This window comes from Klebsiella sp. H-Nf2 (assembly GCF_002806645.1).
GTDB lineage: Bacteria > Pseudomonadota > Gammaproteobacteria > Enterobacterales > Enterobacteriaceae > Klebsiella > Klebsiella variicola.
This window is the reverse complement of record NZ_PIBL01000002.1, coordinates 626,016-732,523: the sequence shown is the minus strand read 5'-3', so window position 1 is coordinate 732,523 and position 106,508 is coordinate 626,016. Positions and strand designations below refer to the sequence as shown.

Annotated in this window: 102 protein-coding genes, 1 other RNA gene, 3 pseudogenes and 1 other annotated feature (1 of these 107 only partly in view); of the genes and pseudogenes, 67 read left to right on the top strand and 39 right to left on the bottom strand. The window is 55.9% G+C overall.

Annotation, left to right across the window (positions count from 1 at the left end; all coding sequences use genetic code 11):
- Positions 1-450: 450 nt before the first annotated feature.
- The 3 genes from clpB to rluD all read right to left on the bottom strand — a co-directional run bounded on the left by clpB (position 451) and on the right by rluD (position 4,862).
- Complete coding sequence (gene clpB / locus CWM58_RS10375) at positions 451-3,024, bottom strand: ATP-dependent chaperone ClpB (protein ID WP_061153632.1); 2,574 nt, start codon at positions 3,022-3,024, stop codon at positions 451-453.
- Positions 3,025-3,153: 129 nt separating this feature from the next.
- Positions 3,154-3,885 carry a purine nucleoside phosphorylase YfiH gene (gene yfiH / locus CWM58_RS10370; RefSeq protein WP_008806081.1) on the bottom strand — a complete coding sequence of 244 codons (732 nt, stop codon included), beginning with the start codon at positions 3,883-3,885 and terminating at the stop codon, positions 3,154-3,156.
- Positions 3,882-4,862 carry a 23S rRNA pseudouridine(1911/1915/1917) synthase RluD gene (rluD, locus tag CWM58_RS10365; protein ID WP_032433442.1) on the bottom strand — a complete coding sequence of 327 codons (981 nt, stop codon included), beginning with the start codon at positions 4,860-4,862 and terminating at the stop codon, positions 3,882-3,884. Before rluD ends, yfiH begins: the two co-directional genes overlap by 4 nt.
- Before the next feature lie 131 nt (positions 4,863-4,993).
- Here rluD and bamD point away from each other — a divergent pair, with 131 nt between their 5' ends.
- From bamD to pheA, 4 genes are all read left to right on the top strand, one after another.
- The gene (gene bamD, locus CWM58_RS10360) at positions 4,994-5,731 is read left to right on the top strand and encodes an outer membrane protein assembly factor BamD (protein WP_061153630.1); all 738 of its coding nucleotides are present in this window, start codon (positions 4,994-4,996) and stop codon (positions 5,729-5,731) included.
- 271 nt (positions 5,732-6,002) lie between these two features.
- Positions 6,003-6,338 (top strand): ribosome-associated translation inhibitor RaiA, encoded by a 336-nt coding sequence (raiA, locus tag CWM58_RS10350; protein ID WP_061153629.1) that lies wholly within the window; start codon positions 6,003-6,005, stop codon positions 6,336-6,338.
- Between the two features lie 105 nt (positions 6,339-6,443).
- Positions 6,444-6,568 (top strand) — a sequence feature (Phe leader region).
- The gene (gene pheL, locus CWM58_RS10345) at positions 6,445-6,492 is read left to right on the top strand and encodes a pheA operon leader peptide PheL (RefSeq protein WP_100632159.1); all 48 of its coding nucleotides are present in this window, start codon (positions 6,445-6,447) and stop codon (positions 6,490-6,492) included. Its footprint overlaps the feature before it by 48 nt.
- A gap of 24 nt (positions 6,569-6,592) precedes the next feature.
- Entirely contained in the window at positions 6,593-7,753 is a 1,161-nt protein-coding gene (pheA, locus tag CWM58_RS10340) for a bifunctional chorismate mutase/prephenate dehydratase (RefSeq protein ID WP_061153628.1), read from the top strand.
- On the opposite strand, the gene CWM58_RS10335 is transcribed toward pheA, so the two are convergent.
- The 3 genes from CWM58_RS10335 to aroF form a co-directional block, all read right to left on the bottom strand.
- Positions 7,750-8,622, bottom strand: coding sequence for an SMP-30/gluconolactonase/LRE family protein (locus CWM58_RS10335; protein WP_100680870.1), 873 nt, complete (start codon positions 8,620-8,622; stop codon positions 7,750-7,752). The genes pheA and CWM58_RS10335 overlap by 4 nt on opposite strands.
- Positions 8,623-8,684: 62 nt before the next feature.
- On the bottom strand, positions 8,685-9,806 hold the full coding sequence (gene tyrA / locus CWM58_RS10330) for a bifunctional chorismate mutase/prephenate dehydrogenase (RefSeq protein WP_061153626.1): 1,122 nt from the start codon (positions 9,804-9,806) through the stop codon (positions 8,685-8,687).
- 9 nt (positions 9,807-9,815) lie between these two features.
- On the bottom strand, positions 9,816-10,886 hold the full coding sequence (gene aroF / locus CWM58_RS10325; RefSeq protein ID WP_100680869.1) for a 3-deoxy-7-phosphoheptulonate synthase AroF: 1,071 nt from the start codon (positions 10,884-10,886) through the stop codon (positions 9,816-9,818).
- Positions 10,887-11,228: 342 nt separating this feature from the next.
- Here aroF and CWM58_RS10320 point away from each other — a divergent pair, with 342 nt between their 5' ends.
- The 3 genes from CWM58_RS10320 to CWM58_RS10310 are packed head-to-tail and all read left to right on the top strand — an operon-like array spanning position 11,229 to position 13,450.
- Positions 11,229-11,738 (top strand): YfiR family protein, encoded by a 510-nt coding sequence (locus tag CWM58_RS10320; RefSeq protein WP_012540842.1) that lies wholly within the window; start codon positions 11,229-11,231, stop codon positions 11,736-11,738.
- Positions 11,731-12,954, top strand: coding sequence for a diguanylate cyclase DgcN (gene dgcN / locus CWM58_RS10315; RefSeq protein WP_100680868.1), 1,224 nt, complete (start codon positions 11,731-11,733; stop codon positions 12,952-12,954). Before CWM58_RS10320 ends, dgcN begins: the two co-directional genes overlap by 8 nt.
- Positions 12,955-12,967: 13 nt before the next feature.
- The gene (locus CWM58_RS10310) at positions 12,968-13,450 is read left to right on the top strand and encodes an OmpA family protein (RefSeq protein WP_100675887.1); all 483 of its coding nucleotides are present in this window, start codon (positions 12,968-12,970) and stop codon (positions 13,448-13,450) included.
- A gap of 8 nt (positions 13,451-13,458) precedes the next feature.
- Here the strand turns inward: CWM58_RS10310 and CWM58_RS10305 are convergent, their stop codons facing one another.
- From CWM58_RS10305 to ffh, 7 genes are all read right to left on the bottom strand, one after another.
- Positions 13,459-14,826: a PepSY-associated TM helix domain-containing protein gene (locus CWM58_RS10305; RefSeq protein WP_100680867.1), complete on the bottom strand. Its 1,368-nt coding sequence runs from the start codon at positions 14,824-14,826 to the stop codon at positions 13,459-13,461.
- Positions 14,827-14,882: 56 nt separating this feature from the next.
- Positions 14,883-15,341, bottom strand: a complete 459-nt coding sequence (locus tag CWM58_RS10300) for a DUF2946 domain-containing protein (protein WP_100680866.1) — start codon at positions 15,339-15,341, stop codon at positions 14,883-14,885.
- 118 nt (positions 15,342-15,459) lie between these two features.
- Positions 15,460-15,807: a 50S ribosomal protein L19 gene (gene rplS / locus CWM58_RS10295; RefSeq protein WP_002914145.1), complete on the bottom strand. Its 348-nt coding sequence runs from the start codon at positions 15,805-15,807 to the stop codon at positions 15,460-15,462.
- Between the two features lie 39 nt (positions 15,808-15,846).
- On the bottom strand, positions 15,847-16,614 hold the full coding sequence (gene trmD, locus CWM58_RS10290; RefSeq protein WP_008806092.1) for a tRNA (guanosine(37)-N1)-methyltransferase TrmD: 768 nt from the start codon (positions 16,612-16,614) through the stop codon (positions 15,847-15,849).
- A 31-nt stretch (positions 16,615-16,645) separates the two neighbouring features.
- The gene (gene rimM, locus CWM58_RS10285) at positions 16,646-17,194 is read right to left on the bottom strand and encodes a ribosome maturation factor RimM (RefSeq protein WP_008806093.1); all 549 of its coding nucleotides are present in this window, start codon (positions 17,192-17,194) and stop codon (positions 16,646-16,648) included.
- A gap of 18 nt (positions 17,195-17,212) precedes the next feature.
- Positions 17,213-17,461, bottom strand: a complete 249-nt coding sequence (gene rpsP, locus CWM58_RS10280) for a 30S ribosomal protein S16 (protein ID WP_012540839.1) — start codon at positions 17,459-17,461, stop codon at positions 17,213-17,215.
- A gap of 270 nt (positions 17,462-17,731) precedes the next feature.
- Positions 17,732-19,096 carry a signal recognition particle protein gene (gene ffh / locus CWM58_RS10275; RefSeq protein ID WP_002914152.1) on the bottom strand — a complete coding sequence of 455 codons (1,365 nt, stop codon included), beginning with the start codon at positions 19,094-19,096 and terminating at the stop codon, positions 17,732-17,734.
- A 163-nt stretch (positions 19,097-19,259) separates the two neighbouring features.
- On the opposite strand from ffh, the gene CWM58_RS10270 reads away from it, so the two are divergent.
- Together CWM58_RS10270 and CWM58_RS10265 are read left to right on the top strand one after the other, a co-directional pair.
- Positions 19,260-20,051, top strand: a complete 792-nt coding sequence (locus tag CWM58_RS10270; RefSeq protein WP_023282914.1) for an inner membrane protein YpjD — start codon at positions 19,260-19,262, stop codon at positions 20,049-20,051.
- Between the two features lie 19 nt (positions 20,052-20,070).
- Positions 20,071-21,357 carry an HlyC/CorC family transporter gene (locus tag CWM58_RS10265; RefSeq protein WP_061153620.1) on the top strand — a complete coding sequence of 429 codons (1,287 nt, stop codon included), beginning with the start codon at positions 20,071-20,073 and terminating at the stop codon, positions 21,355-21,357.
- Between the two features lie 120 nt (positions 21,358-21,477).
- Here the strand turns inward: CWM58_RS10265 and grpE are convergent, their stop codons facing one another.
- Positions 21,478-22,068 (bottom strand): nucleotide exchange factor GrpE, encoded by a 591-nt coding sequence (gene grpE / locus CWM58_RS10260; protein ID WP_008806096.1) that lies wholly within the window; start codon positions 22,066-22,068, stop codon positions 21,478-21,480.
- Between the two features lie 124 nt (positions 22,069-22,192).
- Between grpE and nadK the strand changes: the two genes are divergently transcribed.
- From nadK to bamE, 3 genes are all read left to right on the top strand, one after another.
- Entirely contained in the window at positions 22,193-23,071 is an 879-nt protein-coding gene (nadK, locus tag CWM58_RS10250) for an NAD(+) kinase (RefSeq protein WP_002914158.1), read from the top strand.
- An 86-nt stretch (positions 23,072-23,157) separates the two neighbouring features.
- Positions 23,158-24,819, top strand: a complete 1,662-nt coding sequence (gene recN / locus CWM58_RS10245) for a DNA repair protein RecN (protein ID WP_100680865.1) — start codon at positions 23,158-23,160, stop codon at positions 24,817-24,819.
- 147 nt (positions 24,820-24,966) lie between these two features.
- Positions 24,967-25,308 (top strand): outer membrane protein assembly factor BamE, encoded by a 342-nt coding sequence (gene bamE / locus CWM58_RS10240; protein ID WP_008806098.1) that lies wholly within the window; start codon positions 24,967-24,969, stop codon positions 25,306-25,308.
- A gap of 69 nt (positions 25,309-25,377) precedes the next feature.
- On the opposite strand, the gene CWM58_RS10235 is transcribed toward bamE, so the two are convergent.
- Together CWM58_RS10235 and CWM58_RS10230 are read right to left on the bottom strand one after the other, a co-directional pair.
- A complete protein-coding gene (locus CWM58_RS10235; protein WP_004145682.1) occupies positions 25,378-25,668 on the bottom strand; it encodes an RnfH family protein in 291 nt (96 codons plus the stop codon).
- Positions 25,658-26,095 (bottom strand): type II toxin-antitoxin system RatA family toxin, encoded by a 438-nt coding sequence (locus CWM58_RS10230; protein ID WP_008806099.1) that lies wholly within the window; start codon positions 26,093-26,095, stop codon positions 25,658-25,660. Before CWM58_RS10230 ends, CWM58_RS10235 begins: the two co-directional genes overlap by 11 nt.
- A gap of 149 nt (positions 26,096-26,244) precedes the next feature.
- Here CWM58_RS10230 and smpB point away from each other — a divergent pair, with 149 nt between their 5' ends.
- From smpB to CWM58_RS10190, 7 genes are all read left to right on the top strand, one after another.
- Positions 26,245-26,727, top strand: a complete 483-nt coding sequence (gene smpB, locus CWM58_RS10225; protein ID WP_002914164.1) for an SsrA-binding protein SmpB — start codon at positions 26,245-26,247, stop codon at positions 26,725-26,727.
- A gap of 143 nt (positions 26,728-26,870) precedes the next feature.
- Positions 26,871-27,233, top strand: a transfer-messenger RNA (tmRNA) gene (gene ssrA, locus CWM58_RS10220).
- Positions 27,234-27,437: 204 nt separating this feature from the next.
- Positions 27,438-28,682 (top strand): integrase, encoded by a 1,245-nt coding sequence (locus tag CWM58_RS10215; protein WP_045901436.1) that lies wholly within the window; start codon positions 27,438-27,440, stop codon positions 28,680-28,682.
- Positions 28,683-29,027: 345 nt separating this feature from the next.
- A complete protein-coding gene (locus CWM58_RS10205) occupies positions 29,028-30,809 on the top strand; it encodes an N-6 DNA methylase (RefSeq protein WP_045901439.1) in 1,782 nt (593 codons plus the stop codon).
- Complete coding sequence (locus CWM58_RS29025; RefSeq protein ID WP_206056636.1) at positions 30,809-32,791, top strand: restriction endonuclease subunit S; 1,983 nt, start codon at positions 30,809-30,811, stop codon at positions 32,789-32,791. Before CWM58_RS10205 ends, CWM58_RS29025 begins: the two co-directional genes overlap by 1 nt.
- 1 nt (position 32,792) lies before the next feature.
- Positions 32,793-34,541, top strand: a complete 1,749-nt coding sequence (locus CWM58_RS10195) for an AAA family ATPase (RefSeq protein WP_100680864.1) — start codon at positions 32,793-32,795, stop codon at positions 34,539-34,541.
- Positions 34,538-35,389, top strand: a complete 852-nt coding sequence (locus CWM58_RS10190; protein WP_045901446.1) for a hypothetical protein — start codon at positions 34,538-34,540, stop codon at positions 35,387-35,389. Before CWM58_RS10195 ends, CWM58_RS10190 begins: the two co-directional genes overlap by 4 nt.
- A gap of 2 nt (positions 35,390-35,391) precedes the next feature.
- Here the strand turns inward: CWM58_RS10190 and CWM58_RS10185 are convergent.
- Both CWM58_RS10185 and CWM58_RS10180 read right to left on the bottom strand, forming a co-directional pair.
- Positions 35,392-35,592 (bottom strand): annotated as a pseudogene (locus CWM58_RS10185) (IS256 family transposase); the annotation flags it as partial.
- A gap of 203 nt (positions 35,593-35,795) precedes the next feature.
- Entirely contained in the window at positions 35,796-36,515 is a 720-nt protein-coding gene (locus CWM58_RS10180; RefSeq protein ID WP_100680863.1) for a hypothetical protein, read from the bottom strand.
- A 125-nt stretch (positions 36,516-36,640) separates the two neighbouring features.
- Between CWM58_RS10180 and CWM58_RS10175 the strand changes: the two genes are divergently transcribed.
- From CWM58_RS10175 to CWM58_RS10110, 14 genes are all read left to right on the top strand, one after another.
- Positions 36,641-36,874, top strand: coding sequence for a helix-turn-helix transcriptional regulator (locus CWM58_RS10175; RefSeq protein WP_049010718.1), 234 nt, complete (start codon positions 36,641-36,643; stop codon positions 36,872-36,874).
- Between the two features lie 218 nt (positions 36,875-37,092).
- Positions 37,093-38,256, top strand: a complete 1,164-nt coding sequence (locus tag CWM58_RS10170) for a hypothetical protein (RefSeq protein ID WP_227520708.1) — start codon at positions 37,093-37,095, stop codon at positions 38,254-38,256.
- A 606-nt stretch (positions 38,257-38,862) separates the two neighbouring features.
- Positions 38,863-39,591, top strand: coding sequence for a DUF3944 domain-containing protein (locus CWM58_RS10165; protein ID WP_045901450.1), 729 nt, complete (start codon positions 38,863-38,865; stop codon positions 39,589-39,591).
- Positions 39,592-39,650: 59 nt separating this feature from the next.
- The gene (locus tag CWM58_RS10160) at positions 39,651-40,328 is read left to right on the top strand and encodes a helix-turn-helix transcriptional regulator (protein ID WP_045901451.1); all 678 of its coding nucleotides are present in this window, start codon (positions 39,651-39,653) and stop codon (positions 40,326-40,328) included.
- A 107-nt stretch (positions 40,329-40,435) separates the two neighbouring features.
- Positions 40,436-40,846 (top strand): hypothetical protein, encoded by a 411-nt coding sequence (locus CWM58_RS10155; protein WP_100680878.1) that lies wholly within the window; start codon positions 40,436-40,438, stop codon positions 40,844-40,846.
- A gap of 54 nt (positions 40,847-40,900) precedes the next feature.
- The gene (locus tag CWM58_RS10150; protein WP_045901454.1) at positions 40,901-41,260 is read left to right on the top strand and encodes a hypothetical protein; all 360 of its coding nucleotides are present in this window, start codon (positions 40,901-40,903) and stop codon (positions 41,258-41,260) included.
- 80 nt (positions 41,261-41,340) lie between these two features.
- Complete coding sequence (locus CWM58_RS10145; protein ID WP_045901457.1) at positions 41,341-41,553, top strand: hypothetical protein; 213 nt, start codon at positions 41,341-41,343, stop codon at positions 41,551-41,553.
- 110 nt (positions 41,554-41,663) lie between these two features.
- Positions 41,664-42,485 (top strand): DUF932 domain-containing protein, encoded by an 822-nt coding sequence (locus CWM58_RS10140; protein ID WP_100680862.1) that lies wholly within the window; start codon positions 41,664-41,666, stop codon positions 42,483-42,485.
- 79 nt (positions 42,486-42,564) lie between these two features.
- Entirely contained in the window at positions 42,565-43,044 is a 480-nt protein-coding gene (locus CWM58_RS10135) for an antirestriction protein (RefSeq protein ID WP_100680861.1), read from the top strand.
- Between the two features lie 10 nt (positions 43,045-43,054).
- Entirely contained in the window at positions 43,055-43,288 is a 234-nt protein-coding gene (locus CWM58_RS10130; protein ID WP_045901462.1) for a hypothetical protein, read from the top strand.
- Complete coding sequence (gene radC, locus CWM58_RS10125) at positions 43,285-43,767, top strand: RadC family protein (protein WP_045901464.1); 483 nt, start codon at positions 43,285-43,287, stop codon at positions 43,765-43,767. The genes CWM58_RS10130 and radC overlap by 4 nt, the downstream gene beginning before the upstream one ends.
- 13 nt (positions 43,768-43,780) lie before the next feature.
- Positions 43,781-44,002 (top strand): DUF987 domain-containing protein, encoded by a 222-nt coding sequence (locus CWM58_RS10120; protein WP_040198493.1) that lies wholly within the window; start codon positions 43,781-43,783, stop codon positions 44,000-44,002.
- A gap of 22 nt (positions 44,003-44,024) precedes the next feature.
- The gene (locus CWM58_RS10115) at positions 44,025-44,384 is read left to right on the top strand and encodes a type IV toxin-antitoxin system YeeU family antitoxin (protein WP_045901468.1); all 360 of its coding nucleotides are present in this window, start codon (positions 44,025-44,027) and stop codon (positions 44,382-44,384) included.
- Positions 44,385-44,422: 38 nt separating this feature from the next.
- Positions 44,423-44,797: a TA system toxin CbtA family protein gene (locus tag CWM58_RS10110; RefSeq protein ID WP_045901470.1), complete on the top strand. Its 375-nt coding sequence runs from the start codon at positions 44,423-44,425 to the stop codon at positions 44,795-44,797.
- Between the two features lie 412 nt (positions 44,798-45,209).
- Here the strand turns inward: CWM58_RS10110 and CWM58_RS10100 are convergent, their stop codons facing one another.
- From CWM58_RS10100 to CWM58_RS10080, 5 genes are all read right to left on the bottom strand, one after another.
- On the bottom strand, positions 45,210-47,951 hold the full coding sequence (locus CWM58_RS10100) for an AAA family ATPase (RefSeq protein WP_227520707.1): 2,742 nt from the start codon (positions 47,949-47,951) through the stop codon (positions 45,210-45,212).
- Positions 47,944-48,489, bottom strand: a complete 546-nt coding sequence (locus CWM58_RS10095) for a hypothetical protein (RefSeq protein WP_045901472.1) — start codon at positions 48,487-48,489, stop codon at positions 47,944-47,946. Before CWM58_RS10095 ends, CWM58_RS10100 begins: the two co-directional genes overlap by 8 nt.
- Positions 48,482-50,872, bottom strand: coding sequence for an ABC-three component system protein (locus CWM58_RS10090; RefSeq protein ID WP_045901474.1), 2,391 nt, complete (start codon positions 50,870-50,872; stop codon positions 48,482-48,484). Before CWM58_RS10090 ends, CWM58_RS10095 begins: the two co-directional genes overlap by 8 nt.
- 1,094 nt (positions 50,873-51,966) lie before the next feature.
- Positions 51,967-52,767, bottom strand: a complete 801-nt coding sequence (locus tag CWM58_RS10085; protein ID WP_100680860.1) for a hypothetical protein — start codon at positions 52,765-52,767, stop codon at positions 51,967-51,969.
- 134 nt (positions 52,768-52,901) lie between these two features.
- Entirely contained in the window at positions 52,902-53,786 is an 885-nt protein-coding gene (locus CWM58_RS10080) for a LysR family transcriptional regulator (RefSeq protein ID WP_100680859.1), read from the bottom strand.
- Positions 53,787-53,997: 211 nt separating this feature from the next.
- Here CWM58_RS10080 and CWM58_RS10070 point away from each other — a divergent pair, with 211 nt between their 5' ends.
- Entirely contained in the window at positions 53,998-54,570 is a 573-nt protein-coding gene (locus CWM58_RS10070) for a flavin reductase family protein (protein WP_023323138.1), read from the top strand.
- A 19-nt stretch (positions 54,571-54,589) separates the two neighbouring features.
- Here the strand turns inward: CWM58_RS10070 and CWM58_RS10065 are convergent, their stop codons facing one another.
- Positions 54,590-54,943: a helix-turn-helix domain-containing protein gene (locus tag CWM58_RS10065; protein ID WP_077274722.1), complete on the bottom strand. Its 354-nt coding sequence runs from the start codon at positions 54,941-54,943 to the stop codon at positions 54,590-54,592.
- 333 nt (positions 54,944-55,276) lie between these two features.
- Here CWM58_RS10065 and oqxA point away from each other — a divergent pair, with 333 nt between their 5' ends.
- Positions 55,277-56,452: a multidrug efflux RND transporter periplasmic adaptor subunit OqxA gene (gene oqxA / locus CWM58_RS10060; RefSeq protein WP_061153614.1), complete on the top strand. Its 1,176-nt coding sequence runs from the start codon at positions 55,277-55,279 to the stop codon at positions 56,450-56,452.
- Between the two features lie 23 nt (positions 56,453-56,475).
- Positions 56,476-59,628, top strand: coding sequence for a multidrug efflux RND transporter permease subunit OqxB (gene oqxB, locus CWM58_RS10055; protein ID WP_100680857.1), 3,153 nt, complete (start codon positions 56,476-56,478; stop codon positions 59,626-59,628).
- Between the two features lie 67 nt (positions 59,629-59,695).
- On the opposite strand, the gene CWM58_RS10050 is transcribed toward oqxB, so the two are convergent.
- The 3 genes from CWM58_RS10050 to CWM58_RS10040 all read right to left on the bottom strand — a co-directional run bounded on the left by CWM58_RS10050 (position 59,696) and on the right by CWM58_RS10040 (position 64,812).
- A complete protein-coding gene (locus CWM58_RS10050) occupies positions 59,696-60,175 on the bottom strand; it encodes an RrF2 family transcriptional regulator (protein WP_008806108.1) in 480 nt (159 codons plus the stop codon).
- A gap of 188 nt (positions 60,176-60,363) precedes the next feature.
- A complete protein-coding gene (locus tag CWM58_RS10045) occupies positions 60,364-63,252 on the bottom strand; it encodes a C1 family peptidase (RefSeq protein WP_100680856.1) in 2,889 nt (962 codons plus the stop codon).
- 648 nt (positions 63,253-63,900) lie between these two features.
- Entirely contained in the window at positions 63,901-64,812 is a 912-nt protein-coding gene (locus CWM58_RS10040; RefSeq protein WP_002914199.1) for a LysR family transcriptional regulator, read from the bottom strand.
- 115 nt (positions 64,813-64,927) lie between these two features.
- Between CWM58_RS10040 and speB the strand changes: the two genes are divergently transcribed.
- From speB to CWM58_RS10000, 8 genes are read left to right on the top strand one after another with little or no spacing between them, the layout of a single operon-like run.
- On the top strand, positions 64,928-65,878 hold the full coding sequence (speB, locus tag CWM58_RS10035) for an agmatinase (RefSeq protein ID WP_004145693.1): 951 nt from the start codon (positions 64,928-64,930) through the stop codon (positions 65,876-65,878).
- A 10-nt stretch (positions 65,879-65,888) separates the two neighbouring features.
- A complete protein-coding gene (locus CWM58_RS10030) occupies positions 65,889-66,752 on the top strand; it encodes a sugar phosphate isomerase/epimerase family protein (protein WP_100680855.1) in 864 nt (287 codons plus the stop codon).
- Positions 66,749-67,816: an isopenicillin N synthase family dioxygenase gene (locus tag CWM58_RS10025; protein ID WP_100680854.1), complete on the top strand. Its 1,068-nt coding sequence runs from the start codon at positions 66,749-66,751 to the stop codon at positions 67,814-67,816. Before CWM58_RS10030 ends, CWM58_RS10025 begins: the two co-directional genes overlap by 4 nt.
- A gap of 19 nt (positions 67,817-67,835) precedes the next feature.
- On the top strand, positions 67,836-68,639 hold the full coding sequence (locus CWM58_RS10020; protein ID WP_016161662.1) for an ABC transporter substrate-binding protein: 804 nt from the start codon (positions 67,836-67,838) through the stop codon (positions 68,637-68,639).
- A gap of 30 nt (positions 68,640-68,669) precedes the next feature.
- Entirely contained in the window at positions 68,670-70,190 is a 1,521-nt protein-coding gene (locus tag CWM58_RS10015) for an amino acid ABC transporter permease/ATP-binding protein (RefSeq protein WP_074387812.1), read from the top strand.
- Positions 70,191-70,919, top strand: a complete 729-nt coding sequence (locus CWM58_RS10010; protein WP_004899997.1) for a class II aldolase/adducin family protein — start codon at positions 70,191-70,193, stop codon at positions 70,917-70,919.
- Positions 70,920-70,924: 5 nt separating this feature from the next.
- Complete coding sequence (locus CWM58_RS10005; RefSeq protein WP_061153609.1) at positions 70,925-71,857, top strand: 2-hydroxyacid dehydrogenase; 933 nt, start codon at positions 70,925-70,927, stop codon at positions 71,855-71,857.
- Positions 71,858-71,917: 60 nt separating this feature from the next.
- A complete protein-coding gene (locus tag CWM58_RS10000; RefSeq protein WP_100680853.1) occupies positions 71,918-72,712 on the top strand; it encodes an SDR family NAD(P)-dependent oxidoreductase in 795 nt (264 codons plus the stop codon).
- A 37-nt stretch (positions 72,713-72,749) separates the two neighbouring features.
- On the opposite strand, the pseudogene CWM58_RS09995 reads toward CWM58_RS10000, so the two are convergent.
- A pseudogene (locus tag CWM58_RS09995) lies at positions 72,750-73,602 on the bottom strand (transporter substrate-binding domain-containing protein).
- A gap of 449 nt (positions 73,603-74,051) precedes the next feature.
- Here CWM58_RS09995 and CWM58_RS09985 point away from each other — a divergent pair.
- Positions 74,052-74,603, top strand: a complete 552-nt coding sequence (locus CWM58_RS09985; RefSeq protein ID WP_100680851.1) for a fimbrial protein — start codon at positions 74,052-74,054, stop codon at positions 74,601-74,603.
- Between the two features lie 36 nt (positions 74,604-74,639).
- Positions 74,640-75,329 carry a molecular chaperone gene (locus CWM58_RS09980; protein ID WP_100680850.1) on the top strand — a complete coding sequence of 230 codons (690 nt, stop codon included), beginning with the start codon at positions 74,640-74,642 and terminating at the stop codon, positions 75,327-75,329.
- Here the strand turns inward: CWM58_RS09980 and CWM58_RS09975 are convergent.
- The 5 genes from CWM58_RS09975 to CWM58_RS09955 all read right to left on the bottom strand — a co-directional run bounded on the left by CWM58_RS09975 (position 75,326) and on the right by CWM58_RS09955 (position 82,690).
- Complete coding sequence (locus CWM58_RS09975) at positions 75,326-76,420, bottom strand: fimbrial protein (protein WP_100680849.1); 1,095 nt, start codon at positions 76,418-76,420, stop codon at positions 75,326-75,328. The genes CWM58_RS09980 and CWM58_RS09975 overlap by 4 nt on opposite strands.
- 7 nt (positions 76,421-76,427) lie before the next feature.
- Positions 76,428-78,941, bottom strand: coding sequence for a fimbria/pilus outer membrane usher protein (locus CWM58_RS09970; protein WP_100680848.1), 2,514 nt, complete (start codon positions 78,939-78,941; stop codon positions 76,428-76,430).
- A gap of 78 nt (positions 78,942-79,019) precedes the next feature.
- The gene (locus CWM58_RS09965) at positions 79,020-79,682 is read right to left on the bottom strand and encodes a molecular chaperone (protein ID WP_008806121.1); all 663 of its coding nucleotides are present in this window, start codon (positions 79,680-79,682) and stop codon (positions 79,020-79,022) included.
- A 194-nt stretch (positions 79,683-79,876) separates the two neighbouring features.
- On the bottom strand, positions 79,877-80,470 hold the full coding sequence (locus tag CWM58_RS09960; RefSeq protein ID WP_008806122.1) for a fimbrial protein: 594 nt from the start codon (positions 80,468-80,470) through the stop codon (positions 79,877-79,879).
- Between the two features lie 699 nt (positions 80,471-81,169).
- Positions 81,170-82,690: an aldehyde dehydrogenase family protein gene (locus CWM58_RS09955; RefSeq protein ID WP_100680847.1), complete on the bottom strand. Its 1,521-nt coding sequence runs from the start codon at positions 82,688-82,690 to the stop codon at positions 81,170-81,172.
- Positions 82,691-82,953: 263 nt separating this feature from the next.
- Between CWM58_RS09955 and CWM58_RS09950 the strand changes: the two genes are divergently transcribed.
- Entirely contained in the window at positions 82,954-84,741 is a 1,788-nt protein-coding gene (locus tag CWM58_RS09950; protein ID WP_100680846.1) for a sigma-54-dependent Fis family transcriptional regulator, read from the top strand.
- Between the two features lie 2 nt (positions 84,742-84,743).
- Here CWM58_RS09950 and CWM58_RS09945 read toward each other — a convergent pair whose 3' ends face one another.
- Both CWM58_RS09945 and CWM58_RS09940 read right to left on the bottom strand, forming a co-directional pair.
- Positions 84,744-85,340: an undecaprenyl-diphosphatase gene (locus CWM58_RS09945; RefSeq protein ID WP_100680845.1), complete on the bottom strand. Its 597-nt coding sequence runs from the start codon at positions 85,338-85,340 to the stop codon at positions 84,744-84,746.
- Positions 85,341-85,399: 59 nt separating this feature from the next.
- A complete protein-coding gene (locus CWM58_RS09940) occupies positions 85,400-86,317 on the bottom strand; it encodes a LysR family transcriptional regulator (protein WP_100680844.1) in 918 nt (305 codons plus the stop codon).
- Positions 86,318-86,420: 103 nt separating this feature from the next.
- Between CWM58_RS09940 and CWM58_RS09935 the strand changes: the two genes are divergently transcribed.
- The 3 genes and pseudogenes from CWM58_RS09935 to CWM58_RS09925 all read left to right on the top strand — a co-directional run bounded on the left by CWM58_RS09935 (position 86,421) and on the right by CWM58_RS09925 (position 87,971).
- The gene (locus CWM58_RS09935) at positions 86,421-87,026 is read left to right on the top strand and encodes an FMN-dependent NADH-azoreductase (protein ID WP_100680843.1); all 606 of its coding nucleotides are present in this window, start codon (positions 86,421-86,423) and stop codon (positions 87,024-87,026) included.
- A 91-nt stretch (positions 87,027-87,117) separates the two neighbouring features.
- Complete coding sequence (locus CWM58_RS09930; protein ID WP_002914277.1) at positions 87,118-87,417, top strand: ArsR/SmtB family transcription factor; 300 nt, start codon at positions 87,118-87,120, stop codon at positions 87,415-87,417.
- A gap of 7 nt (positions 87,418-87,424) precedes the next feature.
- Positions 87,425-87,971, top strand: a pseudogene (locus tag CWM58_RS09925) (rhodanese family protein).
- Here the strand turns inward: CWM58_RS09925 and lpxO are convergent.
- Positions 87,952-88,854: a lipid A hydroxylase LpxO gene (gene lpxO, locus CWM58_RS09920; protein ID WP_074387797.1), complete on the bottom strand. Its 903-nt coding sequence runs from the start codon at positions 88,852-88,854 to the stop codon at positions 87,952-87,954. The pseudogene CWM58_RS09925 and the gene lpxO sit on opposite strands and share 20 nt — an antisense overlap.
- Before the next feature lie 204 nt (positions 88,855-89,058).
- Between lpxO and CWM58_RS09915 the strand changes: the two genes are divergently transcribed.
- The gene (locus CWM58_RS09915) at positions 89,059-89,238 is read left to right on the top strand and encodes a hypothetical protein (RefSeq protein WP_100675870.1); all 180 of its coding nucleotides are present in this window, start codon (positions 89,059-89,061) and stop codon (positions 89,236-89,238) included.
- Between the two features lie 79 nt (positions 89,239-89,317).
- On the opposite strand, the gene stpA is transcribed toward CWM58_RS09915, so the two are convergent.
- Complete coding sequence (gene stpA, locus CWM58_RS09910; protein ID WP_012540800.1) at positions 89,318-89,719, bottom strand: DNA-binding protein StpA; 402 nt, start codon at positions 89,717-89,719, stop codon at positions 89,318-89,320.
- Between the two features lie 727 nt (positions 89,720-90,446).
- Here stpA and alaE point away from each other — a divergent pair.
- On the top strand, positions 90,447-90,896 hold the full coding sequence (gene alaE, locus CWM58_RS09900; RefSeq protein WP_100680841.1) for an L-alanine exporter AlaE: 450 nt from the start codon (positions 90,447-90,449) through the stop codon (positions 90,894-90,896).
- A gap of 76 nt (positions 90,897-90,972) precedes the next feature.
- Here the strand turns inward: alaE and CWM58_RS09895 are convergent, their stop codons facing one another.
- Positions 90,973-91,335 (bottom strand): DUF2002 family protein, encoded by a 363-nt coding sequence (locus CWM58_RS09895; protein ID WP_008806132.1) that lies wholly within the window; start codon positions 91,333-91,335, stop codon positions 90,973-90,975.
- A gap of 149 nt (positions 91,336-91,484) precedes the next feature.
- Here CWM58_RS09895 and CWM58_RS09890 point away from each other — a divergent pair, with 149 nt between their 5' ends.
- Positions 91,485-91,832, top strand: a complete 348-nt coding sequence (locus CWM58_RS09890; RefSeq protein WP_002914293.1) for a DUF883 domain-containing protein — start codon at positions 91,485-91,487, stop codon at positions 91,830-91,832.
- A 118-nt stretch (positions 91,833-91,950) separates the two neighbouring features.
- Here the strand turns inward: CWM58_RS09890 and CWM58_RS09885 are convergent, their stop codons facing one another.
- Positions 91,951-93,312 (bottom strand): PLP-dependent aminotransferase family protein, encoded by a 1,362-nt coding sequence (locus tag CWM58_RS09885; protein ID WP_100680840.1) that lies wholly within the window; start codon positions 93,310-93,312, stop codon positions 91,951-91,953.
- 88 nt (positions 93,313-93,400) lie between these two features.
- On the opposite strand from CWM58_RS09885, the gene CWM58_RS09880 reads away from it, so the two are divergent.
- The 14 genes from CWM58_RS09880 to leuA all read left to right on the top strand — a co-directional run.
- Entirely contained in the window at positions 93,401-93,832 is a 432-nt protein-coding gene (locus tag CWM58_RS09880; RefSeq protein WP_100680839.1) for a carboxymuconolactone decarboxylase family protein, read from the top strand.
- A 183-nt stretch (positions 93,833-94,015) separates the two neighbouring features.
- Positions 94,016-94,261 (top strand): glutaredoxin-like protein NrdH, encoded by a 246-nt coding sequence (gene nrdH, locus CWM58_RS09875; RefSeq protein ID WP_100680838.1) that lies wholly within the window; start codon positions 94,016-94,018, stop codon positions 94,259-94,261.
- On the top strand, positions 94,258-94,668 hold the full coding sequence (nrdI, locus tag CWM58_RS09870) for a class Ib ribonucleoside-diphosphate reductase assembly flavoprotein NrdI (RefSeq protein ID WP_008806136.1): 411 nt from the start codon (positions 94,258-94,260) through the stop codon (positions 94,666-94,668). Before nrdH ends, nrdI begins: the two co-directional genes overlap by 4 nt.
- Positions 94,641-96,782 carry a class 1b ribonucleoside-diphosphate reductase subunit alpha gene (gene nrdE / locus CWM58_RS09865; RefSeq protein WP_100680837.1) on the top strand — a complete coding sequence of 714 codons (2,142 nt, stop codon included), beginning with the start codon at positions 94,641-94,643 and terminating at the stop codon, positions 96,780-96,782. Before nrdI ends, nrdE begins: the two co-directional genes overlap by 28 nt.
- Positions 96,783-96,792: 10 nt before the next feature.
- Positions 96,793-97,755: a class 1b ribonucleoside-diphosphate reductase subunit beta gene (gene nrdF / locus CWM58_RS09860; protein ID WP_008806138.1), complete on the top strand. Its 963-nt coding sequence runs from the start codon at positions 96,793-96,795 to the stop codon at positions 97,753-97,755.
- 357 nt (positions 97,756-98,112) lie between these two features.
- Positions 98,113-99,315, top strand: a complete 1,203-nt coding sequence (proV, locus tag CWM58_RS09855) for a glycine betaine/L-proline ABC transporter ATP-binding protein ProV (RefSeq protein ID WP_100632154.1) — start codon at positions 98,113-98,115, stop codon at positions 99,313-99,315.
- Positions 99,308-100,375, top strand: a complete 1,068-nt coding sequence (proW, locus tag CWM58_RS09850) for a glycine betaine/L-proline ABC transporter permease ProW (RefSeq protein ID WP_100680836.1) — start codon at positions 99,308-99,310, stop codon at positions 100,373-100,375. The genes proV and proW overlap by 8 nt, the downstream gene beginning before the upstream one ends.
- 70 nt (positions 100,376-100,445) lie before the next feature.
- Entirely contained in the window at positions 100,446-101,444 is a 999-nt protein-coding gene (proX, locus tag CWM58_RS09845; RefSeq protein WP_061153583.1) for a glycine betaine/L-proline ABC transporter substrate-binding protein ProX, read from the top strand.
- Between the two features lie 182 nt (positions 101,445-101,626).
- The gene (locus tag CWM58_RS09840) at positions 101,627-102,373 is read left to right on the top strand and encodes an AzlC family ABC transporter permease (RefSeq protein WP_061153582.1); all 747 of its coding nucleotides are present in this window, start codon (positions 101,627-101,629) and stop codon (positions 102,371-102,373) included.
- Entirely contained in the window at positions 102,363-102,698 is a 336-nt protein-coding gene (gene ygaH, locus CWM58_RS09835; RefSeq protein WP_008806143.1) for an L-valine transporter subunit YgaH, read from the top strand. Before CWM58_RS09840 ends, ygaH begins: the two co-directional genes overlap by 11 nt.
- A 90-nt stretch (positions 102,699-102,788) precedes the next feature.
- The gene (gene mprA / locus CWM58_RS09830; protein ID WP_002914337.1) at positions 102,789-103,319 is read left to right on the top strand and encodes a transcriptional repressor MprA; all 531 of its coding nucleotides are present in this window, start codon (positions 102,789-102,791) and stop codon (positions 103,317-103,319) included.
- Positions 103,320-103,444: 125 nt separating this feature from the next.
- Positions 103,445-104,617, top strand: a complete 1,173-nt coding sequence (gene emrA / locus CWM58_RS09825) for a multidrug efflux MFS transporter periplasmic adaptor subunit EmrA (protein ID WP_061153581.1) — start codon at positions 103,445-103,447, stop codon at positions 104,615-104,617.
- A 15-nt stretch (positions 104,618-104,632) separates the two neighbouring features.
- Entirely contained in the window at positions 104,633-106,171 is a 1,539-nt protein-coding gene (emrB, locus tag CWM58_RS09820; protein WP_061153580.1) for a multidrug efflux MFS transporter permease subunit EmrB, read from the top strand.
- 136 nt (positions 106,172-106,307) lie between these two features.
- A protein-coding gene (leuA, locus tag CWM58_RS09815) for a 2-isopropylmalate synthase (protein ID WP_061153579.1) crosses the window boundary here: on the top strand, positions 106,308-106,508 show its 5' portion. It continues 1,476 nt past the right edge of the window; the window shows 201 of its 1,677 coding nt (coding positions 1-201); it begins with the start codon at positions 106,308-106,310; its stop codon lies off the right edge, out of view.

The following is a 106,508-nucleotide window of genomic DNA, read 5'->3' as shown; positions in this document are numbered from 1 at the left end:
TAAACTTCGTAATGAATTACGTATGTTCACTCAGAGACTTGGTATTCATTTTTCGTCCGAGGACGTTAAGAATCCATGTCACTTTGAGTGCCCACACAGATTGTCTGATAAATTGTTAAAGAGCAGTTGCAACGCGGCTTTCAGCTCACCGTTGCGAGGTCCCGTATAATACGTTTTCCTCATTCAGAGTCAAGCACTTATTTTGCTTTTCTCTGTCGGTTTTCAGCGTTGAACTTCACCGCCGAAACCCTGCTAACCCGGCGGCTTGCTTGCCGTTGTTCCGTGTCAGTGGAGGCGCATTATAGGGAGTAATTCTGAGGTGACAAGGATAAATTCAAAAAAAAGAATCCAACCGCTCACTTTTCAATCAAAATGATTGTTGAGCTTTAATTCTTGCCTGGTTTTTAAACAAAAACGAGCCCGTTGGGCCCGTTTTTGTCGTTTTGTGACTTACTGCACTGCCACGATACGGTCGTCTTTCACCACCAACTCGACGGTTTTTCCCGGAACCAGCTCACCGGAAAGGATCTGCTGGGCTAACGGGTTCTCAATCTGCTGCTGAATAGCACGTTTCAATGGACGAGCGCCGTACACCGGATCGTAGCCATTGGCACTGAGCAACTTCAACGCCTCATCGGACATCCGCACTTCATACCCACGCTCTTCCAGACGTTTATACAGACGCTGCAGCTGGATCTGGGCAATAGAAGCAATATGCTTTTCACCCAGCGGATGGAAGACCACCACTTCGTCGATACGGTTGATAAACTCCGGACGGAAGCTCTGGCTAACCACACCAAGCACCAGATCCTTCATATGACCGTAGTCTAGCTCGCCAAAACGTTCCTGAATCAGATCGGAACCGAGGTTCGAGGTCATGATGACCACCGTATTACGGAAGTCGACCGTTCTCCCCTGCCCGTCGGTCAGACGCCCGTCGTCGAGCACCTGCAGCAGAATGTTGAACACATCCGGGTGCGCTTTTTCCACTTCATCCAGCAGGATGACGGAATAAGGACGACGACGCACCGCTTCGGTCAGGTAGCCGCCCTCTTCATAACCGACGTATCCCGGAGGCGCACCGACCAGACGCGAGACGGAGTGTTTCTCCATAAACTCGGACATATCGATACGCACCATCGCGTCGTCGCTGTCGAACATAAAATTAGCCAGCGTTTTGCAAAGTTCGGTTTTACCGACCCCGGTTGGGCCGAGGAACAGGAACGAACCAATCGGCCGGTTCGGATCGGACAGCCCGGCACGGCTGCGGCGAATAGCGTTAGATACCGCTTCAACCGCCTCATCCTGGCCAATCACCCGATGATGCAGATCCTGCTCCATACGCAGCAGTTTTTCACGCTCGCTTTCCATCATTCGCGCCACAGGAATGCCGGTCCAGCGTGCCAGCACTTCGGCAATCTCCGCATCCGTTACTTTGTTACGTAACAGGCGCATGGTTTTACCTTCGGACTGAGTGGCAGCCGCCAGCTGTTTTTCCAGTTCCGGAATTTTTCCGTACTGCAGCTCGGACATCCGCGCCAGGTCGCCGACGCGGCGCGCCTGTTCAATAGCGATTTTCGCCTGTTCAAGCTCGGCTTTAATAGTCTGGGTACCGGAGAGGGATGCTTTTTCCGCTTTCCACTCTTCTTCCAGTACCGAGTACTGACGCTCTTTATCCGCCAGCTCCTCATTGAGCATATCAAGACGCTTCAGGCTCGCTTCATCAGACTCTTTCTTCAGCGCCTGCTGTTCCAGTTTCAGCTGGATAATACGGCGATCGAGACGGTCCAGCTCTTCCGGCTTGGAGTCAATCTGCATACGGATGCTGGACGCCGCCTCATCGATAAGGTCGATGGCTTTATCCGGCAGCTGACGGTCGGCAATATAGCGGTGAGACAGCGTCGCCGCCGCGACAATCGCCGGGTCAGTGATCTGCACGTGGTGGTGCAGCTCGTAACGTTCTTTCAGGCCACGCAGAATAGCAATGGTATCTTCTACCGTCGGCTCGGCGACGAACACCTTCTGGAAGCGACGTTCCAGCGCGGCGTCTTTTTCGATGTACTGACGGTATTCATCAAGCGTGGTCGCCCCGACGCAGTGCAGTTCACCACGCGCCAGCGCCGGCTTCAGCATGTTGCCCGCGTCCATCGCGCCGTCGGCTTTACCCGCGCCGACCATGGTGTGCAGCTCGTCGATAAACAGAATGACGTTGCCTTCCTGTTTTGACAGGTCAGTCAGCACGCCTTTCAGACGCTCTTCAAACTCACCGCGGTATTTCGCCCCGGCCACCAGCGCCCCCATATCCAGCGCCAGCACCCGACGGCCTTTCAGCCCTTCAGGTACTTCGCCGTTAACGATGCGCTGCGCCAGCCCTTCGACGATTGCCGTTTTACCCACCCCGGGTTCACCAATCAGTACCGGGTTGTTTTTGGTACGACGCTGCAGTACCTGAATGGTACGGCGAATCTCTTCATCACGGCCGATCACCGGATCCAGCTTGCCCTGCTCGGCTCGCTCGGTTAGATCGACGGTAAATTTCTTCAATGCCTGACGTTGGTCTTCGGCACCCTGATCGTTCACGCTTTCACCTCCGCGCATTTGTTCAATCGCCTGAGTCACGTTGGCGGTTGTTGCTCCGGCAGATTTTAAAAGGTCGGTCAGCGTACCGCGCGATTCAAGCGCCGCCAGAACGAACAGTTCCGACGAAATAAAGTTGTCCTTTTTCTTTTGCGCCAGCTTGTCGCAAAGGTTCAGGATCCGCACTAAATCCTGAGAAGGTTGTACATCGCCGCCGGTGCCTTCCACCTGCGGTAAACGGCTCAAGGCCTGTTCGATGTCAGTGCGTAGTTTCCCGGCATTCACGCCCGCCGAGGTTAATAAAGGACGTACCGATCCCCCTTCCTGATTCAGCAAGGCGCTCATTAAATGAAGAGGTTCGATGAATTGGTTGTCGTGCCCGAGTGCGAGTGACTGGGCATCGGCAAGAGCAAGCTGGAATTTATTGGTAAGACGATCCAGACGCATAACTCCTCCCATAAACAGGTCAAATTTGCTACTGGAGATTAAATGAGGTCATCCCTCAATTATTCAAGGTTAAAGACCTGAACTATGCGAAAAATAAGTTTGCCTTCTGGATCGTCTTGATTCTCTAGGTTATATCAGCCAAATGAAACTTGCCATACGACCAGTGGTCTTGTCGCGCCGGTAAGAGAAAAAATCATCCTTTTCGCTTAGCGTGCAGCGATCGCCGCCGAAAATCTGCTCAACGCCGACGTTTGCCAGACGCTGCCGAGCCAGTTGATAGATATCAGCAAAATATTTCTCGCCTGCCGGACGAAAAGCCCGGTGCGCGTTCTCGTCCTTCGCCATAAAGGCATCCCGGACTTCCGGCCCCACCTCAAACGCCTGCGGACCGATGGCAGGGCCCAGCCACGCCATCATGTTTTCGGCTTTATCGGCGAAACGGGCAACCGTCTCTTCCAGAACCCCTTCGCATAAACCGCGCCATCCCGCATGCGCCGCGGCGACTTCGGTGCCGTCGCGGTTACAGAACAGGACCGGCAGGCAGTCAGCGGTCATCACCGCACAGACGGTGCCTGGCGTACGGCTATAAGAAGCATCTGCGCGTTTCGACGGATAGGGTCCGCCGTCCAGCGTCAGAACATCGGTGCCATGAACCTGCTCCAGCCAAACCGGGTAAGACGGCAAGCCACCGGCGGCAAACATCCGCCGCCGGTTTTCTTCAACATGCTGCAGATTGTCTCCGCAATGGGCGCCCAGGTTGAGCGAGTCATAGGGCGGCAGACTCACGCCGCCAATGCGGGTCGAACTACAGGCCGCCACGCTGCGGGGCATCGGCCACTGCGGTACAATCAGTTTAGTCATAACCAGTCAATATCGTCCTTATGGGCTTCAAAATCGGCACGCATCGCCTCGATGAGCTCGACCATATCCTGTGGGATGGGCGCATGCCACTCCATTTCAATGCCGGTGATCGGGTGGTACAGACGCAGCATGGTGGCGTGCAGCGCCTGGCGGTCGAATTTACGCAGTGCGGTGATGAACTCCTCCGACGCGCCCTTAGGCGGACGCGGCCGGCCGCCATACACCTGGTCACCCACCAGCGGATGGGTGATATGCGACATATGCACGCGGATCTGGTGCGTACGACCGGTTTCCAGGCGCAGGCGCAGGCGCGTATGGATGCGGAAATGTTCCATAATCCGGTAGTGGGTCACCGCCGGTTTGCCCATCGGATGCACCGCCATATGGGTACGTTTTGTCGGGTGACGACTGATCGGCTCTTCCACTGTGCCACCGGAAGTCATGTGGCCGATGGCCACCGCTTCATACTCGCGGGTGATCTCGCGCAGCTGCAGCGACTCCACCAACCGGGTTTGTGCCGGAATGGTTTTCGCCACCACCATCAGACCGGTGGTGTCTTTATCCAGACGGTGCACGATCCCCGCGCGCGGCACATCGGCAATCGGCGGATAGTAGTGCAGCAGCGCATTCAGCACAGTACCGTCAGGGTTGCCCGCGCCAGGATGCACAACCAGATCGCGCGGTTTGTTAATCACGAGGATGTCATCATCTTCGTAAACGATATTGAGCGGAATATCCTGCGGCTGGAAGCGCGCTTCTTCTTCGATTTCGACATCGATAGCGATGTGCTCTCCCCCCAGCACTTTTTCTTTCGGCTTATCGCCAATGGTGCCATTGACTAATACGCGTTGGTCAAGGATCCATTCTTTTATCCGCGATCGCGAATAATCAGGGAACAATTCGGCCAAAGCCTGATCTAAGCGTTGACCGAGTTGATTTTCGGTCACCGTTGCGGTGAGTTGTACTCGTTGTGCCATATACAGCTTCTTCGTTTAACGTTGGGTTTTACGGCTTTGCCGTTTAATATAGTGTGCTATTGTAGCTGGTCTTAATCGGGAGCAGGAACAGAGATTCTCCCGCATAAACATTTTGAGGAAGTCAAAACGTCATGACGCGCATGAAATACCTGGTGGCAGCCGCCACACTGAGCCTGGCTTTGGTGGGTTGCTCCGGCTCTAAGGAAGAGGTGCCTGATAATCCGCCGAATGAAATCTACGCGACCGCCCAGCAAAAACTGCAGGACGGTAACTGGAAACAGGCGATAACGCAACTGGAAGCGTTGGATAACCGTTATCCATTCGGCCCTTATTCCCAACAGGTACAGCTGGATCTGATTTATGCGTATTACAAAAACGCCGATCTGCCGCTGGCTCAGGCGGCCATCGATCGCTTCATGCGTTTGAACCCCACCCACCCGAATATCGATTACGTCATCTATATGCGCGGCCTGACCAACATGGCCCTGGATGACAGCGCCCTGCAGGGTTTCTTTGGCGTCGACCGCTCTGACCGCGATCCGCAGCACGCGCGCGATGCCTTCAATGACTTCTCCAAACTGGTTCGTGGTTACCCGAACAGCCAGTATGCCACTGACGCCTATAAACGCATGGTGTTCCTGAAAGATCGCCTGGCCAAATATGAGCTGTCGGTCGTGGATTACTACACCGACCGTGGCGCCTGGGTTGCCGTCGTGAACCGCGTGGAGGGTATGATGCGTAACTATCCGGATACCCAGGCCACCCGCGATGCCCTGCCGAAGATGGAAAACGCCTATCGTCAGATGCAGATGAACGCCCAGGCAGACAAAGTCGCCAAAATCATCGCCGCCAACGACAAGAACACCTGAGGGTAATACCCGAAAGCAAAACGGCAGCCAGCGGCTGCCGTTTTTTTATACTTTATCCCGGCTAGCTGAAGCGGTTTAGCGCCGGGTTAACTCATCAAATATGGCCTGCTTTGTCGGGTTCGACAAGTAAAATCTCACTTCTTCCTGCCCTGTCTCACAAAATGAATTCGTTGACAAAAAGTGACAATAAAATGTGATTTAGATCACACATTTTGACATTGGGAAAGGTATGCTGGATTCACCAAGACGGGAAAGACAAGAGGTAAAATTTATGACAATGAACATTACCAGTAAACAAATGGAAATTACTCCGGCAATCCGCCAGCATGTCGCAGACCGTCTCGCCAAACTGGATAAGTGGCAAACTCATTTAATTAACCCGCACATCATTCTGTCTAAGGAGCCGCAGGGTTTTATCGCTGATGCAACCATCAATACGCCCAACGGTCATCTGGTTGCCAGTGCGCGCCATGAAGATATGTACGTCGCCATTAACGAATTGATCAACAAGCTGGAACGGCAGCTGAATAAAGTGCAACACAAAGGGGAAGCCCGCCGCGCCGCGACGTCGGTGAAAGAGGCAGGCTTTGTGGAAGAAGAAGAGTAATCCTTAACTTAAGTTGTGTCATGCCACGCGCCTTCGGGCGCGTTTTTTATTGACAGAGTGAAAACAGTACAGGTACTGTAATCCCCACTACCTAAAGGAATTCATCATGAAACGTGTCCCGTTCTTCTTCGCATTCTTTTTTACCTTCCCGTGACCGGGAGGCAATTCGTCGTATAAGAAAGAATGCGAAGACGAACAATAAGGCCTCCCACCCGGGAGGCCTTTTTTATTTGATAACAACAAAGGCAACATCTATGACCGAGGAAAACCCATTACTGGCGCTGCGCGATAAGATAAGCGCACTGGACGAGAAACTGCTTGCTCTGCTGGCGGAGCGCCGCGGGCTGGCTGTTGAGGTTGGTAAAGCCAAACTGGCCTCCCACCGTCCAGTGCGTGATATTGACCGCGAACGCGATCTGCTGGAGCGTCTGATGACCATCGGCAAGCGCCATAATCTGGATGCGCACTACATCACCCGCCTGTTCCAGCTGATCATCGAAGACTCTGTCCTGACCCAACAAACCCTGCTGCAGCAGCATCTGAATAAAATTAATCCGCATTCGGCCCGCGTGGCGTTCCTCGGCCCTAAAGGCTCTTATTCGCACCTGGCGGCGCGTCAGTATGCTGCTCGCCACTTTGAGCAGTTTATTGAGAGCGGCTGCGCGAAGTTCGCCGATATTTTTAATCAGGTAGAGACCGGCCAGGCCGATTACGCGGTGGTGCCGATTGAAAACACCAGTTCTGGCGGGATCAACGACGTCTACGATCTGCTGCAGCACACCAGCCTGTCGATCGTTGGCGAACTGACGATCCCTATCGATCATTGCGTGCTGGTCAGCACCTCGACGGATGCCGATAAAATTCAGACCGTCTACAGCCATCCTCAGCCGTTCCAGCAGTGCAGCCAGTATCTGAGCCGCTACCCGCACTGGAAAATCGAATATACCGAGAGCACCTCGGCGGCAATGGAAAAAGTGGCGCAGGCTAACTCCCCGGCCGTTGCAGCACTCGGCAGCGAAGCGGGTGGCGCCCTGTATAGCCTGCAGGTGCTGGAGCATTGCCAGGCCAACCAGACGCAGAATATCACGCGCTTCCTCGTCCTGGCGCGCAAAGCGGTGAACGTCTCCGATCAGGTTCCGGCCAAGACCACGCTGTTAATGGCAACCGGTCAGCAGGCGGGCGCCCTGGTGGAAGCCCTGCTGGTACTGCGCAACCACAATCTGATCATGACCAAACTGGAATCCCGTCCGATCCACGGCAATCCCTGGGAAGAGATGTTTTACCTTGATATTCAGGCCAACCTGGAGTCATTGCCCATGCGCAAGGCACTGAAGGAGCTGGCGGAAATCACTCGCTCCATGAAGGTCCTCGGTTGCTACCCCAGCGAAAACGTGGTGCCAGTGGATCCGGTTTAACGTTCGCGGAACGGTAATTTCTTCATCCCTGCCACCGCAACCGGCAGGGTGAAGATGGCGCCTGACAGCGGATACTGAGCCAGCTCATCGTCCCCCATATTTTCCCGGGTTGTGGTGATATAGAGCGTTTTCATATCAGCCCCACCGAAGCAGACCATTGTCGGACAACGAACCGGCATCGGGTAAGTCTCCAGCTCCTCGCCCTGCGGCGAGAAACGAGCAATCCGCCAGCCGTCAAACATCGCGCTCCAGTAACAGCCCTCCACATCGATCGCCGCCCCATCAGGGATGCCTTCGCCCGGCTGGAAACGGCGAAACACCTCGCGTCGTCCAGGCTCACCCTGTTCATCCAGCGGCGTACGGTAGATCACGGCGTTCGGCGTATCAGAGGTATACATCCAGCGCTGGTCGGCGCTAAACGCCAGACCGTTGGCGCCATGGATATCACACTGGATCACTTTCGGCTTCAGGTCATTATCGACTCGCATCAGCAGCGCGCCGTTGTAATCCCCCGGCCCCCAGAAGGTGCCGGCATAAAAACGCCCCTCGCGATCGGTCCCACCATCGTTAAACCGCGCCAGCTCCGGATTGCTCGGATTATCACAGACTTTCCGCCGCAGCAGGCCGTGGGCGTCGGTCAGCCAGATGCCACTGCGTAATGCAACGATAAACCCGCCCTTCTCACGCAGGGAGAAACAGCCGACCTCCTCCGGAAACTGCAGCACCTGGTGTTCGCCGCTGCGGGTATCGTAGCGGTGGATTTCACACTCCATGATATCGGCCCAGTAGAGGGCCTGTTCAGCCTCGCTCCAGGTCGGGCATTCCGGCAGGTATCCGGTGTAGTCAAACAGCGGTTGTGGTTCAGCCATCGTTGTCATCCCTATAAAAAAAGCCAGCGGTCGCTGGCTTTATTGTATACATCTTTTTCGCTTTACTGCCGATTATCGTTCGCCTGACGCAGTAGCGTGCGGCTCTCGCTCTGGAAACGCTGAGCGTAATCGCCAAACCAATGTTCGACTTTACGGAAGCTGTCGATAAACGCCTGCTTATCGCCCTGCTCCAGCAGGCCAATCGCTTCACCGAAACGCTGGTAATAGCGCTTAATCAGCGCCAGGTTGTTTTCCGATGACATAATAATGTCGGCGTACAGCTGCGGATCCTGGGCAAACAGGCGCCCCACCATCGCCAGCTCCAGCCGGTAAATAGGTGACGAAAGCGCCAGCAGTTGCTCAAGACGCACATTCTCTTCTGCCAGGTGCAGACCATAGGCGAAGGTGGCAAAGTGGCGCAGCGCCTGAATAAACGCCATGTTCTGATCGTGCTCAACGGCGCTGATGCGGTGCAGCCGCGCGCCCCACACCTGAATCTGCTCGAGGAACCACTGATACGCTTCCGGCTGGCGGCCATCACAATAGACCACCACCTGCTTCGCCAGGCTGCCGCTGTCCGGACCGAACATCGGGTGCAGGCCAAGAACCGGACCCTGATGCGCTGCCAGCATCGCCTGCAGCGGCTCCGCTTTCACCGAGGCAAGGTCGATCAGAATGCAATCCGCCGGCAGCGGCGGCAGCCTGCCGATCGTCTCCACGGTGGTGTGAATCGGTACGCTGACGATGACCATGCCGGCATCGGCGACGATATCCGCCGCCCGCGCCCAATCCTCTTTTTCCAGAATACGCACCTGGTAGCCGGACAGCGTTAACATCTTCTCAAACAGACGCCCCATCTGCCCGCCGCCGCCGACGATAACCACCGGTCGCAAATTCGGGTGCAGGGTTTTGAAGCCTTTGTCGTTTTCGCTGGAATAGGATTCCCGCATCACGCGACGCAGAACATCCTCGATCAGATCCGGCGGTACGCCGAGCGCAGCCGCCTCTTCACGCCGGGAGGCGAGCATCGCCGCCTCGCGCTCCGGGACGTAAATCGGTAGGCCATACTGGCTCTTCACCTCGCCGACTTCGGCCACCAGTTCCAGACGCTTAGCCAGCAGGCTAAGCAACGCTTTATCTACTTCATCAATTTGATCGCGTAACGCGGTCAGTTCAGCAACCATACTTTCCTCTTACATCAAACGGGCCGCCAGATGGCCGCGGAGATCCTTATCCAGTTCACGCAGCAGCGCATCGGTGCTTTCCCAGCTGATGCAGGCATCAGTCACCGAGACGCCGTATTTCATCGCCTCACGCGGCTGTTCAGAGGACTGATTACCTTCGTGGATATTACTCTCGATCATCAGGCCGATAATGGAGCGGTTGCCATCTTTGATCTGCGCGACAACGGATTCAGCCACGGCTGGCTGGCGGCGGAAATCTTTATTGGAGTTCCCATGACTGCAATCTACCATCAGCGACGGTTTCAGTCCCGCCTGCGCCATCTCTTTTTCGCATTTCGCCACATCTTCCGGACCGTAGTTCGGCGCCTTGCCGCCGCGCAGGATCACATGGCCATTCGGATTACCCTGCGTTTGCAACAGGCAGACCTGCCCGGCCTGGTTGATGCCGACGAAACGGTGCGGCATTGCCGCGGCGCGCATCGCGTTGATGGCCGTCGCCAGGCTACCGTCGGTACCGTTTTTAAAACCGACCGGCATCGACAGGCCGGAGGCCATTTCGCGGTGCGTTTGTGATTCCGTGGTACGTGCGCCGATGGCTGACCAGCTGAACAGATCGCCAAGGTACTGCGGACTGTTCGGATCCAGCGCTTCCGTCGCCAGCGGCAGTCCCATGCTCACGAGCTCGACCAGCAGACGACGCGCAATCTTCAGGCCGCCTTCAACATCAAACGAACCATCCATGTGCGGATCGTTAATCAGCCCCTTCCAGCCCACGGTGGTACGGGGTTTTTCAAAGTAGACGCGCATCACCAGGTAGAGGCTATCGCTGACCTCTGCGGCAAGGGCTTTAAACCGACGAGCATATTCAATCGCAGCTTCCGGATCGTGAATCGAGCAAGGACCGCAAACCACCAGCAGGCGCGGATCGCGGCCAGCGATGATATCGGAGATGGTCTCACGGGCATGCGCAATCTGCGCTTCCTGTTCAACGCTCAGCGGGAATTCCGCCTTCAGTTGCTCCGGGGTCATTAACACATGTTCGTCGGTAATATGTACGTTATTCAGCGCGTCTTTTTGCATGATTGCGATCCTGTGTAGCTCGTTTGCGATAAAGGTTGCCTCAGCGGGCATGACGTAACGATACCACACGGAGTAAAGAATTCAATCCATATTCCGTAAATTTTACTTTACACCAATAAATTAATTGGCTCTTAACCCGGCAACAAACGTACAACAATGTTTACATCACCCTAAATCACACCAAACTTGCGCACTATCGCTATCGCTATTACGAAAAATCCTGGTGAGATTTGTCCCAAAGCAAAGGGCGCATGTAATGACGGGTTTTGTTAACAGTGGTATTCTGCGCCGGGCATCGGCAGCGGTATTTCCCGCGCTATGGCGAATTTGACGGAAGCGTTAATGACAGTATTACACCGTCTTTTATTGACTGTATTTTTTCTCATCGCGGTATCTCCTGTTTTTGCTGCCGGACCTTCAGAACATGTTCGCGCTATTGTTTCCGGGATCGTGACCTACACCCGTTGGCCGGCTTTAACAGGGGCGCCGAAGCTGTGCATTTTTGCCTCATCACGCTTCACCCATAGCCTGGCTCATGAAGATCCGGATGCCTTGCCTTATCAACCGGTGATAGTACGTAATAGTGAAGAAGCGTTAAAAACGACCTGCGATGGTTTTTATTTTGGCAGCGAATCACCGACCCAACAGTCGGAATTAACTCGCCGCTATGGCCCGAAGCCGCTTTTACTCATCGCAGAACAAAATACGGATTGCTCCATTGGTAGCGCGTTTTGCCTGATCATCAACGACGACAGGGTCCGCTTCTCCGTTAATCTGGACGTTCTGACGCACAGCGGGGTCCGGGTTAACCCGGACGTCCTGATGCTTGCCCGGAAAAAACCACATGAATAAGGACTTTTCACAGACCCAGCGCCCGACATTTAAACGCGCGCTTCGTCGAATTAGCGTGATAAGCGTGGTGATCTCCATGACGCTGGTCTGGCTGCTGCTAAGCACAGCCTCAATCTTCACGCTCAAGCAGTACGCGCAGAAAAATCTAGAGCTCACTGCCGCGACCATGGGTCGCAGCCTTGAAGCCGCCCTGGTATTTGGCGACAGCGCGGCGGCAGAAGACACCCTCGCTTCACTGGGGAAGCAAGGGCAGATTTCCCAGGCCATTGTACTCAATGGTCAGAAGCAGCACTTCGCCGCGTGGCGCCACGAACCGCTGGCCAACAAAGAGCAAGTGAGCGGGCTTGTCAGTAAATGGCTGTTTCCGGAGCCCACGGTGCAGCCCATCTGGCACCAGGGCAAACAAATCGGCGAGCTGCAGCTGACTGCTCTCGATAAGCTGATCAGCCACTTTCTTGGGATCTCGATTCTGGTACTGACCGGCAGCATTCTGCTCGCCTCGTTTATCGCCCTGCTGCTGACTCACTCTCTGCACCGGGGGATCGTTGCCGCGCTGCAGAGCATCACCGAAGTCGTGCACGATATTCGCGAAAATCGCCATTTCTCGCGTCGGGTGCCCGAGGAGCGTATTGAGGAGTTCCATCTTTTCGCTCAGGACTTTAACAGTCTGCTAGGGGAGATGGAGGACTGGCAGCGACAGTTGCAGGCCAAAAACGCCCAGCTGTTACGTAGCTCGCTACACGACCCGCTGACCGGCCTGGCTAACCGCGCTGCCTTTCGCAACGCGCTCGCCGAACTGATGAAGAACGAGGTGGGCCATCAGACCTCGGCGTTACTGTTTCTTGACGGTGATAACTTCAAGCTGATCAATGACAACTGGGGACACGCGGCGGGCGATAAAGTGCTGACGGAGGTCGCCAGCCGCCTGATGGCCTTCGCCGGCAAACGCCATCTGGCGTGGCGCCTTGGCGGCGATGAGTTTGCCGTTCTGCTGCGCGAGGTGCGCTCGGAAGCCGAAGTGCAGGCCCTGTGCCGGGCGCTGTCCGAACAATTTCTTCCGCCATTCAACCTGCACAATGGCCATAGCGCCACGCTCTCGTTGAGCGTCGGTTATGCCCTGGCGTGGGAGCACGCCACCGCGGAATCACTGCAAGAACTTGCCGATCAGAATATGTATCGGATGAAAAACCAACGTATCCAGCAGACGCTGAAATAATAAAGGACTCATTATGCTCAGGAAATATTTCGCTCCCGCCCTGATGGCGGCGGCGCTTTTGACAGGTTGCCAGGCTCCTCAGGGAAAATTTACCCCCGAGCAGGTGGCGGCGATGAAATCTTACGGCTTCACTGAAAACAATGGCGATTGGTCCCTGGGCTTATCCGATAGCATCCTGTTTGACAAGAATGACTACCGACTACGTCCCGACAGCCGCCAGCAGATCACCACGATGGCCTCGCGGCTGGCGGCGACCGGGATCACCCATAGCCGCCTTGAAGGCCATACCGATAATTACGGTGAGGATAGCTATAACGAAGCCCTGTCGCTTAAGCGCGCCAATAGCGTGGCCGATGCCTGGGCGGAAGGCGCCCATGTCCCGCGCAGTCATTTAGTCACCCGCGGCCTAGGCAAGAAATACCCGATTGCCAGCAACGACACGGCGGCCGGGCGCGCTGAAAACCGCCGGGTCACGGTGGTCATCAGCACGCCGTAAGCCTTCGCTTAATCGCTCGACTTCGCCGTCCTCATTGCCGTTGCCGCGCGCCAGCGCAGGTAGTCAACGGCAATGAACAGCACCAGACTTGCCCCCATCAACGGCATGGCCAGCCCCAGGAATAATGCTATCCCCAGCACCAGCCCACGGGCAGGCCAGACGAGTGATAACCACGCCTGCAGCAGCGAATGCGCCGGATCCCAGACCGCCTGAGGCGGACGACGGATCCACCACAGCCGATACCCCACCCCGATAGTGACGCACAGCGCGCAGCCGAACCCCACCAGCAGCAGCTGATTCGCCAGACCAAAGAGGATCCCCATGTGGAAATCGACGCCCCAGCGGGTCAGCTTCGCCATCAGCGGGAAGTCGGCGAACCGGGTGCGATCCACCACCTGCATCGTGGCGCCATCGATCGCCACCGCGTCCACCTGCGTCGGCCAGCGGCGGTCTATCTCATTCACCGTCCAGGCACGTTCCTCCGAAACCGGCGGACGGATCTCCAGCCGGCTGGCGTTCAGCCCCGCCTGACGGGCCACCGCCAGTGCCTGGTCAAACTGCGCTGGCTGCAGCGATGACTGATGCTGCATGGCCATCCCGTCCATATGATGCCCGGCGTGGGGATCGTGCGCCATCGGCGCCTCACCGTGCAGCAGGGTATTCACCTGCGGCGTCCACCAGCCGAAAGCCGCCCGCATTTTATCCACATTACCGCCAGCCCATTGCGACCAGGTCAGGCCGGTGGCGGAGAAGAGCAGCATGCCCAGCAGTAAGCTCCAGCCCAGTGTCACGTGCAACCGACGATGATTCTGCAGGGCGTTATTGATCCGCCGTTTTGGACGCGTCATCGCCCACAGGGCAATTCCCCCCAGCGCGGCGACCCACATCCATGAGGCAGCCAGTTCGCTATAGAGTCGCCCGCTGTCGCCCAGCAGCAGCGAACGATGCGCATAATCAATCCACTGGCGCAGCGGCAGGATGCCGCTGGTACCATAGACCGTCATATCGCCCTTCACCCGTAGCGAGATCGGATCGACAAAGATGGCCCGGGATTCTGACTCGCCCAGGCTCGGGTCAACAAACATAATCCGGGTGGTCTCCCCCATCGCAGGGGCCGGCCGCACCGCCAGCAGCCGCAGATTACCCTGGGTCGCTTCTTCCGCCACCGCAATCTGGGCACTGAGCGGCTGCGGGGTCCCGTCGGCAAGGCCATGCAGCGCGTCGTGATAGAGCCAGTTTTCCAGCTGCGGCGTCGCCACGTACAGCGTGCCGGTCAGGGCAGCGACAAAGATAAACGGTCCGATAAACAGTCCGATGTAGAAATGGAGGCGGCGCAGCAGGTTTAACCATGCCGCGCGCGAGGTGCAGGTTGTCATACTTTTCCTTTTTTAAAGCAAAAGAGGTCATTGCGCGGTGCGCAGATTGATTTTTATTAAAGGGAAAAAGCAGACAGCCGCGGCGGGGCGCGGGTTTCAGGGTAGAGCCAGGGAAAGTAGTGCCAGTGTTTTAATACCGGGCGAGAAGCCGGCAGGCTAATGCGCCGCAGGAGCATGGCGACGAACAGCGCCAGCGCGAAAAGCAGTCCCGGGACATGGGCTAACAGCACGCAATAGCCACACGCTTCGGCATGGTCCAGCGGCAGTTCGTCTCCGGTATGCGTGGCGCCGTCTGTGCTATGCATCATCGCCATCTCGTGGTCGGGCATTTGCGCCATGCTCGCGGAAGAGCTGTCCATCATCATGGCGTGGTGCATGCCGGGCATGGCGCTCATGGGGTCTTTTTGCAGGGAGATGGAGATCAGGGGGGCCACGACGATCAGCAGGATCGCCAACAGCGCCAGCCAGGCGGCTCGCCGTTTAGGTGTCGTTTGCTGGAAACTGTTGCTGACCACCGCCCCTCCGAAATGAGGCCGTATTGTAAATGATTTGCATCACGATGGTTACAACAAAGATAAAAAAAGGGCCAGCCACTTGGCCAGCCCTTCTGTCAGGATGTCGCGAAAGCGAATCTTAGTTAAGACGCTCTTTGATACGAGCAGACTTACCAGTACGCTCACGCAGGTAGTACAGTTTAGCTTTACGTACAGCACCACGACGTTTAACAGCAATGCTGTCAACTACCGGAGAGTGAGTCTGGAAGACACGCTCAACGCCTTCGCCGTTGGAAATTTTGCGAACAGTGAATGCAGAGTGCAGACCGCGGTTACGAATAGCGATAACCACGCCCTCGAATGCCTGCAGACGTTTTTTGGAACCTTCAACAACCCATACTTTCACTTCCACGGTATCACCCGGACGGAAGGAAGGTACGTCCTGCTTCATCTGTTCTTGTTCAAGTTGCTTAATAATGTTGCTCATAATTTAATCTCTTATCCTGGGTAAACTGATATTGGGGGCTCACGCCTGCCCATCATGTTTATGCTGCTGTTGCGCGTGTTCGCTTTTGAACTGCGCCAGCAACTTTGCTTGCTCTTCAGTCAGAGCCAGGTTTTCCAGAAGTTCAGGTCTTCTAAGCCAGGTGCGGCCCAGCGACTGCTTCAGACGCCAGCGACGTATCTCAGCATGGTTTCCCGACAGCAACACTGGCGGTACCTCCATCTCTTCTAACACTTCAGGACGGGTATAGTGCGGGCAATCCAGCAACCCATCAGCAAAGGAATCTTCCGTTGCCGAAGCTTCATGGCCCAGTACTCCCGGAATGAACCGGGAAACGGAGTCAATCAACGTCATTGCCGGTAACTCACCACCGCTGAGAACGTAATCGCCGATTGACCATTCTTCGTCAATTTCGGTTTGGATTACGCGCTCGTCTATCCCTTCGTAGCGACCGCACACCAGAATCAGTTTCTGATTCGTTGCCAGTTCGCTGACGCCCGCTTGATCAAGCTTGCGTCCCTGAGGTGACAGATAAATCACCTTCGCGCCTTCACCTGCCGCGGCTTTTGCTGCATGAATAGCATCCCGTAAAGGTTGCACCATCATTAGCATCCCCGGTCCGCCGCCGTAAGGACGATCGTCCACGGTACGGTGCCGGTCATGAGCGAAGTCGCGAGGACTCCAGCTTTCGATGCTCAGCAGGCCATTTTTTACTGCCCGGCCAGTTACCCCGTAATCGGTAATTGCGCGGAACATTTCAGGAAACAGGCTAATTATGCCAATCCACATAGCGCCGTCTTTTACCGTTTATCCGGAGAATTTAAAAACCAGGATCCCAATCTACTTCGATAGTACGCGTAGTGAGATCGACTTTCTTGATAACCTGCCCATCGAGGAACGGAACCAACCGCTCCTTGATGCCAAATGCATCTTTCAGGTTTGCCTTGATGACGAGTACGTCATTAGACCCGGTTTCCATCATATCGATGACTTTACCGAGGCTATAGCCTTCCGTCGTAACTACCTGGCAGCCCATCAGGTCTTTCCAGTAGTAGTCACCCTCTTCCAGCTCCGGCAATTGCGATGAATCCACGATAATTTCGCAATTAGTCAGTAGATTCGCGGCATCACGATCGTCAACGCCTTTCAGCTTGATGATGATGTCCTGATTGTGGTGGCGCCAGCCTTCCAGCTCAACAACCTGCCACTGACCCGCCTTCTGGATTAACCAGGGCTGATAGTCAAAAATGCTTTCGGCGTCTTCGGTGGAGGAAAACACTCTGAGCCAACCACGGATACCGTAGGAAGAACCCATTTTCCCCAATACGATCGGATCAACAGGTGCTTGTGCGGTGTGTTGCTTGCTCATCATGACCACCGTGACAGATTAAGCTGCTTTGTTAGCGGCTTTGATCAGCGCGGCAACGCGATCGGAAACAGTAGCGCCCAGGCCAACCCAGTGAGCGATACGATCCAGATCCAGGCGAGTTTCTTCTTCCGCGCCGCTAGCGATCGGGTTGAAGAAACCAACGCGCTCGATGAAGCGACCGTTGCGTGCATTACGGCTGTCGGTGACAACAACCTGGTAGAACGGACGCTTTTTAGCGCCGTGACGTGCTAAACGAATAGTTACCATAACATCCTCTTGTGTGAATAAAACAACCGGGCCCCATCGAGGAACGGAGCCCGGTGTCATATTAAAAGCCCGAAAATTTTACTGATTTCTGGGAAAAATGCAATCAGCATCTTGGTACTGAGCATTAAACAAGGGATAGAAGGCGTATATCGGTGCAGCTAGTTTAGTTCCGGCGTGCGCGCAGAAAGCGGAGCGTACACGTAGTACGTGAGCATTTCGAGCACACCCCGGAGCTAAAATGGCAAACAAGATAGCCTTATACCCTTGTTTTTAGCGGCCTGGGAATCCTGGCGGCATCATCCCTTTCATCCCGCGCATCATCTTCATCATGCCGCCTTTCGACTTCATCTTCTTCATCATGCGCTGCATGTCGTCGAACTGCTTCAGCAGACGGTTCACATCCTGCACCTGCATCCCGCAGCCGGCGGCGATACGGCGCTTACGTGAGCCTTTGATGATTTCCGGCTTGGCGCGCTCTTTCAGGGTCATCGAGTTGATGATGGCTTCCATACGCACCAGCACTTTGTCGTCCATCTGCGCTTTTACGTTGTCCGGGATCTGGCCCATACCCGGCAGCTTGCCCATCAGGCTGGCCATGCCGCCCATGTTTTTCATCTGACGCAGCTGCTCAAGGAAGTCCGTCAGATCGAAACCGTCGCCTTTCTTCAGCTTGGAGGCCAGCTTTTCGGCCTGCGCGCGGTCAACTTTGCTCTCGATATCTTCGATCAGCGACAGCACGTCGCCCATGCCGAGGATGCGGGAAGCGACGCGGTCCGGATGGAACGGCTCCAGCGCTTCGGTTTTCTCGCCGACGCCGAGGAATTTAATCGGCTTGCCGGTAATATGGCGAATCGACAGCGCCGCACCGCCGCGGGCGTCGCCGTCCACTTTGGTCAGCACCACGCCGGTCAGCGGCAGCGCTTCGTTAAAGGCCTTCGCGGTATTCGCCGCATCCTGACCGGTCATCGCATCGACGACGAACAGGGTTTCAACCGGGTTAATGGCGGCGTGGACGTGCTTGATTTCGTCCATCATCGCTTCGTCAACGTGCAGACGACCGGCGGTATCCACCAGCAGCACGTCGTAGAATTTGAGTTTCGCTTCTTTCAGCGCCGCATTGACGATATCCACCGGCTTCTGGCCGACGTCAGACGGGAAGAAATCGACGCCGACCTGCTCGGCCAGGGTTTCCAGCTGTTTAATCGCCGCCGGACGGTAAACGTCCGCGGAAACGACCAGCACTTTCTTCTTGTGCTTCTCGCGCAGGAATTTCCCCAGCTTACCGACGCTGGTCGTTTTACCGGCACCCTGCAGACCCGCCATCAGCACCACCGCCGGCGGCTGCGCCGCCAGGTCGAGCGTCTGGTTCTCTTCGCCCATCGCCGCCACCAGCTCGTTGCGGACGATTTTGACGAACTCCTGACCCGGGGTCAGGCTTTTATTGACTTCATGGCCGACCGCGCTCTCTTTCACGCGGCTGATGAAATCACGTACCACCGGAAGCGCAACGTCCGCTTCCAGCAGCGCCATGCGCACTTCGCGCAGGGTGTCTTTAATATTGTCTTCTGTAAGGCGTCCGCGGCCGCTAATGTTGCGCAGCGTACGCGACAAACGATCGGTTAAATTATCAAACATTGTCTCTCGCCTGAGGTGGAAACGGTCGGTCGCCGCAGCGACACACAAAACGAATGTGGCGGAGTATAACACGACATCAATCTGAATGTGCTGCAACGGTTGGAGCAGAGGCCTGCTGACGTTATACTGCTTCTCTTTCTTATTTAGCCAACAGCCGACACCTATGCCTGTTTTTGCTCTACTCGCCCTTGTCGCCTACTCCATCAGCCTGGCGCTGATTATCCCCGGCTTGCTGCAAAAAAACAGCAGCTGGCGGCGTATGGCGATTTTATCTGCGACTATCGCGTTGATCTGCCATGCTTTTGCGCTGGAAGCACGGATATTCCCCGGCGGCGAGAGCGGGCAAAACCTCAGCTTACTGAACGTCGGGTCGCTGGTCAGCCTGATGATCTGTACGGTGATGACTATCGTGGCCTCGCGCAATCGCGGCTGGCTGCTGCTGCCTATTGTCTATGCCTTCGCGCTAATCAATCTGGCCTTCGCCACTTTCGTGCCTAACGAATATATCACCCACCTGGAAACCACCCCGGGGATGCTGGTGCATATCGGTCTGTCGCTCTTCTCGTACGCCACGCTGATCATTGCCGCGCTATATGCGCTGCAGCTGGCGTGGATCGACTACCAGTTAAAGAACAAAAAGCTGGCCTTCAGTAGCGAAATGCCGCCGCTGATGAGCATTGAGCGCAAAATGTTTCACATCACCCAGGTCGGCGTGGTGCTGCTGACCCTGACCTTGTGCAGCGGCCTGTTCTATATGCACAATCTGTTCAGCAGCGAAAACATTGATAAAGCGGTGCTGTCGATTATTGCGTGGTTCGTCTATATCGTCCTGCTGTGGGGCCACTATCATGAAGGATGGCGCGGACGTCGCGTGGTCTGGTTCAGCGTCGCTGGCGCCGGTCTGCTGACGCTGGCCTATTTTGGTAGCCGCGTGCTGCAGCAGTTCGTGAGCTAAGTCTTTTAAGGAATCCTACGTGGAACATATCTCCACCACCACGCTGATCATAACACTGATCGTCATGGTGATTATCTCTGCCTATTTCTCCGGCTCCGAAACCGGCATGATGACGCTGAACCGCTACCGGCTGCGTCATATGGCGAAACAAGGCAACCGCCAGGCTAAGCGCGTGGAGAAGCTGCTGCGCAAGCCGGACCGCCTGATTAGCCTCGTGCTCATCGGCAATAACCTTGTCAACATTCTCGCCTCGGCGCTGGGCACCATCGTCGGCATGCGCCTGTACGGCGACGCCGGCGTTGCGATCGCCACCGGCGTGCTCACCTTTGTGGTGCTGGTATTTGCCGAAGTGCTGCCGAAGACCATCGCCGCCCTCTATCCGGAAAAGGTCGCCTACCCCAGCAGCTTCCTGCTGGCGCCGCTGCAGGTGCTGATGATGCCGCTGGTGTGGTTGCTGAATACCATCACCCGCATGTTGATGCGCATGATGGGCATCCGCACCGATACCGTCATCAGTAGCGCCCTGAGCAAAGATGAACTGCGCACGATTGTGAATGAATCCCGTTCACAAATCTCACGGCGCAACCAGGATATGCTGCTGTCGGTCCTGGATCTGGAAAAAGTCAGCGTTAACGACATCATGGTGCCGCGCAACGAGATTGTCGGCATCGACATCAATGATGACTGGAAATCTATCGTCCGCCAGCTGACCCACTCGCCGCATGGCCGCATCGTGCTCTACCGCGATTCACTGGACGATGCCATCAGCATGCTGCGTGTTCGCGAAGCCTACCGTCTGATGACGGAGAAGAAAGAGTTCACAAAAGAGATCATGCTGCGGGCGGCAGATGAGATCTACTTTGTTCCGGAAGGGACGCCGCTCAGCACCCAGCTGGTGAAATTTCAGCGCAATAAAAAGAAAGTCGGTCTGGTGGTCGATGAATACGGCGATATTCAGGGGCTGGTCACCGTCGAAGATATTCTTGAAGAGATTGTCGGCGACTTCACCACCTCTATGTCACCCACCCTGGCGGAGGAAGTGACCCCGCTTAACGACGGCACGGTGATTATCGACGGCAGCGCCAACGTTCGCGAAATCAACAAAGCGTTTAACTGGCACCTGCCGGAAGATGAAGCGCGCACCGTCAACGGTATCATCCTCGAAGCGCTGGAAGAGATCCCGGTCCCGGGCACCCGCGTGCGCATTGAGCAGTACGATATAGATATCCTCGACGTGCAGGACAACATGATCAAACAGGTGAAAGTGATGCCGGTGAAATCATTACGCGAGAGCGTCGCGGAGTAGCGCGAGCGAAGGAATTAACATCACGGCGGGCTGCGGCCCGCCGTTTTTTTATCTCGCGCCGGGAGCGGTGGCATAAAAAAACGGCCGCCCGCGGGCAGCCGTTGAGCAATGCAGCAGACGTTATTTCGCTTTCGCTACCGTCACCATCGCGGCGCGAATAGTACGGCCGTTCAGGGTATAACCTTTCTGCATCACGGCCAGCACGTTGCCCGCCGCCACGTCTTCAGATTCGACCATCGCAATGGCCTGGTGGACGTTCGGATCCAGCGGAACGTTGGTGTCGGCGATCACTTCCACGCCGAACTTACGCACCACGTCCAGCATAGATTTCAGGGTCAGTTCGATCCCTTCCACCATCGGCGCCAGGTCCGGGTTAGCCTTGTCGGCCACTTCCAGCGCGCGGTCCAGGCTGTCGATCACCGGCAGCAGTTCATTGACGAATTTTTCCAGCGCGAATTTGTGCGCTTTCTCGATATCCTGCTCGGTACGACGACGCAGGTTATCTTCGTCGGCTTTTGCACGCAGCATCACTTCACGTTCACGTTTCTGCGCTTCAGCCAGCTGGGCTTCCAGATTCGCAATTTTTTCATCGCGCGGATCCACCTGCTCAGCCGAAACTTCAGGCTCTACTGCCTCAACGTCGTCGTGCTGCTCCGTGATAATTTCTTCCGGGGCTTGCCCCTCAGGCGTTTTCTGTTCTTTACTACTCATGAATTTCTCCGCGTTTTTTTCGCATTCATCTCGCTAACTTCGCTTATTATGGGGATCAGTTTCCGGGTTTCAAGGGAAGCGGACAGATTGTCACTATTTCATTTAACGCAAGGACATCCAGATCATGAAGAACCATTTCAAGTGTATCGGCATTGTGGGACATCCTCGTCACCCCACCGCCCTGACCACACATGAAATGCTCTGGCGCTGGCTGTGCAGCAAAGGGTATGAAGTGCTGGTTGAACAGCAAATCGCCCATGAACTTCAGCTCAGCAACGTGAAAACCGGCACGCTGGCGGAGATTGGCCAACAGGCCGACCTCGCGGTGGTGGTGGGCGGCGACGGCAATATGCTCGGCGCGGCGCGGACCCTGGCCCGGTATGACATTAACGTCATCGGCATTAACCGCGGCAACCTCGGCTTTCTCACCGACCTTGACCCGGACAACGCCCTGCAGCAGCTCGCCGACGTGCTGGAAGGCCACTACATCGCCGAGAAACGCTTTCTGCTGGAGGCCCAGGTGTGCCAGCAGGATTGCCAGAAACGCATCAGCACCGCCATCAACGAAGTGGTGCTGCACCCGGGAAAAGTGGCGCATATGATTGAGTTCGAAGTCTATATCGACGAAGTCTTTGCGTTCTCTCAGCGCTCTGATGGCCTGATAATCTCCACCCCGACCGGCTCCACCGCCTATTCGCTGTCGGCCGGCGGCCCGATCCTCACGCCGTCGCTGGACGCCATCACCCTGGTGCCGATGTTCCCGCACACCCTTTCAGCGCGACCGCTGGTGATCAACGGCGACAGCACCATCCGCCTGCGCTTCTCTCATCGCTGCAGCGATCTGGAGATCAGCTGCGACAGCCAGATTGCCCTGCCGATCCAGGATGGCGAAGACGTTCTCATTCGCCGCTGTGATTATCACCTCAATCTGATTCACCCTAAAGATTACAGCTATTTCAATACATTAAGCACCAAGCTCGGCTGGTCGAAAAAATTGTTCTGATTTACACCGCTGCCTCTTTACTGGATAAAAAACCAGACTATACTGTACGAAAACACAGTATTGGTTTTTCATACAGGAAGGCAGCTATGTTGGCGCAACTCACCATCAGTAATTTTGCTATCGTTCGTGAACTGGAAATTGATTTCCACAGCGGCATGACCGCTATCACCGGGGAAACCGGCGCCGGGAAATCCATTGCCATCGACGCGCTGGGGCTGTGCCTCGGCGGCAGAGCGGAAGCCGACATGGTGCGTCGCGGCGCCACCCGTGCCGACCTGTGCGCGCGCTTCGCGCTGAAAGATACCCCGGCCGCCCAACGCTGGCTGGAAGAGAACCAGCTGGAGAGCGGGCGTGAGTGTTTACTTCGTCGGGTGATCAGCGCTGACGGCCGCTCGCGCGGCTTTATCAACGGCACTGCCGTCCCACTCTCGCAGCTGCGCGAGCTGAGCCAACTGCTGATCCAGATCCACGGCCAGCATGCGCACCAGCTGTTAACCAAACCCGAACACCAGAAAACGCTACTCGACGGCTATACCGGTGAGTATGCGCTTACTCAGCGTATGGCCGAGCATTACCGTCAGTGGCACCAGAGTTGCCGCGAGCTGGCTCAACACCAGCAGCAGAGCCAGGAGCGCGCCGCCCGCGCCGATCTACTGCAGTATCAGCTTAAAGAGCTGAACGAATTTAACCCGCTGGCGGGCGAGTTTGAGCAGATTGACGAAGAGTACAAGCGCCTGGCCAACAGCGGGCAGTTGCTCAGCACCTGCCAGCACGCCCTGACGGTACTGGCGGACGGCGAAGAGGCCAATCTGCAGAGCCAGCTTTATACCGCGAAGCAGCTGGTCAGCGAGCTGGTGGGTATGGACAGCAAGCTCTCCGGCGTTCTGGATATGCTGGAAGAGGCAGCCATTCAGCTCAGCGAGGCCAGCGACGAGTTGCGCCACTATCACGACCGTCTGGACCTCGATCCGAACCGTCTGTTTGAACTTGAGCAGCGTATTTCCCGACAAATCGCGCTGGCGCGTAAACATCAGGTGATGCCGGAAGAGCTGCCGGCGGTTTATCAGGCGATGTTGGAAGAGCAGCGCCTGCTGGACGACAGCGCCGGCTCGCTGGAATCCCTCAGCCAGCAGGTGGTCGAACATCATCAGCTGGCGCTGGAGACCGCGCGCCAGCTGCACGCCCTGCGCCAGGCCAGCGCCGACGAGCTGACCCAGCTTATCACCGAGAGTATGCACTCACTTTCGATGCCGCACGGGGTCTTCGCGATTGAGGTCGCTTTCGATGAACGCCATCTGACCGCCGACGGCGCCGACCATATTGAGTTCCGTGTCACCACTAACCCGGGTCAGCCGCTGCAGCCGATCGCCAAAGTGGCCTCCGGCGGCGAACTGTCGCGCATTGCGCTGGCGATTCAGGTGATCACCGCGCGTAAAATGGAAACCCCGGCGCTAATCTTCGACGAAGTGGACGTCGGCATCAGCGGCCCGACCGCCGCCGTGGTCGGCAAGCTGCTGCGCCAGCTGGGCGAGTCCACGCAGGTGATGTGTGTGACCCACCTGCCGCAGGTTGCGGGCTGCGGCCACCATCATTTCTTTGTCTGCAAAGAGACCGATGGCGAGATGACCGAAACCCATATGCAGCCGCTGGATAAGCGCGCTCGTCTGCAGGAGCTGGCTCGTCTGCTGGGCGGCAGCGAGGTCACGCGCAACACCCTGGCGAACGCGAAAGAGTTGCTTGCGGCGTAAACTTTTTGATTTTCACAGGGTCATAGTGAACAGCAAATTGCCTGCTGACCTGCAGCCGGAGGTTTCCATCGGCGCGAAGGTCTATTATTATCGGCATATTACAGATGAGCCACGTACTGCTCGGGCCCAAAAAGGAATCAAATCACTATGCGCTGTAAAACGCTGACTGCTGCCGCAGCGGTTCTTCTTATGTTGACCGCAGGCTGTTCCACTCTGGAACGAGTGGTTTACCGTCCTGACATCAACCAGGGTAACTATCTGGCACCTAACGATGTAGCGAAAATTCGTGTCGGTATGACGCAACAGCAGGTTGCTTATGCTCTCGGAACGCCAATGATGTCGGATCCGTTCGGCACCAACACCTGGTTCTATGTATTCCGTCAGGAGCCGGGCCACGAGAAAGTGACTCAGCAGACCCTGACCCTGACGTTCAATAGCGGCGGCGTGTTAACTAACATTGATAACAAGCCCGCGCTGACCAGTCAGTAAGGCCCGGAAAAGCAAAAAGCGCTCAGTGAGCGCTTTTTTTATGACTGATAGCCGGTCTGCTGCTGCGGGTTACTTCGCAGCGCTTTTCTCTGCCCGCTGGCGACGCAGCTCTTTCGGGTCTGCGATCAGCGGGCGATAGATTTCGACCCGGTCGCCGTCGTGAACTTCGTCATGCAGCTTAACCGGACGACTGTAGATACCCAGCTTGTTCTTCGCCAGATCGATATCATCACGCAAGGCCAATAGCCCGCTGGCGATAATCGCCTGCTCGACCGTCGCTCCCTCATCCAGGGTGACTCGCTGCAAATACTGCTTTTCAGGCAGCGCGTAGGCGACTTCAACACGAATATTAGCTGGCACTGTAGACCTCTTTGGCGCGCGAAGTGAACGCCTGCACCATGTTGGCGGCCAGCTCTTTGAAGACCCGGCCAAAGGCCATCTCAATCAGCTTATTGGTAAACTCAAAATCGAGATGGAACTCGATTTTGCACGCCTCGGGGCTCAGCGGAATAAACTTCCAGCCGCCAATCAGTTTCTTGAACGGGCCATCCACCAGGCTCATTAAAATGCTCTGGTTGCTGGTCAGTGTATTCCGGGTCGTGAAGGTCTTACTGATGCCGGCTTTGGACACATCAACCGCCGCCGTCATTTGCGTCGGCCCGAATTCCAGCACGCGGCTACCGGTGCAGCCTGGCAGAAAATCAGGATAGGACTTCACATCGTTTACCAGTTGATACATCTGTTCCGCGCTGAAAGGCACCAGCGCAGTACGGCTAATCTGAGGCATAGCAGGTTCCACATTTAAACACAGTGCAAATAATATCATTTATCTGCTGCTAAAAAAAACGCTGTGCCGCAACTCGTGCTAAGATGCGCAGTACACCTCGCAGGATGCGATCGAGGTAACTGTGTATAAGACGATGACTTCAGGACATTATGACTAAGAAAAAAGCCCACAAACCTGGATCAGCCACCATTGCGCTGAATAAACGCGCCCGTCACGAATACTTTATCGAAGATGAATACGAGGCTGGTCTCGCCCTGCAGGGCTGGGAAGTCAAATCCCTGCGTGCAGGCAAAGCCAACATCGGCGATAGCTATGTCATCCTGAAGGATGGCGAAGCCTTCCTGTTCGGCGCCAACTTTACGCCCATGGCCGTGGCTTCCACCCACTATGTGTGCGACCCGACGCGCACCCGTAAGCTGCTGCTTAACCAGCGTGAGCTGGACACCCTGTACGGCCGCATTAACCGCGAAGGTTACACCGTCGTCGCCCTGTCGCTGTACTGGAAGAACGCCTGGTGCAAAGTGAAAATCGGCGTCGCCAAAGGTAAGAAACAGCACGACAAGCGTACCGACCTGAAAGATCGTGAATGGGCGCTGGATAAGGCGCGTATTATGAAGCACGCCGGACGCTAACCCCCTCCCCTGAGGGCCAGCTCTCGCTGGCCCTTACGCTATATCCTTGTTGATGCTGCTTTTTCATCCACCCCGTTGAAACAATCCTGCGTAATGGGGCTGGTAACGACATTCACAAATCTGTTATACTTGACCTACACATTGGGGCTGATTCTGGATTCGACGGGATTTGCGAAACCCAAGGTGCATGCCGAGGGGCGGTTGGCCTCGTAAAAAGCCGCAAAAAATAGTCGCAAACGACGAAAACTACGCTTTAGCAGCTTAATACCCTGCTCTGAGCCCTCTCTCCCTAGCTTCCGCTCTTAAGACGGGGATCAAAGAGAGGTCAAACCCAAAAGAGATCGCGTGGATGCCCTGCCTGGGGTTGAAGCGTTAAATCTAATCAGGCTAGTTTGTTAGTGGCGTGTCTGTCCGCAGCTGGCAAGCGAATGTAAAGACTGACTAAGCATGTAGTGCCGAGGATGTAGGAATTTCGGACGCGGGTTCAACTCCCGCCAGCTCCACCAAAATTCTCCATCGGTGATTACCAGAGTCATCCGATGAAGTCCTAAGAGCCCGCACGGCGCAAGCCCTGCGGGCTTTTTTGTGCCTTGAATTTGTCCCGCGAAGTCTGATGCCAACTAATTAAATCCGAACCTTTTAGGCACCTTGTTAGGCACCTCATAAAGCTTTATTGTTTTTGAGGTGCCTAAAACTATGGAAACCCGGCAATGGCAAGACAAACCAAACCTCTATCCGTTAAGGAAATCGAATCCGCCAAACCTAAGGAAGCGGACTATGTTCTTTACGATGGCGATGGCCTTGAGCTGCTCATCAAATCCACCGGAAGCAAAATATGGCAGTTTCGCTACATTCGCCCTGTTACCAAGAGACGTGCGAAAAAGAGCATAGGCCCTTACCCGTCAGTTACCCTTGCCGATGCCAGAAACTACCGGGCAGAGTCACGCTCTCTCCTGGCGAAACAAATCGATCCACAGGAACATCAGCAAGAACAACTGCGTAGTTCGCTTGAAGCTAAAACCAATACTTTCCAGCTCGTGGCAGAACGTTGGTGGAATGTGAAGAAAGCCAGCGTGAGTGAGGACTACGCAGAGGATATCTGGCGTTCTCTTGAGAGAGATATCTTTCCTGCAATTGGTGACGTCAGCGTTACAGATATTAAAGCTCATACACTGGTTCAGGCCGTTCAACCGGTTCAGGCCAGAGGCGCGTTGGAAACCGTTCGTCGCCTTTGCCAACGTATCAATGAGGTCATGATATATGCCCAAAATACAGGTCTGATTGATGCTGTTCCCAGCGTTAATATCGGTAAAGCCTTCGAGAAGCCTCAGAAAAAGAACATGCCCAGCATTCGACCGGATCAGCTACCTCAACTGATGCAGACAATGCGAACAGCCAGCATTAGCCTTTCCACACGCTGCCTGTTCATGTGGCAACTTCTTACTATTACCCGCCCTACCGAAGCGGCTGAAGCTCGCTGGGAAGAGTTAGACATAGAAGCGCGAGAGTGGAAGATTCCTGCAGCACGCATGAAGATGAACCGTGACCATACTGTTCCATTGTCAGATGAAGCAATCACTGTTTTAGAGATGATGAAACCGTTAAGTGGAAATCGAGAATTTATCTTTCCCAGTCGCATCAAGCCAAACCAGCCGATGAACAGTCAGACCGTAAACGCATCGCTAAAACGCGCAGGTTTTGGTGGGGTGCTTGTTTCACACGGGCTACGATCTATTGCTAGCACTGCCCTTAATGAACAAGGCTTCCCACCTGATGTTATTGAAGCGGCGCTGGCTCATGTGGACAAAAATGAAGTACGTCGCGCTTACAATCGCAGTGACTACCTCGAGCAACGTCGTCCAATGATGCAGTGGTGGGCTGATTTTGTCATGGCGGCAGAGCGAGGAAGTGTCATTGAGGTAGGAACCAAAGGAATGCGTTTAGTGGCGAGTTAAGCCCAGGTCAGACTTTTACTCTAAACTTGTTAACACACTACATTTCATTCCGGTAACTGCCAGGGGGGTGTTTTAAATCTCCCTTCAAGTGGCCAAATTCAGTAAACCACCACAAGCCAAGGCTATACACGAAAGGTTTGCTGGGCACGGGATCAAGACATAGTAGATGCCAAAGTGTTAGAATTGCCGCCTTTTGAACGATTTAATAGTAAAATACAAATTCTGCGGGGCATTTTTGGAAGTGTAGAGCAGCCCCCCAAGCCATACTGGAACAGGCGTTCTACAAAATCGTTGAACCAAAACAGGCTTGATTAAATAATAGGCCCTCGACAAGCGAATAGTAAGATGAATCTCAGCAGCACAATTAAATCCATTCAAGATATCATGCGCAAGGATGATGGCGTCGATGGCGACGCGCAGCGTCTTGGTCAGCTCACATGGATGCTGTTCCTCAAAGTGTTCGATCAACGAGAAGAGGAATGGGAGGATAGCAACCCATCGTATAAATCCCCTTTGCCAGAAGAGTGTCGCTGGCGGAACTGGGCTGCCTATAAAGCCGATGTTGACGCCAAAAAGAAACCGCAGATCGTCGCTAGTGAACTGATCAGCTTCGTCAACAACAAGTTATTCCCGACTCTAAAAGAGATTGATGCCAACAAGAGCCCCCAGCACAAAGTTATCCGTAGTGTTTTTGAGGATGCTAATAACTATATGAAATCCGGCCCGCAAATGCTGGCTGTGATCGAGAAGCTGGAAGAGGCTATCAATTTTCACGATTTTACCATCCGCGCCAATATTGGTGATGTGTACGAGCAAATGCTCAATGACTTACGTGGTGCAGGTAATGCAGGGGAATTCTATACCCCGCGTGCTATCACGGCCTTTATGGCGGATAGAGTCAACCCACGCCTAGACAAGCGTGAGACAGTCATGGATCCAGCCTGTGGAACAGGCGGCTTCTTGACCGCCGCCATAGACCACTTCCGCAACCAACTCGCGACAATAAAATCACCGCGTCCTGAAGATAAGCGAGTTATTGAAGAGTTAATCCACGGCATCGAAAAGAAGCAGTTGCCGCACCTGCTCTGCACCACCAACATGCTGCTACACGGTATTGATGTACCCAGCCAGATCGAGCACAAAAACACGCTAGGTACCAGTTGGAATGAATGGAGCGCCAACGATAAGGTTGACTGCATCATCACCAATCCCCCATTCGGTGGGTATGAGGATGATGGTGTGGGCAGCGACTATCCTCCCGACTTACGTACCCGTGAAACTGCCGACATGTTTATGGCGCTCATCATTAAAAAGCTACTGAAGGAAAAAGGTCGCGCTGCCGTGGTATTGCCCGATGGATTTTTATTTGGCGATGGCATCAAAGGCACGCTGAAAAAACTGCTGCTGCGCGACTGCAAACTGCACACAATCATCCGCTTACCCAAAGGCGTTTTTGCACCGTATACCACTATCAAGACCAATCTGCTGTTCTTCACCAAGGGCAGCACGGTGGACAATGGCACCGAACACTTCCACACTGACACCATCTGGTTTTACGAACACCCCTACCCTACGGGCTACAAGAGCTACTCCAAAACCAAACCCATCCGGCTGGAAGAATTCGAACCCGAGCGAGGGTGGTGGGGCTCGGAGGAAAACGACTTTGCCGATCGCGTAGAAAACGAGTTCGCCTGGAAGGTGGATTTCAAAACTAAGCGCGAAAAGGCCGAAGCTGCTGCGCAACCGCACTGGCAAATCGCCGAAGAACTCAACAACAAAGCCAGCGAATTGGATAGCCGCATCCGTGATATGCGCGATTCTATTAAAGGTGTCAGCGATAAAACCCAGCGCCAAGCTGTAGATGATGAAATTGAAATTTTGCGCTATAAAAGTGAGGGTCTACGCTTAAAAGCCCGTGATGCCCAGGCAGCGGGTGATCGCCACTATTGGCCGATTTTCAATCTTGACCTAAAAAACCCTAATACCCCAGAAAAAGAAAGTTTTGATCCCGACGAACTTTTGACCAAATACAAAAAGTTGCTGGGAGAAATTGAAGAAACTGAAAATCAGCTCAAAAGCGAGTTGGCCGCAGCCCTAGCTCACCACTTTTCTGGTGAGGATGCTTGATGGACGCGAAACAATTTTTGTCTGAATTTGGACATGTGGCTCATGCACCGGGAGGGGTTGCGCGGCTGCGAGAATTGATTTATCAACTTGCAGTAACGGGTAGACTAACCAGCCAAGATGAAAAAGATGGCGATGCGGACGAAGTTCTCAACAACGTCGCCCGAATCCGTCAGCAGCTTGTTGCCGCAAAAAAATATAAGCGCTCACCAAAATTGGAGTCATCAAATCTTGTCCCACCAGCCATTGATCTCCCCCTCAATTGGCGCTGGAGCCGATTACTAGATCTTGGTGAAATAAATCCACGCAACCAGGCTGAAGAAGCGGCCATGGCCACATTCGTCCCCATGGCAGGAGTTTCTGAAAAACACTCAAAAGAAATATCAGGTGAAATTAAACCTTGGTCAAAAATACACAAAGGGTATACCCATTTTGCCAACGGTGATGTTCTTTTAGCAAAAATCACCCCTTGTTTTGAAAACGGTAAAGCAGCTGTTGTTTCCGGCCTCAAACATGATATCGGTGCTGGCTCCACTGAGTTCCATGTCTTTCGCTCAATTAGCCCGTTTGTTGAACCAGATTATGTGTACCTGTTCTTACGCTCACCTTTGTTTCGTGCAAAGGGGGAAACCAGCATGACTGGTACCGCAGGACAAAAACGCTTACCCACAGATTATTTCGCGCTTTGCGCTATGCCATTACCACCTACGGCTGAACAATCCCGCATAATCGCCAAAGTCGATGAGCTGATGGCCTTGTGCGACAAGCTTGAGGAGCAGTTGCAATCCCGTCGCAAACTTCAAAACGCCTTGCGCCAATCAATCCTGCAGGCTATTGCCAGAGCCAGCAGCGCGCATGAACTGCAAACCAACTGGATGCTCCTTGCAGGCAACTTCGGGTGGCTATTTCATGCACCTGAGGATATTGCCGAACTCAGAAAACTGGCTTCAGAACTTGCTATTCGTGGTGTACTTGATATTTACAGCGGGCCAACCGACACATCAGCACTTGATGTCTATTTGGCTGAACTTAGTAGAAAGAAGTCAGGTAAACGATTCGCAAAATCTGTTCAGCCGGACGAAATATTTTCACTGCCAAATGGATGGCGCTGGGTTCTGTTAGAAGATTTGTTGTCTGACTCGGAATCAGGTTGGAGTCCCAAATGTGAAGCTGAGCCGCGGCGTGAAGGTGAATGGGGGGTGCTTAAAGTTAGTGCCGTGACATGGGGAGTCTTCGATCCAAACGAGAACAAACGCCTTCCGCTATCGCTTGAGGCTAGAACTGAGTGCGAAGTAAGGCCTGGCGATTTCATTCTATCCCGCGCAAACACTGCCGAATTAGTTGCGCGCAGTGTTTGCGCGCCTGATGACTGCCCAGAGAAGCTTTTAATGAGCGATAAAATCGTCCGTCTGAATTTCCTCGACAATGCTCTGAAGGCGTGGGTAAATTTGGTCAACAACTCGGATATTGCTCGTGTTTACTACAAGGAACGAGCTACTGGCACTAGTGACTCGATGCGCAATGTTTCACGCCAAGTTATACATGAATTGCCGATTCCCCTCCCTTCTCTGAGAGTGCAGGAGCGAATTTTGTTCACCTTAAGTCGTTTGCTTCAATACTGCGACTCATTAGAAAAGCAAGCAGCTTCTCGCATTAAGCTAAGTACCCAACTTGCGGCAAGTACCATCGCGAGTCTTACCGGAATCGCCATCGAACAAGAAGAGGAACCCATGAAAGCCCCTCAAACCGAGCTGATCTCCTCACTACGTTTGGGCACAGCACCCGACATCAAAGATCAAGCCCCACTAGCCACCATTCTGGCCCGCCATAATGGCGAAATGAACGCCAAGGATTTATGGCAGCGATTCAACGGTGAGATTGATGACTTCTACGCACAACTGAAAACTGAAGTGACCCACGGTTGGATTAAGGAACCGACTCCCGCCGAAGTGCGTGAAAAACCAGATAACACGGTGAGTGATTGATATGCAACTGCTTCGCATTCGTATCCCAGTCTTCCGCAATCTGCGTGATCTCGACATATCTTTCGATACCCACCTGCAGTCTTCGGAAAGTGCGATAAATGTACTGCCCAAACCCATTCGTAGCCACGCGCTAATTGGCCAGAACGGCATCGGCAAGTCCAACCTGATTGAGGCACTAATCACCATCTTCCGTGATGTCGATCTCGATCGTGAAGCCGCATTCAATTACACACTGGAATACAGTATTCACGGCCATGTTGTGCGTATTGAAGCCGATTCTGCCAAGCAGAAGCGTCCCTATGTATGGGTAGATGATAAAGCTGCCTCACAGGGCTTTTTGCTCAAAAACCGCGAGTTACTGCCAGCACATATTTTTGCCTATTACTCCGGTCGCAATGAGCGTATTGAAGCGCTGTTTCATGAACATGAGCGACGCTTTAATCAGCGCCAGGAAATCACCACTAACGAAGTCCTGTCCGAACAACTTCTGGAGAACTTTACTGGCTCCGACGCGGATATTCGTGCGATTGAAGAAGCCAAACGTCGCCGTGAAGTGCGGCTGAAGCAAGTGGGCGATGACCGTCTGCGACGCCTGTTCTATTGTCGCGGTGGACACAGCCAACTGGTACTTCTGGCTTGTCTGCTATCGGACGACCCTGTGTTTCAGAAGGTACTAAAGAACCTGCACATCGAATCGTTAGAATCCGCTCTCTTCGTTTTAAAAGAGCCACACCGGCTACGTGAAAAGCGCCGCAATGGAAAGTTCGAAGTGCAGGAACTGAATGAAGGTGACCCACGCTTTTGGTATGCTCGCAGCAATGTGGTCAGCGAGTTTCTTGACAAGCTCTGGAAGGTTGCTTGGGCCCCCATTGAACAGGAGACAACCAAACAGATTGATTTTCGTGGTCGCACAGAGAAGCAAAAGCAGCTGTACTTATTTGTGTCAAGCCAAGAAAAGCTTAAGCAATTGGGAGAGTCGATCGGCAGCACCGACAGTTTCTTTCGCTACGCTGAAGGAGCCTATATTGGTGATCTGATCGATGAAATACGTATTGTGGTTAAGAAACGTGATGAACATGGTGGAAAGGTAAGCTTTACTCACCTTTCCGAAGGTGAATTACAAATACTCACCGTGCTTGGTTTGATGAGGATTACCCGTGACGACAACTGTTTGTTCCTCCTTGATGAACCCGACACCCATCTGAACCCTATCTGGAAATTGCGCTACTTCGACGATATTGAAGGCGTGCTAAGTGCGGATGATGCATCGCTGCTACAGAGCGAGTCGCAAATAATTATTACAACCCATGATCCTATGATGGTGGGTGGTCTGAAGCGTGAACAGGTACATATACTGCGTCGCGATGGTAATATCACTCTGGTAGATAGTCCGGAAGAACATCCGCAAGGAATGGGTGTAACCGGGTTGCTTAAAAGTGAACTGTTTGGCTTGTCATCCACATTAGATATCGAAACCGAGCGCCGCTTGTTTCGCCGTAATGAACTTTTTGCTCTCGATGAAAGAACTCATGAACAAGATGATGAACTACGCCGTTTGAGTTCAGAGTTGGCAGACTTAGGCTTTTCAAATGCGGATTTCAAAGACCCTTTCTATGCTAAGTTTGTACGACGAATGGCCAAACATACCAAATTCCACAAACCAACTCTTACTCCTGAAGAACAAGCTGAACAGGACATAATCGCCGACTCAATCATCGATGAAATTTTACGTGAGGATGATGGACAATGATCTTCATCGACTTAGAAAATAAGCTTCCAACGGATATGGATTTGCATCCTGATGTTCGCTGGAGCGAGGCTGATTGGAACGCCTGGCAGAAAGAGTCTGTTCGCTTGATTGGTGAGCTTGCAAAGCTCAATGCCGCAGGCCAAATCAAAGAACGTAATGAATTGATTGATAAGCAAAGTGGCCACTGGGGAAAGTTGAAACCATGGCTTCTCGCACTATCGGGTGGAAAATGCTGGTTTACTGAAGCGCGAGATATTGCTTCGCATTTAGACGTGGAGCATTTTCGCCCAAAGAAGGCTACTCGTAATGTTAAGGGACCCGAACGAGATGGGTACTGGTGGTTGGCCTTCGACTATATGAACTTCCGAATTGCTGGTACCGTACCTAATAGAAAGAAGGGCGCGTGGTTTCCTCTTCGCTATGGTTCGCCATGTTCAAGTTATGCGCACCGCTGTGAAGGAGATGAGATTCCGCACTTCATAGATCCTACAAATGCTTATGACGTAACATTACTCGCTTTTGACGAAGAAGGGAAAGCTGTGCCTGCACCAGGTATTTCTCGTTGGGATAATATCAGAGTTAGACGTACCGTAGACCGCTTAAAACTCTCCGAACATCAAGCCTTATCAGAGGAACGTCGCAAGGTCTGGCAAAAAACTACAAAACTGATAAATAAGTATTTTCAGGCACTGGCTAGTACTCGAACTTCTGCAGTTGCCCGTGAGCAAGTGAAGGTAGCAGCACGTGACATACTCTGTCTTACTAAGCCTGAAACCGAACTTTCATCGGTGGCGAAATGGTGCGTTCGCTTGCGCAACGATCCACAACTTTCCCGGCTGGTTGGGTAGAGGCTTTTAATGGTCTTTTTGCCGGAACCATTTTTACGGTTAGCGTTAACGTCCTGAGCCAGATGAGAATCCAGCTCCGCAGACAGGGTTGCTTCGGTTAACTGCTTGATTAAAGGGGTTAAGATCCCATCTTTGCCCGTTAATGCCTGACCAGACTGAAGGGCTTTAAGTGCTTTGTCGAAATCGAAGGGTTCGAGACATATGTCATTCCTTTTTGATTGTATATTACTGGAATGACACAGAATTTCTAACACTCCCACAGTTTTAGTTAAAGTTCCGCCTTCTAGGAAGGCGGCATGGATTCCATCTTTAAAAGCGAGTCGCTCATAGGCGGATATTCACCGGTTTCGGCTGTTTAAATGTACTCCTTCACCACTATGCCCCTCCATATGCCCATAAAGAAAAATCAATCCACGCGTTTATTTTTCATGTTCTTTTGTAAAGAACTCTCCAATACATTTCGTAAATCATCATATCTCTTACACCATGTTAATATGGCATTATAAAGATTATCTGTTTTCAACTTTATTTTGTTGTTGTTAACAAAAACCTCAAGCTGTCCTACAACAGCGCCAATGGCTGCGGCTTTAGTTTTCCATCCTTCTGCTGGGCAGTTTACTTTAAGTAACCGTTTCAACTCATCCCGTGCGGGCGCTAAAGCCGTGGCGGTAGCCTCCCCTCCCTTCTTTCCATGATCTTGCTTTTTCTTTAACGCCAATTCAGCAGTCTCTACACGGTCAGCGTATAGCCCAGCCCCCTGCCAGACTCCACCACAACCAGCTGCTCTTGCCATAAATAGTAATCCTTCCCCCCGTTGCCCAGAGGAATAACAATGCTGCCCCCAGTGGTAAAAGAAGGATGCAATGGCAAGATACGTTCCAAACTTTCCTTTCCATTGTGCAGAAAAATAAGCATCGTCAATCATGCCTTCAAAATTATCATCCATGATTTGGCCGCCATCCTCCTTGAATCTATTAATTTTTTCTTTTGCTTTACTCTCGCACCAGTTACGGAGTTCATTGTAACTACTGACATCATCATAACTACCGCTGAAGCACGACATAAAACGCTCAGCTTCCTTCTTTACTGAATCAAAAATGCCATCCAGAGCACTATCGTCTGTCATATCAACCTCCCTTAAAAACGTTATATTCCCCAGTTTTTTTTACTTTTGGTACATATCTGGACCCCATTTTGCCCTATCGGTAAAGTTAGCCCCATCCATACAGGGCCAACAAGGAACAAATCGATATGAACACTCAACACATTAAAATCCTTCGTATGTCTAGCGTTGTCAACAAGATAGGTGTAGCCCGTTCTACCATCTACGACTGGATTAACCCCAAGTCACCACGATATGACGCCACATTCCCTAAACAACGTCGCCTGGGCATGCAATCTGTCGGCTGGCTTGAGTCTGAACTGGATGAGTGGTTGCTGAAACGTCATCTGGCATCATCAACTACTATTGCCGAACGACCATAAATGCAGCGTTATCTGCTGTCCACTTATCAATAACACGTGATAAACAAGAGTATTAATAATAAATTAATTATTAAATAGCTAGTGTATTTCAGCCTCATTTGAGACAAACACATCTTAATTACTAACGATGTATTAAAAATACTATAAATCATAATCATGATTAGTGAGTAGCTCTTTATTTATCATGCAACATGATTGACTGTGATAAGAGTCTTATTATGGCTATTTGTAAAAGAAATAACTGTACGCTCTCAATTGGTGAATTACCTGATGAGCGTAAATTCCGCTTATGTTCTGTACATTATCAGGGTAAGCTTTCTAATGCAGCTAAAAGAGCGCAAAGGTGGAATCTGACGTGTCAGTACCCGCCCTGTGGTATTAGCCTGTCTGGTACTCGCAATCAACGGTATTGTTGTATTGGGCATCGTAATAAAGATAGAAGGCTCATAGATGACGATGCCATTGTCAGTCTGGTAAAACATTCTTACTGGATCAACGTAGAGTCCAAGCTAAAGAATAATCCCCTCGGGCTGGGAAGTATCACCAGCCCTGATGACATTGCTGATCTCATCCGGTTGTACCAGCGCAAAGCAGACTACCAGAAAGCTTACAATACTCTAAATGGGCAAAGGGTTATTGATTCACAGGGGCAGGTTATTAAACGCCTGATACCCTGGCTGGAGCTGGAGTTATGTCACATATATCCGAATTCCAAAGGGGGGGCCAATACAGCGGATAACATCATTATTGCCCCTGCGTTGATTAACAGGATGATGAAGGACACTATTCCCGTGAGCAAAACCCGAGGAACGTTCAGCGGCATAAAAGCGGCAGGTTCTCCCCTGCCTGTAAAATCGACGTTATTAAAGGCGCTCACGATGCAATATGGTCAGGATGAAATACAGGAAGCGCTAGCCTCTGTAAAACATGTGACCTTTGCAGATCTGAGTGTACCACGCAGGCTGTTTGGTACGGACATTTATGCTTACCCACCATTACTGAAACTTTTAAACGATCAGGCAATGCGCTTGGGTCTCTGGCGTTTGAGGGAGTCCATTAATTCTATTGAAAGCAGTCACTGGTTGTCTGCAGGTCCTGCAAATGAGTTATTTGCTGCTGCTGCTTTTCATGCCATGTTAAATGGGGATAAGGATGACTTAATTGAGGTATTTTCAAGTCTGCACGAAGACATAATTGAACGAGCTAGGAATAAAGAAAAATTAAACCATGATTATTATCAAAACATTCTGGAGCGGTATGTATCCCGTTATTTCCAAATAGACTTACACAATCAGGAGTCATGTATTTTACTTTACAATTCATTTTTCACAGTGCCGCCTTTGGACAAACATGGGGTTTTAATCATACCACATCACTTCTAATGGTAAGTGGCGTACTAGCATCTGGCACCTTACCTGGGACAGCTAAAGTCAGCTAAATCCGGCTTTCTTTCAACTGAAAAATGGACAAAACCGACCTAATGTTAACGCAAAGAGGTCAGATTTAACATATTAGAAAGGTGGCATCATCATACACTTTGCCACCTTTCCTATTACGTTCCAAACGGATACCTTCCTGAAGCCTTACTCAGCAAGACCTCTCTTTTATACTTCAATCACTTCTCCACAAATAAACTATAGTACTAAAATTAAAATTGTCGTTAGCCATCAAAGTGGAAGGCATCGATTACCAAACACTACGAAACAACACGCAGCAAAAGAAACAAATGTAAGCTCATTAATATTTGGGAAATATATAATCCCCCTAAAGCAGCAAAAAAAAACAAACTCACTAGCCATTATCGTTATATTGATAACACTCAGGCACGATGAAAATCTTTATAGCTGTTTGGTTCCTCCCATATTTTTCCAGCCACACCCTGTCCGTATATCTTTCTATAGAGCATATATTAACCATTTCTGACGACACATCCGTGCAATAGCCCCTTTTACAGTGTGACCTCACATCACACTGACTGAGGATAGATAATGGCTGTCTACCGTAATGATCCTGATTTGAATCTGCTGGGCCAATGCAGCAATGAAGAACTGCAATTGCTGATTTCCATCCTGACCACTGACCCACGAGACGGCGACACTCGTTGGACAGAGAGTCTTACCGGAACCCCGGAGTTTCGTCTGCTGGCACCAGACCATCGCCGCTACTGGCAACTGATAGCCGCTGAGCTTCAGCGTTACGGCGCGAATACCCTGGCGAGTCTGGTCCGGCTTGGGCAAGGCGTGACCTATCGGGAAATTCTCGTTGATGTCTGTGACAAGCTTGATGTGAATTACAACCAGAAAAGTACTACCGAAACCATTGAGCTTGCTCTGTTGATGAAGGTTCTGGAAAAAAGCTTGGATCAGATGTCACCAGAAGAGCTGGCTGCTTTCTCCCACAATATGCATCTGGATCTGACAACCCCCACGCCACAACTTATTCTTATCGCCGTTCAGGCCGCCATCCGGACTTCCTCGCTGGCTGCGCTCGAGCTGGCAACGATGTTGTCTGCTAGTGTCATCACCTCCCTGGGCGGCATTGCCACTTGGGGAACTGTTGTGGTCGCTTCACGTGCTCTTTTCGTTCTGGTTGGTCCTCTTGCCATCGCCCTGAGTTCAGCGTGGATGATTTCCGACATCGCCGGTCCGGCTTATCGGGTCACGATACCCGCATGCATCATCGTGTCCTGGCTGAGACAGCAGCACCTTTCCCGTTAACATCTTTTTACTTAACCACCAGCCCGACAGGGCTGCTATTTGCGCAGGAAGCATCCCTCATGTCTGAACAGGAACAACGCTATGACCGCCTGGCAAGCCGTCTCGCCATACTGGTCAGCCGCCTCTTTATGGGAGAAACGCTCAGTGTCAGGCAACTTGCTCAGGAGTTTGGCGTCTCTGAGCGTACCGTGCAGCGCGACCTGCGTGAACGCCTGCGCTATATCGACACGGAATATTCCGGGGGTAATTTTCGCTTGCGGGATGCACGGGGCCCCTTTCGCACTAACTGCGACATTATCCGCTTTGCCCAGATAACCCAGGTGGCACATTACTTTCCGGCACTTGACCCTAAATTGTTGTCGGTCTTGCTCGACAGCGGCCAAGACTCCCCCTGCATTATCTGGAATACGCCACCCCGTCAGGCTCCGGCGTTGTTTGGCGGTTTTCAGGTCATTATCCAGGCCATCATCAGCAGTCGCCGCATTCATTTTCTGCACCACGGACACCATCAGTCCGCCGTTGCCCCTTACCGGCTTATCTGTCTGGAAGGCGAGTGGTACCTGACGGCAATAACTGGCGAGCGGATTCAGGTATTTACCCTTTCAGCCATCACCGATGTGGTTATGACCATCGGGGGCTTCACCAGAAGCAATCATATCCGGCGAATTTTTGAAGACCCGCGATTTATTCAGGCCCTGCCGCATTTTCAGTACATCAGCAGGCTCATCCGGGAATGAACCCGCATGTTCATTCGTCAGCACCGCAGTTTTACTAACAGAAGGAGTTCGTCTTGAAAAATGTATCACTCAGCATCCTGGTATTGGCTGGCAGTCTACTGCCGGTTATGGCGCTGGCATCTGGCAGTCAGGGGACCTGGACCCGGGGTTGGGGACAGGGTGTATCAGAGTTTGTTATCAAAGGAAAAGGTCAGTCACAACTGTCTCTGAGTTGCGAGGATTATGGCTCGCAACCGGCCACGGTCATATTTACTGACGCAAGCGGACATCAGGTCAGTATGGATGAAGATAAAAGCCTTCAGGTCAGTATCGATGGTGGGGCACTTATTGATATCAGCGAATCTGGCAGTCGCGTGGGCGGTAATAACCTGGCGCTGGCCTGGGCTCAGTTACGTAATGGCAAACAGGTCTCAGTGACAGGAGACGGTGTTAAGCCTGCCACATTCACGCTGGCAGGTGCGGCTATGGTACTACCGGCATTCGGGACACACGGCTGCGTGGGTAAAGATGCACTCTAGCCTGTATCTGAATTTAACGGCTGTTGATGACGTTATTTTTATAAGGAACAGATTATGAAATTTAAATATATGCTGGTATCCGCACTGCTTGCATTGTCAGCCCGGGCGCTGGCAGAGCCAGCGCCGCCCATCAAAGTGGAGAGCAGTAATCAGGTTCATCCTGCCGGAACACGCTATGTCACGGTCGTAGTCACCTCGCTGGATGACAGTATCAAAGTTGAAAAGATAGATGTGAACCGGGGTAACTGTCGTATTGATAACCAGAAGTACCTATATTCCAGCAATAAGGAAACTATTCTGCCCGCCACCTTGCGTTACGGGGAGTCCGTCAAAGTAAATTTTTATAATAACTGCGTTGCTTCAGAAGTCGTCGTCACTACTGATAAGGGGGGATGGCGTTACACCTACCACTGAGCCACTTTCCTGTATCAGCTTCCTCAAAGAAATCTTCACTCCACCAGAGGGCTGCCGCCAGGCAGCCCGGAGCAAACCCTATGACCTTTCTGAAAATGCTGGTGACGGCCCTGAACCAGGCACTGACCTGGTGCGGCGGACATCAGGCCCGGCAGTTTATTGAAATTCGCCTGCGTCAGGCAGGCTACGATGACAGCAGTATTGATACAGCCCGGGAAGCGGTCACGTTGCTGGTCACTGCACTTATCACCGCCCTGATGGCGCAGATACTGAAGATTCTGGATACGCTGTAGTCCTGTCCGCCATATCCCTCCCACTGTGAATAACATATCTGCCCCTGCCTCCTCACGGAGCAGGGGCTTTTGCTTTTAAGCCTTCAGATTAATCAGATGAGGAATCAACTATGCGATTAGCCAGCCGTTTTGGTCGGGTGAACCAGATTCGCCGTGACCGTCCCTTAACCCGCGAAGAACTGATGCAGCATGTCCCCAGCGTCTTAGGGGAAAACAAGCACGACTCCAGAAGCGAAAAGTATACCTACATACCCACGATAACCCTGCTGGAGGACCTTAAGCGCGAAGGGTTCCAGCCGTTCTTTGCTTGTCAGTCACGAGTGCGCGACCAGAGTCGACGGGAACATACAAAGCATATGCTCCGGCTGCGTCGTGCCGGTCAGATAAACGGCCAGCATGTGCCAGAAATCATCATTCTGAATTCGCACGATGGCGCATCGAGTTTTCAGTTACTGCCGGGGATATTCCGAAGTGTCTGCACCAATTCGCTCATCTGCGGACAGTCGCTTGGCGAGATCCGCGTGCCACACAGGGGCGATGTTGTCGGGAAGGTGATTGAAGGGGCTTATGCGGTTCTCAGCGTCTTTGACCGGGTGGAAGAAAAACGTGACGCCATGCAGTCCCTGCAGCTCCCGTCACCCGCACAGCATGCACTGGCTAAAGCGGCGCTCACATATCGTTTTGGGGAAGAGTGCCAGCCAGTGACGGAATCGCAAATTCTTGCACCTCGCCGCTGGCAGGACGAGAGCGATGACCTGTGGACCACTTACCAGCGCATCCAGGAAAACCTGCTAAAAGGCGGGCTAAGTTGCCGTACCACGCAGGGTAAACGCACCCATACACGCACAGTAAACGGGATAGATGGCGACGTTAAGTTAAACCGTGCGCTCTGGGTGATGGCAGAGAACATGATGAACCTGTTGGGCAGGTAATCACCCGAGCCCCGCCACCGAAATCAATCTCCGGCCCGACACTTCCATTCAACATCTCCATGCATAAGGAAAAATTAACATGACCGACATTATTAATATTAACGATAATAATCAGCGACTTCTGCAGGCTGGCGATAACGGTTCTGCACCTGCTCTGACAGCCACGCTCGTAACGGACGAACAGCGTGTGGAATTCTGGCCGCAGCACTTTGGCAACATCCCGCAGTGGATAACCCTTGAACCGCAGGTCTTTGCGTGGATGGACCGGTTCTGCGCTGACTACAGCGGCGGTATCTGGAGTTTTTATTCTCTCAGCAACGGCGGGGCCTTCATGGCTCCGGAAACGGACAGCGATGCCTTCTGGTCGCTGTTTAACGCCATGAATGGCAATGCCGCAGACATGAGCGCCGAAGCTGCAGGGATTGCGGTCTGTCTTATCGCTTACAGTCATCACGCATGCCGCACAGAATGCGATGCCATGACGGAACATTACTGGCGTCTGCGTGACTATGCGCTCAATCACCCGGAATGCAACGCCATCATGTGCATTACCGACTGAGCGTCCCGCTATGCCGTATGAACTGTCTCATCTTAATGCCCTGTGGGATGCGCTGGGGAAAACAACGGTCAGGGATGAGGACGGTAACGTTGTGATTGACGAACCCTTCCTGCATTTCCCGACGGGTACCCCTCTCTTCCATATCTGGTCATGGTTTGAATCCCTGCACGACGGGTTCGTCGTTGCGGTGAAGCTGTACAACACATCCGTCCCGGATACGTCAACAGACAGGAAAAGCAAATGAATACCACCACGTGTCCCCCTGACCGCGGGGGAATATCTCCCGTCGCACAGCGCACTATCAGACGCGCACTGACCCTGCTGGAACGCCAGTTACGCGAACCCGGCGAGGCATTCACCTCTAGTCAGGCGGTCCGCGACTGGCTCCGTCTGCAGCTCACCACGCTGGAGCGTGAAGTCTTCATGGCACTCTTCCTCGATAACCAGCATCGTCTTATTGCCCATGAAACGCTCTTCACCGGCACCATCAACCATACGCAGGTACATCCCCGTGAAGTGATAAAGGCAGCACTGAAATACAACGCGGCTGCCATCGTGCTTTCACATAATCATCCGTCAGGTTATGCGGAACCTGGCCATGCCGACCGGCTGCTCACTGACCATCTGAAACAGGCACTTAAACTCGTGGATATCAGTCTGCTGGACCACCTGGTCGTGGGAGGCATGGACATCGTCTCGTTTGCCGAGCGTGGCTGGCTTTAGGGAGAGAATTACGATGAAAATCATCAGCAAACGTCAGGCAATGGCGATATACCGCCAGCATTCTGAGTCCCGGCTGTTTCGCTTCTGTACCGGGAAATATAGGTGGTCCGGCAGTATCTGCCATTACCACGGCAGGGAAGTGCAGGATATCCGGGGTGTGCTGGCCGTGTTTGCTGAACGCCGACAGGACCGCAACGGTCCGTATGTGATCCTGCGCAGCGTTACCCTGAACTGACTCACCGTTAAGGAGTACTTACATGCAGAAAGCAACTCGTGTAATCAACCATAACATCACGGAACCCTGGTGGGGCCTCAGACGCAACATCACGCCGTGTTTTGGTGCCCGGCTGGTACAGGAGGGTAACCACCTGCATTACCTTGCTGACCGCGCCAGCATTGCCGGGACATTTAATGACGCAGATTTACGCCATCTGGACCAGGCATTTCCAGTACTGATGAAGCAGATAGAGCTTATGCTGACCAGCAATGAACTCACGCCCCACATTCAGCGCTGCATCACGATCCACGCAAAAGGGCTGATATGTGAGGCCGATACGCTCGGTTCCTGTGGTTATTTGTATATCGTAATTTATCCGGCGTCTGCAACAACAGCATAAACCCCGGATGCTTTTCCTTCGTCAAAAGAGTGCAAACCATGCAAATACAATCCCTGCCCCCTCAAAGGGCAGCATCGTCACGTCTGTCATCAGTCAAAATCTGGCAAAAATTACTGGAGTATCTGCTGAAGCAACACTACGGCCTTACCCTCAACGACACACCGTTTGGCAACGACAGTGTGATCCAGAAACACATTGATGCGGGAATCTCACTGTGTGACGCTGTGAATTTTATCGTGGAAAAGTACGACCTGGTGCGTACTGACCGTCACGGCTTCAGCGTGACAGAGCAGTCTCCGTTTATCGGCAGCCTTGATATGCTCCGAGCCCGGAAGGCTACCGGGCTGATGACCCGCAAGGGATATAAAACCGTTACTGACATCACAGGTGGCAGATTCAGCGGAGGGAAATAATGACGTTAGCCCTGATCGTTGACGCCAACACCGTCAGCGATCAGCCCCTCAGGTACTAGTACAAAGACTGGCGCTTTTATCAGATTTCCATTAGTTGAAACAGATGTTCGCTAAGATGGCGGTATCCCTCGCAGAGCGAACGGATTCATTACCCGTTGACGCAGTTTGCCATGATCTTGCCAGAAGCGTTGAGATATCCATGGATTAACGCCGTACCTGCGAAACGGCTGCCGTAGTATTGAGGCACCAGGCAGATAAATATTGCGGAGCAGCTTCAGGAGGAAAAAGACATAGCTCAGGTTGCTCACGCAGGGTTCCAGATGGCGAAAGGCTATCCGCGCAAGAAAATGCGCCCGGACCGCCTGCCGGTCATTCCCCCTGCACCTCACAGGCCAGACGTTTACGCTCAGTGTTAATACTGCTCAATTTCAAAGGAGACGCCCTGACGAGGGTTACCGTTCATGGTGATAATGGTCAGCAATGCACGATCGCCTGAGAGGGCCGAGAATTTTTGTCTCAAGTGGCGCCTCAGCGGGTCGCTTGCCGTCGTCAGCACTAACCCAAGGCCCTTCTCCTGCATCGTCAGCATCCTGAAAATATCCGTCATGGCCACCCGGTTCATATCATCCAGGTGAGCGACAGGCTCATCAAGAAAGAAGGTGCCGCCAAGGGTCCTTGCTCTGGCAAGATACAGGGACAGTGCAAGATCCTGCCGCTGCCCCTGACTGAAATAATCCTGCGTAATAAGTTCATCATCCGCTTTGTCACCTGTCAGAGCCCGCCATCTCAGCTTGCCATCCTTTGCCACCTTCAGTCCGTCGTAAACTTCATTGGCATGCATTCGTGAAAACATCTCCGAAGCAGGTTCGATGAGATTCTTAAGGCTGAGGCTGGTCAGACGTTCGATTTCGGATGCTAGCTCATCACGGGCCTGCTCACCTTCCCGTTTTCTGCGTGTGTGTTCGCCTAGCCTGCGCTCAAGCGTCTCAATGCTGGTGCGAAGCGTTCCCGCGCGAGTAATAGTCCTGTGCCGATCCACGGCCGTCTGAGCCAGTGCATATAGCATCTCCAAGTGATTCAGGCGGTTCTGCATGCCTGCATGCACCTCTTCACACTGGAGCAGATTCGCTTTTGTCAGGTCTGCATCACTGATTTTTCTCCACTGAGTCTGGATGAACTGAAGCTTAGCAAGAACGGCAACAAGCTGCTCTTCTGTGGCCGTTATTTGTTGCAGGCTTTTAGAGACGTCTTCCCCAGTCTGCTTCAGCCCCATTTCGGATACCTGCTGCGCCAGCCGCGCCGTCCGGAGGGCGATGTTAGTATCATCCTTCATCTTCGCCAGCGAAGACTGCATAGACTGGCACCGGTCGTAGACGGATAATTCGACCACTGCGTCTGTATCCGTCTTTAGAAATGCTTCCGCGGCAAGTAGCCTCTCCCTGAATGCCGCATAACGTGCTGACAGGTCCAAGTGAGCGATAAACTGAGATAACTGTTCGGGTGACGATGAGGTTATTCCGCTCTCCTCAAAAAAGACAACATTGCAATGCGCCCTGAATGCCTCACTGAGCTTGCTCTCCGCTGCGGCAAGGGATGCTGAAAAGGCGTCTGCATCACGCAATAAGCCTTCCTTTTCCCTGAGCGTCTCTTCCATGCCCGCATAATCACTGCGCATTTTCTCAAGCTGCACATTCAGCGCCTGTGCTTCAGGGGAAAGCCTGTCGCGGGCAGTACTTAACGCAGTTAATAAACGTTCATTTTTAACCCAGTCATGCGTGCAGAGCGGGCAACAGCTCCCCTGTACCTGACTGACAAGCTGCAATCCCAGTGCGTGCAGTTCAGCAGTCTGATCATCCAACGCCCTGACCGAGGATGTCATCCGCTTAAGTTCATCCGCTGCCTGTTGTGCTTTAACACGTAAAGCAACCACCTCATCCCTCGACACGCGCCTGATACGAGACTGCCATTCCTCACGAGCCTGTCCTGAAACATACACGCTGCGCGCCACCTCCAGGTAGCGACTCAGTTCTTCGTGATAGCTCTGTAACGCGCCTGACGGGATACCCTTTTCAAAATAGTTTTCAAGCAGCTGCATATCTGTGAAACGGAGATTTGCGCTGACGCCCGCCTGCTGCATTATCTGAGCATAATCCTGCGCCGGAGAGCCTTGCGCAGTTATCCATTTTAGTCGCGTTTCCAGTTCCCGAACCTGACCGTCGTCACGCAGTTTTTGCTCCCCGGCACGCTGATGCTTCTGGTTGGCATCCTGCCATGCGGTGCGATGCTCAAGGATTAGGGTGCGTAACTGCTGCTCCTCTCCTGATGCATGCTCAAAGGCTTCCCACCGGGCTGACACATCAAGACAGATGGCTCCATAATTTTCCGCCTCACGTCTGTATTTCGCTATATCCGTTTGCGCACGTTGAAGGAAAGTTTCATGATTTGACCTGTCCTGCCCGGAATCCAGGCTGACTGCAAGCTGCGAAATCAGCTCAGCCGCATCTGACGCAGGTTCATTTGCTTTTTCAGCCTCATTGACGGCGCGGAGCTCTTCCCGGAGACGGTCCAGCCGCTGTGTCAGTTGGCTGACACCGGGCAGATACTGGAGATAACTGCTGATGGACTGCTGTAGCGGTATGAGATGTCCGTAACCCAGTATGTTGGCAAAGACCTGTGAACGCTGATCGGCTTGCGATTCATCCACCAGCAGGGATAAAGCATTTGAATAAAGCCACCGGCTATTGCGAAGCCAGGTCTGCTTTGTCAGGACCGACTGGGGACGGTTTTTGCCCGCACCAATTTCCTCCGGAGAGAGCAGCTTAAGAAGAGACAGATCGTTGCATTGAGTGATGACCTGTCCGTCGGACTTCTCCAGTCCCTTCAGCGAGCGCTTTAGCCGGTACTGCTGACCACTGATAATGCAGTCTGCGGCAACAAAGGTTTCTCCATCCCCCCACTTACAGGTCAGCGAACTTTCTGAAACGTCCGGTAATGTGCCCGTCAGTAACCACTCCACCGCCTGACAAAGCGTGCTTTTTCCCGTACCATTTGCGGCATAAATAACGGTCAGCCCCGTGTGAAGCGGAATAGTCACCTCTCCGGGTATGCCCCGAAACCGGCTAATCGTCACGTTTAATATCTGAAGATTATACATCGCCACTCTCCCACTGACGTCCATGGTTCAGGGCGATAGCTCGCGGAGAATTTCCTGACTCAAACTCAGCCAGAAGAGCCTGCGTGCTGCTGGTAACTCTCAGATCTTCGGTAGATAACCTCCGCTGCTCCAGTGGGGCAAGACCCAGCATGGTGACACGACCGGTGCGTTTCCACTCCCCGTTTTCCATCCACACGAAATGCTTTCTGACCAGACGGGTATTCTGCTCAATATCTGTAATCATGCCCTCAGGGACACAGTGAACTGACGGCATCGCATATATCACGCTTGCATCAATGACCCTACCCGTGCCTTCACGAGTCCGGGCCATAGCGTCCGCAATCCTTTCGCTGACGATCAATTCTCTTTGCATCTGGTCAGGTTTCGCGTTCAAAGGCCACAGCAGCATACATGCATATTCGGATTCCCAGTAAAGACTGCCTTCAGACAAACCATCAAGGTATTCTGCTGGCAGTGTTTTCCTGAAGAATCCGGCAAAGGCTGCTTTTGTTTCAAATTCAGCAATTAGACTATCCATTTTTTACCGTCCATAAATTGCTCAGATAGCGCTCAAGCTCAGCCGGATCGTCATTTCGCGTCCGGCTGAGTAGAGGATTAAGAGGGAAAAGCCAAGCTCTACGCGTAGAACGTGGCACAGCGAAGGAGTCCGCCTCCGCCGAGGGTTCAGCAATATTGGCACGGGTCAGGTCCTGTCGAATTGAACGACCGTATGAAGGCAGGTCATCTTCCACATCAGCAAACACGCTCAGATCGCAATGCTGCCCCCCATCCTGTATCCATCGGGTCAGTATGGCATCAACCTGCGTGTCACTCATTTCATCAGGCAACCATCCCATCACGGACTCAGGTGTTGTCCCCTCACTGTTCCATAAAAGATGACCAGTCACGGCATGATTACCATTCCAGCTGACGCTGGGGTGCATGGAAAGATAGCTGAGCGCTCTGATCACTTTACGCATGCCCCGGCGCTGCTGAAGAAATGTGTTCACCTGCGGATAGACATAGGACTTAGGCCCGCTCAGTGCATAATGAACAAAATAGCCGGCATAAGGAGGGTTACAGGTCACCAGCGCGTGGCGAAATGCATTCACCCCCTCCTGCACAAGGCATTGAGGGGGATCGGTGAACGGATCCAGCAGCACTCGCTGAAGCTCAAGTTGTATACCATCCTCTACCTCGTAAAAACACCCTTTGTGCCATTGCCATAGGTAACAGGATGTCGCGATAAATTCATCGCCCGCCGAATTAAGCCGAAGGCAGAACATCGCACAGGTCACGCCCTTATCCCGAATTAACAGGGCTGGTATCGGCCCGTTATCGGCGTGCAAAAGATCACTACATGCACTGGCAGGATAAATGCCGGAGGCATGACGTATGCCATCCGTAATCTCTACCTGTGACTGATGGCAGAGAATGACCCCCAGAAAACGCTTCTGACGCAGGTTCTCAAAACGACGGATTTGTGCATTAAAACGCTCCTGCGTCAGCGCACAGGATGATGAGACCAGAAGAACGTTAGGCCGCTGGCGACCGTCATCAGCAATGCTCAGAGATAGACGGTCATCAAGTACCGTGCCGGAAGAACCGGCCGGAATGTAATAATCGGTGTTCAGCACGGGCCAGAGATTGACATCATTAAAAGCTAGGCGGAGCGCGCGCCCTGCATATCTCAGCGTGTCATCGCAGTCGCAGGTTTCCAGTAAAATATAGCGGTGAATATCGCCCGCTCCGGACCTTACCCAGCACCAGCCCGCCTGATACTGAGCCCTTTCCGGGAAAAGGCCCACGCTGTCAGCACAAAGCCAGCCGTCGTTTTTCCAGGTGTTTAGCACAGTACCGGGCACGATGCCACAGCCTGCCTGTAAGATAACGGTGCCCTGACAGTCACTGATAAGCGCATCAATGGAGCACTGGTCAGCAGGGTCAAAAGCATTCGCGGGGCAGACCAGCATGATCGGATAGTTTCCGGCCACCTCGGACATTTTCTCTTTTAGGAAATCCCCCAACATACGCACAGGAAGTCTTTCGCCCGCCGGAAAAATAAATGCGTTTAACCGCCCTGCAGATAACAGGTTTTCATTTCCATAATGGGTATAAACGTTTTCCGCATGCATTGCGCGTACATCCGACGCGGTAGCGCCCTCCGGATACACTTCCCGGAAAAAATCCAGAACGCTCTTTTGAGAAAAATACACTTCACGGCGAAAATAGATGCCCATGAGGTTGTCGGACGCACGCACAAGTGGCGAGAGCGATTCACGGGTGTAAAGCTCAATATTCAGTCGCTCAAACTGCGGATGCACCATGTCATATAATGCCTGTCCAGTTTTTTCCTTAAGTAGCGGGGATTTTCTGAGCAACGCATATTTGTTCCGGACGGCAACCAGTGCTTTGAGGTAATCCGTTTTTCGGCCGATAAAATCGGCCAGCGCAGTAGGGTTTTGCTGGAAATACTGCTGTGTTTCGCCATTAACGTTATCAGAAACTACGAGAATATAGCGAAATGGCAGACCGTCAGGAGGAAGCAAATCTCTTATCAACAGACTGCGAAGGCAGATTTTTATCCACTCATCGCGAACTTCTGGCATGGTAAACGCTTTCGAACTGTAACGTTTACATTGCACGATGCCCACAATCACTCGGTTTTTCATCAGTTGAACGTCGATGCCGTTATCGGATCCATCATTTATCCGAAAGGCCGTGTCATACCAGTCCCAGGTCGCCTCAACCTTTTTCTCATCAAATAAATCCCGGACTATTAATTCGAATGCTCTGGGGTCAAGCGTGCCAAAAGGCAACTGTCCGCAGTCATGAGCATAAATATCCCGAGCGTTGTCGTGAGCCAGCGCTCTCTCCCGAACATCGTCTTCAGCGCTGTAAATGCGAATACAGTCGTCCATTCACCATCCCTCAGACAAGGTAGTCAATATTTTTTGTATCATTTTAAGACACTTTACTCCCAATTGAGTCGGGCGCAAAACCTGAGATGCTAAGAATTTCATCGCCATCAGTAACAGGTATTTACCGCACGCCATGTTTTGATGCCTGGCAGGGCTATCCCGAATGGATGAGATCCGGATTCAAAAAAACACTTGTTGCGGCCTGCTGAATCAGAGGGGAATGTACTTAAGCGTTAGTTTCAGGAATTTCAGGCGCGTGGCTGGCAGATCCTTGCGGGATTCGCAGTTGCCCAATGTTAAATCAATACGTTGGAGCGCATTCAGGTTCAAATCTGTGAGGGCCCGGGCGACGCGCCTGATCTTCCAGCCTCTCCCTCCAGGCAAATAAGGCTGGCGAGAACGGCTCACGAATCCAGCCCACAAGGGAATAAGTCATCAGAAATCGCTATTGACCTGCTCCCTATCAATTAACATATCCCAATGTTATCAATGTCTACTTTTGGCACATAGCGGCTAGAGTTGGGGTTGGCTGGTCCGCTCTTATCGAGGAGAGGAAATCACAGTCGTTGTCACAATAGTTGAGGGTCAACTTAAGTTGTGGTCTGTTACTCAACGGTGAGCAGGTCAAGTCTGTTTTTCAGTGTGACGACTCAACTAGATATCATCACGCACAGTCACTATCTCGCCTCATTTTTCTCATCAAAGGGAGAAAAACTTTTAGGCACCCAAATAGGCACCAGCAAAAAGTTGAACTAGTAGTTACCAAAGTAAATTCAATGGATTAAAAAACCAATTCAGACTCCGCCAGCCCACCAAAATTCTCCATCGGTGATTACCAGAGTCATCTGATGAAGTCCTGAAAGCCCGCACGGCGCAAGCCCTGCGGGCTTTTTTGTGCCCTCAATTTGTCCCGCGAAGCCTGAAGCCTGCTCATTAAACCCGCACCTTTTAGGCCCATTGATAGGCCCAACGAAAAGCTCTGTTGTTTTCGCGCTACCAATTACCCGCCAACCCCCCTCTCAGAATTAGACCTCCCACGACACCTTGCACAACCCTTTCACACTCCGGCCGCGTCCGCGGCCGGAGGGATAGATTTACCCCTTGTCAGAATACGCGTCCAGCATGGCAAGGACCGCCCGACGCGCCGCATCGTCTGCGATATTGTCAGGCAGCGCATCAGCCCGCAGAGTGACATAAGCGTCAGCAGCCCTTCGAATGGCAATCCCGACGGAGTCACGATCGTGCGTTGCCAGGGTGGAAGTCAGCAGGCCATCGGGATCAATGCCGAGGGCTTCTATTCGGCGAACGCCGCGTTGCGGTAGATTGGCGCGACGGAACAGCATCGGCCCCAGCACTTGTTCCCGGAAGAAGGACAGCATCCCCAGCGCTTCGAAGAGTTCGCCCCTCCCCAGCTTAACCACGGCATAATGCAGCCAGATCCAGGCTCGGGACTCAAACCACTCCGGCGTCATGTTCGGCCAGTGCGCGCTAAATTTTGCCAGCTGTCGCTCGAGAGCATCATTATCACGGGTAAATAGCACGGCAGGCTCCTCAACGCGCTGAGTGAGCATGTCCAGGGTGATAAATTTCATATCGACATGCAGAAGTTGCGGGCCAAACAGGCAGATCAGCAGGCGAGGCTCACCGACGTGTTCCCCGGTGAAAGCATGCAGCAGATGGCCGAGCGTTCCGGCGAACGCCATACGCTTAGCCATGATTTCGTCATAATAGAGAGGGTCGACCACCACCACAAAATCCAGATCGGAGTATTGATCAAACCCGCCATGGATAAACGAGCCGCCAGCGAGAAGGGAGTGGATCCGCGAATCAGACTGTAATTTAAGCTTCAGTTGCTCTGCAAAACTTCTGTGTAAATCGGGTAGCGTATTAAGCATACTTTTTCCTGTTCACAAAAAAGACAAAGCATTACAGAATATCGAGCGATTCATCCGCAGACCAGATATTTCTGCTGGAACCCTCCCCTCCCTGGCGGGGCTCCCGACGCGCTATATCGGAAGCAATACCTCCCTCAAACCACCTCGTTCATCCACTCAGCAAACGCCCGCACGGCGGGAGAGAGAAAGCGCTGGTGCGGATAGAGCAATGTGACGGGTACCGGGGGCGGCTGCCAGTCCGTCAGCACTTCCACCAGCCTCCCCTCCTGCAGATGGTCAGCAACGATATTCTCCGCCAGCTGCGCCAGCCCGAAGCCCGCCAGGCACATTTTTATATAGAGCCCCGTTTCATTCACCGCGACGTTGCCGCTGACGGGTACAGAAAAGGTCTCGCCGTGGCGAACGAAGCGGAACTCATCGGCCCGTCTCGCCTGGCCGGAGAAATAATGCACCGCCCGGTGCTGAGAGAGCGCCTCCGGTGACGGCGGCACGCCATATTGCCTGAGATAGTCCGGTGACGCGCAGGTTACCCAGCGAAAGCGGCTCAGAGGGCGGGCCACCAGGCTGGAGTTGTTCAGCTCTCCCGTTCGTATCACGCAGTCGACGCCTTCCTGAATGAGATCGACCTGGCGATCGCTGACGCCGATCATCAGGTAGATATCGGGATAGCGCCGGTAAAAGTCCGGCAGATGCGGCATGACGATGAAATGCGCGATGCCCGCGGGCATATCAACCCGCAGGCGCCCCTGAGGCCGCGCGACAGACTCGCTCAGGCTGGATTCGCTATGTTCAATCAGAGCGAGAATTTCCCGGCACTGCGCCAGATACTGCAGCCCTTCCGGAGTGAGACTCACCCGCCTTGTGGTCCGGTTCAGCAGCCGTACCTTCAGGTATTGCTCAAGGTTTTTAATGGTACTGGTGACAGTGGAGGCAGGCAGGGAAAGGGTTTCCGCGGCACGCACGAAGCTCCCTGCCTCCGCGACGCGCATAAACATCTGCATAGCCTGGATACGATCCACCTTCTTTCTCCCCTGTAGCGAGCTGCTTACCGACAGACGGCATGATTATTCGTTGATTATGAATAATGAAAACAATTTACGCACCTTTTTGCGCTTAATCGCCTGGCGTATCGTTGCTCGGTGGATGACGAAGGAGGGGCCGAAAATGAACATGCCCTCAATAAATATCCAGATAATCATTACGTTAAATAACACGCATAAAGGAACAATAATGTCCGTGCAGCCTGTCGAATTAAGTAAGGCGTATCGTTTATTGCAGGTCGGCTCCACCACCATGATTTCCGCAAAATATAATGGCGTCGAAAATGTCATGTCAGCCGCCTGGGTTGGGCTGGCAGGCGAGCGAAAAGTGGTGGCCTATATCGGCCCCCAGGCCTTCACTCGTCAGCTGGTCGAAAAGAGCGGCTATTTCGTGGTGCAGATCCCCGTAGTCAGCCAGATGGCAACCGTCCTCTACGCTGGCGGGCGCAGCTATGCCGACGCGCCGGATAAAAATGACTCCATCCCCTTCATTTATCAGCCGGGGTTCGACATCCCCCTCGTGGCAGGCTGCGCGGGCTGGCTGGTGTGCAAAGTGATGCCCTACCCGGACATTCAGCAGCAACACAATCTGTTTATGGGCGATATCATCGCCGCCTGGAGCGATGATCGGGTATTCCGTAACGGACACTGGATCTTTGATGATGCGCCGGACGAGTTGCGGACCGTTCACTATGTCGCAGGCGGGCAGTTCTATGCCATCGGTAAGGGCAGCAAATTCGATCATGGGCCGGGTCAGGACTGACCCTGCCCGGTCATGCGGATCACTGGCGAGATGTCTGCGCAGCAGAGCGGCTGATACTCCGGCGCCAGACGCCGGGCGCCTGGCCATACTGGCGCTTGAAGCTGCGGTTGAAGGACTGCTGGGAGTCAAAGCCGAGGGCGATCGCCACGTTCAGGATCGGCTCGTTGCTGTGGGCTAAGCGTTCGACCGACTTTTCCAGCTTTTGCGCCCGAATATATTCTCCGAGGGGCTGCCCGGTATGTTCTTTGAAGATCCGCTGCAGGTGCCACTTCGAATAGCCGGATCGTCGGGCAACGGTGTCAATATCCAGACGGCTATCAAGATGGTTATCGATCCAGTCAATGAGATCCTGAATGATGGCGCCAGTGTTCATCATGTTACCTCCGCGCAGCCGGTTAAAAGCATCTTTATCAGTTGCATTTAAAGGTGGACTGGTTTGACACAAAATGCAAGTTTTATTGTTACATTTAAATCCGCGCCGGGATCGCGGTTTTTGTCTCCAGCCAGGACCGCACATAAAGTGCAACAATTATTCTTGCACTTAGTTAAGCGCCTTCCTACAATCGCCGCGATAGTGTATTCGAAATTGTTACAGTTTTGTGGCGATGATCGACACAAATGGCCTTAAGCCAGCCCGGTCAAAGGAAGTGGCGCAGCGTCTCGCGCTGCGTCTTGCCCGGCGGCTACAATTACCGGAATAAAAATAATGAGCCTGCAAAAAACCTGGGGAAACATTCACCTGACCGCGCTCGGCGCGATGATGCTCTCCTTTCTGCTCGTCGGCTGCGACGACAGTGTCGCGCAAAACGCCGCGCCGCCCGCCCCGGCGGTCAGTGCTGCGACGGTGGTAGTGAAGTCGATCAGTCAGTGGGATAGTTTTAACGGTCGGATTGAGGCGGTGGAAAGCGTTCAGCTTCGCCCCCGTGTCTCGGGATATATTGATAAAGTGAATTACACCGACGGTCAGGAGGTGAAAAAGGGCCAGGTGCTGTTCACGATAGATGACAGAACCTATCGCGCCGCGCTGGAGCAGGCGCAGGCGACGCTGGCGAGAGCCAAAACGCAGGCCAGCCTGGCGCAAAGCGAGGCGAACCGCACCGATAAATTAGTCCATACCAATCTCGTCTCCCGTGAAGAATGGGAGCAGCGCCGGTCAGCCGCGGTTCAGGCGCAGGCGGATATTCGCGCCGCGCAAGCGGCGGTCGATGCCGCGCAGCTTAACCTCGACTTCACCAAAGTGACCGCGCCTATCGATGGCCGCGCCAGCCGGGCGCTGATCACCAGCGGTAACCTGGTCACCGCGGGCGACACCGCCAGCGTGCTCACCACTCTGGTCTCGCAGAAGACGGTGTACGTCTACTTTGACGTCGACGAGTCAACCTATCTTCACTATCAAAACCTCGCCCGCCGCGGGCAAGGCGCGTCCAGCGATAATCAGGCGCTCCCGGTGGAGATTGGCCTGGTTGGCGAGGAGGGCTACCCCCATCAGGGCAAAGTGGATTTTCTCGATAATCAGTTAACGCCGAGTACCGGCACCATCCGCATGCGCGCGCTGCTGGACAACTCACAGCGCCTGTTCACGCCGGGGCTGTTTGCCCGCGTGCGTTTGCCGGGCAGCGCGGAGTTCAAAGCCACGCTTATCGACGACAAAGCGGTACTGACCGATCAGGATCGTAAATACGTCTATATCGTTGATAAAGATGGTAAAGCACAGCGACGAGATATTACCCCGGGGCGGCTGGCAGACGGTTTACGCATCGTTCAGAAGGGGCTGAACCCTGGGGATAGTGTCATCGTCGACGGGTTACAAAAAGTGTTTATGCCGGGTATGCCGGTGAATGCCAAAACCGTTGCCATGACCACCAGTGCCGCCCTCAACTGATCCCTAATCAGAGAATCCAACACATGGACTTTTCCCGCTTTTTTATCGACAGGCCGATTTTCGCCGCGGTGCTGTCGATTTTAATTTTTATCACCGGGTTAATCGCTATCCCGCTGCTGCCGGTGAGCGAATATCCGGACGTCGTCCCGCCGAGCGTCCAGGTGCGCGCGGAGTATCCCGGCGCCAACCCGAAAGTGATTGCCGAGTCCGTGGCGACGCCGCTGGAGGAAGCGATCAACGGCGTTGAAAACATGATGTACATGAAATCGGTCGCCGGCTCCGACGGCGTGCTGGTCACCACCGTGACCTTCCGCCCGGGTACCGACCCGGATCAGGCGCAGGTTCAGGTGCAGAACCGGGTCGCGCAGGCGGAAGCGCGTCTGCCAGAGGATGTACGCCGTCTGGGGATCACCACCCAGAAACAGTCCCCGACGCTGACCCTGGTGGTACATCTGTTCTCCCCCGGCGGGAAGTACGACTCGCTGTATATGCGCAACTACGCCACGCTGAAAGTGAAGGATGAGCTGGCGCGCCTGCCCGGCGTCGGCCAGATCCAGATTTTTGGCTCCGGTGAATATGCGATGCGCGTCTGGCTGGATCCCAATAAGGTCGCTGCCCGCGGTCTGACGGCCTCGGATGTGGTGACGGCGATGCAGGAGCAAAACGTCCAGGTGTCTGCCGGACAGCTTGGCGCCGAGCCGCTGCCGCAGGAGAGCGATTTCCTGATCTCCATTAACGCCCAGGGCCGTCTGCATACCGAAGAAGAATTTGGCAATATCATTCTGAAAACGGCGCAGGACGGCTCGCTGGTCCGCCTGCGCGACGTGGCGCGCATCGAGATGGGTTCCGGCAGCTATGCGCTGCGCTCCCAGCTCAACAATAAGGATGCGGTCGGGATCGGTATCTTCCAGTCACCGGGGGCTAACGCCATCGATCTGTCGAACGCGGTACGCGCCAAAATGGCCGAACTGGCCACCCGCTTCCCGGAAGATATGAAATGGGCGGCGCCGTACGACCCGACGGTTTTCGTGCGCGACTCCATCCGCGCGGTGGTGCAGACGCTGCTGGAAGCAGTGGTGCTGGTGGTGCTGGTGGTGATCCTGTTCCTGCAGACCTGGCGCGCGTCGATTATCCCACTGATCGCGGTGCCGGTATCGGTGGTAGGTACCTTCAGCATTCTCTATCTGCTGGGCTTCTCGCTGAATACCTTGAGCCTGTTCGGGCTGGTACTGGCTATCGGTATCGTGGTGGACGACGCCATCGTGGTGGTGGAGAACGTCGAGCGTAATATCGAAGAGGGGCTTGCGCCGCTTGCCGCGGCGCACCAGGCGATGCGTGAGGTCTCCGGGCCGATTATCGCCATTGCACTGGTGCTGTGTGCGGTGTTCGTGCCGATGGCGTTTCTCTCCGGGGTCACCGGCCAGTTCTACAAACAGTTTGCGGTGACCATCGCCATCTCGACGGTGATCTCGGCCATCAACTCGCTGACGCTCTCCCCGGCACTGGCGGCCCTGCTGTTAAAGCCGCACGGCGCGAAGAAAGACCTCCCTACCCGGCTGATCGATCGTCTGTTTGGCTGGATTTTCCGTCCGTTTAACCGCTTTTTCCTGCGCAGCTCGAACGGCTATCAGGGGCTGGTGAGCAAAACCCTCGGACGCCGTGGCGCGGTGTTTGTGGTGTATTTGCTGCTGCTCTGCGCCGCTGGGGTGATGTTTAAAGTCGTCCCCGGCGGGTTTATTCCCACCCAGGACAAGCTGTATCTCATTGGCGGCGTGAAGATGCCGGAAGGTTCGTCGCTGGCGCGCACCGATGCGGTGATCCGCAAAATGAGCGAGATCGGGATGAATACCGAAGGGGTCGATTATGCGGTCGCCTTCCCGGGTCTTAACGCACTGCAGTTCACCAACACGCCGAATACCGGGACGGTCTTTTTTGGCCTCAAACCGTTCGATCAGCGCAAACACTCGGCAGCGGAAATTAACGCGGAGATCAACGCCAAAATCGCGCAAATTCAGCAGGGCTTTGGCTTCTCCATCCTGCCGCCGCCGATTTTAGGACTGGGCCAGGGCTCCGGCTATTCGCTCTACATCCAGGATCGCGGTGGGCTGGGCTATGGCGCGCTGCAAAGCGCGGTGAATGCGATGTCCGGGGCGGTTATGCAGACGCCGGGGATGCACTTCCCTATCTCGACCTACCAGGCTAACGTGCCGCAGCTGGACGTGCAGGTCGATCGCGATAAGGCGAAAGCGCAGGGGGTGTCACTAACCGATCTGTTCGGCACGCTGCAGACCTATCTCGGCTCGTCTTATGTCAATGACTTTAACCAGTTCGGGCGTACCTGGCGCGTGATGGCCCAGGCTGACGGACCATTCCGCGAGAGCGTGGAAGATATTGCTAATCTGCGCACCCGCAATAATCAGGGTGAAATGGTGCCGATCGGCAGTATGGTGAATATCAGTACCACCTACGGGCCGGATCCGGTGATCCGCTACAACGGTTATCCAGCGGCGGACCTGATTGGCGATGCCGATCCGCGGGTCCTCTCTTCTTCGCAGGCGATGACGCATCTGGAGGAGCTGTCGAAGCAGATCCTGCCGAACGGGATGAATATTGAGTGGACGGATCTGAGCTTCCAGCAGGCCACCCAGGGCAACACGGCGCTGATCGTCTTCCCGGTGGCGGTGCTGCTGGCGTTCCTCGTGCTGGCCGCACTGTATGAAAGCTGGACCCTGCCGCTGGCGGTGATCCTTATCGTACCGATGACGATGCTCTCCGCGCTGTTTGGCGTCTGGCTGACCGGCGGCGATAACAACGTCTTCGTGCAGGTGGGTCTGGTGGTCCTGATGGGCCTGGCCTGTAAAAACGCCATTCTGATCGTCGAGTTTGCCCGCGAGCTGGAGATCCAGGGGAAAGGCATCATGGAAGCGGCGCTGGAGGCATGCCGCCTGCGTCTGCGCCCGATCGTGATGACCTCCATCGCCTTTATCGCCGGGACCATTCCGCTGATCCTCGGCCATGGCGCGGGGGCGGAAGTCCGCGGTGTCACCGGGATCACGGTGTTCTCCGGGATGCTGGGCGTGACGCTGTTTGGTCTGTTCCTGACGCCGGTGTTTTACGTGACGCTGCGGAAACTGGTGACCCGCAGGAAGCCGGTCCAGGAGGATCTGCCCGCCTAGCCTGCAGCAGATAACAAAAAACCGCCTTCACAATTGAAGGCGGTTTTTTTTCGTCACCAGAAAATGATTAATGCGCTTTTTTAAAGCGGGCGATCATTTCCGGCACCGGGTCGCAGCCGCTGCTATCGCCATTTTTGACCGCCTCCAGCGCGCTGGCCACGGTGTGACGAGCAAGGACGTTTAGCGAAGCCTGCTCTGCTTCATCGGCAATCGATTTGAAGTACCAACAGGCGTTGGCGCTGACCACGCAGCGAGCCGGAACTTCAGGACGCGACGCCCACAGCTTTTTATCTTCAATAACCGAAAGATAGATATCACGCAGGGTGATCTTGTCCGCCGGGCGGCCAAGATGAATAGAGCCGTTGCGGCCAAGCGTGGAGACGATGATGCCGTCACGAGTAAGCGGAACCATTAGTTTACGGATAAAGCTCGGGTTCGCTTCCAGGCCGTAGGCCAGAATCGCACTCGTCGAACGTTCACCCATCTGCTCCGCCATTGCTACGCTGAGAACCATCTGCAAAGCTGTCGGGAAGCGGTAATCTAACATGGTATTGTCCTGGGTTGCGGTGAATCTTGTTCTTTTTGGCACCGCAGAGGTGAATAATCAATGAACAACAATATAACAAATACGGGAATTTTTTTGAAGCAATCTGCGGTTAGCCTGCGAAGTAAATTTTCTGATTTCACGGGCAAAGGCTGCCGGATGACAAACCCGGCAACCGCATACCGTGCCATCTAAAAACCGCGAAGATCATCCACCGGTAAGTTCAGCTGGCTATTCTCAACAATGCGTTGCAGGGTCAGGCTGATCACATCAATGTTGTTATCGAAACTACCGTGGGAAGCATCGATCATCACGCCTGGGCCGCCAGGGACCTTATCGATATCAATGATGTTGGTTCGGCCGCGCTTTTCCAGCCCCGCCTCAGCCGCGGCATGACGCCAGTTACGCAATGCTTCCCCGGTGCTCGACGAACCGTCCCAACCCGAGTAGTTTTTATCATGTATCTTGTCCATTCCCAGCAACGGTGTTCGCCGATCCCCTTCTAACGCGTTGGAGACGAAATAGAGGAGCGACTTGCGATAAATAGCTGCCACATTGTCGGCTCGTTCAATGCGATCGGACAGGATATGGAGATACATACGTTTCATCAGCAATTCATGCGGGGCATAGTGTCGGTTGGCAAACTGTACCATACATGCCGGCGCATAGAGATGCGCAGACTTGAGAGCGTCACCCAGGCCGCGGGATGACAACAGATCGACGAAATGGCCGAGAATAATACTGCCCGCCGAGTGACCAATTATATGAATTTCAAGCGCTTTCCCCCAGGTTTCCACTAACTTTTGCAGGGCCGTCACCAGCAGATCGCCTGCGCGTCCTGAAACGCAACTAAATTCAGCGTTCTCCTTCATTTCGCTCCACAGAGGCTTCGCGGCCGGCCGACCAATAGTTTCCTCAATCAGCAGATCGGAAGCCTCAGTCAATGCCTCACGCACGCCACCCGCGCGCGAGGGTTCACGGCGAAAATGGTCGGAGAAGATATCGCCAATGGACTCCAGGATCCCTGTTTTCCACACCAGAAAGAGTGGATAGCAATCGTTGCCAGTGAAGTAACGTCCCATCGCCCGCGCCCGCGCAATCGACCCCACCTCATTGTTGAGCCCGCCATGCGCATAGATGACTAAGCGTTTAGTCTCTGCGTGTTGTAAGCGAAACCAATGATCGGGCAATACGCATCCCTGATACATCAGCGTACGCGTCATCTCGTCCTGGGTCAGGTAGCGATCCACCCGACCATCGTTGCCGATAACAATACTGTGCTGATAGGCCGTGGTTTCGTCCCACCACTGCGGGTGATTACCCGCGGCGGCCGGTGTGGCAAGGGCTGGCGAACCCGTTGCAAGCTGCCCTGGCACCACGCCGGGCACGCCCAGCGCCGCCACCCAGGCATCCATCGCGTTGGTCAACCAGTCGGCATAACTCAGTACCGCGAAGCCACCGCATCCCCACTCTGTACCCCAGGAGTTTTGTACGATAAACCCGTCGCGGTTAAACCCAACCAGCGCAAACGCATGACCGCCCGTTTTAGTAGGCTTGCCATTGAACGCGATGACGGCCAGCGAGTCATGATTGGTGGGCGTCTTTTTCGCCGTCGGGACCGTCTGCCAGCCCTCATGGGTAAAGGCGGAAACGTAGATAGCCCCCACGTCATGGATGGCGGCCTGCATATCGGTAATATTTTTGATATCAATACGATAGTAGACCCCCAGAGTCGTATTCACCGCGCGCTCCGCGTATCCGTATTGCGGCGGGATATTTTCCTGCTCCCGGTAAGGCCAGTCAGACTCCAGACACACGCCGTGATGGAACCACCCTTTAAGCGCACCACGGCAGCTCGAACCGTCATAATCTTCCCCGGCGTATTCGTCGTATCGCCGGGCAAAGTTGTAAAGCATGCGGGGGCTCACTGAATCGAGTTTTTTCGGGAAACCGGCTTTACGCCAGCGCAAATAGTTCACCACGCAGGCTAAGCCAAAACCCGTGCAGGCGCCTTCCCGCCCCTGATCGAGGATCAGCTGCGCCTGGGTGTAGACGGTCAGTAGCGTGGCGATATCCTTATCAACCGGAAAGCGGTCCGGTAGGCTCACCGGCGGCGGCGTATAGGTACGATCGCGCAGATCAAGCGGATCCTTTGACGCATTGAGAACCGGTCCCTCTGCCGGAACCGCGATCGCGGCTACGCCCGCCTGCTGTCTGGTCCCTCTGCCAGCTCCCGCGCCCTGAATCTGGCTGGTCTGCTGCATAACCGCTGGCAAGACCGCTGCAAGCGTGAAGACTTTTTTGAAACTATCCAACCCGTGCGCCCCGCCATTCACCAACCTGCGCGCTTTTCGGTAGTCGGGAGGCGTGGCTGTCAGGGCCGCGGTTAACGCCTCTCGACGATCGCCGAGGAACATCGCCAACAATACCGCCGCCACCTCGGGTGCATTAGCTAAATCGGGAGAGCCGATAATGTCCACACCTATGCGGGAAGCATATTTCTGGTAGTTCGACCGCCCCGTAAGCTGTACGAAACCACGTCCGCGAAACCTGGCGCCATCCCCAGGGGTGATGTTACCAAGATTCTTGCCTTTGTCGGTCCCTGCGTCGTAGGCGCTGAACGCCGGCAGCCCTGGCAGCGTGTTGAACTGCGAGGGATATTCGGAAATCGGCACGAAGCCTTCGGTCTCCGCGCGGATGGTCCCCAGGGCAGCCAGGATCAACGGGATCGTCGTGAGTCCTTCGCTGGTTAACGCTGCCGCGACGTACGGCAGATAGCGCAGCACATTGGATGGTTTGGTGGCGGGGAATAAATGCTGCACCTCATCTGCCCGCAGCGTAAACGCAGGCAGCGTGATAAGCGCCAGCAGGCTCTGGCAATAGGGACCGACGACGCCATCGGCGATGATGCCGATATTCGACTGCCAGTGTCGGACCGCCGAGGCGAGCGTTGCATCGAACGTGTCACTATTCGACGGCAATGCAAACATCTTCGCATCTGCTCCCAGCGTTTTCGCCAGACGTTTGCGTAACTCGACAACCTCCGGGCTGGATGAGCCCTGCAACAGCAATTTAACCATGACAAGAATCCTCGAAAAGCGATGACCGTGCGGCGATATTGATATAGGCCGCAGTACGCAACATGACGTTGAGCTGTCCTTATGAAATGAGGCTGACAAGTGGTATTGCTTCAGGCTGCAAAGCGACCCGGCGGCCGCGGATGATATCCCTCGACAAAGATGGCGCGTGTCGCCCTCTCGTTTGAGGCGGGCAAACTTCGTCTGGGCAGGCGTTCCGGCATGCTCGTATGAGTATAGGAGAAGCGTAACGGCACCCGAGGATTTATTACTGGCTGAAATCTGTCACGGGTCAGCCGTTGACGGGCGGTTCAGGAGACATCATCCCCTCCCCGTTCGCCAACTATCCGCTGCCATAACGGCAGCGGATCCTGCGAGATTTGTCTGGCGCTGATCTGCCTGCACAAACTCTCCACCATCGCGATTGCGGAAAAAACCATTAAAGCGAATCGCTAACGACCGCGCTGCCCGACGACCTGTCCACACCAGCGGCGCCTAACCCTGTGGATAACCTGGAGGCAGTTGCCTGGCAGCCCCAGCACAAGCGGGCTACCGGCTGCCGTTCGTTTTTTGAACAGGAGAAACGCCCCCACCGGGCAGCGCGCTGAGCGCCAGAGCCACCACCGCAGCGGAGGGAAGTCCCTACCCCACTCAGTAATTCCATTTCGGCCGCGCCACCGTGTTTTTCTTCAGCAGGTCGCGGAACGCTTTCAGGTAGGGCTCATTGCTGCGCCCGCGCTTACAGATGGCCGAGAATGGCGACTGAAAACCAAACTCGTTGGGCAGCAGCACCCGCAGGCGGTTCTCTTTGATCCACGGCCAGGCGTAATGCTCCGGCAGATAGCCAATATATTTCCCCGAGAGGATCAGCAGCAGCTGGGCGTCGACGGTCTCGACGGTGGCGCTGCCTTTGCTGAAGCCCCGGCGGCGCAAATCGCTGGTGTTCCAGTAGCTGCGAGTCACCAGCGGGCACTGGCTGATCTGCTCTTTATCCAGCTGACGGCTGAAGAACATCGGGTGCAGATCGCTGCAGTAGAGCCAGTGCTGTTCGCGGTACAGCGGCTCGCTGATGATGTTATGCACCTGCGAGTTGTAGCTGCCGATGGCCAGGTCGATATGGTTGTTCAGCACGCCGTTCAGTTGCTCCGCCGGGGTGCGAATAATCAGTTTGATATGCACATGGGGAAATTTGTCGCTGAAGCTGCGCAGAACCACCGGCAGCGAGAGCGCCGTTTCGGTCTCGATGGAGTCGAGCGTCGAGATGCACAGGGTGCCGCTGTGCTCCCCTTTGAGCAGCGCCGACTGCCGCTCCAGTTCATTGAGTTCGCTCAGCACGCGGATCGCCTGCTGTAAAAACTGCTGACCTTTCTCGGTCAGGGAAAAGCCGCCGCGCCCGCGCTGGCAGAGGGTGAAGCCGAGCTGTCCCTCCAGCTGCGACATCGCATTACTGATGGCGGAGACCGAAATGCCCAGCTCCTGCTGGGCCCGGCTATAGCTCTCCAGGCGGGCCACCGCCTCGAAAACCTGCAGCTGTCGAATATTAAGGCTGGCGTCGTGATGCATCGTATTTAGTTCACCAATAAATGAACTGAGTATTTACGTCAGACGATGTAAAGTCCAGCGCGGGTTGCGCACTATCTCTCCTGTTACGTTTCATCCGTCAGATTCAGGAGCAGACATGGATAACCTCTTTCACCAACCGCAGGGTGGCAATGAGATGCCACGCTTCGCCGGCCGCGCCACAATGATGCGCCTGCCGTTTATCGAAGATTTACAGGGACTTGACGCGGCATTTGTCGGCATTCCGCTGGATATCGGCACCTCGCAGCGCTCAGGCACGCGCTACGGACCGCGCTATATTCGCGCCGAATCGGTGATGATCCGTCCGTACAATATGGCGACCGGCGCCGCGCCGTTCGACTCGCTGTCGGTGGCCGACATCGGCGATGTGCCGATCAATACCTACAGCTTGCTCAAATCGGTGCAAATTATCGAAGATTACTACACCGGTTTGAATAGTTATCCGCTGATCCCGTTGACCCTCGGCGGGGACCACACCATTACCCTGCCGATCCTGCGGGCGCTGACCAAAAAACATGGTCCGGTGGGGCTCATCCACGTCGACGCCCATACCGATACCAATGATGAGATGTTCGGAGAGAAAATCGCCCACGGCACCACCTTCCGCCGCGCCGTTGAGGAGGGACTGCTCGACCTCAAACGGGTGGTGCAGATTGGCCAGCGCGCCCAGGGCTATGCCGCCGGCGACTTCCAGTGGGGCGTTGACCAGGGCTTTCGCCTGGTGCAGGCGGAGCAGTGCTGGCATACCTCGCTGGCGCCGCTGATGGCCGAAGTTCGCCAGCAGATGGGCGACGGGCCGGTGTATCTCAGCTTTGATATCGACAGCCTCGATCCCATCTGGGCCCCGGGAACCGGGACGCCGGAAGTCGGCGGCCTGACCTCCATTCAGGCGCTGGAGATCGTCCGCGGCTGCCGCGGCCTGAACCTGATTGGCGCCGATCTGGTCGAGGTCTCTCCCCCCTATGACGTGAGCGGCAATACCTCCCAGCTGGCGGCCAACCTGCTGTACGAGATGCTCTGCGTCCTGCCCGGCGTGAAGTACGCCTGAGGGAGCCGCCATGGAGCTGAAATGCTTTCGCACCCTCTGGGGAGTCACCACCCCCTGGTCGCAAACGCTGGATGAACTGCAGCGCGTCGGCTGCTGCGGTATCGAAGCCCGCGTGCCGTTAACGGTGGCCGAGCGGCGGCAGCTCGCCGACCGCCTGCAGGCGTCGGGGCTGGAGTATATCGCCATTCTTTTCAGCGGCGGCGGAGTGCTCCCCGCCCAGCATGAAACGCCGGAGCAGCATCTGGCGCGCCTGCAGACCCGCTTCGCCGAGGCCAGCAGCCTCAACCCGCGCTTTGTCAATCTGCTGGCGGGCAACGATCGCTGGCCGCTGGCGCAGCAGGTCGATTTTCTCGGCAAGGCGCACGAGCTGGCCGCCGGGTTTGGTTTGACCTGCAGCTTTGAAACCCATCGCGCCACCTCGCTGTACAGCCCGTGGCTCACGCTGGAGATTATTCAGCAGCTCCCCCAGTTGCGCTTTACCGCCGACATCAGCCACTGGGTGGTGGTCAGCGAGCGCCTGCTGGATGACCCCTGCGATGACTTCAGCGCCTTTATCGACCGCGTGCATCACGTGCAGGCTCGGGTGGGCTACGACCAGGGGCCGCAGGTGCCGCACCCGGCGGCGCCGGAGTATCAGCCGGCGCTGGCTTTTGCCGAGCGCTTCTGGCAGCAGGTCTGGCATTCACAGCGCCAGCGCGGCTACCCGCAGACCACGCTGACCCCGGAGTTTGGCGCCGACGGCTATCTGCACCATCTGCCGTTCACCAACGTTCCGGTGGCCGACCTCTGGTCGCTCAACGCCTGGATGGCCGCGCGCCAGCAGGCCCACTTTCAGCAGTTTTTAACGCTCACTGAACAGGAGCCGCAGCCATGACCGCCGTGAAGCACGCTTTTACTGAACTCCCGACCATCGATATCCGCGATCTGGCCGGCGACGATCTCGCCAGGCGCCAGGCGGTGGCCGACGCCATCGGCCGCGCGGCGCGCGAGGTGGGCTTTTTCTACATCACCGGCCACGGCATCGACCCGGCGGTGATCGCCGGCGTCCGCGAGGCGGCGAAGCAGATCTTCGCCCTGCCGATGGAGGAGAAGATGAACTATTACATCGGCCACTCCAAAAGCCATAAGGGCTACGTTCCGGAAGGAGAAGAGATCTACGGCTCCGGCAAGCCGGACCATAAAGAGGCTTTCGATATCGGCTTCCAGGCAGCAGATGACCATCCGCTGGTGCTCGCCGGCACGCCACTGATCGGCGCCAATGAGTGGCCCGATCTGCCGGATTTCCGCGCGCGGGTGCTGGCCTACTACGACGCAGTCTTCGCCCTCGGCCACCGTCTGTTCGACGCTTTCGCCCTCGCGCTCGGCCTGCCGGAAGGGTATTTCAAACCGATGGTGACCTGCCCACCGGCCAAGCTGCGGCTGATCCATTACCCGTTCGACGCCAGCGTCGAAGATGTTCCCGGAATTGGTGCACATACCGACTATGAGTGCTTCACCCTGCTGCTCGCCGACCAGCCCGGGCTTGAAGTCCTCAATGAAGAAAGCGTGTGGATCGATGCACCTCCCGTCAAGAACGCCGCCGGAGAAGAGGCGTTCGTGATCAATATCGGCGACATGCTGGAAGTGCTCAGCGCTGGCACATTTGTTGCTACAGCCCACCGGGTGCGCAAAGTGCCGCAGGAGCGGTACTCCTTCCCGCTGTTTTTCGCCTGCGATTACCACACGCTGATCCGCCCGCTGCCGACCTTCCTCGCCGCCGGCGAAGCCGGTGAATATCAGGAGCTCAGCATCGGGGAGCATATGTGGAGCCAGGCGCTGCAAACCTATCGCTACCTGCGCGAGAAGGTCAATCGCGGTGAACTTCAGCTACCGGAGCGCGCGCGCGGCACCAATACGTTTGGCCATTTGAAAAAACAGGCACAGCAAAAAAACCCCTAACCACCCGTGAGGAACCATGATGACTAGCACCCTAAAAAAAATCTCGCGCCGTGTCGCGCTTACCCTCGCCGTCAGCGCCTGTTTTTCCCCTGTCACCCAGGCGGCGGAACTGCTGACCGAGGGCGTCTTTAAGGTGGGGATGGAAGTCACCTACCCGCCGTTTGAGTCCTATGACAGCAATAACAACATCGTCGGTCTCGACCCGGATTTTGCCGCGCTGATCGCCCAACATCTGCAGGCCAAACCGCAGCTGATCGACACCAAGTTCACCAGCCTGATCCTCGGCATCGGCAAGAAATATGATGCGGTGATCTCCGGGATGTACGTAACGCCGGAACGCCAGAAGCAGGCCGACGCCATCCCTTACGCCCTCTCCGGCGCGTCGATCATCGCCCTGAAGGGCGGCGCGGTGCAGCCGAAAACCGAAGATGAGCTGTGCGGTGTGAAGGTCGGTCTGCAGGCAGGCACTACCTGGGTGACCAGCCTGAAAAAACACTCCGATGAGTGGTGCCTGAAAAACGGCAAACCGGCCATCACCATTCAGGAGTTCCCGACGGCGCCGGAAGCCTCGCAGGCGCTGCTGTCGAAGAACATCGGCGCCCAGCTTGAGATTGCCCCGGCGGCGCAGATCATCGTCGACAAGAGCCGCGGCCGCCTGGGGATAAGCTCTACGCGCCTGGTCTACCCGCTGCCGCTGGGGATCTACGTCGCCAAAGGCAACACCGAGCTGGCGGAGGCGATTAAGGCCACCCTGGCCACGCTGAAAGCCAACGGCCAATATGCCGCGCTGATCAAGAAATACAACTTAGAAAGCATCGATTAAAACAATAAGCACTGCGCAACAGGAGTCGGTATGGCGTTCGATTGGGGATACTTTTTTTCATTGTTTAGCATTGGAGCATTCTGGCAGGCGTGCGTGACCGTGATCGTGGTCAGCACCTTGTCCTGGGGGATCGGCCTGGTGGTCGGTTTTCTGTTAGCCTGCGCGAAGCTCTCCGCGCCGCGCTGGGTCAAGATCCCCGTCGAACTCTATATCTGGTTTTTTCGCAGCGTGCCGCTGATGGTGCTGCTGGTGTTTGTCTACAACCTGCCGCAGCTGTTTCCGGTGACCCAGCCGCTGCTCGGGGTGCCGTTTATCGCCGGGCTGGTGTCGATGACCGTCACCGAAGCGGCCTATATGGCGGAGATCCACCGCGGCGGACTGCTGTCGGTGGCCAAGGGGCAGAGCGAGGCGGGCCATGCGCTGAGCTTCAGCTTTATCGGTATCCAGCGACTGATTGTTATTCCTCAGGCGTTTCGCATCTCGCTGCCGACGCTGATCAATGAATACATCACCATCATTAAGCTGAGCTCGATTCTGTCGGTGGTCTCCTTACCCGAGCTGCTGCTCACCGGCCAGCGCTTGTATGCGCAAAATTTCCTCGTGATGGAGACCCTGCTGGCGGTGGCGGTGTACTACGTGATGGTGGTTACCGTCTTCACCTGGCTGTTCCGGGCGCTGGAAAATCGTCTCGATATTCAGCGTAAGCGTCCGCAAACCCTCAGCGAGGCGGAATGCCAGGCGCTGCGCCAGAGCCTGCCGGCGCTGACGGAGGAGATCAAAACGCCGGCCGTCAACGGCGCGCCGCCAGCGCTCGATCTGCGGGGCATCCGCAAATCCTGGGGTCAGCATGAGGTGCTGAAAGGCATCGATCTGCAGGTGGAGAACGGGGAGGTGATCAGCATCATCGGCCCGTCCGGCTCCGGCAAAACCACCCTGATCCGCACCATCAACGCCCTCGAAAGCATTGATGGTGGGGAGATCATTCTCTACGGCGAAGACTATCTGAAAGGCGGAGCCATCGTTGATAAGCGCCAGATGCGCGCCGGGGTGCGGCGCATCGGCATGGTCTTCCAGAGCTTCAACCTGTTCCCCCACCGTACGGTGCTCGACAACGTGATGCTGGCCCCGCGCTATCACCAGTTGCTGGACCAGCCGGTCGCCAGAGAACAGGCTCTGGTGCTGCTCGACCGCGTCGGCCTGCTAGCCCATGCCCACAAATACCCCTGGCAGCTCTCCGGCGGCCAGCAGCAGCGCGTGGCGATCGCCCGGGCGCTGGCGCTGAAGCCGGACATTATGCTGTTTGACGAGCCGACCTCGGCGCTGGATCCGGAGCTGGTGGGCGAAGTACTGAAGGTCATTCAGTCGCTGGCCCGCGAAGGCATGACCATGCTGATTGTCACTCACGAGATGGACTTCGCCCTGTCGATTTCCGACCGCGTAGTGCTGATGGAGAACGGCGTGGTGCAGGCCGATATCGCCCCGCAGGTGATCCGCAGCCCGCTGGAGGCCCCTTCTCTGCAACGAATCCGTGAATTTATGGGAGTACGCTAAATGGCAACTGAGCAACACCTGCGCCAGCAGCTGGCCGCCGCCTACCGGCTGGCGGCGCTGTTCGGCTGGGAGGATACCCTCTACACCCACTTCTCCGTGCGCCTGCCCGGCGATGGCGAGCCGCGTTTTTTAATTAACCCCTTCGGCATGATGTTTGACGAAGTCACCGCCAGCAACCTGATCGTGGTGGATATGCAGGGCAAGGTCGTAGAGGGCGACGCGCCAGCTAACTCGGCGGGGTTCACCATCCACAGCGCGGTGCATATGGCCCGGGAAGACGCCCACTGCGTGATCCACACCCATACGCTGCCGGGGATGGCGGTGGCCGCCTGCGAGGACGGCCTGCTGCAGCTCAACCAGATCAGCACCGAATTTTACCAGCGCGTCGGCTACCATCCCTATGAAGGGGTGGCCTTTGACCTCGACGAACGGGCGCGCATCCAGCGCTCGCTGGGGAATAATATCGCCATGATCCTGCAGAGCCACGGCCTGCTGTCGGTGGGCCGCACCGTGGCTGACGCCTTTTACATCATGTACTACCTGAACCGCGCCTGCGAGATCCAGATGGCCACCGCCCAGCTGGCGGCCCTCAGCCCGATCCACACCATCGCTCCGCACCTCAGCCAACACGCCTGCGAGCAGCTGATGGGCGTGGAGCATGAACGTCAACAGGTCTGGCAGGCGTGGCTGCGCCGTCTTGACCGTCTCGATACCTCTTACAAAGACTAACGCCTATGTCTGATATCACTATCGTTGTGGATTGTAACGACGCGGATTTCGCCCGCGATATTTGCGCCGCCCTGCAGCAGTTTCCCGACGTCACGGCGCTTCTGCCCCATCACCAGGCGGCGCGCGACGCCCAGTACGCCAGCTGCTGGTTCCCGGACCCGCAGCTGCTGAGCCGCTCGCCGGGGCTGAAGCTGATCCAGGCCGCGTCCGCCGGGGTCGATCATCTGCCGCCCGCGCTGTTCGCCAGCGAGATCCCGCTGTGCCGGGTGATCGATGAAGATTTTCGCCACGGCATGTTCGAATATGCCCTGTGGAGCGTCCTGTGGTTTCAGCGCCATTTCGACCGGGCGCTGGCCCACCAGCGAACCCAAACCTGGAAGCTCTATCCCCAGCGCGCCGCCGCCGACTTCCATATCGGCATTATGGGTCTGGGCGAAATTGGCGGCTATATCGCTGACCAGCTGGCCCGCCTCGGCTATCGGGTCTCCGGCTGGTCGCGCAGTGAAAAGCAGCTGGCTGGCGTCACCTGCTATCGCGGCGAGGAGGCGCTCGGCAACTTCCTTGGGTCGCTTGACGGGCTGATTAACCTCCTGCCGCTCACCGCGCAGACCCGCGGTATCCTCGCCGCGCCGCTGTTCAACCAGCTACCCGCCGGGGCGGTGTTGATCAACTGCGGCCGCGGGGAGCATATGGTCAATGAAGATGTGCTGGCGGCGCTGGAAAGCGGCCAGCTCGCCGGGGCGGTGCTCGACGTCTTCCCGCAGGAGCCATTGCCGGCGGACGATCCGCTGTGGCGCCATCCGCAGGTGGTCATCACCCCGCATATGGCCTCTGCGGCCCCTGCTGAGGTGATCGCCCGCCAGCTGCTGGAGAACATTCAGCGCCAGCGCCGTGGACTGCCGCTGAAAAACCTGGTCAATAAGCACGCCGGTTACTGATCCCCAACCATACCGCCGCTGCTACGCTTAATGGGAGATCCACAACCAGAAGGCAGGAACATGAAGATTGATTTAGCGGGGAAAGTCGCACTGGTCACCGCCTCCACGGCGGGGATTGGCTTCGCCATTGCCAAAGGCCTGGCGGAGAGCGGCGCAGAGGTCATCATTAACGGGCGCAGCGAGCAGAGCGTGAACGCCGCGATCGCTCGTCTGCAAAATGAGGTGCCGGGCGCGAAGGCGCGCCCCGCCATCGCCGACCTCAGCGACGCCGACGGCGCAGCCCAGCTGCTGCGGGCGGTGACCGGCGTCGATATTCTGGTCAATAACGCCGGGATCTATGGCCCGCAGGATTTCTACGCCACCGACGACGCGACCTGGGACAACTACTGGCAGACCAACGTCATGTCCGGCGTACGCCTGTCGCGAGGGCTGCTCCCGGCGATGGTCAGTAAAGGCTGGGGGCGGCTGGTGTTTATCTCTTCAGAATCGGCGCGCAATATCCCGGCGGACATGATCCATTATGGCGTGACCAAGACCGCGCAGCTGTCGCTGGCCCGCGGCCTGGCGAAATATGTCGCCGGCAGCGGAGTGACCGTTAACAGCGTTCTGCCTGGGCCGACGATTTCCGACGGCTTTGCCGAAATGCTGAAAGACGACGTGGCGAAAACCGGCCAGTCGCTGGAGGAACTGGCGAAAGCGTTTGTCATGACCCATCGTCCGAGTTCGGTGATCCAGCGGGCGGCCTCGGTGGAAGAGGTCGCCAATATGGTGGTCTACATCTGCTCGCCGCAGGCATCGGCCACCTCCGGCGCCGCGCTGCGCGTCGACGGCGGCGTGGTGGATGATATCCTCTGAATCGCAGGGGAGACCCTCTCCCCTCTTAGCTCAGCGGTTAACCGCGAATTTTCCACTTCCGTTTGAGAACCTCTTTGTCCTGGCTATCCAGCCACTGGTTCACTTTCTCCAGCAGCGCCGGGTTATCCTTATTCATCATATACACTTTGTCGCTGGCGGTGCCGGCGAACGGCGTTTCGTTAGCAACGCAGAACACGCCGGGCTCTTTGCTCTGGTAATAGTCGCCTTCGATCAGGTCAGTCACCATCATATCGGCCGTTTTCTGCCGCAGCGCCTCCAGGTTGTCGACGTTGTTCTGCACACGAATGATCTGCGCCTGCTTAATATGCTCATCGACAAAGCTCTGGTTTGTGCCGCCAGGGTTGACGACCACCTTCACCTCCGGGCGGTCAATCTTCTCCAGCGAGCCGAGCCGCGGGGCGGCCTGGCAGTTGGCTAAGGCGATTTTACCGTTCGCCACTACCGGGTGACTGAGGGCGAAGGCTTGCGCCCGTGCCGGGGTCTGCGTCACGCCGCCCATCGCAATATCAAACTTGTCCGCCTGCAGATCGGCGGCGAGCGCTGGCCAGCTGGTGTAGACGAAGCTCACCTTCAGCCCCAGCGTGCGCCCGAGATCGCGGGCCATGTCCACGTCATAGCCCTGCAGCTCGCCGGCGGCATTGCGAAACGCCAGCGGGGCATAATCGCCCGGCACGCCCACCTTCAGCTCACCGCTGTGCTCGATGGTTTGCATATCGCGCGCCTGGGCGCCGCAGGTCATTATCGCCAGCGTCAGCGCCAGCCCCACCGTCAGTTTCATCTCGCCATCCTTATCGTTATCGGGTTTTCGCGCCGGGGTGATCGGCCGCTTATCAGTCAACACCATCCGCAGCATGTGCCAGGGCATTCATCCTATTTTTAATCATCGTGACATACAACCCGGCAGCGCGGTTGCCGATCGCAAATCTGGCGATAAAAAACAGCCCCACTCCGGTGAATGATCTCTCATCCGCAGGGCGTAGCCTTACGTGAACGATCGTATTTTCCACCATGAAGCGGGTTCGAACACCTGGCAAAAAAGAGCAATAAGCTATTTCTAATCCATTGAATTAAAATAGCAATTTATTTTATCGAGAGATATTTGGCATTCAACTCGCGTTAATAACCGTCTTATTTACGTCGCAATTCCCCCACGCTACTATCCCGACAAAAGCAGCCTATAAATAACAAGCCAGTTTATTTCCAGGCATTAATAAATTTGTCAGTCAGATGAATTAATAAAAAACATACCTGGCGTAAATAATTCTCACCAAATAACGGCCCTGGCGCCGGCTTTACGGGCACTAGAGAAGGAAAGAAAATGAAAATAATCACGCTGTGTCTGGCGACGGTCTTTGCCGGACTGGCCGCCGGCTCAGTACTCGCGGCAGAGGGCAAGCTGAATTTCATCGGCAAGGTCGTGAACGCCTCCTGCAAGCTCGAAGGGGTGAGCGACAGCGGGGTCATCGACGTCAGTATGGGCGCTATTCCGCTGTCGAGACTGAAAAACAGCCAGTCTGGCACCGGGCCGGCGGTCGGCATCGACATTCGCGTTAAAGATTGTGAGAAAGGCACTTACTACATTGTGGTTGACGGCCCCTCGCCTGCCGGCACGCCTGAAAACCGCGTGCTGGCGCTCGACGGCAGCGGCAAGACGGCCAGCAAGGTGGGCATTCTGCTCACCGACCGCACGGGCACCCCGCTCAGTCTCGATGAACGCCTTGATCCGCAACACGATCCCCGCATAGAGATCCCGGTGGACGGCGGCTCCGGAACCTTCAGGCTGAAAGCCTTCTATTACACCTGGGATAAAGCCCACGTGGATCCCGGCGACGGCAACGCAACGGCCCGATTTACCATTATGCAGGAATAGCTTCCCGGTCAGGGATGAGACGTCAAGGGAGTCTTCATGAAAACACAGCTGGCGGTTCTGCTCTGCGCCGTGACCTTTCAGACCTGCGCCGGGATCACCATTAATGCCACGCGGGTGGTCTATTCCGGGAAAGAAAAGGTCGCCAGCCTGAACATTCACAATCGCAGCAGCACGCCTTATAAAGTGCAGATCTGGCTGGACGCCGGACTCAATACCTCGCGCGTCGGCCTGCCGATAGTGGCGACACCACCGCAGGTCTATTTATCGCCGCAACAATCCGCCCAGCTGCGCTTTATCTATCTCGGTGGCGGGCTGCCTGGCGATCGGGAAAGCGTGTACTGGGTCAATATCCAGGAGACGCCTCCCGCAGCCGTCGGCACGCATACGCTGCAATTTGTCGTCCGTACCCGCCTGAAGCTCTTTTATCGTCCGCCCGCCATCACCACCACCCTCGCCAGAGAGGTGCAAAAGCTGCAGTGGCAGCAGAGCGGGAATAACCTGCGTTTTACCAACTCAGGCCCACTGCATATCACCCTGGTCAACGGGACGCTGATCGATAATAAAGGCCGCCTCTCGCCGATGAGAAACGTGATGCTCCGGCCATACAGCAGCCATACCGTGATGACCACCGACAGCACTCGCCTGTACCAGCTGAACTATATCGACGACTACGGCGCGGTGGTGCCCATCCCCCTGCAGAATGCCCATGCCCCAGCGTCAGGTTAGTTATACTCCAGGGCGAAGGTCACCATGCTGTTGGCCGTGCCCGCCCCCACCGTGGCGTCAGTTTGCACATACTGGGCGTTAAAATTGATCGCCTCGGCGGTACCGGCGTTCGTGCCGGTCACCCTTTTCAGGATCGGCAAGTTGCTGGCCTCATTGATCTTAACGCTGGTGCCATCAGAGACCGCCGCGCCGGGGTTATTGCCGTAGGTCAGCTTCACGCCGACGCCGCTGGCGCTGTTGCTGGCCTTGCTCAGGGCCAGGGTATCGCTCTCCACGCTGACGCCGAAAAAGCCGATGCGCACGTCGGTCGGCGACGGGCAGAACACCGGAATCGAAAAGCGCTTCGCCTGGCCGCCGGTGCTCCCTTTACCGTGAAATTCCGCCCGGTTTACCGTGCCCAGAGTGACCTGGATCGTCGACGTCGCTACCTGACAGCTGCCGCTGCTGCCGATGTCCACGTTCAGAGCAGCCATATCGAGACTGACCGGCGCGCTGGCGACATAGCCGGCGCTCCCGCTGGCCTGCTGCTCAATGGTCATCTCCCCGACCTGCGGCAGCGACGGTGAGTTGGTGTGCGTCCCGTCCGCCAGCTGCACCGTCCCGGTTTTATAGAAGGTCACCGCGATCCTGACCGTGGTTTGCTGCTGCGTCATCAGCGCCGGGAGCATTGCACTGTCGCACACCACCACCGACTCGCCGCCCGCGGAGTGGCTACCGTCGATAGCCCGCATCGGGCCGCCCGCGCACTGAAAGCTGAGCGAGTAACCGATGCCGTCGATGGCGCTGGGGTAGACGTGCTGTCCGTTAATTACCACCGGCGCGCCGCCGGTTTTCAGTTGCTTATAGACGATGCGTTTGGCGCTCGCCGTCGGCAGCTGCAGGTCGCAGGAAAAAGGGATCCCGCTGCCGTTATCCGCCATCGCGCTGGTCATCTGGGTATTGACCGGCAGCGTGGGTAAATACTTGATATTGGGAATATTGACCGTGGTCTGGCCGATATTGCCGCGGCAGGTTTCGGCCCGCACGCCGGGGAGGTAACCACTCAGCGCCAGCAGAAAGAGAACAGGAAGTAGACGAAAAACAGATTTCATAGCCGCCTCAGCGTGTCTGGCACAGCCCGGAGACGGTTTTCACCGTATTCAGACTCTGCTGTGGGTTATCCGGAAGTTGAAAATGCAGCGTGCAGCTCTGCGACTGGTTGTTAACGACCCAGCTCACCGCCAGGGTCCCCTCCTGCGGCACGCCGCTGAGGTACACCTGCCCACCGTCGGCCACCATGCCGCCCGGCGCGTTGCTGCCCTCCTCCGTCGTGACCAGCCGCGCGCTGGCGCCAAACGGCAACGGCCCCTGGGCATTGCGCAGGGTAAACAGCACCCGGTTGCCAATGTGGGTCCGATAGTTGGCCATCACCACCGCGCCGCCGCCGGGGATCACGGTCTGCCCCTCCTGATCGACGTCGGTATCGTCGGCCATCGACTCTGTGTCGAGGGTAATGACATTTTTTCGATAGGCGGTCAGGGATGGCACCACGGCATAGCCGCGCCAGTCGGTGTGCACATTGTTGCCGTTTTGTACCGCCACCCCAGCGGCCCCCGGCGCGCGGACGATGGCGAAGCTCTCGCCCACCGTCTGGCCGAAGGTGACGCCGTGCGGATGCGCGACCACCGAGCCGGCGCCTCCCCAGGTCAGCTGGTTGCTGGCGGCGTCATGACGATAGCCGAGCTGGGCGTTGCCGAAGCCGCCGTGGTAATCCAGCGCGACGCTGCTGTTGCTGCCTCGCCCCTGGTTGCCATAGCCCTGCTGGACCGAATAGAACAGATTTGGCCGCGTCGGCACCGCGCCATACAGCGAGACCTGCTGCGAGGTATAGCCATTGCTGTCCGAGGTGGTGTTATAGCTTACCGCGCTGTCGGACAGCGGGCCGCCCAGCGGGATGTTGATATTAAATGACCAGGAACGGTCATTTTTTTCCTGATTGCTGGCGCGGGTGTAGTAATAGCCCACGCCCCAGGAGATCCCCTTCCAGGCGCTGTAGAACCCGAGGTGTACCGTCTCATCCCGGCTCTGCCGGTGCCAGTAATCCTGCGACCAGGCGGAGATCGCCAGACTGCCGAGGCCGCCAAGGCTTTGTGTCACCGACAGCTCTTCCCGGCGACGCCGGTTGTCCACCTGCCCCTGCGCGCTTTCCAGCGCGCTGGCTTCGGCAAAATCGTAATAGCCGCTGGAGGAGTAGCGGTAGCTGGCGAGGCTGAATGAGGTCCCCGAGCTGACAAAATCTTTCTGATACTGGGCGCGCAGCGAATGGCCCGCGTAGCGCTTGCCCGACGGTGTGCGGGTGACGGCCTGGGTCACGTCGCCTCCCAGCGACCCGAACTCGCCGAAGCCACGACCCAGGCCCAGCGCCCAGGACTGATAGTCCTGCGCCAGTTGCGTACCGCCGTAGAGGGTAAATCCCGCCGACAGACCGTAGAACAGGGTTCCCTGGAGGAATTCCGGCGAGCGGACGGTATCCGCCCCCGAATGGTAGCGCCCGGCGCTAAGGCTGAATTTGCCGCGCCCTTCGCGCAGCATAAAAGGAACTGCGGAATAGGGCTGAGTAAAGGTGCGCACCGAACCATTGCTCTCGGTCACCTTCACCTCCAGATCGCCGCTCTGCGAGGTGGGGTAAAGATCGCTGATGGCAAATGCCCCCGGCGACACGAAGGTTTCGTAGATCACATACCCGTGCTGAGAGACGGTCACTTTGGCATTGCTGTGCGCCACGCCGCGGATGGTGGGGGCAAAGCCGCGCTGGCTGTCCGGAAGCATCTCATCGTCAGACATCAGCTGGACGCCGCGAAAGGGGATGCTGTCAAACACATCGCCGGTGGTGTAGGTATCGCCGATCCGCAGCAAGCTCTTCAGCGAGCGGACGTCGCGCTGCAGCCAGGTGCTCTGGGTATCCCAGTGCCGGCGCTGCTGGTCGTACTGCATTGAGGAGACGTTGCGCAGCCGCCAGGCGCCCAGGTTCACGCCGCTGCGTAAATTGAGGTAGTTTGAGCGGCTGCTCTCCCCGTCATCGGCGTTCTTTATTTGCGCGCCGGAAAAATAGTAATCGACAAACGCGGCCGGCACGCCATCGTCCCAGCGCGAGGGATCGACATAGCCGCGGCTTTGCACGTTCATCGCCGCCTGGGGAATACTCAGCGTCAGGCGCTGGTTAGCAAAGGTGAACCGACTGCTGGCATCGGGAATAAACTTCTCGATCCGGGTGAAGGTTTCTCCTTCATGCAGCGTTTGAAAGGCGGGAAAGGCGCTGACGTTGACCCCATAATCCGCCAGCTGAGCGGGCGTCAGCACCGGCTGCAGCTTCCCGCCATCGTCAACAAACGTAATATCAGCCTGACCCAGCTCCTGATCGTTAACCACCACGGTGACAGAGTAAGTGCCCGGCTGCTGCCCGCCGGGTTTGGCGAAATAGTGCAGGTCGGAGGTTTGCTGCTGCGGGTCGGCAAACTCCAGCGCCGCCGGGTCAAAATAGTCGTCGGCCAGCGCCCGGTTCAGCGGGCTGAGACAAAACATCATCGTCGGCACTGTCGCCAGCGCCAGCGCCCGTCCTGCGGTCACTGGCATTGCGGCATACTCCCGCACCTTCGCTGTTGTTGTTCTTTTCATGCTGGCGCCGTCCGGTCATGTCATCACAAAAGGGAATTACTGCTGGGCGAAATCGCTGACGCCACCGTAGTCGTTAATCGCCCGCCATTTGACGGCGCCGTGCCCGCTCACCGGCCACGTTTTCTGGCCGAACGGAGCCACCATGCCTGGCTCATCGATGCTCTGCCCGCCCACCGCGACGGAGTAAAAAGAGACAAAATAGGGAGTGGGGTTTGCCACCGTCAGATGACCGCCGGACTGGGTAAACTTCAGTTGCTGCCAGGCTTTTGCCGGGTCGCCTGCCAGACCGTTGGGGCGATAGAAAATTTTGAATTTCGACTTAATATTGACCTGCAGCTTATTCACCTCGCCCTGCGGCGTCGGAGAAATACTTTTGACGTTCAGCCAAAACACCGACTCACGATCGCCGGGCAGCGAGGCGCCAATAAAGTTAATACGCAGAACGTTATTCTGCTCCGGATCGAGACGGAACAGCGGTGGGGTCACAATAAAGGGCACCTTGCTCTTGTCATTTTCCGCGTAATTTTCCACCCACGACTGCACCAGATAGGGTGTGTGAGTATCGGCATTGGTGACTGAAATAGCGGCTTCACGCTTCCCTTCCTGATAAATCACACGGGTTCCCCCCATGACAATACCGGCCTGCGCTGCCGTGGAGCACAGCAGAAAAGCCGCAACGGCAATTATTTTCTTCATCATTAATAACCATCAGGTAAAGGTTGAACAGACAATAAAATAAAGCTGTGAATAACAGAGCCAGTAACCATTGAGATAATTAGCAGGAACAACAATACCGTCACGAATATATATCGCGACTGCTTCGCCATTAATGTTTCAACAGACTGCTATGGATCCAGACGCAATGGACTGGCTCTGAATAACGCGCAATATGCTTAGTTATAAATCATATTGAAATTAGCCGTACCGTTGGCATCGCCCGCCGCCACGGCCCCGGTAGAGACATAGTCGGCGTAAAACTCGAGGTCAGCAGAGCCGGTGCCGGCAGTGGCGCCCGCGACGACCGGGTGATCTTTGGACACTTTGCCGAGGCTAACCGCCGTGTTCTGGTCGTCTTCATACAGCTTGATCGCCACGCCGGTGGCGCCGCCATTGGTGGCCAGCAGAGTGGTATCAGACTGATCGCGCGCGCCGTCAAACAGCACCGCAACCTTGGCCACGCTTGCCGGGCAATCTTTGACTTTGATATGGAAGGGAGTTTTGGTGGTTTCGGAGCCGGTGCCGGTAAAATAGCTGCTGGCCCATTTGCCCAGATCCACGGTCTGGCCGGTTGAACCGCTGTCGACGTTGCAGGAGCTGTCGGTAATAGAGCCGTTAAAAATTACCTGCCCACCGGTACCCTGAGTGCCTGCGCTGGCGCCTGGGTTAACGGTCATTGTCGATCTTGCCGGTTGCGTATTGCCTGAAATTGCCGCGCCAGAAACCAGCGCGCCCATGAGAATTGCCATAATACGAAGTTGGGTTTTCATTATTTATCTCATCGTTAACGAATATATCGCACAGTCATCGGCAATAGCGCATGGCTATCGCGAAGCTGCTCATTAGTTCCTCCCTGTAAATGTTCATTGCGTTCCTTCCGCAGGATAGTAGGCACACGCCCTCTCACTCTGTTTTATTTCGACAAAGTGTCGCTAATAATAAAAAACAGAAGACAAAGAGTTATTTTGGTGTGCGAAATAAATATATTACCGGTCCCACCAAAAGGCAACCCAACGCAATGTTGCGGATAAGTTAAGGATTATCGGCGTCATAGAATTTATTTTTGAAATGCCTTTTCAATGTTAATTTACATATCTATACAAACGGTGATTAAACACGTTCAAACAACAACAGATCAAAGCCATTAACAAATTTAAAAGTAATCGCCCAAAAAGTCGTCTTGTTTTATCGTGCTTCCGATCGGTAGTAGAGGAAAATTAGGAATTTTCCTGGTATTAATATTCATCATTTCTACATAAATGAAGCCCAAGTGTCCGCCTCAGTGCGCATAATTTCTTGTTGTGGAACCGTTTTTATTTTCAAGTGAAAGATGTTACATCAGCAGTGTGAATGTGTTGGTCATGCCGCTCAATAAAGCCGACTAAATAGCAGGGTTATTTTGCAGTTAAAAAAAATCCGCAACCCGGACGGATTGCGGATAGAGGATGGGTCAGACGCGCGGGAATGCCTCAGAACAGGCCCAGTGGCGCGGTGCCGTAGCTCACCAACAGGTTTTTGGTTTGCTGGTAAGCATCCAGCGCCATCTTATGTGTTTCCCGGCCAACGCCGGACTGTTTATAGCCGCCGAACGCCGCATGGGCCGGGTAGATATGATAGCAGTTGGTCCATACGCGACCGGCTTTAATCCCGCGGCCCATGCGATAGGCAAGGTTGGTATCCCGCGTCCAAACCCCGGCGCCAAGGCCAAACTGGGTCTCATTGGCGATGGTCAGCGCTTCCGCTTCGTCCTTAAAGGTGGTCACCCCGATCACCGGCCCAAAGATCTCCTCCTGGAAGCTGCGCATATCATTGCGGCCTTTAATCAGCGTAGGCTGAATATAAAAACCGTTATCCAGCGCCGGGGCGATGACCGCCCGCTCGCCGCCGGTCAGGATTTGCCCGCCCTCTTCGCGGGCAATCTGAATATAGGAGAGGATCTTATCGAACTGTTGGCGGGAAGCCTGCGCGCCGATCATGGTGTCGGTATCTAACGGATCGCCACGGCGGATCTGCGCCACTTTATCCATCACCCGCGCCATAAAGGGTTCATAGATGGATTCATGGATCAGCGCCCGCGACGGGCAGGTACAGACCTCCCCCTGGTTGAAGAAGCCAAGCACCAGCCCCTCCACCGCCTTTTCAATAAACTCTTCTTCGCCGTCCATCACGTCGGCAAAGTAGATGTTGGGCGATTTTCCTCCCAGCTCGACAGTGCACGGGATAATATTCTCCGCCGCACAGGCGAGAATATGCCGGCCGACCGGCGTGGAGCCGGTAAACGCCAGCTTGGCGATACGCTTGCTGGTGGCCAGCGCCTCGCCCGCCTCTTTGCCGAATCCCTGCACCACGTTAAGCACCCCGGCCGGGAACAGATCGCCGATCAGCTCCAGCAGCAGGGTAATGCTCAGCGGCGTCTGTTCAGCCGGCTTGAGCACCACGCAGTTACCCGCCGCCAGGGCCGGGGCCAGCTTCCACGCGGCCATCAGCAGCGGAAAGTTCCACGGGATAATCTGTCCAACCACCCCCAGCGGTTCATGGAAATGATAGGCCACCGTCGTTTCGTCAATCTCGGCGGTGCTCCCCTCCTGGGCGCGCAGGCAGCCGGCGAAGTAGCGGAAATGGTCCACCGCCAGCGGCAGGTCGGCATTCAGGGTTTCGCGGATCGGTTTCCCGTTGTCCCAGCTCTCCGCGACGGCCAGATACTCCAGGTGCTGTTCAATACGATCGGCGACCTGTAGCAGCAGCCTGGAGCGCTGCTGCACTGACGTTTTACCCCACGCCGGCGCCGCACGGTGAGCGGCATCGAGGGCGAACTCAATGTCTTTGGCGTCCGAGCGGGGAAACTGCGCAATGTTGCTGCCGTCGACCGGGGAGGTATTCATAAAGAATTCACCGCTCAGCGGCTCGACAAATTTACCGTCAATAAAGTTGCCGTAAGCGGATTTAAATGAAACCAGGGCGCCGGGCTGGCCAGGGTGTGCATAACGCATCGCAAATCTCCTTCTGTAGGGTTGAGACGCGGCGGCATATTGATTTTTTAAACTTGCCGCCGAACGCTTCTCACTTTGCAGGGGTTATGCCAGTTTTTTATTGCCAATAATTTATATTATTTATTAATGGGTTAGGATTATTTATTTACCAGTCGGGCAGGCGCTGTCGCACAGATGTCCACTTATGTGTCGCAAATCGCAACACCAAATAAACCAAATAGCTACAATATTGCAACACAGCAACATCGACCCTGAGGTGCCCTGTGCCAGGCAATCCCTATCTTCTCGCACCAGAGGTTAACGCTAACCCCCTGCTCAGCGATTCGTGGTCTCGCTGCCAGCGCTATGGTCTGGATCCCGCTACCGAGGATTTTCCCCGTCTGCGCGCTGGGGAACTGGCGGACCGGCTCGCCAGCCACCGCAGCCTGCAGCAGCTGGCGCAGCCAATGGTGGAGGCGCTGTCGCGCCAGGTGGCGGACCTGCAGTCGGTGGTGATCCTCTCCGACCCCAGCGGCCTGGTGTTGCACACCGTCGGCGATACCCAGGCGATGCTGAAGGCTCAGCGCGTCGCGCTGGCCCCCGGTAACCTGTGGAGCGAAAGCGGGCGCGGGACCAATGCCATTGGCACCGCGCTGGTCATTGACGACGGCTGCGAAATCGATGGCCGCCAGCACTTTCTCACCCGCAACCAGAATCTGTACTGTGCAGCGATGCCGCTCCAGCGGCCGGACGGAAGCATTGCCGGCGTGCTGGATATTTCCGGCCCGGCGGATTTTCCCCACCAGCACACCTTCGGCTGGGTGAAGGCGGCGGCAAAGCAGATTGAATATCTGTGGGTGAAACAGAGCCTGCATCCGGAGCAGTGGCTGATGAGCCTGCACCGGCAGGTGGACAAGCTCGACAGCGTCGAGGAGCTGCTGCTGGTCTTTTCTGACAACGTCCTCACCGCCGGCAACCGACTGGCGATGCGCGAGTTCGGCCTGAGCGCGGCGCAGTTTGGTCAGCTCACCTTTGCGTCGCTTTTTCCGACGCTGGCGCAAAGGGCGGTCAGCGTCCCGCTGCCGCTGACCACCCCGCAGGGCCGCTATCACTATCGCCTGCGGGAGCCCACCCGCCGCCGGGTGGCGGTAAGCGCCCCGCCGGTCATGCATCTCCCTTTCACCAGCCCGCGCGAAGGCGAAAAGCTGCTGCGGCTGCTCAACGCCGGCATTGCGCTATGCATTGAGGGGGAAACCGGCAGCGGCAAGGAGTATGTCAGCCGCACGCTGCATCAGCACAGCCGCTGGCGCAGCGGCAAATTTGTCGCCATCAACTGCGCGGCCATCCCGGAATCGCTGATCGAATCCGAGCTCTTCGGCTACCAGCCGGGGGCATTTACCGGCGCCAGCAAAAACGGCTATATCGGTAAAATCCGCGAGGCTGAGGGCGGGGTACTGTTTCTCGATGAGATCGGCGATATGCCGCTGGCGCTGCAGACGCGGCTCCTGCGGGTGTTGCAGGAAAAAGAGGTGGCCCCGCTGGGCGCCAGCCGCAGCGTGCCGGTGAATTTCGCCTTGATCTGCGCCACCCACCGCAATCTGACGCAACGGGTCAGCGTCGGCGAATTCCGTGAAGATCTGCTGTGGCGCCTGCGGGAGTATGCCCTGGCGCTGCCCCCGCTGCGCGAGTGGCCGGCGCTGGAAACCTTTATCGCCACGCTGTGGCGCGACCTGGGCGGTGTTTCACGCCGGGTGACGCTGTCAGGCGCGCTGCTGAGCCACCTCAGCCAGCTGCCGTGGCCGGGAAACGTGCGCCAGCTGCAGAGCGTCCTGAAGGTGATGCTGGCTCTGGCCGATGAGGGCGACACGCTGACGCCCGACGCACTGCCGGAGGCGTATCGCACCGCGCCTGCGCCGCTGCCGCGCGGGGGATTGCAGGCCCATGACGAGCAGTTGATTGTCGATACCCTGGCCAGCGTCAACGGCAACGTCAGCCGGGCGGCACAGATGCTGGGTATCGCCCGCAGCACGCTGTACCGCCGCGCCGCCCGTGCCGGACGGCCTCGTCGCTGAGGCTACGGCGTAAAGCGCGCCGGCAGCCAGGAGAACATCCGCCGGCTGACGGCCTCGCACAGCAACACCAGCCGTGGGCCGACCGCCTGCCAGACCCGATTCGCCACGATGACCCCGCCGATGGAGACCAGGGCCGCGCCCACCATATCCAGCGGAAAATGTACCCCAAGATAGATGCGCGACCAGGCCACCGGCAGCGCAGCCAGCAGCACCAGCAGGCCAAGCGCCCGCAGGCGCAGCGACAGCAGCGCAAACGCGGCGCTGAACATCACCGTACCGTGATCGCTGGGGAAGCTATTATCCGCCGGATGGCTTATCCAGGTATGACCGAGGGGGATCATAAACGGCCGCGGATGGAACCAGAGCGTCCCGCACACCATCCCCAGCCCGAGGGAAATGACCACGGCCAGGGTCATAAACAGCGCCTGGCGGTGCCCCTCGCGACCACCGAGAAACCACAGACCGAGCGCGATCGCCGGCATAATAAACACGATGCCGCTGGCACAAATACGCGCCAGCGACAGCAGACTCTCCGCGGCGCCAGGCTGCGCGTTAAGCGCGAAAAAAACAGATTGATTCAGGGTTTCCAGGGCGTTCATAGCGATAGCTCTCAGTCGTCATCTTTCTGTCATTATCGCCCGGACGCCTTAAGATACCCTTAACCGCTGGACGGTGTGCTTTTAGCAAGGCGCAGTCCTTCCCGCAGAGCATCGATCGCCACCCGCGTTTTTTGCGGCAACCACGGCCCCTCCGGCCACACCGCGTGGATGGCGAAACGCGCACAGGCACTGGATGCCAGAACCTGCTGTAGCGCCCCATCGGCAAGCCCCTTGGCCACCAGCCAGTCCGGTAGCCAGGCGATGCCCATCCCCTGCTGCACCGCCGCCGCGATGGCGGCAAAATCATCCTGTACCAGCCCCGTCTCCGGACTGAAGCGCACTTCACCCTGCTGCGGGTCGTACAGTTGCCATTTTTGCAGTTGGCCGTTGTGCAGATAGCCGAGGGTGCGGTGCTCGCTCAGCCCGGCGATGGTCTGCGGCGGCGGCTGGCGTCGCAGGTAATCCGCCGCCGCGCACAGCACCATGCCATGCTCCCCCAGCGCCCGCGCCCGTAGCGACCCGGTATCGGCCAGGTTTCCGATACGCACCGCAAGATCAACCCCCTCCTCCAGCAGATTGACCTGCCGGTCGCTGTAGTGGAGCTCGAGCTTCAGTAACGGATAGCGCTGGCTCAGGCGGAACAGCAGCGGCGCCACGCAGCGCTGACCAAACAGCACCGGTAACGAAATCCGCAGCCGCCCCTGCACCTCACCCTTCCCGCGCTGGAGCGCCTCTTCGGCCTCGTGGATACGCGCCAGCGCTTCCCGGCACTGGTGGTAGAATTGCTCCCCCTCTTCCGTCAGCAGTTGCCGACGGGTGGTGCGCTGGAATAACGCCACGCCGAGGCGCGCTTCCAGCCGGGCAATGGTTTTACCCACCGCCGAACGCGTCACGTGGAGGATCGTCGCCGCGCTGGCAAAGTTACCGCTCTCGACCACGGTGACAAACACCGGGATCGCGTTCAGATCGTCGCGCACAGATTGGTTCCTTATGGGATACAATAGAGGAAAATAATGTCACTCCAGAGAGAAAAAAGACAGTGTTAGTCTCTGCCTCCATCCTTCACTTGAGGCATCCCTTATGGCAAACGTTCTGGTGTTAAAATCCAGCATTAATGGCGAAACATCCTTGACCAATCAGCTGATTAACGAATTTCTCGCGGCGCGCCAGGCGGCGGGACACCGCGATCGGCTCACGGAACACGATCTCAGCGCCATGGCGCTGCCAACGCTGGATCACCCCCTGTTCGCCGCCCTGCGCGGGGCGGTGGATCCGCAGCCGGCCATCCGCGCGGCGGTTGCGCTCTCCGACCAGCTTATCGCCGAGTTAAAAGCCAGCGACCTGCTGGTGATCGGCGCGCCGATGTATAACCTCAACGTCCCGACCGATCTGAAGAAATGGTTCGACCTCGTGGCGCGGGCGCGGGAAACCTTTCGCTACACCGACAGCTGGCCGCAAGGGCTGGTCGAGGGCGTTCGGGCGGTGGTCGTCAGCAGCCGCGGCGGTATTCACCAGGGAGAGACCACCGATGCCATCACGCCTTATCTGCGCGCGGTACTGGGGCTGATGGGGATCGGCGAAGTGGAATTTATCTATGCCGAAGGGCTGGATAATCGTCCGCATGGTCGCGACGCAGGGATCGCCAGCGCCCGGGCGCAGATTGCCCAGCTCGCCGTTCCGGCCTGAGTCACGGATAACCTGAGTCACGGATAAATAGTGCTGGCGCAGGCGATGTTTTTATTTTAGAGTTATCTAAATTTAGAGAAAGCTAAAATACATGACCACACCTGAAGACCTGCAGGCCCGCGCCGGAGAAGCCGCCGCGCTGATGAAAGCCATGAGCAATCCTCACCGATTGCTGATCCTGTGCATGCTGTGCGATGCGCCGCGCGCCAGCGCCGGTGAACTGGCCCGCGCCACCGGCCTGAGTCCTTCCGCCACCTCGCAGCACCTCGCGAGGATGCGTGACGAGGGGCTGATCGACAGCGAGCGCGATGCCCAGCGTATCCACTATTTCATCACCCACCCTGCGGTACAGCAGGTGATCAACACGCTGAAAACGCTCTATTGCCCGTGAGGATCCGATGACTATCGCCACCTTAACCCCTGCCGAAGCCCGGGCGCTGATTGCCCAGGGCGCCAGACTGATTGATATCCGTGATGCGGATGAATACGCGCGCGAACATATTCCCGATGCCGAGCTGGTGCCGCTCGCCAGCCTGACCAACGGTGCGACCCTCAATGCCCGGGCCGGTGAGACGGTCATTTTTCACTGCCAGGCGGGTTCCCGGACGCAGAATAACGCGATTCATCTGGCCGCCGCCGCCGCGCCGGCGCAGGCAAGCCTGCTGGCCGGGGGGATTCAGGGCTGGAGGGCCGCGGGGTTCCCGGTTGAGGAGGATAAATCCCAGCCGCTGCCGCTGATGCGCCAGGTACAAATTGCCGCTGGCGTCCTGATTTTACTCGGTGTACTGCTGGGCTATACCGTGAGCAGCGGCTTCTTTCTGCTCAGCGGCGCGGTCGGCGCCGGGCTCACGTTTGCCGGGGTGACCGGCTTTTGCGGCATGGCGCGCCTGCTGGCGATCATGCCCTGGAACCGGCGTCAGGAGGGTTAAAACGCACTCCAGATAAGCCAGGCAATGCCGCCGAAGAGCAGCCATTTAACGATGTAATAGACCGTCTTATTCCATTTTTTCAGCCGCTTGCCGACAATACGGATCTGGTAGATATAGCGAAACGCCCGGTTAATCCCGCCAATGCGATCGCCGGTATCGTTGGGCGCCGAGGCGGCGCTCATCAGATGACGTCCCAGCCAGTGGTTAACCTGTTGCGCCCAGCGGTAGCGCATCGGCCGTTCAATATCACAGAACAGAATCAGCCGATTCTCACCGCTGGTATTTTCCGCATAGTGAATATAGGTCTCATCAAACAGCACCCCTTCCCCATCGCGCCAGCTGTAGCGCTGGCCATCCACCTCAATAAAGCAGCGGTCATCGTTCGGCGTCGCCAGGCCGAGATGAAAGCGCAGCGAACCCGCGTAGGGATCGCGGTGGCGCGGCAGACGGCTGCCGTCCGGCAGGGTGGCGAACATGGCCGCTTTCACCGATGGGATATCGCGCAGCAGCGCGGTGGTGTATGGACAGAGTTGGCTGGCGGAGGGATGGGCATCCTCATACCATTTCAGATAAAAGCGTTTCCAGCCGGTTTTAAAAAATGAGTTAAATCCGGCATCGTTATATTTATCGGCCGCTTTAATCTGCTCCAGTTGCTGCAGGTGGATCCCTTCGTCGCGAATAACTTGCCAGTTCTGCTGCAATATCGCCAGCTCGGGAAACATCTCCGGGCGCAGATATGGCGTATTCGGCACGCGGGAAAATAAATACATAAATCCATTCAGCGGAGCAGTAAATGTTGAATGATCGGAGAGCTGTCGCCAGAAACGATAGCGCACCCGCCCGCGGTAATGGACGTACAGCACAGCAATAACAATAATTAATAGAATGATATACTTCATAATGTCTTTCCTGACCAACTCGGTGGTAACCCTACCTTCGCCGTCCCCCTTGTCAGCAGCGGTTTGGCGCCAGCAAAACATTAACAACACTAATACATATACCACCAAATTGTTTTAACAAAAAACAACACAGCCGGTGTTCAGTGGCCAGCCGTTGAGCTATGGTTGAGGTTCATCCAGGATGTTAACCGTGAGGAGTGAATGATGTTTTCTGTCGGCGATCTGGTACAACCGCGTGCGGGTGGGCCAAAACTGAAAGTGGTTGAAGTGCAGGGAGAACAGCTGGTGGTGGTTCAGGCCGCGCAAGAGCAGGGTGAGCGCTATACGCTGAAGTCAGACGAGGTGACGCCCTATCAGGAAGAAGGCGACTTCGGCGTCTGCTAAAGCCCCCCTCCCGCTGATTCACAAGGCCAGACTGAACGGTGGGTCTCCCCCCACCGTCATGACACTGGCCGGATCGGCTTTAAATGAGAAAACTGTCCAGCGATTTCCCCTGAGCGACCGCCTGAGCAATCGGCTTCGGCATTCTTCCCTGACCGGTCCAGGTTTTTTCTGCGCCAGTATGATCGGTATAACGATATTTCGCCGGGCGCGGTTGCCGCTTTTTCCCTGCCGCCATCGACGGCTGAATATCCGCCACGAGGTCGTCAGGAGAAATACCGTCGGCGCGCATCAGCTCAAGCCAGGTATTCACTTTTTCCTGATATTCAGCCTGCTGCTGCGCTGCCAGCTGCTGTTGCGTACGTTTTTCTTCAGTGACGATCCTGAGCTTTTCCAGCATCTCTTCAAGCACGTCAATGGAGAATTCACGGGACAGGGCACGGAGTGAACGGATATTATTCAGTTTGTGTAACATTAAAGACATAAAATTAAAAAATCCCAGATAACCAATTAAAAGATACAACGCGGCAAGTGTAATAGAAACGCTTATTTATTTCCAGCCTTCGGTTATCCAGAAAAATATATTACGCAGAAAGTAGTGGTTATCCGCATGACTATATTGGCAAAGCGCCTTGCCTTTTTCATCAATACCCACAAAAGAGAGAATGAATAAATAAAAACAGCGCAATAGCGCACAATAAAATATATCTCATTGAGGATATTATCTTTATGGTCAGAGACTTACCTTCTGTTCATCAGTGACCGCGCCGATATGCCCCTCACGACACACTGAATAGTTAATCAGGTATTCAGAATAAAACGACACACACCGATTAAGAGTTTTACACCACAAAAAAGCGACTAATGGCATAAAAAATTCTAAACACGATATCAGTCACAGTCTAACGTGATTTTGCTCCACAGCGGGCAGTCAGGCGTCAACTCGCTGACCAGAGTCGATAGAAAAATAAACAATAAGTAACTGAAAAATAATAATTTTATTAGAGATGGGAATAAAAGTAGCGTAACGGACAGAAAATGAACCATTGCAGAGTATTTTATCGACAAAAAGGCAATAAATAAAAATTTATAGCTAGTTGCCACTTTTAATGCAGAGATATACTCTACGCACATCAAAACAGGCAGCCCAAAAACGCTATACCAACGCGCATTTTTCGGCGTTATTGACTTCATTTTCGAGGAGCACTCCGATGTTCTCTGCGCACTCCCGCTTGCGGCATGCGGTTGCAGACACCTTTGCGATGGTGGTTTACTGCACCGTCGTCAACATGATGATCGAAATTTTTCTCTCTGGTATGACGTTTGAGCAGTCGTTATCGTCGCGCCTGGTGGCAATCCCGGTCAACATTATTATTGCCGTGCCCTATGGTTTTTATCGCGACTTTGCGATGCGTCAGGCCCGGCGCATTAGCTCGGCCGGCTGGATGAAAAATATGGCCGACGTGCTGGCCTACGTCACTTTTCAGTCGCCAGTGTATGTCGCGATTTTGTGGAGTGTGGGTGCAGACTGGCACCAGATTGTCGCTGCGGTGAGCTCAAACCTGGCAGTATCGATGATGATGGGCGCCGCTTACGGTTACTTCCTCGACTATTGCCGCCGCCTGTTCCGCGTGGCCCCTTACCAGCAGGCGAAAGCCTGACCGACGCCATTCCAGCGACTGGCCCTGCCAGTCGCTCTCTCGTCAGCCTGCTCCGCCCCGGTCCTCAACCACCGTATTAATTTGTCGACATCGCCGGCTGGGCTTCGCCAAATAGTCCATTCAGAAAACGCTCAAGCGCCATCCGTGAGCTAAATCCATGCGGAATACCATAATGCTGCTGCGCATCTCCGGCTAAATACAGCGGAAATTGTTCATAATGGTCGCAGGTTTTGATATCTGAGGCCGGTTCGGCCAACATATTGCTACGCTCTTTTAGCGCTGGATGAATAATTAACGCTGTCCGCCCCATGCGCGCTTCGCGGTTCACATAAACATAATTATCGCCTCGGCGATAGCCGTACGCTTTTTGCGTCACAACATCCATGGTGAAGCCGGCTTTTTCAAGAACACGCGCCACCTCATCGGGTCTTAAATACATACTGATTCCTCGTTATCTTTTACCGCACATTGACCTTACCTTATTCGTTAAGCGCAGTGCTTTCGGAAAATTCCAGAAACCACAGCAGTAAGCATAATTCAAAATCTTGTCCTACACTTACTCACTCGATGGAATTAAGGGAGATAACGATGGCTAACCATGTGAACCGCAACAATTTTGACGAGAATGCTGAGGATATCCATAACGATGTCAGTCAATTAGCGGATACGCTGGAAGAGGTGCTGAAATCGTGGGGCAGTGACGCGAAAGAGGAAGCGGAAGCGGCGCGCGTTAAAGCACAGTCGCTGCTAAAAGAGACCCGTGCCCGCCTCAACGGTCACAACCGGGTGCAACAGGCGGCGTTGGATGCCCGTCAGGCAGCCTGTGATGCGCTGGGCTGCGCCGATACCTACGTGCGCAATAAACCGTGGCACAGCGTCGGCGCCGCCGCCGCCGTCGGGGTATTTATTGGCGTATTGCTCAATTTACGTCGATAATAGAGACAGCGTCAGCTTCCGCGCGCGCCTGGCGAGCGGAAGCCCGCGAGCTTCACGGAATCTAATGAAGATAACAAATACGCGTCAGCCCCTGCGCGCCTCTGGCCGCAGGGGTTTTTTATGCGCCATCGTTCGCGATCGCCTCTCTGAGCCGCCGGGCCAGTTCGTCGGCCATCGCCGCTGAGCGAATATTGGTAAAACTCATCAGTAATCCCCCCTCGCCTGCATGGCGAAGACGCCAGTCGCTCAGCGCCTGCACCGCCAGCCCGGCCTCAACCGCCTGCCGGGCCAGCAGGCGATCGTTGCCGCTGACCGGCATGACCAGCTGAATGCCACCCTGCTGCGGCGTGACCTGAAAGCCCTGCGCCTGCAGGGCCGACTCCAGCCACTGTCGGCGCTGGCTATAGCTGGCGCGCATTTTTTTCAGATGACGCCAGAAATGTCCCTGCTGGATAAAATCCGCCAGCGTCTGCTGCCACAGAGTAGGAACGGTACAGGGCTGGCGCTCCGCCGTCTGATGAAAACGCGCCACCAGCGGGGTCGGCACCACCAGCCAGGCGGTGCGCAGCGCCGGAAACATCGACTTACTGAAAGTGCCCGCGTAGATAACCCGCTGCGGCGCATCGAGGCTTTTCACTGGCGGCAGCGGTTTGCCGTGATAGCGAAACTCGCTATCGTAATCGTCCTCAATAATCCATGCGTCGCGCGCTGTCGCCCACGCCAGCAGCTGGCGACGCCGGGGAAGCGACAGCGCGACCCCCAGTGGACTCTGGTGCGCCGGGGTGAGCAGGGCAAACCGCGCTTGAGGATGATGGCGCAGGCCCCAGCCAACATTCATTCCTTCGTCGTCCACCGGGATCGCATCCACCACCAGCTGCCTGGCCTCAACGACCGGGCGGATAAAGGGATACCCCGGATCCTCCATCCACATATGCTGTCCCGGCTGCGCCAGCGTACGCAGGATAAGATCCATGGAGGTAGTATAGTTGCCGGTAATCAGCACCTGCTCCGGCTGGCAGTCAATACTGCGCGACAGGCGCAGATAGTCCACGATCGCCTGGCGCAGAAGCGGGTCGCCGCCAGGATCGCCAGGAGCAAGGTCGAACCGCGACTGCGTCCGCAGCCGACGCCCCATCACTCGCGCCCACAGCCCGCGCGGAAAGAGATCCAGCGCCGGCAGCCCCATCTGAAAGGGCAACGGGTCCGTCGAGGCGGCTAATTGCGCTGGCGTTACCGGCGCCAGCTGGCGCGGACTGAGCCGCTCGCTGACAAAGGTCCCCGCCTGCCCACGTCGCTCGAGCCACCCCTGGGCGACCAGTTCGCCCCAGGCGTTTTCGATAGTCGCCCGGGAGACACCCTGCTCCTGGGCAAACACCCGGCTGGCGGGCAGACGGCTGCCCGGGGTCAGTTCGCCACGTTCAATTGCCGATTTCAGCTGGCGGGCGATACGCTGATAGAGAGGGAGGTGGGTCGCTTCCATTATGGTCTGCTTTTTTCATCACAATATGGCTATCTTTTGCAGTCCATTATAGTGCTATTTTGGCTGCCGACTTAGAGAGGAGAAAACCATGAGCCAATTACGTCAGCCATTCAGTGAACTGAGCCCGGAAGTCTATAAAGGGCTGGTACAGGCCAGCATCGCGCTGGAGAAAAGCGAACTGGGCAGCGCCCTGGTGGAGCTAGTTTATTTACGCGTCTCGCAGATCAACGGCTGCGCCTTCTGCCTTGAGAAGCACAGCCAGGCGCTGCGCAAAGGCGGTATGGCGCAAAGCAAACTGGATGCCCTGGCGGGCTGGCGGGTAAGCGCTCACTTCACACCTGCCGAACGCGCAGCGCTGGCGTGGGCCGAGTCGGTCACCGACATTGCCGTCAGCCATGCGGAAGATGACGTTTACCTGCCGCTGCGCGAACATTTTACCCCGCGTCAGATAAGCGATCTGACCTTAGCCATCAGCCTGATGAACGCCTTTAACCGTCTCGCCATCGCCATGCGTCTGTAGTTCCGCACAGCCTTCCCCCTCCTCAGCCGAATTGTCCTGGCGGGGGATCTTCTGACTAAAAACGCTATATATTGAGTGGTTGAACTTTTAAATAACTACATCTAGTATTTCCTTATCGAATGACCCACAACGTTCGACGCTGCGTTTAGCGCCGTGTTGTTATCTTAAATGGAAATACGAATCATGCGCATTATTATTTACACTCGAAATGACTGCGTGCAGTGCCATGCCACACGGCGAGCCATGGAGAGCCGGGGACTGGCCTTTGAAATGGTGAACGTCGACCAGCAGCCGGATGCCGCCGATACCCTGCGCGAGCAGGGATTTCGCCAGTTGCCAGTGGTGATCGCCGGTGACCTGCACTGGAGCGGCTTCCGCCCGGATATGATCAATCGCCTGCGCCCCTCCGTCACGGCGGCCAGCGCATGAGCCTCATCGTCTACTTCTCCAGCCGTTCGGAGAATACCCATCGCTTTGTGCAGCGCCTGGGGCTGCCGGCGGTGCGCATTCCGCTGAACGAGCGTGAACATCTGCAGGTAGACGAACCCTATATTCTCATCGTTCCCAGCTATGGCGGCGGCGGCACCGCCGGCGCGGTACCGCGTCAGGCGATCCGCTTTTTAAACGACGTGCATAACCGCCAGCTGATCCGCGGGGTGATTGCCGCTGGTAATCGCAACTTTGGCGACGCCTGGGGGCGTGCCGGGGAGGTCATCGCGCAAAAATGCGCCGTGCCCTATCTCTACCGCTTCGAGCTGATGGGAACCCCCGACGATATCGACAACGTGCGTAAAGGAGTCAGCGAATTTTGGCAACGACAACCGCAGAACGTATAACCGCCGCGGCGGATTTTCACGCCCTCAACGCGATGCTGAATTTGTACGACAGCGAAGACCGCATCCCGTTTGAGAAAGATCGCCAGGCGGTGGAGGTCTTTATGACCGCCCAGATACAGCCCAACACCCTCACCTTTGCCAGCCAGGACGATAAACTCACCTGGCTCGTCCGCGAGGGCTATTACGATCCGCAGGTGCTGGCCGGCTATGACCGCGGGTTTGTGCTGGCATTATTCGCCCATGCCCGGCGCGCCGCGTTTCGCTTTCAGACCTTCCTCGGCGCCTGGAAGTTCTATACCAGCTACGCGCTGAAGACCTTTGACGGCAAGCACTACCTCGAGGATTTTGCCGATCGCTGCGTAATGGTGGCGCTGACGCTGGCCCAGGGGGATGACCAGCAGGCGCGGCAGCTAATGGAAGAGATGCTCAGCGGCCGCTTCCAGCCCGCGACCCCCACCTTCCTCAACGCCGGAAAACAGCAGCGCGGGGAGCTGATCTCCTGCTTCCTGCTGCGCATTGAAGATAATATGGAGTCCATCGGCCGGGCGGTTAACTCGGCGCTGCAGCTGTCGAAGCGCGGCGGCGGCGTAGCCTTTTTACTCTCCAACCTGCGCGAGGCCGGGGCGCCGATCAAGCGCATCGAAAATCAGTCCTCCGGGGTGGTGCCAGTGATGAAGATGCTGGAGGACGCCTTCTCCTATGCCAACCAGCTTGGCGCCCGCCAGGGGGCTGGAGCGGTCTGGCTGCATGCGCACCATCCCGATATTTTGCGCTTCCTCGATACCCGGCGTGAGAATGCCGATGAGAAAATCCGCATCAAAACCTTGTCGCTGGGGGTCGTGATCCCCGATATCACCTTCCAGCTGGCAAAAGAAGACGCGCAGATGGCCCTGTTCTCGCCGTATGACGTCGAGCGGCTGTACGGTAAACCCTTCGCCGACTGCGCCATCGGCGATCTCTATCCGCAGCTGGTGGCCGATGAACGGGTCCGCAAGCGCTGGATCCGCGCTCGCGATCTGTTCCAGCGCCTGGCGGAGATCCAGTTTGAATCCGGCTATCCGTACATCATGTTTGAAGATACCGTCAATCGTGCCAATCCGGTGGCCGGACGGATCACCATGAGCAATCTGTGTTCCGAAATTCTGCAGGTCAGTACGCCATCCACCTATGATGAGAACCTCAGTTACGCCCATATCGGAGAAGATATCTCCTGTAACCTCGGCTCGCTGAACATCGCCCATACCATGGACTCGCCGGATTTTGCCCGCACTATCGCCACCGCGGTACGCGCCCTGACCGCGGTGTCCGATATGAGCGACATACAGTCGGTTCCCTCGGTGGCGGCCGGCAATGCGGCCTCCCACGCCATCGGCCTGGGTCAGATGAATCTTCACGGTTACCTGGCGCGGGAAGGGATTGCCTACGGCAGTCCGGAGGGGCTGGACTTCACCAATATCTATTTTTACACCGTGACCTGGCATGCCCTGCACACTTCGATGCTGCTGGCCCGCGAGCGCGGCCAGCGCTTCGCCGGCTTCGAACAGTCGCGCTACGCCAGCGGGGCGTACTTCGACAAATATCTGCAGGAGGAGTGGCAGCCGAAAACCGAACGGGTGCGCGCACTGTTCGCCCGCGCCGGTATCTCCCTGCCCGACCGGGAAAGCTGGCGCCAGCTGCGCGACGATGTCATGCGCTATGGCATCTATAACCGCTATCTGCAGGCGGTGCCGCCTACTGGGTCAATCTCGTACATCAACCATGCCACCTCCAGCATTCATCCGATCGTCTCGAAGATTGAGATCCGCAAAGAGGGGAAAACCGGGCGGGTGTACTACCCCGCGCCGTTTATGAATAACGACAATCTGGCCCTCTATCAGGATGCGTACGAGATAGGGCCCCAGAAGATCATTGATACCTACGCCGAGGCGACGCGCCACGTCGATCAGGGGCTGTCGTTGACGTTGTTCTTCCCGGATACCGCCACCACCCGCGATATCAACAAGGCGCAAATCTACGCCTGGAAGAAAGGCATTAAGACCCTCTACTACATCCGTCTGCGCCAGCTGGCGCTGGAAGGCACTGAAATTGAAGGCTGCGTGTCCTGCGCACTGTAAGGAGAACAGGATGACCCATTTAACGCGCATCAGCGCTATCAACTGGAACCGCATTGATGACGACAAAGATCTTGAGGTCTGGAATCGTCTCACCAGCAACTTCTGGCTGCCGGAAAAAGTGCCGCTGTCAAACGACATTCCCGCCTGGCAAACCCTCAGCGCGGCGGAGCAGCAGTTGACCATTCGCGTCTTCACCGGGCTGACGCTGCTCGACACCATTCAGAACACCGTCGGCGCCCCGGCGCTGATGGCGGACGCCCTGACCCCGCATGAGGAGGCGGTACTGTCGAACATCAGCTTTATGGAAGCGGTTCATGCCCGCTCTTACAGCTCCATTTTTTCCACGCTGTGCCACAGCAAAGAGGTGGATGCCGCCTTCGCATGGAGTGAAAGCTGCGAACCCCTGCAACGTAAAGCGCAGCTGATGCTGGGCTACTATCAGGCCGACGAGCCGCTGAAGAAAAAAATCGCCAGCGTGTTCCTCGAATCCTTTCTCTTCTATTCCGGCTTCTGGCTGCCAATGCACTTCTCCAGCCGGGGAAAACTGACCAATACCGCGGATCTGATCCGTCTGATCATTCGCGATGAAGCGGTACATGGCTATTACATTGGCTACAAGTATCAGAAAGGACTGGAGATCGTCAGCCCCGGAAAGCGCGAAGAACTGAAAAATTTCGCCCTCGATCTGCTGATGGATCTTTACGACAACGAGCTGGCCTACAGTCGGGAACTGTATGGCGAGAGCGGCTGGTTTGACGACGTCAGCGCTTTCCTGTGCTACAACGCCAACAAAGCGCTGATGAACCTCGGTTATGAAGCGCTGTTTCCGGCGGAGATGGCGGCGGTTAACCCGGCGATCCTCGCCGCGCTGTCGCCTAACGCCGATGAAAACCACGACTTTTTCTCCGGCTCCGGCTCCTCGTACGTGATAGGCAAAACGGAAGAAACCGCCGACGACGATTGGGACTTTTAACCGTACTTTCACCAGGAATATGGCGGGCTGGTTCCTGGTGATCTATTTCGCAGAAAAGTGGGTTCATCTGCCAAATATTCTCTCCATCGCATAACCGTCATCACTCCGTCATATTTAACAGAAAACTGGTCCATTTCAGTCGAATAACCCAGAGATAATCAAAAAATATTACCCACAACAAATTGACGCTCAGCCCTTATATCACGGGGGCTGCGCCGCTCTGTCTCTCACGCCATTTTGCCGAGAGTTTGCCATTGAGGGTTGTCACAGAATCTGAGTATGTTAGGGTGTAAAAAGATCATAATCACCATCGGGTATCGTATCGCAATAAACAAATAACAGGAACTTCTCTATTGCATGGCAATTAAATTAGAAATTAAAAATCTTTATAAGATATTTGGCGAGCACCCAAACCGGGCTTTCAAATATATTGAGAAAGGACTCAACAAAGCGCAAATACTGGAAAAAACGGGGCTGTCGCTTGGCGTCAAAGACGCCAGTCTGGCCATTGAAGAAGGCGAGATATTCGTCATCATGGGGCTCTCCGGCTCGGGGAAATCCACCATGGTTCGCCTTCTCAATCGCCTGATTGAACCCACCCGCGGCCAGGTGCTGATTGACGGAGTCGATATCGCCAAAATGTCGGATGCCGAGCTGCGCGAGGTGCGTCGCAAGAAAATTGCGATGGTTTTTCAGTCCTTTGCGCTGATGCCACACATGAGCGTGCTCGACAACACGGCGTTTGGCATGGCGCTGGCCGGCGTCCCGACCGCCGAACGAGAGCAAAAAGCCCGGGAGGCGCTGCGGCAGGTGGGGCTGGAGAATTATGCCCACGCCTGGCCGGATGAACTCTCCGGCGGGATGCGTCAGCGCGTCGGTTTAGCTCGCGCGCTGGCGATTAATCCCGATATTCTGTTAATGGATGAAGCCTTCTCCGCGCTCGACCCGCTCATTCGCACCGAAATGCAGGATGAGCTCATCAAATTACAGGCGAAGCATCAACGCACTATCGTCTTTATTTCTCATGACCTTGATGAAGCCATGCGAATTGGCGATCGCATTGCCATTATGCAAAATGGCGAAGTGGTCCAGGTCGGTACGCCGGATGAAATACTGAATAATCCGGCCAATGATTATGTGCGCACCTTCTTCCGCGGCGTGGATATTAGCCAGGTCTTTAGCGCCAAAGATATTGCCCGTCGTAGCCCGGTCGGATTGATTCGTAAAACCCCAGGTTTTGGCCCCCGTTCGGCGCTGAAATTATTACAGGATGAAGACCGGGAATATGGCTATGTCATCGAACGCGGAAATCGCTTTGTCGGGATTGTCTCAATCGATTCTCTGAAGACGGCGCTCAGCGCCGGCGAGGGGATCGAGACGGCGCTGATTGACGCCCCGCTGGCGGTGGAAGCGCAAACGCCGCTCAGCGATCTGCTCTCCCACGTCGGCCACGCCCCGTGCGCCGTCCCGGTGGTGGATGAAGAACAACAATACATTGGCATCATTTCCAAACGAATGTTGCTCCAGGCTTTAGATCGCGAGGGGGTGAATCATGGCTGATCAAACCAATCCGTGGGACAGCGCACCGGCAACCGACAGCGCCACGCAGGCCGCCGATGCCTGGGGTGGCGCCTCTACTGCCGCGCCGGCCAACGGCGGCGGCGCCGACTGGCTGCACAGCGCCCCAGCGCCGCAGCCGGAACAGTTCAACATCATGGACCCGTTCCATAAGACGCTGATCCCACTCGACAGCTGGGTCACCCACGCCATCGACTGGATCGTGCTGCACTTCCGCCCGCTGTTCCAGGGGATCCGAGTGCCGATCGACTATATCCTCAGCGCCTTCCAGCAGCTGCTGTTGGGGATGCCGGCGCCGGTGGCGATAATTATCTTCGCGCTGATCGCCTGGCAGATCTCCAGCCTCGGCATGGGGGTCGCCACCCTGGTTTCGCTGATTGCCATCGGCGCCATCGGTGCCTGGTCGCAGGCAATGGTCACCCTGGCGCTGGTCCTCACCGCCCTGCTGTTCTGCATGGTTATCGGCCTGCCGCTGGGGATCTGGCTGGCGCGCAGTCCGCGGGCGGCGAAAATTATCCGCCCACTGCTCGATGCCATGCAGACCACACCGGCGTTCGTCTATCTGGTGCCGATCGTGATGCTGTTCGGCATCGGCAACGTGCCCGGCGTGGTAGTGACGATTATTTTTGCCCTGCCGCCGATCGTCCGCCTGACCATTCTCGGGATAAACCAGGTGCCAGCGGATCTTATCGAAGCGTCGCGCTCGTTTGGCGCCAGCCCGCGCCAGCTGTTGTTTAAGGTTCAGCTACCGCTGGCGATGCCCACCATCATGGCCGGGGTAAACCAGACGCTGATGCTGGCCCTGTCGATGGTGGTGATCGCCTCGATGATCGCCGTCGGCGGTCTCGGCCAGATGGTGCTGCGCGGCATTGGCCGCCTGGATATGGGTCTGGCTACCGTCGGCGGCGTGGGGATCGTGATCCTCGCGATTATTCTTGACCGCCTCACCCAGGCCGTCGGTCGCGACGCCCGCAGTCGCGGCAACCGCCGCTGGTACACCACCGGCCCACTGGGGCTTATCACTCGCCCTTTCTGTCGATAACAGCGCTGCCCCCCGGCAACAGCCGATGCCGGGGGGCCGGCCTCCCCATTAAACAATAAGAGGAACCACCATGCGACATCGCACGATGATGGCCACCGCCGCCTTTGCCACCCTGATCGCCACCAGCACCTTCGCCGCCGACCTGCCGGGCAAAGGGATTACCGTGAAGCCTGCCCAGAGCACCATTTCGGAAGAGACCTTCCAGACCCTGCTGGTCAGCCGCGCACTGGAGAAGCTAGGCTACACCGTTGAGAAACCCAGCGAAGTGGACTATAACGTCGCCTACACCTCGATTGCCGCCGGCGATACCACCTTTATCGCCACCAACTGGCAGCCGCTGCACGATGATATGTACGCTGCGGCAGGCGGTGATAACAAATTTTATCGCAAGGGGGTGTTTGTCACTGGCGCCGCCCAGGGTTATCTGATCGACAAAAAAACCGCCGAGCAGTACCACATCACCTCCATCGATCAGCTTAAAGATCCGCAGATCGCCAAACTGTTTGATACCAATAACGACGGTAAAGCGGATCTCACCGGCTGTACACCAGGCTGGGGCTGCGAAGCGGTCATTAACCATCAGATTAACGCCTATGGCCTGAGCAACACCGTCACCCATAACCAGGGCAATTACGCGGCGATGATGGCTGACACCATCGCCCGTTATAAAGAAGGCAAACCGGTGCTCTACTACACCTGGACGCCGTACTGGGTCAGCGACGTGCTGAAGCCAGGTAAAGACGTCGTCTGGCTGCAGGTGCCGTTCTCCTCCTTGCCAGGCAAACAGAAAGACATCGATACCAAACTGGCCAACGGCGCCAACTATGGCTTCCCGGTGAACACCATGCACATTGTCGCCAACAAAGCGTGGGCGGAGAAAAACCCGGCCGCCGCCACCCTGTTTAGCGTCATGAAGCTGCCGATTACCGACATCAACGCCCAGAATGCGATGATGCATGAAGGCCATGCCTCCGAAGCCGACATTAACGGCCATGTCGATGGCTGGATCAAAGCCCACCAGCCGCTGTTCGACAGCTGGGTGAAAGCGGCGCTCGCCGCGCAGCAGTAACCCAGTCTCCCGGATAAGGCGCTCAGTCTTATCCGGGCTCCCTTCCCCTCCAGCATGCAACACAGGTTGCGGAAAAACGGATTGCGGTCATTTTCATAGTGTTAAGGCGCGCCGCGCTCTGTTAAGGTGGACCCATCGGTCAAATTGCCACCTTCTCATGGATCCAGCGATAAGTTATTCATATGGAAAACCCCGCGCCCTTAACCTGTGCCTTACCTGAACGTGTCGCCACGGTTGGCGAAGGCATCAAAGACAGCCTCCCCATCGTTATCAGCTACCTGCCGGTGGCTTTCGCCTTCGGACTAAACGCCACCCGGCTGGGATTCAGCCCGCTGGAAAGCCTGTTTTTCTCCTGCATTATTTACGCTGGCGCCAGCCAGTTTGTGATCACCGCCATGCTGGCCGCCGGCAGTTCACTGTGGGTCGCAGCCCTGACGGTGATGGCGATGGATGTCCGTCATGTGCTGTATGGCCCCTCATTGCGCAGCCGCATTCGCTCGACGCTGGATAAAAAGAAAACCGCCCTCTGGGCCTTCGGCCTGACCGATGAGGTTTTCGCCGCGGCCACCGCCAGGCTGGTCCGCGATAACCGCCGCTGGAGCGAAAACTGGATGCTCGGTCTCGCTTTTACCTCGTGGGCGTCGTGGGTGTGCGGCACGCTGGCCGGCGCCTGGTCCGGCAACGGCCTGCTGGTGGATTATCCCGCGGTGGAAGCCGCGCTCGGCTTTATGCTGCCGGCGCTGTTTATGAGCTTCCTGCTGGCCTCATTCCAGCGCCAGCAGTCACTCTGCGTCACGGCAGCTCTGGCAGGCGCGCTGGGCGGCATTCTGTTATTTTCCATTCCGGCGGCGATCCTCGCCGGGATTGTCTGCGGGTGTCTGACGGCGCTGGTCCAGGCCATGCTGAAGGGGATGCCGGATGAACAGTGAAGTCCTTCTGCTCGGGGTGATTGTCGGCAGCGTGAATTATCTGTTTCGCTATCTTCCCCTGCGTCTGCGCGCGGGCCATGCCCGGCCTGCCCGCCGTGGCCCGGTCAGCGTGCTGCTGGATACCATTGGCATCGCCTCGATTTGCGCGCTTCTGGTGGTCTCCAGCGTGCCGGAGATCCTCGCCGATGCCCATCGTCTGGCGCCGACGCTGATCGGCTTCCTGGTGCTGGGGGCCGCCTTCTGGAAAACCCGCAGCATTATTGTGCCGACGCTGCTGTCGGCGTTGGCCTATGGTCTGGCATGGAAAATCACCAGCGGACTCTAAGCCTTACGTATCAATTTTAGTCAATAATTCATTTGATTTATTTGTCACAATAGTTATTATATCGGCTGTAATTAATGAGGTCATACCCAAATGGATAGTTCGTTTACTCCCATTGAGCAAATGCTCAAATTCCGCGCCAGCCGCCATGAAGATTTCCCGTTCCAGGAGATCCTGTTAACTCGTCTTTGCATGCACATGCAAGGTAAGCTGCTGGAAAACCGCAATAAAATGCTCAAAGCGCAGGGAATTAACGAGACATTATTTATGGCGCTGATTACGCTGGAGTCGCAGGAAAACCACAGCATTCAGCCGTCCGAGCTAAGCTGCGCGCTGGGCTCGTCGCGTACCAACGCCACCCGTATCGCTGATGAACTGGAAAAACGCGGCTGGATTGAACGCCGCGAGAGCGATAACGATCGCCGCTGTCTGCATCTGCAGCTGACCGAAAAGGGCCATCAGTTTTTGCGTGAAGTCCTGCCACCGCAGCATAACTGCCTGCATCAGCTGTGGTCTTCACTCAGCACCAGCGAAAAAGATCAGCTCGAACATATCACCCGCAAACTCCTGAGCCGCCTTGACCAGATGGAAGAAGAAGGCGTGCTGGCGGACTCTCTACGCTAAGGGCAGCGTCGCTCAACCCATTTTTACGTTGCAAGGAAAACAGCCAGGCCAGCAGATCTCTGCTGGCCTTTCTGATAAACAGGTCGGCTCAGCCGATGTGAAATAATAAGATCGTGGAGAATAACATGAGCGCAAATGCGGAGAGCCAAACCCCGCAGCAACCAGGCAGCAAAAAAGGAAAGCGCAAAGGCGCACTCCTGTTGCTGACATTGCTCTTTATTATTATTGCCGTGGCATATGGGATTTACTGGTTTCTGGTACTGCGTCACTACGAAGAGACCGACGATGCCTACGTGGCAGGGAACCAGGTACAAATTATGGCCCAGGTCTCGGGCAGCGTGACCAAAGTCTGGGCAGACAACACGGACTACGTGCAGAAAGGCGATCCGCTGGTGACGCTCGATCAGACCGATGCCCAGCAGGCGTTTGAGAAAGCCAAAACGCAGCTGGCCGCCAGCGTCCGTCAGACCCGCCAGCAGATGATCAACAGCAAGCAATTGCAGGCGAACATCGACGTCAAAAAAACCGCCCTCGCCCAGGCGCAGGCAGACCTGAATCGCCGCATCCCGCTGGGCGCCGCGAACCTGATTGGCCGCGAAGAGCTGCAGCACGCCCGCGATACCGTCGCCAGCGCGCAGGCCGAACTCGACGTGGCAATCCAGCAATACAACGCCAACCAGGCGATCGTGCTGGGCACCAAACTGGAACAGCAGCCGGCGGTGCTGCAGGCGGCCACCGAAGTACGTAACGCCTGGCTGGCCCTGCAGCGTACGCAAATCGTCAGCCCGATTAGCGGCTACGTTTCCCGTCGCTCGGTACAGCCTGGGGCGCAGATTGGCACCACCACGCCGCTGATGGCGGTGGTCCCGGCGACCAACCTGTGGATCGACGCCAACTTTAAAGAGACCCAGCTGGCGCACATGCGCATCGGCCAGCCGGCTACCGTGATCAGCGACATCTATGGCGATGACGTGAAGTACACCGGCAAAGTGGTCGGCCTCGATATGGGCACCGGCAGCGCCTTCTCCCTGCTGCCGGCGCAGAACGCCACCGGTAACTGGATCAAAGTGGTACAGCGCCTGCCGGTCCGCATCGAGCTGGATGAAAAACAGCTGGCGGAACACCCGCTGCGCATCGGCCTCTCCACGCTGGTGGAAGTCAACACCACCGATCGCGATGGCGAAATGCTGGCCAGCCAGGTGCGAAGCTCCCCGGTCTACGAGAGCAATGCCCGCGAAATTGCGCTTGAGCCGGTCAATAAACTGATCGACGGTATCATCCAGGCCAACGCCGGATAATTCGGGGTGAGCGTAATGCAACAGCAAAAACCGCTCGAAGGCGCGCAACTGGTCATTATGACCATTGCACTGTCGCTGGCGACGTTCATGCAGGTGCTGGACTCCACTATCGCCAACGTGGCGATTCCGACCATCGCCGGTAACCTTGGCTCGTCGCTGAGCCAGGGAACCTGGGTCATCACCTCGTTCGGGGTGGCCAACGCCATCTCCATCCCCATTACCGGCTGGCTGGCGAAGCGCGTCGGCGAGGTGAAGCTCTTCGTCTGGTCGACGGTGGCATTCGCTATCGCCTCCTGGGCCTGCGGGGTGTCGAACAGCCTGACGATGCTGATTTTCTTCCGCGTCATTCAGGGGATCGTCGCCGGTCCGCTGATCCCGCTGTCGCAGAGCCTGTTGCTCAGCAACTACCCGCCGGCGAAGCGGTCGATTGCGCTGGCCCTGTGGTCAATGACCGTGATCGTCGCGCCGATCTGTGGCCCGATTCTCGGCGGCTATATCAGCGATAACTATCACTGGGGCTGGATCTTCTTCATCAACGTGCCGATTGGCGTGGCGGTGGTGATCATGACCCTGCAAACCCTGCGCAACCGTGAAACCCGCACCGAACAACGGCGCATCGACGGCGTGGGTCTCGCCCTGCTGATCATCGGTATCGGTAGCCTGCAGGTGATGCTCGACCGCGGTAAAGAGCTCGACTGGTTCGCTTCCAACGAGATTATCATCCTGACCATCGTGGCGGTGGTGGCGATAAGCTTCCTGATTGTCTGGGAGCTGACCGACGATAACCCGATAGTCGACCTCTCGCTGTTTAAGTCACGCAACTTCACCATCGGCTGTTTGTGTATCAGCCTGGCCTATATGCTCTACTTCGGCGCCATCGTGCTGCTGCCGCAACTGTTGCAGGAGGTCTACGGCTACACCGCCACCTGGGCAGGTCTGGCGTCGGCGCCGGTGGGGGTGATCCCGGTTATTCTGTCGCCAATCATCGGCCGCTTTGCGCATAAGCTCGATATGCGGCGGCTGGTGACCTTCAGCTTTATTATGTATGCGGTGTGCTTCTACTGGCGCGCGTGGACCTTTGAACCGGGTATGGACTTTGGTGCTTCGGCGTGGCCGCAGTTTATCCAGGGCTTCGCGGTAGCCTGCTTCTTCATGCCATTGACCACCATCACCCTCTCCGGCCTGCCGCCGGAGCGGCTGGCGGCGGCGTCGAGCTTGTCGAACTTTACCCGAACTCTGGCCGGCTCCATCGGGACCTCGATCACCACCACCATGTGGACCAACCGTGAGGCGCTGCACCATGCGCAGCTCACCGAGTCGGTGACGCCGTTCAACCCCAACGCCCAGCAGATGTACGATCAGCTGCAGGGCATGGGAATGACCCAGCAGCAGGCTTCCGGCTGGATAGCACAGCAGATAACCAACCAGGGGTTGATTATCTCCGCCAATGAAATCTTCTGGGTCTCGGCGGGGATCTTTATTCTTCTGCTCAGCCTGGTGTGGTTCGCCAGGCCGCCATTCAGCGCCGGCGGCGGCGGTGGGGGCGCACACTAAGCATCAGACTAAGGGACCTGCGGGTCCCTTTTTTATGGCGTCAGATTGTCCAATTCTCGCTAGTTTCTGTCTCGTTTGCGAAAGCCCGCCACCCGGCGCTAGGGCAGGATAAAGGCTGACCATTAAGGAGAATACTATGCTGAGCCATCCTGCTGAAAAGTACCGTCCCTATCCGCCGATTGCCCTGCCGGACCGCCGCTGGCCCGACCGGCAAATCAGCCACGCCCCGCGCTGGCTGTCGACCGACCTGCGCGACGGCAACCAGGCGCTGGCGGAGCCCATGGACAGCGCCCGCAAACTGCAGTTCTGGGATCTGCTGCTGGAGTGCGGCTTTAAA

What these genes read in the sequence shown, in the direction of transcription:
- CWM58_RS10170 (WP_227520708.1), top strand. Translation starts at nt 37,093, where the DNA reads ATGGCTATTTGTAAAAGAAATAACTGTACGCTCTCAATTGGTGAATTA.
- CWM58_RS10135 (WP_100680861.1), top strand. Translation starts at nt 42,565, where the DNA reads ATGACCGACATTATTAATATTAACGATAATAATCAGCGACTTCTGCAG.
- CWM58_RS10155 (WP_100680878.1), top strand. Translation starts at nt 40,436, where the DNA reads ATGGCGCTGGCATCTGGCAGTCAGGGGACCTGGACCCGGGGTTGGGGA.
- CWM58_RS10270 (WP_023282914.1), top strand. Translation starts at nt 19,260, where the DNA reads ATGCCTGTTTTTGCTCTACTCGCCCTTGTCGCCTACTCCATCAGCCTG.
- oqxB (WP_100680857.1), top strand. Translation starts at nt 56,476, where the DNA reads ATGGACTTTTCCCGCTTTTTTATCGACAGGCCGATTTTCGCCGCGGTG.
- CWM58_RS10020 (WP_016161662.1), top strand. Translation starts at nt 67,836, where the DNA reads ATGACTAGCACCCTAAAAAAAATCTCGCGCCGTGTCGCGCTTACCCTC.
- CWM58_RS09935 (WP_100680843.1), top strand. Translation starts at nt 86,421, where the DNA reads ATGGCAAACGTTCTGGTGTTAAAATCCAGCATTAATGGCGAAACATCC.
- CWM58_RS10205 (WP_045901439.1), top strand. Translation starts at nt 29,028, where the DNA reads ATGAATCTCAGCAGCACAATTAAATCCATTCAAGATATCATGCGCAAG.
- CWM58_RS10085 (WP_100680860.1), bottom strand. Translation starts at nt 52,767, where the DNA reads ATGCTTAATACGCTACCCGATTTACACAGAAGTTTTGCAGAGCAACTG.
- oqxA (WP_061153614.1), top strand. Translation starts at nt 55,277, where the DNA reads ATGAGCCTGCAAAAAACCTGGGGAAACATTCACCTGACCGCGCTCGGC.
- CWM58_RS09985 (WP_100680851.1), top strand. Translation starts at nt 74,052, where the DNA reads ATGAAAATAATCACGCTGTGTCTGGCGACGGTCTTTGCCGGACTGGCC.
- dgcN (WP_100680868.1), top strand. Translation starts at nt 11,731, where the DNA reads ATGAATAAGGACTTTTCACAGACCCAGCGCCCGACATTTAAACGCGCG.
- CWM58_RS10160 (WP_045901451.1), top strand. Translation starts at nt 39,651, where the DNA reads ATGTCTGAACAGGAACAACGCTATGACCGCCTGGCAAGCCGTCTCGCC.
- nrdH (WP_100680838.1), top strand. Translation starts at nt 94,016, where the DNA reads ATGCGCATTATTATTTACACTCGAAATGACTGCGTGCAGTGCCATGCC.
- alaE (WP_100680841.1), top strand. Translation starts at nt 90,447, where the DNA reads ATGTTCTCTGCGCACTCCCGCTTGCGGCATGCGGTTGCAGACACCTTT.
- CWM58_RS10305 (WP_100680867.1), bottom strand. Translation starts at nt 14,826, where the DNA reads ATGACAACCTGCACCTCGCGCGCGGCATGGTTAAACCTGCTGCGCCGC.
- CWM58_RS10045 (WP_100680856.1), bottom strand. Translation starts at nt 63,252, where the DNA reads ATGGTTAAATTGCTGTTGCAGGGCTCATCCAGCCCGGAGGTTGTCGAG.
- CWM58_RS10025 (WP_100680854.1), top strand. Translation starts at nt 66,749, where the DNA reads ATGACCGCCGTGAAGCACGCTTTTACTGAACTCCCGACCATCGATATC.
- CWM58_RS10030 (WP_100680855.1), top strand. Translation starts at nt 65,889, where the DNA reads ATGGAGCTGAAATGCTTTCGCACCCTCTGGGGAGTCACCACCCCCTGG.
- CWM58_RS10130 (WP_045901462.1), top strand. Translation starts at nt 43,055, where the DNA reads ATGCCGTATGAACTGTCTCATCTTAATGCCCTGTGGGATGCGCTGGGG.
- recN (WP_100680865.1), top strand. Translation starts at nt 23,158, where the DNA reads ATGTTGGCGCAACTCACCATCAGTAATTTTGCTATCGTTCGTGAACTG.
- ffh (WP_002914152.1), bottom strand. Translation starts at nt 19,096, where the DNA reads ATGTTTGATAATTTAACCGATCGTTTGTCGCGTACGCTGCGCAACATT.
- pheA (WP_061153628.1), top strand. Translation starts at nt 6,593, where the DNA reads ATGACCGAGGAAAACCCATTACTGGCGCTGCGCGATAAGATAAGCGCA.
- CWM58_RS10065 (WP_077274722.1), bottom strand. Translation starts at nt 54,943, where the DNA reads ATGAACACTGGCGCCATCATTCAGGATCTCATTGACTGGATCGATAAC.
- CWM58_RS10010 (WP_004899997.1), top strand. Translation starts at nt 70,191, where the DNA reads ATGGCAACTGAGCAACACCTGCGCCAGCAGCTGGCCGCCGCCTACCGG.
- clpB (WP_061153632.1), bottom strand. Translation starts at nt 3,024, where the DNA reads ATGCGTCTGGATCGTCTTACCAATAAATTCCAGCTTGCTCTTGCCGAT.
- CWM58_RS10095 (WP_045901472.1), bottom strand. Translation starts at nt 48,489, where the DNA reads ATGGATAGTCTAATTGCTGAATTTGAAACAAAAGCAGCCTTTGCCGGA.
- bamE (WP_008806098.1), top strand. Translation starts at nt 24,967, where the DNA reads ATGCGCTGTAAAACGCTGACTGCTGCCGCAGCGGTTCTTCTTATGTTG.
- CWM58_RS09840 (WP_061153582.1), top strand. Translation starts at nt 101,627, where the DNA reads ATGGAAAACCCCGCGCCCTTAACCTGTGCCTTACCTGAACGTGTCGCC.
- CWM58_RS10320 (WP_012540842.1), top strand. Translation starts at nt 11,229, where the DNA reads ATGACAGTATTACACCGTCTTTTATTGACTGTATTTTTTCTCATCGCG.
- CWM58_RS10005 (WP_061153609.1), top strand. Translation starts at nt 70,925, where the DNA reads ATGTCTGATATCACTATCGTTGTGGATTGTAACGACGCGGATTTCGCC.
- CWM58_RS10230 (WP_008806099.1), bottom strand. Translation starts at nt 26,095, where the DNA reads ATGCCTCAGATTAGCCGTACTGCGCTGGTGCCTTTCAGCGCGGAACAG.
- CWM58_RS09895 (WP_008806132.1), bottom strand. Translation starts at nt 91,335, where the DNA reads ATGTATTTAAGACCCGATGAGGTGGCGCGTGTTCTTGAAAAAGCCGGC.
- trmD (WP_008806092.1), bottom strand. Translation starts at nt 16,614, where the DNA reads ATGTGGATTGGCATAATTAGCCTGTTTCCTGAAATGTTCCGCGCAATT.
- proV (WP_100632154.1), top strand. Translation starts at nt 98,113, where the DNA reads ATGGCAATTAAATTAGAAATTAAAAATCTTTATAAGATATTTGGCGAG.
- CWM58_RS10040 (WP_002914199.1), bottom strand. Translation starts at nt 64,812, where the DNA reads ATGCATCACGACGCCAGCCTTAATATTCGACAGCTGCAGGTTTTCGAG.
- CWM58_RS29025 (WP_206056636.1), top strand. Translation starts at nt 30,809, where the DNA reads ATGGACGCGAAACAATTTTTGTCTGAATTTGGACATGTGGCTCATGCA.
- grpE (WP_008806096.1), bottom strand. Translation starts at nt 22,068, where the DNA reads ATGAGTAGTAAAGAACAGAAAACGCCTGAGGGGCAAGCCCCGGAAGAA.
- mprA (WP_002914337.1), top strand. Translation starts at nt 102,789, where the DNA reads ATGGATAGTTCGTTTACTCCCATTGAGCAAATGCTCAAATTCCGCGCC.
- CWM58_RS10115 (WP_045901468.1), top strand. Translation starts at nt 44,025, where the DNA reads ATGCAGAAAGCAACTCGTGTAATCAACCATAACATCACGGAACCCTGG.
- CWM58_RS09890 (WP_002914293.1), top strand. Translation starts at nt 91,485, where the DNA reads ATGGCTAACCATGTGAACCGCAACAATTTTGACGAGAATGCTGAGGAT.
- nrdF (WP_008806138.1), top strand. Translation starts at nt 96,793, where the DNA reads ATGACCCATTTAACGCGCATCAGCGCTATCAACTGGAACCGCATTGAT.
- bamD (WP_061153630.1), top strand. Translation starts at nt 4,994, where the DNA reads ATGACGCGCATGAAATACCTGGTGGCAGCCGCCACACTGAGCCTGGCT.
- CWM58_RS09975 (WP_100680849.1), bottom strand. Translation starts at nt 76,420, where the DNA reads ATGAAATCTGTTTTTCGTCTACTTCCTGTTCTCTTTCTGCTGGCGCTG.
- CWM58_RS09980 (WP_100680850.1), top strand. Translation starts at nt 74,640, where the DNA reads ATGAAAACACAGCTGGCGGTTCTGCTCTGCGCCGTGACCTTTCAGACC.
- rimM (WP_008806093.1), bottom strand. Translation starts at nt 17,194, where the DNA reads ATGAGCAAGCAACACACCGCACAAGCACCTGTTGATCCGATCGTATTG.
- CWM58_RS10145 (WP_045901457.1), top strand. Translation starts at nt 41,341, where the DNA reads ATGACCTTTCTGAAAATGCTGGTGACGGCCCTGAACCAGGCACTGACC.
- CWM58_RS10215 (WP_045901436.1), top strand. Translation starts at nt 27,438, where the DNA reads ATGGCAAGACAAACCAAACCTCTATCCGTTAAGGAAATCGAATCCGCC.
- proW (WP_100680836.1), top strand. Translation starts at nt 99,308, where the DNA reads ATGGCTGATCAAACCAATCCGTGGGACAGCGCACCGGCAACCGACAGC.
- CWM58_RS10000 (WP_100680853.1), top strand. Translation starts at nt 71,918, where the DNA reads ATGAAGATTGATTTAGCGGGGAAAGTCGCACTGGTCACCGCCTCCACG.
- CWM58_RS10165 (WP_045901450.1), top strand. Translation starts at nt 38,863, where the DNA reads ATGGCTGTCTACCGTAATGATCCTGATTTGAATCTGCTGGGCCAATGC.
- CWM58_RS10310 (WP_100675887.1), top strand. Translation starts at nt 12,968, where the DNA reads ATGCTCAGGAAATATTTCGCTCCCGCCCTGATGGCGGCGGCGCTTTTG.
- raiA (WP_061153629.1), top strand. Translation starts at nt 6,003, where the DNA reads ATGACAATGAACATTACCAGTAAACAAATGGAAATTACTCCGGCAATC.
- CWM58_RS10175 (WP_049010718.1), top strand. Translation starts at nt 36,641, where the DNA reads ATGAACACTCAACACATTAAAATCCTTCGTATGTCTAGCGTTGTCAAC.
- CWM58_RS10180 (WP_100680863.1), bottom strand. Translation starts at nt 36,515, where the DNA reads ATGACAGACGATAGTGCTCTGGATGGCATTTTTGATTCAGTAAAGAAG.
- CWM58_RS09915 (WP_100675870.1), top strand. Translation starts at nt 89,059, where the DNA reads ATGTTTTCTGTCGGCGATCTGGTACAACCGCGTGCGGGTGGGCCAAAA.
- CWM58_RS10335 (WP_100680870.1), bottom strand. Translation starts at nt 8,622, where the DNA reads ATGGCTGAACCACAACCGCTGTTTGACTACACCGGATACCTGCCGGAA.
- nadK (WP_002914158.1), top strand. Translation starts at nt 22,193, where the DNA reads ATGAAGAACCATTTCAAGTGTATCGGCATTGTGGGACATCCTCGTCAC.
- yfiH (WP_008806081.1), bottom strand. Translation starts at nt 3,885, where the DNA reads ATGACTAAACTGATTGTACCGCAGTGGCCGATGCCCCGCAGCGTGGCG.
- CWM58_RS09960 (WP_008806122.1), bottom strand. Translation starts at nt 80,470, where the DNA reads ATGAAAACCCAACTTCGTATTATGGCAATTCTCATGGGCGCGCTGGTT.
- CWM58_RS09955 (WP_100680847.1), bottom strand. Translation starts at nt 82,690, where the DNA reads ATGCGTTATGCACACCCTGGCCAGCCCGGCGCCCTGGTTTCATTTAAA.
- ygaH (WP_008806143.1), top strand. Translation starts at nt 102,363, where the DNA reads ATGAACAGTGAAGTCCTTCTGCTCGGGGTGATTGTCGGCAGCGTGAAT.
- CWM58_RS09970 (WP_100680848.1), bottom strand. Translation starts at nt 78,941, where the DNA reads ATGCCAGTGACCGCAGGACGGGCGCTGGCGCTGGCGACAGTGCCGACG.
- CWM58_RS10015 (WP_074387812.1), top strand. Translation starts at nt 68,670, where the DNA reads ATGGCGTTCGATTGGGGATACTTTTTTTCATTGTTTAGCATTGGAGCA.
- CWM58_RS09965 (WP_008806121.1), bottom strand. Translation starts at nt 79,682, where the DNA reads ATGATGAAGAAAATAATTGCCGTTGCGGCTTTTCTGCTGTGCTCCACG.
- emrB (WP_061153580.1), top strand. Translation starts at nt 104,633, where the DNA reads ATGCAACAGCAAAAACCGCTCGAAGGCGCGCAACTGGTCATTATGACC.
- tyrA (WP_061153626.1), bottom strand. Translation starts at nt 9,806, where the DNA reads ATGGTTGCTGAACTGACCGCGTTACGCGATCAAATTGATGAAGTAGAT.
- rpsP (WP_012540839.1), bottom strand. Translation starts at nt 17,461, where the DNA reads ATGGTAACTATTCGTTTAGCACGTCACGGCGCTAAAAAGCGTCCGTTC.
- CWM58_RS09945 (WP_100680845.1), bottom strand. Translation starts at nt 85,340, where the DNA reads ATGAACGCCCTGGAAACCCTGAATCAATCTGTTTTTTTCGCGCTTAAC.
- CWM58_RS09885 (WP_100680840.1), bottom strand. Translation starts at nt 93,312, where the DNA reads ATGGAAGCGACCCACCTCCCTCTCTATCAGCGTATCGCCCGCCAGCTG.
- rplS (WP_002914145.1), bottom strand. Translation starts at nt 15,807, where the DNA reads ATGAGCAACATTATTAAGCAACTTGAACAAGAACAGATGAAGCAGGAC.
- nrdI (WP_008806136.1), top strand. Translation starts at nt 94,258, where the DNA reads ATGAGCCTCATCGTCTACTTCTCCAGCCGTTCGGAGAATACCCATCGC.
- CWM58_RS10190 (WP_045901446.1), top strand. Translation starts at nt 34,538, where the DNA reads ATGATCTTCATCGACTTAGAAAATAAGCTTCCAACGGATATGGATTTG.
- CWM58_RS10195 (WP_100680864.1), top strand. Translation starts at nt 32,793, where the DNA reads ATGCAACTGCTTCGCATTCGTATCCCAGTCTTCCGCAATCTGCGTGAT.
- CWM58_RS10050 (WP_008806108.1), bottom strand. Translation starts at nt 60,175, where the DNA reads ATGTTAGATTACCGCTTCCCGACAGCTTTGCAGATGGTTCTCAGCGTA.
- rluD (WP_032433442.1), bottom strand. Translation starts at nt 4,862, where the DNA reads ATGGCACAACGAGTACAACTCACCGCAACGGTGACCGAAAATCAACTC.
- speB (WP_004145693.1), top strand. Translation starts at nt 64,928, where the DNA reads ATGGATAACCTCTTTCACCAACCGCAGGGTGGCAATGAGATGCCACGC.
- CWM58_RS10090 (WP_045901474.1), bottom strand. Translation starts at nt 50,872, where the DNA reads ATGGACGACTGTATTCGCATTTACAGCGCTGAAGACGATGTTCGGGAG.
- emrA (WP_061153581.1), top strand. Translation starts at nt 103,445, where the DNA reads ATGAGCGCAAATGCGGAGAGCCAAACCCCGCAGCAACCAGGCAGCAAA.
- CWM58_RS10150 (WP_045901454.1), top strand. Translation starts at nt 40,901, where the DNA reads ATGAAATTTAAATATATGCTGGTATCCGCACTGCTTGCATTGTCAGCC.
- aroF (WP_100680869.1), bottom strand. Translation starts at nt 10,886, where the DNA reads ATGCAAAAAGACGCGCTGAATAACGTACATATTACCGACGAACATGTG.
- CWM58_RS09880 (WP_100680839.1), top strand. Translation starts at nt 93,401, where the DNA reads ATGAGCCAATTACGTCAGCCATTCAGTGAACTGAGCCCGGAAGTCTAT.
- CWM58_RS10140 (WP_100680862.1), top strand. Translation starts at nt 41,664, where the DNA reads ATGCGATTAGCCAGCCGTTTTGGTCGGGTGAACCAGATTCGCCGTGAC.
- CWM58_RS10100 (WP_227520707.1), bottom strand. Translation starts at nt 47,951, where the DNA reads ATGTATAATCTTCAGATATTAAACGTGACGATTAGCCGGTTTCGGGGC.
- proX (WP_061153583.1), top strand. Translation starts at nt 100,446, where the DNA reads ATGCGACATCGCACGATGATGGCCACCGCCGCCTTTGCCACCCTGATC.
- lpxO (WP_074387797.1), bottom strand. Translation starts at nt 88,854, where the DNA reads ATGAAGTATATCATTCTATTAATTATTGTTATTGCTGTGCTGTACGTC.
- CWM58_RS09930 (WP_002914277.1), top strand. Translation starts at nt 87,118, where the DNA reads ATGACCACACCTGAAGACCTGCAGGCCCGCGCCGGAGAAGCCGCCGCG.
- stpA (WP_012540800.1), bottom strand. Translation starts at nt 89,719, where the DNA reads ATGTCTTTAATGTTACACAAACTGAATAATATCCGTTCACTCCGTGCC.
- CWM58_RS10070 (WP_023323138.1), top strand. Translation starts at nt 53,998, where the DNA reads ATGTCCGTGCAGCCTGTCGAATTAAGTAAGGCGTATCGTTTATTGCAG.
- smpB (WP_002914164.1), top strand. Translation starts at nt 26,245, where the DNA reads ATGACTAAGAAAAAAGCCCACAAACCTGGATCAGCCACCATTGCGCTG.
- radC (WP_045901464.1), top strand. Translation starts at nt 43,285, where the DNA reads ATGAATACCACCACGTGTCCCCCTGACCGCGGGGGAATATCTCCCGTC.
- CWM58_RS10110 (WP_045901470.1), top strand. Translation starts at nt 44,423, where the DNA reads ATGCAAATACAATCCCTGCCCCCTCAAAGGGCAGCATCGTCACGTCTG.
- CWM58_RS10120 (WP_040198493.1), top strand. Translation starts at nt 43,781, where the DNA reads ATGAAAATCATCAGCAAACGTCAGGCAATGGCGATATACCGCCAGCAT.